The sequence below is a fragment of the Paenarthrobacter nitroguajacolicus genome, from assembly GCF_031455195.1.
In the GTDB taxonomy this organism is placed as follows: Bacteria; Actinomycetota; Actinomycetes; order Actinomycetales; family Micrococcaceae; genus Arthrobacter; species Arthrobacter nitroguajacolicus_D.
In genome coordinates this window covers 57672-173014 of sequence record NZ_JAVDSH010000009.1, presented here as the reverse complement: position 1 = coordinate 173014, position 115343 = coordinate 57672, and the positions used below count along the sequence as shown (strand labels likewise).

General features: G+C 63.3%; 105 protein-coding genes (2 of these 105 cut by a window edge). 72 read left to right on the top strand and 33 right to left on the bottom strand.

What is annotated here, in order from left to right; translation table 11 throughout:
* Window positions 1–16 carry the start of a bifunctional 3'-5' exonuclease/DNA polymerase gene (locus J2Y68_RS17850; protein WP_309995380.1) on the bottom strand. The gene continues 1676 nt to the left of window position 1, outside the view, so 16 of the gene's 1692 nt are visible here — the first part of the coding sequence; it begins with the start codon at window positions 14–16; its stop codon lies beyond the left edge, outside the window.
* A 142-nt stretch (window positions 17–158) separates the two neighbouring features.
* On the opposite strand from J2Y68_RS17850, the gene ssd reads away from it, so the two are divergent.
* The 7 genes from ssd (at window position 159) to J2Y68_RS17815 (ending at window position 5309) form a co-directional block, all read left to right on the top strand.
* Entirely contained in the window at window positions 159–1271 is a 1113-nt protein-coding gene (gene ssd / locus J2Y68_RS17845; RefSeq protein WP_309995321.1) for a septum site-determining protein Ssd, read from the top strand.
* On the top strand, window positions 1268–2530 hold the full coding sequence (locus J2Y68_RS17840) for a TadA family conjugal transfer-associated ATPase (protein WP_309995318.1): 1263 nt from the start codon (window positions 1268–1270) through the stop codon (window positions 2528–2530). Before ssd ends, J2Y68_RS17840 begins: the two co-directional genes overlap by 4 nt.
* Window positions 2527–3303 carry a type II secretion system F family protein gene (locus J2Y68_RS17835; RefSeq protein ID WP_309995316.1) on the top strand — a complete coding sequence of 259 codons (777 nt, stop codon included), beginning with the start codon at window positions 2527–2529 and terminating at the stop codon, window positions 3301–3303. The genes J2Y68_RS17840 and J2Y68_RS17835 overlap by 4 nt, the downstream gene beginning before the upstream one ends.
* The gene (locus J2Y68_RS17830; RefSeq protein ID WP_309995313.1) at window positions 3303–3911 is read left to right on the top strand and encodes a type II secretion system F family protein; all 609 of its coding nucleotides are present in this window, start codon (window positions 3303–3305) and stop codon (window positions 3909–3911) included. The genes J2Y68_RS17835 and J2Y68_RS17830 overlap by 1 nt, the downstream gene beginning before the upstream one ends.
* Before the next feature lie 215 nt (window positions 3912–4126).
* Window positions 4127–4546, top strand: a complete 420-nt coding sequence (locus tag J2Y68_RS17825) for a DUF4244 domain-containing protein (protein ID WP_309995311.1) — start codon at window positions 4127–4129, stop codon at window positions 4544–4546.
* Complete coding sequence (locus tag J2Y68_RS17820; RefSeq protein WP_309995309.1) at window positions 4543–4929, top strand: TadE family type IV pilus minor pilin; 387 nt, start codon at window positions 4543–4545, stop codon at window positions 4927–4929. The genes J2Y68_RS17825 and J2Y68_RS17820 overlap by 4 nt, the downstream gene beginning before the upstream one ends.
* Window positions 4926–5309, top strand: a complete 384-nt coding sequence (locus J2Y68_RS17815) for an Rv3654c family TadE-like protein (protein ID WP_309995307.1) — start codon at window positions 4926–4928, stop codon at window positions 5307–5309. The genes J2Y68_RS17820 and J2Y68_RS17815 overlap by 4 nt, the downstream gene beginning before the upstream one ends.
* 55 nt (window positions 5310–5364) lie before the next feature.
* Here J2Y68_RS17815 and J2Y68_RS17810 read toward each other — a convergent pair whose 3' ends face one another.
* Together J2Y68_RS17810 and J2Y68_RS17805 are read right to left on the bottom strand one after the other, a co-directional pair.
* On the bottom strand, window positions 5365–7707 hold the full coding sequence (locus tag J2Y68_RS17810) for a DEAD/DEAH box helicase (RefSeq protein WP_309995305.1): 2343 nt from the start codon (window positions 7705–7707) through the stop codon (window positions 5365–5367).
* Between the two features lie 92 nt (window positions 7708–7799).
* Window positions 7800–8495 carry a GNAT family N-acetyltransferase gene (locus J2Y68_RS17805; protein WP_211713468.1) on the bottom strand — a complete coding sequence of 232 codons (696 nt, stop codon included), beginning with the start codon at window positions 8493–8495 and terminating at the stop codon, window positions 7800–7802.
* A 146-nt stretch (window positions 8496–8641) separates the two neighbouring features.
* Here J2Y68_RS17805 and trhO point away from each other — a divergent pair, with 146 nt between their 5' ends.
* On the top strand, window positions 8642–9538 hold the full coding sequence (gene trhO, locus J2Y68_RS17800) for an oxygen-dependent tRNA uridine(34) hydroxylase TrhO (RefSeq protein WP_309995303.1): 897 nt from the start codon (window positions 8642–8644) through the stop codon (window positions 9536–9538).
* Between the two features lie 9 nt (window positions 9539–9547).
* On the opposite strand, the gene J2Y68_RS17795 is transcribed toward trhO, so the two are convergent.
* On the bottom strand, window positions 9548–10078 hold the full coding sequence (locus J2Y68_RS17795) for a hypothetical protein (RefSeq protein WP_309995301.1): 531 nt from the start codon (window positions 10076–10078) through the stop codon (window positions 9548–9550).
* Window positions 10079–10143: 65 nt separating this feature from the next.
* Window positions 10144–10587: a DUF6023 family protein gene (locus tag J2Y68_RS17790; protein WP_309995299.1), complete on the bottom strand. Its 444-nt coding sequence runs from the start codon at window positions 10585–10587 to the stop codon at window positions 10144–10146.
* Between the two features lie 94 nt (window positions 10588–10681).
* Here J2Y68_RS17790 and J2Y68_RS17785 point away from each other — a divergent pair, with 94 nt between their 5' ends.
* The 7 genes from J2Y68_RS17785 (at window position 10682) to proC (ending at window position 19562) form a co-directional block, all read left to right on the top strand.
* Window positions 10682–12349 (top strand): DUF7059 domain-containing protein, encoded by a 1668-nt coding sequence (locus J2Y68_RS17785; protein WP_309995297.1) that lies wholly within the window; start codon window positions 10682–10684, stop codon window positions 12347–12349.
* Window positions 12346–13047, top strand: coding sequence for an ArsR/SmtB family transcription factor (locus tag J2Y68_RS17780; protein ID WP_309995295.1), 702 nt, complete (start codon window positions 12346–12348; stop codon window positions 13045–13047). The genes J2Y68_RS17785 and J2Y68_RS17780 overlap by 4 nt, the downstream gene beginning before the upstream one ends.
* Before the next feature lie 124 nt (window positions 13048–13171).
* Window positions 13172–15895 (top strand): type I DNA topoisomerase, encoded by a 2724-nt coding sequence (gene topA, locus J2Y68_RS17775; RefSeq protein WP_211713462.1) that lies wholly within the window; start codon window positions 13172–13174, stop codon window positions 15893–15895.
* Window positions 15896–15961: 66 nt separating this feature from the next.
* Window positions 15962–16396, top strand: coding sequence for an SseB family protein (locus J2Y68_RS17770; RefSeq protein ID WP_309995293.1), 435 nt, complete (start codon window positions 15962–15964; stop codon window positions 16394–16396).
* 77 nt (window positions 16397–16473) lie between these two features.
* Complete coding sequence (locus tag J2Y68_RS17765; RefSeq protein WP_309995292.1) at window positions 16474–17589, top strand: Ppx/GppA phosphatase family protein; 1116 nt, start codon at window positions 16474–16476, stop codon at window positions 17587–17589.
* A gap of 1 nt (window position 17590) precedes the next feature.
* Window positions 17591–18424 (top strand): sugar phosphate isomerase/epimerase family protein, encoded by an 834-nt coding sequence (locus tag J2Y68_RS17760; protein WP_309995290.1) that lies wholly within the window; start codon window positions 17591–17593, stop codon window positions 18422–18424.
* 307 nt (window positions 18425–18731) lie between these two features.
* Complete coding sequence (gene proC, locus J2Y68_RS17755; RefSeq protein ID WP_309995289.1) at window positions 18732–19562, top strand: pyrroline-5-carboxylate reductase; 831 nt, start codon at window positions 18732–18734, stop codon at window positions 19560–19562.
* Between the two features lie 3 nt (window positions 19563–19565).
* Here proC and J2Y68_RS17750 read toward each other — a convergent pair whose 3' ends face one another.
* Both J2Y68_RS17750 and J2Y68_RS17745 read right to left on the bottom strand, forming a co-directional pair.
* Complete coding sequence (locus J2Y68_RS17750; protein ID WP_011775951.1) at window positions 19566–20204, bottom strand: potassium channel family protein; 639 nt, start codon at window positions 20202–20204, stop codon at window positions 19566–19568.
* Between the two features lie 40 nt (window positions 20205–20244).
* Window positions 20245–21678: a TrkH family potassium uptake protein gene (locus J2Y68_RS17745; protein WP_309995287.1), complete on the bottom strand. Its 1434-nt coding sequence runs from the start codon at window positions 21676–21678 to the stop codon at window positions 20245–20247.
* Between the two features lie 103 nt (window positions 21679–21781).
* Here J2Y68_RS17745 and J2Y68_RS17740 point away from each other — a divergent pair, with 103 nt between their 5' ends.
* From J2Y68_RS17740 to gdhA, 3 genes are all read left to right on the top strand, one after another.
* Window positions 21782–23008 (top strand): acetoin utilization protein AcuC, encoded by a 1227-nt coding sequence (locus tag J2Y68_RS17740; RefSeq protein WP_309995285.1) that lies wholly within the window; start codon window positions 21782–21784, stop codon window positions 23006–23008.
* Window positions 23009–23099: 91 nt separating this feature from the next.
* On the top strand, window positions 23100–23633 hold the full coding sequence (locus J2Y68_RS17735) for an ArsR/SmtB family transcription factor (RefSeq protein WP_309995283.1): 534 nt from the start codon (window positions 23100–23102) through the stop codon (window positions 23631–23633).
* 205 nt (window positions 23634–23838) lie between these two features.
* Window positions 23839–25176 (top strand): NADP-specific glutamate dehydrogenase, encoded by a 1338-nt coding sequence (gdhA, locus tag J2Y68_RS17730; protein WP_211713454.1) that lies wholly within the window; start codon window positions 23839–23841, stop codon window positions 25174–25176.
* A gap of 17 nt (window positions 25177–25193) precedes the next feature.
* Here gdhA and J2Y68_RS17725 read toward each other — a convergent pair whose 3' ends face one another.
* Window positions 25194–26525, bottom strand: a complete 1332-nt coding sequence (locus J2Y68_RS17725; protein WP_309995280.1) for an alpha-hydroxy acid oxidase — start codon at window positions 26523–26525, stop codon at window positions 25194–25196.
* A gap of 77 nt (window positions 26526–26602) precedes the next feature.
* Here J2Y68_RS17725 and J2Y68_RS17720 point away from each other — a divergent pair, with 77 nt between their 5' ends.
* Window positions 26603–27301 (top strand): FadR/GntR family transcriptional regulator, encoded by a 699-nt coding sequence (locus J2Y68_RS17720; RefSeq protein ID WP_309995278.1) that lies wholly within the window; start codon window positions 26603–26605, stop codon window positions 27299–27301.
* A gap of 67 nt (window positions 27302–27368) precedes the next feature.
* Here the strand turns inward: J2Y68_RS17720 and J2Y68_RS17715 are convergent, their stop codons facing one another.
* Window positions 27369–28400, bottom strand: a complete 1032-nt coding sequence (locus J2Y68_RS17715) for a LacI family DNA-binding transcriptional regulator (protein WP_309995276.1) — start codon at window positions 28398–28400, stop codon at window positions 27369–27371.
* A 179-nt stretch (window positions 28401–28579) separates the two neighbouring features.
* Between J2Y68_RS17715 and J2Y68_RS17710 the strand changes: the two genes are divergently transcribed.
* The 5 genes from J2Y68_RS17710 to J2Y68_RS17690 are packed head-to-tail and all read left to right on the top strand — an operon-like array spanning window position 28580 to window position 34497.
* Complete coding sequence (locus J2Y68_RS17710) at window positions 28580–29992, top strand: Gfo/Idh/MocA family protein (protein WP_309995274.1); 1413 nt, start codon at window positions 28580–28582, stop codon at window positions 29990–29992.
* A 30-nt stretch (window positions 29993–30022) separates the two neighbouring features.
* Window positions 30023–31021: an NAD-dependent epimerase/dehydratase family protein gene (locus J2Y68_RS17705; protein WP_309995272.1), complete on the top strand. Its 999-nt coding sequence runs from the start codon at window positions 30023–30025 to the stop codon at window positions 31019–31021.
* The gene (locus J2Y68_RS17700) at window positions 31018–31923 is read left to right on the top strand and encodes a 5-dehydro-4-deoxyglucarate dehydratase (RefSeq protein WP_309995270.1); all 906 of its coding nucleotides are present in this window, start codon (window positions 31018–31020) and stop codon (window positions 31921–31923) included. The genes J2Y68_RS17705 and J2Y68_RS17700 overlap by 4 nt, the downstream gene beginning before the upstream one ends.
* On the top strand, window positions 31923–33062 hold the full coding sequence (locus J2Y68_RS17695; protein WP_309995269.1) for a mandelate racemase/muconate lactonizing enzyme family protein: 1140 nt from the start codon (window positions 31923–31925) through the stop codon (window positions 33060–33062). The genes J2Y68_RS17700 and J2Y68_RS17695 overlap by 1 nt, the downstream gene beginning before the upstream one ends.
* Window positions 33043–34497 carry an aldehyde dehydrogenase (NADP(+)) gene (locus J2Y68_RS17690; RefSeq protein ID WP_309995267.1) on the top strand — a complete coding sequence of 485 codons (1455 nt, stop codon included), beginning with the start codon at window positions 33043–33045 and terminating at the stop codon, window positions 34495–34497. Before J2Y68_RS17695 ends, J2Y68_RS17690 begins: the two co-directional genes overlap by 20 nt.
* Before the next feature lie 76 nt (window positions 34498–34573).
* Here J2Y68_RS17690 and J2Y68_RS17685 read toward each other — a convergent pair whose 3' ends face one another.
* The 3 genes from J2Y68_RS17685 to J2Y68_RS17675 are packed head-to-tail and all read right to left on the bottom strand — an operon-like array spanning window position 34574 to window position 38939.
* Window positions 34574–35683, bottom strand: coding sequence for a M24 family metallopeptidase (locus tag J2Y68_RS17685; protein WP_309995265.1), 1110 nt, complete (start codon window positions 35681–35683; stop codon window positions 34574–34576).
* Window positions 35680–37728, bottom strand: coding sequence for a DUF6807 family protein (locus J2Y68_RS17680; RefSeq protein WP_309995263.1), 2049 nt, complete (start codon window positions 37726–37728; stop codon window positions 35680–35682). The genes J2Y68_RS17685 and J2Y68_RS17680 overlap by 4 nt, the downstream gene beginning before the upstream one ends.
* Window positions 37725–38939: an acetylxylan esterase gene (locus J2Y68_RS17675; RefSeq protein ID WP_309995261.1), complete on the bottom strand. Its 1215-nt coding sequence runs from the start codon at window positions 38937–38939 to the stop codon at window positions 37725–37727. The genes J2Y68_RS17680 and J2Y68_RS17675 overlap by 4 nt, the downstream gene beginning before the upstream one ends.
* A 369-nt stretch (window positions 38940–39308) precedes the next feature.
* Here J2Y68_RS17675 and J2Y68_RS17670 point away from each other — a divergent pair, with 369 nt between their 5' ends.
* The 3 genes from J2Y68_RS17670 (at window position 39309) to J2Y68_RS17660 (ending at window position 42656) form a co-directional block, all read left to right on the top strand.
* Complete coding sequence (locus J2Y68_RS17670) at window positions 39309–40253, top strand: carbohydrate ABC transporter permease (RefSeq protein WP_211713445.1); 945 nt, start codon at window positions 39309–39311, stop codon at window positions 40251–40253.
* Window positions 40246–41169: a carbohydrate ABC transporter permease gene (locus tag J2Y68_RS17665; protein ID WP_223937269.1), complete on the top strand. Its 924-nt coding sequence runs from the start codon at window positions 40246–40248 to the stop codon at window positions 41167–41169. The genes J2Y68_RS17670 and J2Y68_RS17665 overlap by 8 nt, the downstream gene beginning before the upstream one ends.
* A 134-nt stretch (window positions 41170–41303) precedes the next feature.
* Window positions 41304–42656 (top strand): ABC transporter substrate-binding protein, encoded by a 1353-nt coding sequence (locus tag J2Y68_RS17660; RefSeq protein ID WP_309995257.1) that lies wholly within the window; start codon window positions 41304–41306, stop codon window positions 42654–42656.
* Window positions 42657–42733: 77 nt separating this feature from the next.
* On the opposite strand, the gene J2Y68_RS17655 is transcribed toward J2Y68_RS17660, so the two are convergent.
* Window positions 42734–44752 (bottom strand): beta-galactosidase, encoded by a 2019-nt coding sequence (locus J2Y68_RS17655; protein WP_309995255.1) that lies wholly within the window; start codon window positions 44750–44752, stop codon window positions 42734–42736.
* A gap of 207 nt (window positions 44753–44959) precedes the next feature.
* On the opposite strand from J2Y68_RS17655, the gene J2Y68_RS17650 reads away from it, so the two are divergent.
* From J2Y68_RS17650 to J2Y68_RS17630, 5 genes are read left to right on the top strand one after another with little or no spacing between them, the layout of a single operon-like run.
* The gene (locus J2Y68_RS17650) at window positions 44960–46246 is read left to right on the top strand and encodes an ABC transporter substrate-binding protein (protein ID WP_309995253.1); all 1287 of its coding nucleotides are present in this window, start codon (window positions 44960–44962) and stop codon (window positions 46244–46246) included.
* A 31-nt stretch (window positions 46247–46277) separates the two neighbouring features.
* Entirely contained in the window at window positions 46278–47228 is a 951-nt protein-coding gene (locus J2Y68_RS17645) for a carbohydrate ABC transporter permease (RefSeq protein ID WP_309995251.1), read from the top strand.
* On the top strand, window positions 47225–48151 hold the full coding sequence (locus J2Y68_RS17640; protein ID WP_309995249.1) for a carbohydrate ABC transporter permease: 927 nt from the start codon (window positions 47225–47227) through the stop codon (window positions 48149–48151). The genes J2Y68_RS17645 and J2Y68_RS17640 overlap by 4 nt, the downstream gene beginning before the upstream one ends.
* Before the next feature lie 20 nt (window positions 48152–48171).
* Complete coding sequence (locus J2Y68_RS17635) at window positions 48172–48831, top strand: Poxvirus protein I5 (RefSeq protein ID WP_309995378.1); 660 nt, start codon at window positions 48172–48174, stop codon at window positions 48829–48831.
* Window positions 48832–48848: 17 nt separating this feature from the next.
* Entirely contained in the window at window positions 48849–50132 is a 1284-nt protein-coding gene (locus J2Y68_RS17630; protein ID WP_309995247.1) for an MFS transporter, read from the top strand.
* Between the two features lie 62 nt (window positions 50133–50194).
* Here J2Y68_RS17630 and J2Y68_RS17625 read toward each other — a convergent pair whose 3' ends face one another.
* Entirely contained in the window at window positions 50195–52285 is a 2091-nt protein-coding gene (locus J2Y68_RS17625) for a DUF6807 family protein (RefSeq protein WP_309995245.1), read from the bottom strand.
* 340 nt (window positions 52286–52625) lie between these two features.
* Here J2Y68_RS17625 and J2Y68_RS17620 point away from each other — a divergent pair, with 340 nt between their 5' ends.
* The 11 genes from J2Y68_RS17620 (at window position 52626) to J2Y68_RS17570 (ending at window position 61330) form a co-directional block, all read left to right on the top strand.
* Window positions 52626–53318, top strand: coding sequence for a YesL family protein (locus tag J2Y68_RS17620; protein WP_309995243.1), 693 nt, complete (start codon window positions 52626–52628; stop codon window positions 53316–53318).
* Window positions 53311–53547 (top strand): hypothetical protein, encoded by a 237-nt coding sequence (locus J2Y68_RS17615; protein WP_309995241.1) that lies wholly within the window; start codon window positions 53311–53313, stop codon window positions 53545–53547. Before J2Y68_RS17620 ends, J2Y68_RS17615 begins: the two co-directional genes overlap by 8 nt.
* Entirely contained in the window at window positions 53544–55073 is a 1530-nt protein-coding gene (locus J2Y68_RS17610; RefSeq protein ID WP_309995239.1) for an extracellular solute-binding protein, read from the top strand. The genes J2Y68_RS17615 and J2Y68_RS17610 overlap by 4 nt, the downstream gene beginning before the upstream one ends.
* Window positions 55052–56044: an ABC transporter permease gene (locus J2Y68_RS17605; RefSeq protein ID WP_309995238.1), complete on the top strand. Its 993-nt coding sequence runs from the start codon at window positions 55052–55054 to the stop codon at window positions 56042–56044. The genes J2Y68_RS17610 and J2Y68_RS17605 overlap by 22 nt, the downstream gene beginning before the upstream one ends.
* A complete protein-coding gene (locus J2Y68_RS17600; protein ID WP_309995236.1) occupies window positions 56045–56917 on the top strand; it encodes a carbohydrate ABC transporter permease in 873 nt (290 codons plus the stop codon).
* 25 nt (window positions 56918–56942) lie between these two features.
* Window positions 56943–57608 carry a rhamnogalacturonan acetylesterase gene (locus J2Y68_RS17595; RefSeq protein WP_309995234.1) on the top strand — a complete coding sequence of 222 codons (666 nt, stop codon included), beginning with the start codon at window positions 56943–56945 and terminating at the stop codon, window positions 57606–57608.
* Window positions 57605–58297, top strand: a complete 693-nt coding sequence (locus tag J2Y68_RS17590) for a DUF1961 family protein (protein ID WP_309995232.1) — start codon at window positions 57605–57607, stop codon at window positions 58295–58297. The genes J2Y68_RS17595 and J2Y68_RS17590 overlap by 4 nt, the downstream gene beginning before the upstream one ends.
* A 52-nt stretch (window positions 58298–58349) precedes the next feature.
* Window positions 58350–59357 (top strand): acetylxylan esterase, encoded by a 1008-nt coding sequence (locus tag J2Y68_RS17585; RefSeq protein WP_309995231.1) that lies wholly within the window; start codon window positions 58350–58352, stop codon window positions 59355–59357.
* A gap of 219 nt (window positions 59358–59576) precedes the next feature.
* Window positions 59577–60716, top strand: a complete 1140-nt coding sequence (locus tag J2Y68_RS17580) for a 3-deoxy-7-phosphoheptulonate synthase (protein ID WP_309995229.1) — start codon at window positions 59577–59579, stop codon at window positions 60714–60716.
* Window positions 60717–60855: 139 nt separating this feature from the next.
* Entirely contained in the window at window positions 60856–61068 is a 213-nt protein-coding gene (locus tag J2Y68_RS17575) for a helix-turn-helix domain-containing protein (protein WP_211713427.1), read from the top strand.
* Window positions 61069–61231: 163 nt separating this feature from the next.
* A complete protein-coding gene (locus J2Y68_RS17570; RefSeq protein ID WP_003792170.1) occupies window positions 61232–61330 on the top strand; it encodes a 30S ribosomal protein bS22 in 99 nt (32 codons plus the stop codon).
* Window positions 61331–61531: 201 nt separating this feature from the next.
* Here J2Y68_RS17570 and J2Y68_RS17565 read toward each other — a convergent pair whose 3' ends face one another.
* Together J2Y68_RS17565 and J2Y68_RS17560 are read right to left on the bottom strand one after the other, a co-directional pair.
* On the bottom strand, window positions 61532–62497 hold the full coding sequence (locus J2Y68_RS17565) for a DUF559 domain-containing protein (protein WP_309995227.1): 966 nt from the start codon (window positions 62495–62497) through the stop codon (window positions 61532–61534).
* Window positions 62498–62644: 147 nt separating this feature from the next.
* Window positions 62645–63463 carry an HAD family hydrolase gene (locus tag J2Y68_RS17560; protein ID WP_309995225.1) on the bottom strand — a complete coding sequence of 273 codons (819 nt, stop codon included), beginning with the start codon at window positions 63461–63463 and terminating at the stop codon, window positions 62645–62647.
* Between the two features lie 236 nt (window positions 63464–63699).
* Between J2Y68_RS17560 and J2Y68_RS17555 the strand changes: the two genes are divergently transcribed.
* The gene (locus J2Y68_RS17555) at window positions 63700–63954 is read left to right on the top strand and encodes a glutaredoxin family protein (RefSeq protein WP_309995224.1); all 255 of its coding nucleotides are present in this window, start codon (window positions 63700–63702) and stop codon (window positions 63952–63954) included.
* Window positions 63955–64030: 76 nt separating this feature from the next.
* Window positions 64031–64738, top strand: a complete 708-nt coding sequence (locus J2Y68_RS17550; RefSeq protein ID WP_235517356.1) for a redox-sensing transcriptional repressor Rex — start codon at window positions 64031–64033, stop codon at window positions 64736–64738.
* A gap of 52 nt (window positions 64739–64790) precedes the next feature.
* On the opposite strand, the gene J2Y68_RS17545 is transcribed toward J2Y68_RS17550, so the two are convergent.
* From J2Y68_RS17545 to J2Y68_RS17535, 3 genes are all read right to left on the bottom strand, one after another.
* A complete protein-coding gene (locus tag J2Y68_RS17545; protein ID WP_309995221.1) occupies window positions 64791–65564 on the bottom strand; it encodes a hypothetical protein in 774 nt (257 codons plus the stop codon).
* Between the two features lie 253 nt (window positions 65565–65817).
* Window positions 65818–66531, bottom strand: a complete 714-nt coding sequence (locus tag J2Y68_RS17540) for a hypothetical protein (RefSeq protein WP_309995219.1) — start codon at window positions 66529–66531, stop codon at window positions 65818–65820.
* Window positions 66532–66781: 250 nt separating this feature from the next.
* Entirely contained in the window at window positions 66782–67333 is a 552-nt protein-coding gene (locus tag J2Y68_RS17535; protein ID WP_211713485.1) for a YceI family protein, read from the bottom strand.
* A gap of 207 nt (window positions 67334–67540) precedes the next feature.
* Between J2Y68_RS17535 and J2Y68_RS17530 the strand changes: the two genes are divergently transcribed.
* The 10 genes from J2Y68_RS17530 to J2Y68_RS17485 all read left to right on the top strand — a co-directional run bounded on the left by J2Y68_RS17530 (window position 67541) and on the right by J2Y68_RS17485 (window position 81643).
* Complete coding sequence (locus J2Y68_RS17530; RefSeq protein WP_309995217.1) at window positions 67541–68206, top strand: histidine phosphatase family protein; 666 nt, start codon at window positions 67541–67543, stop codon at window positions 68204–68206.
* A 5-nt stretch (window positions 68207–68211) separates the two neighbouring features.
* A complete protein-coding gene (locus J2Y68_RS17525) occupies window positions 68212–68817 on the top strand; it encodes a TlpA family protein disulfide reductase (protein ID WP_309995215.1) in 606 nt (201 codons plus the stop codon).
* Window positions 68818–68821: 4 nt separating this feature from the next.
* Window positions 68822–69577 carry a cytochrome c biogenesis CcdA family protein gene (locus tag J2Y68_RS17520; protein WP_211713418.1) on the top strand — a complete coding sequence of 252 codons (756 nt, stop codon included), beginning with the start codon at window positions 68822–68824 and terminating at the stop codon, window positions 69575–69577.
* Window positions 69577–71298 carry a cytochrome c biogenesis protein ResB gene (gene resB, locus J2Y68_RS17515; protein WP_309995212.1) on the top strand — a complete coding sequence of 574 codons (1722 nt, stop codon included), beginning with the start codon at window positions 69577–69579 and terminating at the stop codon, window positions 71296–71298. The genes J2Y68_RS17520 and resB overlap by 1 nt, the downstream gene beginning before the upstream one ends.
* Window positions 71298–72365: a c-type cytochrome biogenesis protein CcsB gene (gene ccsB, locus J2Y68_RS17510; protein ID WP_309995210.1), complete on the top strand. Its 1068-nt coding sequence runs from the start codon at window positions 71298–71300 to the stop codon at window positions 72363–72365. Before resB ends, ccsB begins: the two co-directional genes overlap by 1 nt.
* Before the next feature lie 174 nt (window positions 72366–72539).
* The gene (locus tag J2Y68_RS17505) at window positions 72540–74606 is read left to right on the top strand and encodes an Hsp70 family protein (protein ID WP_309995208.1); all 2067 of its coding nucleotides are present in this window, start codon (window positions 72540–72542) and stop codon (window positions 74604–74606) included.
* A 2-nt stretch (window positions 74607–74608) separates the two neighbouring features.
* On the top strand, window positions 74609–76648 hold the full coding sequence (locus J2Y68_RS17500; RefSeq protein ID WP_309995206.1) for a LuxR C-terminal-related transcriptional regulator: 2040 nt from the start codon (window positions 74609–74611) through the stop codon (window positions 76646–76648).
* Window positions 76649–76823: 175 nt separating this feature from the next.
* Entirely contained in the window at window positions 76824–78179 is a 1356-nt protein-coding gene (locus J2Y68_RS17495) for an IniB N-terminal domain-containing protein (RefSeq protein ID WP_309995204.1), read from the top strand.
* A 126-nt stretch (window positions 78180–78305) separates the two neighbouring features.
* Window positions 78306–80171 (top strand): dynamin family protein, encoded by a 1866-nt coding sequence (locus J2Y68_RS17490; RefSeq protein WP_309995202.1) that lies wholly within the window; start codon window positions 78306–78308, stop codon window positions 80169–80171.
* A complete protein-coding gene (locus tag J2Y68_RS17485; protein ID WP_309995200.1) occupies window positions 80168–81643 on the top strand; it encodes a dynamin family protein in 1476 nt (491 codons plus the stop codon). The genes J2Y68_RS17490 and J2Y68_RS17485 overlap by 4 nt, the downstream gene beginning before the upstream one ends.
* Here J2Y68_RS17485 and J2Y68_RS17480 read toward each other — a convergent pair.
* Both J2Y68_RS17480 and J2Y68_RS17475 read right to left on the bottom strand, forming a co-directional pair.
* Window positions 81624–82226 carry a hypothetical protein gene (locus J2Y68_RS17480; protein ID WP_309995198.1) on the bottom strand — a complete coding sequence of 201 codons (603 nt, stop codon included), beginning with the start codon at window positions 82224–82226 and terminating at the stop codon, window positions 81624–81626. The genes J2Y68_RS17485 and J2Y68_RS17480 overlap by 20 nt on opposite strands.
* Window positions 82227–82232: 6 nt before the next feature.
* Window positions 82233–82673 (bottom strand): PLD nuclease N-terminal domain-containing protein, encoded by a 441-nt coding sequence (locus J2Y68_RS17475; RefSeq protein WP_309995196.1) that lies wholly within the window; start codon window positions 82671–82673, stop codon window positions 82233–82235.
* 87 nt (window positions 82674–82760) lie between these two features.
* On the opposite strand from J2Y68_RS17475, the gene J2Y68_RS17470 reads away from it, so the two are divergent.
* Window positions 82761–83072 carry a DUF4229 domain-containing protein gene (locus tag J2Y68_RS17470; protein ID WP_211713408.1) on the top strand — a complete coding sequence of 104 codons (312 nt, stop codon included), beginning with the start codon at window positions 82761–82763 and terminating at the stop codon, window positions 83070–83072.
* Window positions 83073–83133: 61 nt separating this feature from the next.
* On the opposite strand, the gene J2Y68_RS17465 is transcribed toward J2Y68_RS17470, so the two are convergent.
* From J2Y68_RS17465 to J2Y68_RS17445, 5 genes are read right to left on the bottom strand one after another with little or no spacing between them, the layout of a single operon-like run.
* Window positions 83134–84012, bottom strand: a complete 879-nt coding sequence (locus J2Y68_RS17465; protein ID WP_309995193.1) for a 1,4-dihydroxy-2-naphthoate polyprenyltransferase — start codon at window positions 84010–84012, stop codon at window positions 83134–83136.
* A gap of 60 nt (window positions 84013–84072) precedes the next feature.
* Window positions 84073–85212, bottom strand: a complete 1140-nt coding sequence (locus J2Y68_RS17460; RefSeq protein ID WP_309995191.1) for an AMP-binding protein — start codon at window positions 85210–85212, stop codon at window positions 84073–84075.
* A gap of 9 nt (window positions 85213–85221) precedes the next feature.
* Window positions 85222–86184, bottom strand: coding sequence for a 1,4-dihydroxy-2-naphthoyl-CoA synthase (locus J2Y68_RS17455; protein ID WP_309995190.1), 963 nt, complete (start codon window positions 86182–86184; stop codon window positions 85222–85224).
* 45 nt (window positions 86185–86229) lie between these two features.
* The gene (locus J2Y68_RS17450; protein ID WP_309995188.1) at window positions 86230–86958 is read right to left on the bottom strand and encodes a CPBP family intramembrane glutamic endopeptidase; all 729 of its coding nucleotides are present in this window, start codon (window positions 86956–86958) and stop codon (window positions 86230–86232) included.
* Between the two features lie 58 nt (window positions 86959–87016).
* Window positions 87017–88267, bottom strand: a complete 1251-nt coding sequence (locus J2Y68_RS17445) for an Nramp family divalent metal transporter (RefSeq protein ID WP_309995185.1) — start codon at window positions 88265–88267, stop codon at window positions 87017–87019.
* Window positions 88268–88496: 229 nt separating this feature from the next.
* Between J2Y68_RS17445 and J2Y68_RS17440 the strand changes: the two genes are divergently transcribed.
* Together J2Y68_RS17440 and J2Y68_RS17435 are read left to right on the top strand one after the other, a co-directional pair.
* On the top strand, window positions 88497–90167 hold the full coding sequence (locus tag J2Y68_RS17440; RefSeq protein WP_309995184.1) for an ABC-F family ATP-binding cassette domain-containing protein: 1671 nt from the start codon (window positions 88497–88499) through the stop codon (window positions 90165–90167).
* Between the two features lie 230 nt (window positions 90168–90397).
* Window positions 90398–91861 (top strand): amino acid permease, encoded by a 1464-nt coding sequence (locus tag J2Y68_RS17435; protein WP_309995182.1) that lies wholly within the window; start codon window positions 90398–90400, stop codon window positions 91859–91861.
* Window positions 91862–91966: 105 nt separating this feature from the next.
* Here the strand turns inward: J2Y68_RS17435 and J2Y68_RS17430 are convergent, their stop codons facing one another.
* Complete coding sequence (locus J2Y68_RS17430; protein ID WP_309995180.1) at window positions 91967–92692, bottom strand: dienelactone hydrolase family protein; 726 nt, start codon at window positions 92690–92692, stop codon at window positions 91967–91969.
* A gap of 248 nt (window positions 92693–92940) precedes the next feature.
* Here J2Y68_RS17430 and J2Y68_RS17425 point away from each other — a divergent pair, with 248 nt between their 5' ends.
* The 10 genes from J2Y68_RS17425 to paaZ all read left to right on the top strand — a co-directional run bounded on the left by J2Y68_RS17425 (window position 92941) and on the right by paaZ (window position 106087).
* Window positions 92941–93597: a pentapeptide repeat-containing protein gene (locus J2Y68_RS17425; protein ID WP_309995178.1), complete on the top strand. Its 657-nt coding sequence runs from the start codon at window positions 92941–92943 to the stop codon at window positions 93595–93597.
* A gap of 130 nt (window positions 93598–93727) precedes the next feature.
* Complete coding sequence (locus J2Y68_RS17420) at window positions 93728–94954, top strand: thiolase family protein (protein ID WP_309995176.1); 1227 nt, start codon at window positions 93728–93730, stop codon at window positions 94952–94954.
* Window positions 94954–95757 carry an enoyl-CoA hydratase/isomerase family protein gene (locus J2Y68_RS17415; RefSeq protein WP_309995175.1) on the top strand — a complete coding sequence of 268 codons (804 nt, stop codon included), beginning with the start codon at window positions 94954–94956 and terminating at the stop codon, window positions 95755–95757. Before J2Y68_RS17420 ends, J2Y68_RS17415 begins: the two co-directional genes overlap by 1 nt.
* Window positions 95754–96617, top strand: a complete 864-nt coding sequence (locus J2Y68_RS17410; protein ID WP_309995173.1) for a 3-hydroxyacyl-CoA dehydrogenase family protein — start codon at window positions 95754–95756, stop codon at window positions 96615–96617. The genes J2Y68_RS17415 and J2Y68_RS17410 overlap by 4 nt, the downstream gene beginning before the upstream one ends.
* 26 nt (window positions 96618–96643) lie before the next feature.
* Complete coding sequence (locus J2Y68_RS17405) at window positions 96644–97246, top strand: GNAT family N-acetyltransferase (RefSeq protein WP_309995171.1); 603 nt, start codon at window positions 96644–96646, stop codon at window positions 97244–97246.
* 73 nt (window positions 97247–97319) lie between these two features.
* A complete protein-coding gene (locus tag J2Y68_RS17400; RefSeq protein WP_309995169.1) occupies window positions 97320–98045 on the top strand; it encodes a tyrosine-protein phosphatase in 726 nt (241 codons plus the stop codon).
* Between the two features lie 26 nt (window positions 98046–98071).
* Window positions 98072–99055: a glycosyltransferase family 2 protein gene (locus J2Y68_RS17395; RefSeq protein ID WP_309995167.1), complete on the top strand. Its 984-nt coding sequence runs from the start codon at window positions 98072–98074 to the stop codon at window positions 99053–99055.
* A gap of 192 nt (window positions 99056–99247) precedes the next feature.
* A complete protein-coding gene (locus tag J2Y68_RS17390) occupies window positions 99248–101443 on the top strand; it encodes an S-layer homology domain-containing protein (RefSeq protein WP_309995163.1) in 2196 nt (731 codons plus the stop codon).
* 225 nt (window positions 101444–101668) lie between these two features.
* A complete protein-coding gene (locus tag J2Y68_RS17385; protein WP_309995160.1) occupies window positions 101669–103789 on the top strand; it encodes an S-layer homology domain-containing protein in 2121 nt (706 codons plus the stop codon).
* A gap of 198 nt (window positions 103790–103987) precedes the next feature.
* The gene (gene paaZ / locus J2Y68_RS17380) at window positions 103988–106087 is read left to right on the top strand and encodes a phenylacetic acid degradation bifunctional protein PaaZ (RefSeq protein WP_309995158.1); all 2100 of its coding nucleotides are present in this window, start codon (window positions 103988–103990) and stop codon (window positions 106085–106087) included.
* 503 nt (window positions 106088–106590) lie between these two features.
* On the opposite strand, the gene J2Y68_RS17375 is transcribed toward paaZ, so the two are convergent.
* The 3 genes from J2Y68_RS17375 to J2Y68_RS17365 are packed head-to-tail and all read right to left on the bottom strand — an operon-like array spanning window position 106591 to window position 109038.
* On the bottom strand, window positions 106591–107193 hold the full coding sequence (locus J2Y68_RS17375) for a TetR/AcrR family transcriptional regulator (RefSeq protein ID WP_309995156.1): 603 nt from the start codon (window positions 107191–107193) through the stop codon (window positions 106591–106593).
* A 24-nt stretch (window positions 107194–107217) separates the two neighbouring features.
* Complete coding sequence (gene paaK / locus J2Y68_RS17370; protein ID WP_309995154.1) at window positions 107218–108567, bottom strand: phenylacetate--CoA ligase PaaK; 1350 nt, start codon at window positions 108565–108567, stop codon at window positions 107218–107220.
* Between the two features lie 6 nt (window positions 108568–108573).
* Entirely contained in the window at window positions 108574–109038 is a 465-nt protein-coding gene (locus J2Y68_RS17365) for a hotdog fold thioesterase (RefSeq protein ID WP_211711915.1), read from the bottom strand.
* A 108-nt stretch (window positions 109039–109146) separates the two neighbouring features.
* Here J2Y68_RS17365 and J2Y68_RS17360 point away from each other — a divergent pair, with 108 nt between their 5' ends.
* The gene (locus tag J2Y68_RS17360) at window positions 109147–109758 is read left to right on the top strand and encodes a GNAT family N-acetyltransferase (RefSeq protein WP_309995152.1); all 612 of its coding nucleotides are present in this window, start codon (window positions 109147–109149) and stop codon (window positions 109756–109758) included.
* Here the strand turns inward: J2Y68_RS17360 and J2Y68_RS17355 are convergent.
* Both J2Y68_RS17355 and J2Y68_RS17350 read right to left on the bottom strand, forming a co-directional pair.
* A complete protein-coding gene (locus J2Y68_RS17355; RefSeq protein ID WP_309995150.1) occupies window positions 109755–111311 on the bottom strand; it encodes a putative bifunctional diguanylate cyclase/phosphodiesterase in 1557 nt (518 codons plus the stop codon). The two genes, J2Y68_RS17360 and J2Y68_RS17355, sit on opposite strands and share 4 nt — an antisense overlap.
* A gap of 2 nt (window positions 111312–111313) precedes the next feature.
* On the bottom strand, window positions 111314–112366 hold the full coding sequence (locus tag J2Y68_RS17350) for a hypothetical protein (protein WP_309995148.1): 1053 nt from the start codon (window positions 112364–112366) through the stop codon (window positions 111314–111316).
* A 107-nt stretch (window positions 112367–112473) separates the two neighbouring features.
* Here J2Y68_RS17350 and J2Y68_RS17345 point away from each other — a divergent pair, with 107 nt between their 5' ends.
* Window positions 112474–112644 (top strand): hypothetical protein, encoded by a 171-nt coding sequence (locus tag J2Y68_RS17345; protein ID WP_211711919.1) that lies wholly within the window; start codon window positions 112474–112476, stop codon window positions 112642–112644.
* 150 nt (window positions 112645–112794) lie between these two features.
* On the opposite strand, the gene J2Y68_RS17340 is transcribed toward J2Y68_RS17345, so the two are convergent.
* A complete protein-coding gene (locus tag J2Y68_RS17340; protein WP_309995146.1) occupies window positions 112795–114435 on the bottom strand; it encodes an ATP-binding protein in 1641 nt (546 codons plus the stop codon).
* 217 nt (window positions 114436–114652) lie between these two features.
* On the opposite strand from J2Y68_RS17340, the gene J2Y68_RS17335 reads away from it, so the two are divergent.
* Both J2Y68_RS17335 and J2Y68_RS17330 read left to right on the top strand, forming a co-directional pair.
* Complete coding sequence (locus J2Y68_RS17335) at window positions 114653–115036, top strand: DUF7793 family protein (protein WP_309995143.1); 384 nt, start codon at window positions 114653–114655, stop codon at window positions 115034–115036.
* Window positions 115037–115055: 19 nt separating this feature from the next.
* Window positions 115056–115343 carry the 5' portion of a class I SAM-dependent methyltransferase gene (locus J2Y68_RS17330; RefSeq protein ID WP_309995141.1) on the top strand. 522 nt of this gene lie beyond the right edge of the window, so only the first 288 of its 810 coding nucleotides appear in the window; its start codon is at window positions 115056–115058; its stop codon lies off the right edge, out of view.

Below are 115343 nucleotides of genomic sequence, written 5' to 3'. Positions count from 1 at the left end.
CGAGCAGCAAATACATGGTCTCCATTCTGCCTTGTGTGTGGGTGTGCTTCCCCACAGGGGCTTTCCCTCCATTCCTCCACACGGCCATGGGCGCCGGTTTATGCACATACGGACGATAGCGGCTTCAATGGACGTACCCCTGCCGCCATTGTGGGTTCATGAGCAAGCACGATCGAAGGCAAGAGCGATACGGCAGCCAAGGTGTCGAGGTGGGCGCCAACTGGCTGCCGCGGGATGCGGCCGAAGTCCTCCTCGTTTCCGGTGACACCTACCTTCAGGAGGAGGCCAAACGAATCGTCGCGGCCACAGGAGGAAGCCTGAGGATCGCGGTGGAGGTCGGCGAGGCCCTCCATGGCTGGGATAGCTTCGGCGTCGTCCTGGTGGGCAGCGATGTCCGGGAGTTACCACCGCGGCGAAGAGCGCCCACTGTGCTGTTAGGCAGGGCCTCGGACGGGGACGGACTGTGGAGGTTGGCAGCTGCCCTGGGAGCGGAACGGGTCGCGGTACTGCCCGAAGCAGCGGGCTGGTTGGCCGAGCACCTCAGCATGTCGGGATCCCCTGACCCGGGCGGCACAGTGGTGGGAATTATCGGGGGCAGCGGCGGAGCAGGAGCCACTACCACCGCCATCTGGCTGGCCCAGGCCGCAGCCAGCCACGGCATCAGCACCATGCTTATCGACGGCGATCCTTGGGGCGGTGGGCTGGAACTGGCGGTGACGGCAGACGATATCTCCGGCCTTCGATGGCCCGACTTCGCGGAAACCAAGGGAAGCATCGATCCCACCAAGTTCCGGGATTCCCTGCCGATCGCCGGAGGGTTCGCGTACCTGTCGTGGCCGGGAACGCGGGACGCAGTCCCGAGTCCTGACGCAGGTTCCGTCGCTGCAGTCATGGATGCCGCGCGCCGGAGCTTCGAACTCATTGTGGTGGACATTGGACGCAGCGGTAAAGGAATGGCGACGCTCGCATGGGACTGCGACAGATTGCTGATCCAAGCCCTGGCCCACCTCAAATCCGCGGTAGCGGCGGCGCGGATCCTGCAAGAGCTCCCGCCGGTGGATGCCGGCCTGCTCATCCGCGGAAACAGTGCCACGTCCCTGGACGCTTCACTGATTGCCGATTCCTTGGGGTTGCCGCTGGTAGGCCGGGTTCCGGAGCTTCGGGGAGTCGCGTCCGGGACCGAACTGGGACGCCTGCTGGAACTGGGCCGTCGTAAACCTGTGGATCGTTTTGCCGAGACTGTCCTTGAACTGAGTGGAACCGGCCAATGAACCGCTTGCCCGATCCAGCACGCAGGAGGCATAGCCGGAGGCTGGACTCCGTCCTTCTCGAAACAGTTCGCGAATCAGTGCTCGCGGGAAGCGGGCCTGTTACTCCGTCCACCGTTGCGGCAGCAGTCCAAGCGAGCGGCAGGCTCCTGGGCGCGGCCGGTGCACTGGAAGCAGCAGAGTCGATCAATGCGGAACTGAACGGACTGGGCCCCCTGCAGCAGCTGGCAAGAGACCCCGCGGTCACGGACATCTTCGTCAACAGCCCGGATTCAGTATGGGTGGATCGCGGCCAAGGCCTGGAACGTTCAACTGTCCGCTTCGACCAGGAACAACAAGTCCGGTCCCTGGCATCCCGGTTGATTTCGGCTGGCGGACGCAGGCTGGATGACGGTTCCCCCTGCGTGGACGTCAGGCTGAACGGCGGCTACCGGATTCACGCGGTGCTCCCGCCCATATCTACAGCCGGCACCCTGCTGTCCATCCGCATCCGACGTGAGGAAGTCTTCACGCTGGAGGAGTTGCGGGATCTGAGCATGTTTCCGGAGCACGTGGAAGTAGTCCTTCGCGCCATCATGGCCCGCAAATTGAGCTTCCTGATCAGCGGTGCCACAGGCTCGGGAAAGACAACTTTGCTCTCTACGCTGCTCGGGCTCAGCGGTCCGACGGAGCGCCTTGTGTTGATCGAGGACGCGGCGGAGCTCAACCCGGTCCACCCGCACGTGGTGACGCTGGAATCGCGGCACGGGAACCTGGAAGGTGGGGGTGCGTTGGACCTCGGAGACCTGGTCAGGCAGGCATTGCGCATGCGTCCCGACCGATTGATTGTCGGAGAGTGCCGTGGAGCTGAAGTCCGGGAATTACTGACGGCACTCAACACCGGGCACACCGGAGGCGGAGGCACCATCCACGCCAACACCGCAGAGGCAGTGCCAGCCCGGCTGGTGGCGCTGGGCGCGCTCGCCGGGCTGAACGCGGAGGCCGTCCGTTTGCAGGTCTCCAGCGCCCTGGACGTGGTGATCCACGTGGAGCGCACGCATTTGGGACGCAAGGTGGCATCCGTTGGTGTCCTGGCTGACACCAACGAGGGCCAGCGGGTAGTAGCAGCGCTCCGACGTGGTCCATCCGGGATGGAGCATGGACCAGCTTGGCCGGAACTCGCCGCCCGGCTGGCGCTGGAGCCTGCCTACAAGGACGTGGCGGCAACGGAAGACGGCCTACATGCCTCGACCCCTTCCACTGGGATTGGCCAGAACGCATGATCGCCGTCTTCGTCCTTGTCACAGCGTCCGCGGCGTGGGTGCATCTTCGAGGTACCCAAGCGAACAGCCGACGTGTCAGGCGGACCCTGGGAAAACAGTCGGTGTGGGGCGGGATTTTCCACGGCTTGACTTCGGGCTTCCTACGAAAGAGAAAACGCTCGGCACCCCTGTCCCTCGTGGTCCTGGTCCAGCAGCTCGCGGCCTTGCTGCGTGGTGGCCGTGGGCCTTCCCGTCTGTGGGAAGAACTGTGGCTTGTCCACGCAGCGCACCGGGATCATGACCCCGGCCTACCAGCCAAAGCGGCACTGCTTTCGGAAGGATCGCAAAGGGTTCTGACCGCTGCGCGGGCAGCGTCCGCCGTGGGAAATTCTCCCGCCCACGCAATCCGCACCTCTGCTGCCAAGTCATACCCGCTCAGGGCGAGCCCCGAGCGGCGTGTGTGGATGGAATTGGCCGCTTGCCTGGATATTGCCGAAACCAGCGGCTGCCCACTGGCAGATCTCCTCACCCGCTTCGCAGCCCAACTTATTGCCGAAGAGGATGCGGAGGCTGCCCGGCAGACTGCGCTCGCAGGTCCCAAGGCGACAGTGAAGTTGTTGTCGTGGCTCCCGGTTTTCGGACTGGTCCTGGGGATGGCCCTGGGGGTGGATCCCTTGGGAACCCTGCTGGACAACGTCCTTGGTGTTGCCACCTTCGGAGCCGGGCTCCTGCTGACCGTTGCCGGCCGGGTCTGGTCTTCGCGGCTGGTTGCCTCTGCTGCCGGCGGATACTGATGTCCGGAGTCATGCTGATGGTTGCCGTTCTGGCCCTGGCCTCGTTCATCTGTTGTGCCGGGCGGGGGCGTCGCAGGGGCCCGCCCGGCACATCGCAAGGGCTTCCTTGGGCCTTGGCGGACGTCTCCGGCCCCGACCCATCCAACGATTCGGACCATCTTGCCTCTCCGACCGACGGTCTCCGGGACACCGCGATGATGCTGGAGTTGGTGGCTTCCATGCTCGACGCCGGTGCAAGCATCGGGCGTGCGCTGGAGCTCATCTCCCGAGCCGCTTCCCCAGCGATCCAGCAGTCGCTGAGACCAGTCGTTGCGGCCTTGGCAATCGGTGCCGATTGGGAGACCGCCTGGCGTATGCCCACCCAGCACGCCCCCGAAGTGGGGCGGTTGAAAGACGCGTTGGCTTTCGCCGCGATCACAGGGGCTCCGTCAGCATCCATTCTCTACGCCCAAGCTGCCCGGGAACGCCGCGAAGCATTCCGTGCTGCAGAGAAGCGGGCGGCCGCGTTGGGAGTGAAGCTCGTCATTCCATTGGGCCTGTGTTCCTTGCCCGCGTTCATCTGCCTTGGCATCGTGCCCGTGTTGATCGCCATGGTCCCCTCCGGCTGAGTGGGTCAGCCTCGACATAGCTCCCTGAGCGCCCGATGCGCAATCGTGCCGGGCGCTCAGTTGTGCCGAATTTCTGTAGTTCCACTGTTCCTCCACAAACGGCGCGACGCCCGGGGTTATCCACTTGCGGGAATCGTCCCCTACCAGCCCGGATTGGGCCACGGAAGAGTCTGATTCGTCGGCGGGACCGCTGGCATCTCTCGAAAGGAACAATCATGAAAACACTTTTCCGTGCTATGTCCGCCCGCCGTTCCCAACAGCGACGACGTGGGAGGCAGGCTCTCGCCGCCGCAGGGGAGGGACATGCAATGGAACCCTTCGGAATCGAGCAGTTCGAACTGGAGCCGTTTAGGGATTCGGGCTTCGGGGACGTGCCGGCTCCAAGGCCCGCAACTGACCTTCATCTCGCTGGGCCCTACGGAGCCGGGACAATCAAGCGGCGGAGGGAGCGGGGCACGCGCATGGGCACTGACGCCCGGCTTTTCGGTTCGGAAGCGGGCATGGCTACCGCGGAGTACGCCATTGCTACGTTGGCTGCCGTGGGCTTGGCGGGGCTGCTGGTGGTCATCCTTCGCAGCGAAGAGGTCCGCGGCTTCCTGCTCATCCTGATCCGCACGGCACTGTCCTTGCCATGACGCCAGTGCTGCCTGCCCGCAGGAGTGAGTTCCGCTGGGGCAAAGAACAGGGCGCTGTCACTGCCGAGTTCGCCGTCGCTTTGCCAGCGGTGGTGTTGCTCCTTGCCTTCCTGTTGGCAGGCGGCGCTGCGGGCATTACTCAGGTACGGCTGGAGGAAGCGGTCCGGGCGGGGGCGCGTGCATCAGCACGGGGTGAGTCCGCTGGTTCGGTGGAAGCCATCGTGAAGCGCTTGGCCGGGGAAACCGCGGTTCCCGGCTTATCCGAGGACGGCGGCTGGCGCACGGTCACAGCTTCCTCTCCGGTTGGCGGGGCCTTGGGATACCTGATCCCATGGACCATGACGGCCACTGCGTCTGCCCGGAGCGAGTCGGGTACTACGTGAAAGCGACTGCGACATCCCATGATCCGCCACCAGGCGATAGCCATTCCGACCGCGGGGCCGGGAGGGTCCTGGCTTTGGCGCTGGGAGCTGTGGTGATGGTCTTGCTGGCGGGACTGTTGCTTCTGGCCCAGGCTGGCGTTATGGCATCGCGGGCAGCCACCGCGGCGGACCTCGCGGCGCTGGCAGCGGCTGATGCCCAACGGGGTCTTGCGTCGGGAGAACCCTGTGCAGTGGCTGGCGATGTTGCTGGGCGTCACGAAGCCCGGCTCGCGTCCTGCAAGGTGCTCGGCGGTGACGAGGTGGAAGTCGTCACTGAACTGGCGTATCCCATTGCGTGGGGCACTGCCACCGGACGGGCTCGTGCGGGGCCGCCACCCTAGGTAGCGGGGCCGCCCTGGGCGTGCCGGGCCTTGGGCGCAGGGCTCTCTCGCGAGCCTAGATGGCGTCCTTCAACAGGACGTCCAGCAGCGTGACGGCGGCTGCCTTGTCCAGCGGGTTGTTCTTATTGCCGCACTTAGGTGACTGCACACAGGACGGGCAGCCAGCCTCACACTCGCAGGCCTCGATGGCGTCCCGGGTGGCCGACAACCATATTTTGGCTTTCTCGTAACCGCGTTCCGCGAAGCCCGCACCCCCGGGGTGTCCGTCATAGACGAAGATCGTGGGCACTCCGGTGTCGGCATGCAAGGCAGTCGAGACACCGCCAATGTCCCATCGGTCGCTGGAGGCAACCAGGGGGAGGAGCCCAATGGCAGCATGTTCGGCAGCATGCAATGCGCCAGGGAACTGGGCCTCCACCAGTCCCGCACCATGAAGCGAGCGGTTGTCCACCACGAACCAGACTGCCTTTGTAAACAGATCCCGGGCCCCGAGCTCAAGGGGTTCCTCCCCGAGGATCTCGTTCGAAATCAATGCCTTGCGCTGGAAGGAAACCACTTGCGTCGTTACTTTGACATCGCCGAAGTGCACCGTGATGTCTCCCCATTGGACCGTGCGGGACGTTTCAAGCACTTCGATCTGGGTGACGTCACGGGCCGTGGTGTAAAAGTCGGGGTTCACCCGACGAACCATCACGCAATGATCTGCCTCGTTCAGATCCTCCACCAAGTAGCTTTGGCCTTGGTGTACATAGATAGCGCCCGTGTGGGCTTGGTAGTGCGTCTGCGGCGAGTCCATTGTTCCCAGCAGGGATCCGGTTCCGGCGTCGACAATGCTCACAGGTCCGCCGCCGTCGGCACGGAGGTTCACCATTCCGGCCGCACTTTCCGGGTGGGTCCAGAACCATCCCGCCGGACGCTTGCGGAGATATCCCTGGGCCACCAAACGGTCCAGGAGACCTTCGGCTGTGGCACCAAAGAGCTCCAGCTCTGCGGGTCCGATGGGCAACTCGGCCGCAGCCGCGCACAAATGCGGACCCAGTACATAGGGGTTTCCCGGATCGAAGACGGTGGCCTCAACGGACACGTCAAAGATGGCTTCCGGATGGTTCACCAGATACGTATCCAAGGGGTCATCGCTGGCTACGAAGGCCGCGATAGCGTCTTGTCCAGCGCGCCCCGCGCGTCCAATTTGCTGGAAAAGGGAAGCCCGTGTTCCCGGCCAGCCAGCCACCAGCACGGCGTCCAGCCCCGATATGTCGATGCCGAGCTCCAACGCAGATGTGCTGGAAACCCCCAAAAGCTGCCCGGACCTCAACGCTTGTTCCAGGGCTCGCCGTTCCTCGGGCAAGTAGCCGGACCTGTACGCGGCCACCCTTCCCGGCAGGCTGGGGTCAACCTCGTCCAGAAGCCTCTTGGTGATGGAGGAAATGGACTCCGCCCCGCGTCTGGACTTGATAAAGGCGATGGTCCTGACACGGGAGGAGACCAGATTGGCCAGAATGTCCGCGGTTTCCGCAACGGCCGTCCTTCGCTGCTTGGCGCCGTTTTCACCCCTGACGTCGGTCAGTGCGGGTTCCCAGAACGCCACCGTGGTGGAACCGTGCGGAGAGCAGTCTTCAGATACTTCCCTGACGGGGGCGCCAATCAGCCGGCCGAACGAGACTCCGGGGTCGGAAGCGGTGGCGGAAGCGGCGATAAACACCGGCTCCGGAAAAGAGGTGCCAGCCCCGTAGTAAGCGCAGATCCGGCGAAGGCGTCGCATGAGGTTGGCCACGTGCGAACCGAAGACGCCCCGGTAGCTGTGCGCTTCGTCCACAATGACGTATCGGAGCCGCCGGAAGAACCGGGCCCACCAAGTGTGGTTGGGAAGAATTCCGAAATGCAGCATGTCCGGGTTGGCGAGGATGAAATTGGCGTGGTCCCGGATCCAACGGCGCGCGGAGACGTCCGTGTCGCCGTCGTACGTTTCTGCCCTGACCGTGGGCAGCTTCAGCGAGCGTATGGCCGCGAGCTGGTCCGCCGCCAAGGCTTTGGTGGGGGACAGGTACAAGGTGACGGCGCCGTCGTCGTGGATTTTTCCCGGGTCGGAGAGGACCCGCAGTTCCGAACGGTGGATGGCGTCCAAGGAGGGGAGTTGGTAGGCGAGCGACTTTCCGGAGGCTGTACCCGTGGCGATGACGACGTGTTGGCCGGAGTGGGCGATGTCGGCAGCCTGCACCTGATGACGATACGGTTCCTGGATGCCGAGTGTCGCGTAGGCGTCGACAATGTCCGGATGCACCCACTGGGGCCATGGCTCGTTGACGGCTTTTCGGGCAGGGATGGTGTGGACGTGGCGCAGCTGCTCTGGGTCGGGAGTCCGGCCCAGCAAGGAGATCAGCGAATTTGGTAAAGCCACCGAATCATTCTGTCACTGTTCATACTGTCGCCCCGCAGGGCTGCGAACGGCGGCACCCAAGGGCGCCGCCGTTCGCGACTCCCGGAGGGTTGTTAGGCGCCCGAAAGGTCGGATCCTTCAGTTCCGCTGGCGGACATCATCAGCACATGGCACACCACGTCCCAGCCAAGGTGCGAGTACAGTTTCTGGCCATCCAGTGATGCCAGGAGAAGCCCGTTCTCCACGTGATGCGAAAAGGCTTGGGCTGCGAGGGCTTTCATGATGAAGGTCCCCAACCCCCGTCGCTGGAAATCAGGTTCGGTGACGATCTTGTCAAAGACGGCGGTTCCATCTACCACGAACACCCGGCCGCTGGCAGCGACTTTCTCCCCGCTGTGGACCACCGCATGGTGGACTCCGTTCGACTCGGACGTAGCAAGCTCCAGGTCGTCATCAGGAAGCCACGGATCCTCCGCGTCCTGGGTTTCCATGTCCACGATCATCATGGTCTGGGAAGCGGACGTCACGGTCAGCCCGTGCTGCTCGGCCAGGTATTTGTACCTTTGGACGTCGTTGGTGAGGACCGTCAGGATGCGGGCTGGTGCTTCTGAGGTCTTTCCCGCAAGGGTGGTGAACTCTTCGTCGGAGGGATCGTGGGCGAAGTACTCCCAGTCACCGGTTTTGTCGGCTCGAAGGGCTGCAGGGAAGCGTCCCTCCTGGCGTTTCTCATAGCCACGGCAGCCGGCCCAGCCGGCTACCCAGACCTCCAAGAGGTGCGCAATGTCTTCAACCAAGGCGTCTGGACTCATGTAGAGAGAGTATGCCAGCGCCCGGGGAAGCAACAGAGCGACATCAGCAGGAGGATCGTTGCTTATGCAATTGTGACTTCTCCATGGATGACGGGCAGCCGCGATCCCCGCGGAGCCGATTTTACTGCACCAAGTACCCTTGAATAGTGGCTTTGAACCGAATTGTGCTCTTCTACGGCTTTACCCCGATTGCCGATCCCGACGCCGTGCGTCTATGGCAGCGTGCCCTGTGCGAAAAACTCGGGCTGACCGGCCGGATTCTTATCTCGAAGGACGGCATCAACGCCACTGTTGGCGGCGAACTCAACAACATGAAGCAGTACGTGAAGACAACCCGTGAGTATCGGGGATTCCACGGCATCGACTTCAAATGGTCAGAGGGAAGCGCCGCGGACTTCCCGCGCCTGAGCGTCAAAGTGCGCGACGAAATTGTGTCCTTCGGCGCACCCGGCGAACTCAAAGTGGACGCCAGCGGTGTGGTTGGCGGTGGCAAACACCTCCAGCCGGAGGAACTGCACGCCCTGGTTGATGCCAAGAAATCCAGTGGCGAAGACGTCGTGTTCTTTGATGGGCGCAACGCCTTCGAAGCGCAGATCGGCAAGTTCAAGGACGCGATCGTTCCGGAAGTGGACACCACCCACGATTTCATCAAGGAACTTGACTCGGGCAAGTATGATCACCTCAAGGACAAGCCCGTCGTGACTTATTGCACCGGGGGTATCCGCTGCGAAGTGCTGTCCAGTTTGATGGTTAACCGCGGCTTCGCAGAGGTCTACCAGCTGGATGGCGGAATCGTCCGATACGGCGAAACGTTCAAGGACAAGGGACTCTGGGAGGGTTCCCTCTACGTGTTCGACAAGCGCATGCATGTTGAGTTCAGCGACGAAGCGAAAACCATTGGTGAATGCGTACGATGTGCCGCACCGACCAACAAGTTCGAGAACTGCTCAAACCCCAGCTGCCGCACCCTGACCCTTTACTGTGCCGAGTGTGCTTCCAGTCCCGAAACTCTGCGTTGCCCCGGGGGCTGCGAAGCCGCGTGATCGGCTGACTTACAGTTTGCTCACCCGGTAGGCGAAGTTCGCTTCTGACCTGGATCCCACCGTGATGGACAGCACGGCGTCCGTTTCAAGCTGCACCACGTTCACGCGCGCATTGGCGCACCCCAGCGTGAGGTCGACGAGCTCCGCTTCGCCCACCTTGACCGCAAACATCACCCTTCGGGTGCCGCGGCATGCCAGTGTCACCGCGTAGGTTCCGCCCGGCAACTGCACCGTCTGCTCCGATTTGGACTCGCCGGCGTTGAGGTAGCCACTGCTTGAGTAGAAAGACTTGCCCTGGGATTCGGGCAGCGCCGACATCGCCCATTCCTGCAATGCCTCCCCGGTGACGGTCTGTTCCAGCTCGGGATCGGGCGGCAGCACCACGTTGCCCGCGGAAGCGGTGGGAGCTGCCTCCGGCCTGCCGTCGCCGTCGTCAGTGTATTCGCAGCCCGACAAGCTCCCGCACAGCGCAATAAGAAGTACGACGGCGGCCCTCGCCAACCGCCGCGCCATCACCGAGCGAGCTGCGTTGCTCCCCATGCACTGACTTTACGCCCGCCCGGCCGGCTGCTGAAGGCCCGAATGCGGGAGGTGGCAGCGCTGGCCTAGCTGGCTGCTGGGGCCAGGTGATAGGCGAAGATCAGCGGGGCGTCGACACTACTGGTGGAGATGCTGAGGGGGCCGGTGACCGGTACCTTGATCTTGACGATGTCGCGGTTACCGTTACATGCCGCGGCCGCGTCGGTGATCTTCTTCCCGCCCGAGGAGACCGCGAAGTAGGCCTTGCCGCTCCCATCGCATGCCATGGTCAGGGTGTAGGTTCCTGCCTGGACACTTGCCGCTTCCTTTAGCAGCGGGTCCCTGTTCAGTATCTTTCCCGAGTCCTCCAACACCACACCGCTGGCTTCCGGGAGAGCTGTCGCCTTCCACGCTGGGACGTCCGCGTCCGCGATGTTGACTGGTGCCTGGCAGGCACAGGCTCCCAAGAGGACTGCAGCAGTGATGGCAACAAGGCCCGCGCGGCGCCTTGTGGAGGAAAAGTTGAGCATATTATCAACGCTACCGGGTTCAGCCACTGACCTTTGTCCACATAACATCGGGCCAGCACCCGCGGCCACTGTTTACCGCACCTACACTTGCAAGGTGACTGAGACAGCTACCTTCTTTACCGCCGGCAACACTGACGATGCTCCACGCAGCGACCGTCCCGAACTGCTCACGGCGCTCGCCGCGGACCTCCGCGCAATTTCGTACACCGTGGACGGGGTGGCTGAGCTGTTGGGCGAATCCGCGTCAGATGCACTGGGAAGGGATCAACTCATCCCCGCATTGTTGGCCAGCGAACGGCTCGCTGCCTCTGAAGACCCGGTGGTGCGGGCGCTGACCACCGTTGTCCGGCTATGGCTGCTCGCCGTCCCGCAATCCACCACCGCAATCGAGGCCGCCGTCCCCCGGACCGGCGTGCAGGGACTGGTGGAGCTGGGTCTGGTCACAGCGGAGTCCGGAATCGTCCGGGCCAAGGTGGACCTGCGACCCTACGGCTGGGATGCCAACCTTGACGGCAGCGGGGGCGCCGACCTCTGGGTAGCAAGCGACCTCGCCGCCCACCAGCAGCCAGGTGTGCTGAGGCACGACCATGTGCTGGGAATCGGTCGCGCATCAACAACACTTGTCCAAACAACTGTCAGGCACCACACGGAGCGGGCGCTCGATTTGGGGACCGGATGCGGCATCCAAACCTTCCACCTGTTGCACCACTGCGACCACGTGACCGCCACGGACATTTCCGAGCGCGCCCTGGCGTTCACCCGATTCAACCTGCTCCTGAATGCACAGGAGTTGGAACTGGACCCCGCCGATTTGGGGAGCAGGGTAAGCCTCCGGTTGGGATCGCTGCTTGACCCCGTGGAGGGGGAGCAGTTCGGTTTGGTGGTGTCCAACCCTCCGTTCGTGATCACGCCACGGACAGGCGGAGAGTTGGCGTCGGAGCAGTTCACCTACCGCGACGGCGGCCTGCCCGGCGACGAGATCGTGGCTTCGCTGGTCCAGTCCCTGGAGAGTGTCCTCCAACCCGGAGGAACCGCCCAAATGCTCGGGAACTGGGAAGTCACCTCGGGGACCGACTGGAGGGACCGTCCCACGGCATGGCTGAAGGACTCGGGCCTGGATGTTTGGTTCATTCAACGCGAGCAGGTTGGTCCGGAGCAGTACGCGGAAACGTGGTTGCAGGACGCCTCGCAAAACCGTGAGGGCGGCCACTATAAAGAGGCATACGCTGCCTATCTGCGGGACTTCGCGTCGAGGAATGTCGAGGGCATCGGGTTTGGCATGATTTGGCTCCGCCGTCCGGTCTCCGCAAATGGGGCCAGCATCAACCGCTTCGAAGAAATCACCTACGCCATCGAGCAGCCGATTGGACCCCATCTCGGCGCCGCCGTGGAACGCTCGGACTGGGTGGCAGCCAATTCGCTGTTGGAAGCTCATCTGGTGGTCGCGGAAGACGTCACCGAGGAACGGCACCAGCGTCCGGGCGCCGAGCACCCCGGGGTCATTCTCCTGCGCCAGGGTGCAGGCCTCCGCCGAACCAATTTGCTCAGCACCGAACTCGCCGGCTTCGTCTCGGCATGCGATGGACAGTTGTCCGTGGGGCAGATCGCATCGGCGTTGGTGGCCCTGCTGGGCGGCAGCGAAGACTTTGACGAGGACACCTTTCGGGAAGGCCTGACCCGGGAGGTCACCAACCTCGTCCTGGATGGCTTCCTGTTCCCTGACACGTTCCTTCTTCCCGACGTCGGGAAGGCCACGGCATGAAAAAGGACAATGCGCCGCCCAGCGATCCGGGCGGAAGTGACGCTGACTACACTGATGAAGTGATTGCGAACAACCAGCCATCCCAAGCGTCAGGCGACGTTCCGCGGCGCAAGCGTGCCGAAAAGACGATTGAGATCACCGATCCCAAGGCCATCCGCGCACTGGCACACGCTGCCCGTATCGAGGTCATATCCGAGCTCTACGCCACCCAGGTCAGCCACACGGCCACCGAACTCGCGGCAAGGACCGGTCTCACCCCCAGCGCAATGAGCTACCACCTCCGGGCCCTCCAAAAATGGGGGATCGTGGCCCCGGCGGAGAACGCAGGGGATGCCCGCGAGCGGCGATGGAAGGCCGCGGGGACGGACTTCACTATTTCCGGCGGCAGCGTCGCCAGCCCTGAAATTGCAGTGGTTGACCTCGAGCTCGATGCTTTCCGACGGAGGGCTTCGGCGTTCGCCAGGGCGCGTGGCGAACGCCGCCAGCGGGGCGGCGCCGCCGAGGAGCCTGCTGCCGTGGTCTTGGCAAGCAACCTGCTGTACCTCACCAACCCGCAACGCAAGGAGCTTTCGGACCGGATCCGTGAAATTCTGCGCGAGTACGAACTCGACGACCCCACCCAAATACCCGAAGGTGCCGAACGTATGGCAACCTTGTGGTCAATGATCCCGGATGACCGCGTAGCACCCGGACAGTAGGAGCCATCCGGGTCCTCGCACCACCGCCCTGGTTTCCCTGCCGCAACGCAGGATTCTACAAACTATGGTGAACTAGGCCAGTATGGGCACCAGCCCAATGACACATTTTTTCTGTAGGAGCACCGTGCCCAGCAAGGCAAAAACCGGCAAGAAACTCGTGATTGTGGAGTCTCCAGCCAAAAGCAAGACCATCGCCAAGTATCTTGGCGAGGGCTTCATCGTCGAGGCTTCGATCGGCCATATCCGTGACCTCCCGCAGCCCTCTGACCTGCCTGCAGAACTGAAGAAGACCTCGCTGGGCAAGTTCGCCGTCGACGTCGAAAACGACTTCAAGCCGTACTACGTTGTTTCTCCGGATAAGAAGAAAAAGGTTGCCGAGCTCAAGGCCCAGCTGAAAGACGCTGACGCGCTCTACCTCGCAACCGATGGGGACCGCGAAGGCGAAGCCATCGCGTGGCACCTCCTGGAGGTCCTGAAGCCCAAGGTTCCCGTATACCGCATGACCTTCGGTGAAATCACCAAGGAAGCCATCCACCGCGCCATGGACAACCTGCGCGACGTCGATACGGCCTTGGTGGATGCCCAGGAGACGCGCCGAATCCTTGACCGCCTCTATGGCTACGAAATTTCTCCTGTCCTGTGGCGCAAGGTGGCCCGCGGGCTGTCAGCCGGCCGCGTGCAGTCAGTAGTCACCCGCATGGTGGTGGACCGCGAACGTGAACGCATGGCCTTCCGCGCAGCGTCGTACTGGGACCTCACCGGACAGTTCGGTGCGGACTCTGGCTCGTTCAAGGCCAAGCTCGCCGCCGTGGACGGCTCCAAGGTTGCCAGTGGCCGTGACTTCAACGACAACGGCCAACTCACTTCCTCCAACGTGGTGCACCTTAACGAGGAACTCGCCACGTCCCTGGCGTCCGGCCTGGAAAACGCGGACTTCCGCGTGCGTTCGGTGGACACCAAGCCGTACACCCGCAGGCCGGCCGCGCCGTTCACCACGTCCACCCTCCAGCAGGAAGCCGGCCGCAAACTGCGCTTCTCCTCGAAGAGCACCATGCAGGTGGCCCAACGCCTGTATGAAAACGGCTACATCACTTATATGCGTACGGATTCGTCGGCCTTGAGTGACGAAGCCCTGACCGCGTCCCGTCGCCAGGCAGCTGAGCTTTACGGCCCCGAGTATGTGCCGCAGAGTCCCCGCGTCTACGCCAACAAAGCGGCCAACGCGCAGGAAGCGCACGAAGCCATCCGTCCTGCCGGTGACTCCTTCCGGACCCCGGCCCAGGTTGCCAAGCAACTCAGCGGTGACGAGTTCCGCCTGTATGAGCTCATCTGGAAGCGGACTGTTGCCTCCCAGATGGCTGACGCGAAGGGGTCCACGGCCACCATCCGCCTCGGAGCGGTTGCCGCTGACGGCCGCGACGCAGAGTTCTCGGCCTCCGGCACCGTTATCACCTTCCCCGGCTTCCTGGCCGCTTACGAAGAGGGCAAGGACGAAAGCCGCGGAGACGACGACTCCGATGAAGCCCGGCGCCTGCCGAACGTCGCCAAGGGCGATGCCCTGACCGCTTCGGACATCCTGGCTGTAGGCCACGAAACCTCGCCGCCCCCGCGCTACACAGAAGCGTCACTGACTGCTGAACTGGAAAAGCGTGGCATCGGACGCCCCTCCACGTACGCCTCCACCATCTCCACCATCCAGGACCGCGGCTATGTCCGGAAGCAGGGCTCCGCCCTGGTCCCGAGCTGGATTGCGTTCTCTGTGATCCGCCTGCTGGAACAGCACTTCACCGACTATGTCGACTACGAGTTCACAGCGGACATGGAAGGCGACCTGGACAAGATCGCCAACGGCCAAGCCGCAGGCACCGCCTGGCTTAAGCACTTCTACTACGGTGAAGACGCCGACCCCGGGCTGTTGAGCATCGTCAACAACCTCGGCGAAATCGATGCCCGCGAAATCAACTCCGTGCCCATTGCAGAAGGCATCACCCTTCGGGTGGGCAAGTTCGGGCCATACCTGGAAAGCTCCATTCCCACAGTGGATGAGAAGACCGGCGAAGTAGTGGAGTCGGCCAGGGCAAACGTTCCTGAGGAGCTGGCTCCGGACGAACTCACCGCAGCCAAAGCCAAAGAGCTGATGGAAACGGCAGCCCCGGAGGAACGCGTCCTGGGAACGGACCCGCACACCGGCCACACGGTTGTGGCAAAGAACGGGCGATACGGCGCATACGTCACTGAGATCATCCCTGAGATGACCGAGGAACAATTGGCCAACCAGCCCGTGGAGTACTACAAGAACGGCAAGCCGAAGCCGCCGAAGAAGCCCGTCAAGGCCAAGCCCCGAACGGGTTCCCTGTTCAAGTCCATGACAGTGGACAGTGTCACCCTGGACGAGGCGCTTCAGCTCATGAGCCTTCCCAGGGTCCTGGGTGAGGACGCTGAAGGCAACCCCATCACCGTTCAGAACGGCCGCTTTGGGCCTTACCTGAAAAAGGGCACCGACTCCCGTTCCATTGGATCGGAAGAGGAAATCTTCACGATCACCCTGGAACAGGCCCTGGAAATCTACTCGCAGCCCAAGCAACGTGGTGCGCGGGCAGCGGTGCCGCCTCTTGCCGAGTTCGGTCCTGACCCGGTGTCGGAGAAGAACATCGTGGTGAAGGAAGGCCGCTTCGGGCCTTACATCACCGACGGCGTCACGAACATCACTGTTCCCCGTTCAACGTCCCTTGAGGAACTGACCCGGGAACGCGCCGTCGAGCTTTTGGCTGAAAAGCGTGCCAAGGGCCCGGTCAAACGGACCACAACCCGTAAGGCACCGGCACGTAAGGCCGCAGCCAAGAAGTAACAACTGTGCCGGCCGGGACAGCATGCGCGAATTGCGTCCCGGCCTGCATCGTGGTCGAGTAGAACCATGACTGAACAGACAGTTTCCCCGGACAACGAACCCTTGAACGACCTCGAGGCGAAGCTCGCCTTGGCCGAACAACCGGACGCGAACCCGGTGGACGTCATCCTCGCTTTCCTGAACAACGAGGTTTACCTTGTCAGCTCGGAAGCCGTGGACGGCCCTGATTCCTCGGTTGAGCCTTTGGTGCTTTCCAACGCTGACGGCCAGCCCGTCCTGGCCGTGTTCAGCCACCCCAGCCGCGTCGACGAACGCTTCCTCGAAGCAGCCCCGCACGTCCTGGGAACCATGGGTTCGGCCATCCTCGGCAACATTGGTGACGAGCTGGGCATGGTCATCAATCCTGGGAGCGAGTTCGGCTTCGAAATCGATCCCGAGGGCATCGCGAACATCCGGCGCGACTTCAAGCGCGCGGATGAAGCCGGCGAGCCCACCGAATAGCGGCCAACCAGATCCCCGAACGCGAAACGAAGTCCACAAGTTGCTTTGCGGCCTTCGAATCGGGGAATAATGGCAGAATGCGTCTTGGCGTTCTCGACATCGGGTCCAACACCGTCCATCTCCTGCTGGTGGATGCTCATCCCGGCGCGCGCCCGGTACCTTTCGCTTCGCATAAGCGCCCACTGTCCTTGGTGCAATACCTCGACGGCGACGGAAACATCAACGATGCCGGACAACACGAGCTCATTGAGTTCGTGTTGGAGGCCTGGGAGTTCGCTGCCACCCATAAGGCCGAGGACCTCCTGGCTTTCTGTACTTCCGCCATCCGCGAGGCCACGAACGGTCCTGAGGTCCTGGCAAGGGTCAAGCACGAGACCACAGTGACCCTCCAGGAACTCACAGGCAGCGAGGAAGCGTCCATGACGTTTTTCGCTGTTCGCCGTTGGTACGGTTGGGGCGCCGGGCCCATCCTCGATCTTGACATCGGTGGCGGTTCGTTTGAAATGGCCTATGGAACGGACGAGCTCCCGGAATTCGCCACGTCTGTCCCGTTGGGTGCCAGCCGCCTGACGCGCGATTGGCTTCACGATGATCCGCCAACGGCCAAGAGCGTCAAGGAGTTGCGGCGCTATATCCGTTCCACGTTGAAACCGGTGGTCCGTCAATTCGACGACCTCGGCCGGGCCAACCTGGTGGCTGGGACGTCCAAGACGTTCCGTTCGTTGGCGCGTATCGCGGGTGCAGCGCCCAGTGCGGCCGGCCCTTATGTGAAGCGCGAACTGCATGCGGCCGATTTGGGGCTGTGGGCGCAACGCATTTCGGCTATGACGGTGGAGGACAGGCTGTACCTTCCGGGGGTATCGGACGCCCGCGCACGCCAGTTGTTGGCTGGCGCCCTGGTTGCCGAGGCTGCCCTGGAGCTCTTCGAGTTCCCCACCATGGTGATCTGCCCTTGGGCGCTGCGCGAAGGCCTGATCCTTCGCCGCCTGGACCAGCTGGTGTTCGAGGACGCCCTGGATCCTGCGCCGCACGTGGGCAAGCGCAAGAAGGACAAATCCAAGAAGAAGTCCAAAGGAAGTGGCAAGACCACGGACATTGATGAGCCCAACCCGGTCAAGGAATTCCCGGTCCCGGTAAACACACCATCCCCATCACCCATCCCAGCCCCTGTGGCAGGCGGGCTGGCCTCCTGAGATGAGTAACGACGTCGAACCTGAAGTGAATGACCGCCAGATCCCTGTGGCGCTGTCCAGTGCGTCCGTCTACCCCCTGAGCGTCCATGACGCCTTCGCAGTGGCCCAGGACCTGGGGTACGAGGGCGTGGAGGTGATGGTCACCAACAACGCGGTGAGCCAGAACCCTGATGCCCTGATCCAGCTGAGCCACCGGTATCACCAAAAGATCGTTTCCATACATGCCCCCACCCTGTTGTTGACGCAACAGGTGTGGGGTACGGCATGGAGCAAGATCGAGAAGTCGTGCCAGATGGCGGCAGAGGTAGACTGCGACACCGTCGTGGTGCACCCGCCCTTCCGCTGGCAGTCCAATTACGCGGAGAACTTCGTGGAAGGCGTACGGGAGATGGCCGCCACGTACCAGGTGCGCATCGCCGTGGAGAACATGTATCCGTGGCGGGTCCGGGGCCGGGAGGCCGTCGCCTACCTCCCGCACTGGGATCCGTTGGGCCAGGATTACGACGACGTCACGTGGGACTTCTCGCATGCAGCCACTGCCGGGGCCAACAGTTTGGAAGCCATCAAGGCTCTGGGAAGCAAGCTGCGTCACGTTCACTTGACGGACGGGTCGGGTTCCGGGAAGGACGAACACCTGGTGCCCGGTACCGGGACGCAACAGTGTGCCGATGCCCTGCAGCACTTGGCTGCGAGCGGTTTTGACGGTGTGGTGGTGGCCGAGATTTCCACCCGTAAAGCAAAGGTAGCGGGGGAGCGCGAGGAGATGCTGGCCGAGACCCTGCGCTTCGCCCGGCAGCACCTCAGCGTTCCGCTGGTTCGCAGCTCCGACCAGTAACGGCGTCGGGTTTTCCCGTTCTTGTTCGCCTGCCCCGCCGTACTGCGGCCCGGCAGGCGGATGAGAGCGGGATTTTGCTGCTTAAAAGCGAAAGCACCGGCGGCCGAATCGGGAAATGGGGGAAAACCCGCCCGGCCACCGGTGCTGCTGGCGGACATCCCCATGCCCGCCTCATCACTCGCACCCTCAATGAGGTAATAACTACATTAGGTACCGAGCATGAGTGCTGCCTGCAATAACCTTGGGAACAAGCTGGGAATGCTGAAGCCGTTAGACCCCGTCGGATGCCAACTGCAATGATGGAGCCATGAGCAACCGAATCGCATTCCTTGGCTGTGGATCCATGAACGAGGCAATCCTGGGCGGTCTCCTGGCCGCGGGGGCGGACCCGTCCGATATTGTTGCCACCGTCCGCCGGGCGGAACGGGCGGACGAGTTGGCCCAGCGCCATGGCGTCATGGCAATCGCCGGCGAGGAAGAGCCGGATAACAACAAACTGGCCACCAAGGGCGCCGGAATGGTCATCCTGGGCGTCAAACCCGTTGGCATCCTGGATCTGGCCCGCGAGATCAGCCCAGCACTGGCGAAGGACACCTTGGTGGTCAGCGTCGCTGCTGCCGTCTCCATCGCCCAACTTGAAGCCGCTTTACCTGAGGGGCAGCCGGTCATCCGCACGATGCCCAATACGCCGGCCAAGCTGGGCCGTGGCGTCGTGTCTGTTTCGCCCGGGACGCACTGCACCCCGGAGCAACTGGAGCAGGCTAAGAAGGCCTTGGCCGGGGCCGGAACGGTGGTGGAAATCCCCGAAGAGCAGGTTGACGCGCTCTCGGCCATCAGCGGTTCCGGACCGGCCTATGCGTTCTACCTTGCCGAGGCCATGGCTGCGGCCGGCGTCGAGCTGGGCCTGGACCGGGAGCTGTCCGTGATGCTGGCCCGCGAAACCGTGGCCGGCGCTGGCTTCATGTTGGCTGAGCCAGGCGCGGACCCCACGCAATTGCGGGTTGCTGTCACCAGCCCCAATGGCACCACCGAGCGGGCCATCATGGCCTTCGACGACGGCGGCATCCCCAAGATCATCGCCGCCGGCGCCCGGGCCGCGGCCGCCCGGGCAGCGGAGATCACCAAGCAGCTCGGCTGACCCCTAGGGCCGTGCTGCGAAGCGCTCCAGCAGGTCCACGTGTCCGGACACGATCAACATGTCGTGGCCGGACACTTTGGTTTCGGGTCGGGCGTAGGTGAAGTCCTCGCCCGGGGTTTTGACGCCAACAATGGTCACGCCGTACTTGGAGCGGACCTTGGATTCTTCCAGCGTGAATCCCACGGTTTCCTTGGGCGGGTACATCTTGACGATCGCGTAGTCGTCGTCGAACTCGATGAAGTCCAGCATGCGGCCTGACACCAGGTGGGCGGCGCGGACGCCGGCGTCGGCTTCGGGGTAGATCACGTGGTTGGCGCCGATCCGGGTCAGGATCTTGCCGTGCGAGGGCGTGATGGCCTTGACCCACAGGTGCTGGATGCCCAGGTCCACCAGGTTTACGGTGATCAGCACCGAGGATTCGATGGACGTGCCCACACCCACCACGGCTGAGCTGAATTCCTGTGCACCGAGTTGGCGCAGGGCGTCGATGTTGGTGGCGTCGGCTTCGACCACGTGTGTCAGGACCGGTGCCCATTTCTGGACGAGGGTCCTGTCGCGCTCGATCGCAAGGACTTCGCGGCCTTGCTTGACCAGTTGCTCGGCCGTTGCTGAGCCGAACCGGCCCAGGCCGATGACCAGCACTGGGGCGTTGTGGGCGGGGCGGTTGGCGGCCCCAGTGGTACTAGCCAATGATTGGCCTCTCTTCCGGGTAGTGGAACAACTGGCTGCGCTGGCGTAAGGCCAGCCCGGCAGCGAGGGTCACGGTGCCGACGCGTCCGGCGAACATTAGCACTGTGAGGACGTAAACGCCCGACGGCGGCAGCTCGGCGCTGAGGTTGGTGCTCAGTCCTACGGTGGCAAAGGCTGAGATGGATTCGAAGAGCACCCTGTCCAGCGAGGCTCCGCTGATGGAGAGCAACAAAAATGCTGCCACGGATACCAGGGTGGCGCCAGCGACGATCACGGAGATGGCCACTCGCATGGTTCCTTGGGGAATGGTGCGGCCATAGACCTTCACGTCGGCGTCACCGCGGGCTTCGGCCATGATGGCGAGGAACATGACGGCGATGGTGGTCACCTTGATGCCGCCTGCCGTGGAAGCTGAGCCGCCGCCGGCGAACATGAGGGCGTCGGTGAGGAGCATGGTGGTGGATTCCATGTGGTTTTGGTCCACCAGGTTGAAGCCGCCCGAACGGGTCATGACGGAGGCAAACAGCGAGTGGGTGATCTTGTCACCAAGGTTCATGTGGGCAATGGTCCGCACGTTGTCCCACTCCATGAGCCCCCACAGAACGGTCCCGGCCGCCAGCAGTATGAAGGAGACCTGGATGGTCAGCTTGGTGTGGAGGTTCCATTTCTTCCAGTTGAGACCGTTCTGCTGCAAAACCATCACCACGGGGAAGCCCAGGCTGCCCAGGAAGACGCCCAGCATGAGGGGTATGAGGATCCAGAGGTCGGTTTCGTAGGGGACGATACCGTCGGAGTGGGGCGTGAAGCCGGCGTTGTTGAATGATGAGATCGAATAGAAGACGCCGTGCCAGACGGCTTGCCAGAAATCTTCGCCGAGCATGATGAAACGCGGAATCAACGCCAACGCCAGGGCTCCCTCAATGACCACGGACGTGACTATGACGATCCGTAGGAGGGTACCCACCTCACCGAGGCGGCCCGCGTTGTTCATGGCTTCCTGCGCGATCAGTTTGCCGCGCACACCCAGCCGCTTGCTGACCATCAGGGCCAGGAGCGAGGCGAGGGTGAGGGTGCCCAAACCGCCAACGAAGATGCCGACCAGGATGACCAGCTGACCGAAGAACGTCCAGTGGGTTGCCGTGGAAACCACGGTCAGCCCGGTGACGCAGACGCTGGACACCGCAGTGAACATGGCTTGGTGCAAAGGTGTGACGGTACCGGCAGACGAAGCGGCGGGCAGGGACAGCAAACCCGTGAAGACCAGGATCACCACTGCGAAGACGGTCAGTGCCAGGCGGGCCGGTGAGGTGTTGGCAATGTTGTCGATGAAGTCGCGCACCCGGGTGAAGATCCACAGGCCTTCCCGCTCCGGCTGGTTGGGTTGCCAGTTGGTCGGGCTGGTGGACCGCGACTGGCTTTGAGACATGGCGCTCTTCCTCGGTTGATACAAGCTTTCCTGAGTAGTAAACCACTATTCCTGCGGCGTAACCGGGCGTTGGCCCCCGCCAGCCTCAGGTAGCCTGTTCTGGATGAACTCCAGGCTTGGGACAACTGCTTCCAGCATTACGCGCTCCGCACTGCCAACGACGGTGGTGTGGGACCCAGCCATGACTGCGTACAACTTCGGCCCCGGCCATCCCATGGCCCCGCAACGACTCGAACTCACGGCGCGGCTGGCGGACTCCTTGGGGCTCTTCGACCACCATCACGTGGCCGTGGAGGCACCTGCGGTGGCTACCGACGTCGAGCTTTACACCGTTCACAGCCGCGAGTATGTGGACGCTGTCCGCCGCGTCAGCGCCGACCCCACCCGCCCCGAGGAAAGCCGCGGCCTCGGCACCGAGGATGATCCCGCGTTTGCCGGTATGCATGAAGCCAGCGCACGCCTGGCAGGGGGTTCTTTGCTGGCTGCGGACACCATCCTGACCGGCCGCGCCGTTCGGGCCGTGAACTTTAGTGGAGGCATGCACCACGCGGCCCGGGAGCGGGCCAGCGGGTTCTGCGTCTACAACGACGTCGCAATGGCCATCCAAAGACTGCTCGATGGCGGGGTGCAGCGGATTGTCAGCATCGACGTGGACGCCCATCACGGAGACGGGACCCAGAGTATCTTCTGGAACGATCCCCGCGTCATGACCATTTCGCTCCACGAAACCGGCCTGACACTTTTCCCGGGCACCGGCTTCGCCAATGAGACCGGCGGCCCGGAGGCACTTGGGACGGCTGTGAACGTCGCACTGCCCACGTTCACGGGTGACGCTGCCTGGTTGCGGGCGTTCCACGCGGTGGTGCCCCAATTGGTGGGTGCGTTTGAACCCGAAGTAATCGTGAGCCAGCACGGCTGCGATTCGCACAGGGACGACCCCCTGACGCATCTCAACCTCAGCGTTGACGGTCAGCGCGAAGCGGCATCCGCAGTCGGCAGCCTTGCCGCCCGCTACTGCGACAACCGCTGGATCGCCACCGGGGGAGGCGGCTACGACGTCACGGGCGTGGTGCCCAGGGCCTGGAGCCATCTGATCGGCATGGTGACCCAACGGCCGGTCCCGCTGAGCACGGCCGTCCCGGAAGCGTGGCGGACGTACGTGAAGGAAACGTATGGGGTGTGGGCGCCGGAGAAGATGGGCGACGACGTGGATGTGTGGTGGCGCTCGTGGGAGGTTGGTTACGATCCCGCAGATGAGGTTGACCGGACGGTCATCGCAACCCGCAAGGAGATCTTCCCGTTGTACGGCCTGGATCCCTGGTTCGATTGAGTGGGCTTCGCCTGCGCGACCTCGCGTCTGCAGCCCGCATCACAACGAAATAGGGATGCCATTTGGCGTATATGTCGCTAGGGTGGGAGGCATGGTGACTGACGACGTATTTGCCGTCATAGCTGAGGCAACCAGGCGCGACATCCTGGTCTCCCTCCGCTCTGGGGATAAAGCTGTAGGCGAACTGGTGGAAGAACTGGCTGCAAGCCAGCCCACAATCTCCAAGCATCTGAAAGTGCTCCGCGAGGCGGACCTCGTCAGCATGCGCGCGCAGGGCCAGAAGCGTTTTTACGCGCTGAATCCCAAGCCGCTCGCCGGTGTGGTGAGTTGGCTTGAAACGTTCGACGTCGGACCCACGGCACCCGCCGCCGTCGTGCCTTCCAGCGAGGTGCCTGCCGCTGCGCCGAGCACGGCACCTGAGGTAGCGCCCACCCGCACTGACGCAGTGGGCCAGGCTGTCAAGGTCCATGCCAGTGGCACCCCGGTTTCCTTGGACCTGACATCCGATGACACCGTTCCCCAGCAGATTGGCCGTACCGTGGGCCGGGCTGCGACGAAGGCCGCCGACCTCCTCGCCAATCTCCCGAACCTTCCCAACCTGCCCAAATTCGGCCGCAAGCGGTAGCGGGCAACGCCGGGCGTGATCCTGCTCACATTGTGAGTTCTTGGTAGCCTGCTACCCCTTGATTTCCCAACGATTTTCTACGCTTGTGTTAACTCCGCCATGAGGGTCACATACTCACCGGATGGAGATCCCACCTCCTCGGGTGCAACCATGGGCGGGACTGATCGTCCCGCCGCTGGCCGGCGCACTGAGGATAGGAAGACGCATGGATTCAAGGCTCGAAGCTGTCCGGGACACCGTGTTGGCGCGGAACCCGGGGGAGAAGGAATTCCACCAGGCCGTCATTGAGGTCTTCGAAAGCCTGGGCCCGGTCCACGACCGTCATCCTGAATTCCTTGAGGGTGCAGTCTTGGAGCGCCTGTGCGAGCCCGAACGCCAGATCATTTTCCGTGTCCCATGGACTGACGACGCCGGCCGCGTGCACGTCAACCGGGGCTTTCGAGTGGAGTTCAACTCGGCGCTGGGCCCCTACAAGGGTGGGCTCCGCTTCCATCCGTCCGTGTACCTGGGCATCGTCAAGTTCCTGGGCTTCGAGCAGATCTTCAAGAACGCGCTCACGGGCATGCCGATCGGTGGAGGGAAGGGCGGCTCGGACTTCGATCCCCGCGGGCGTTCCGACGCGGAGATCATGCGTTTCTGCCAGTCTTTCATGACCGAGCTGTACCGCCACATTGGCGAGTACACCGATGTTCCCGCCGGCGATATTGGCGTGGGTGGCCGCGAGATCGGCTACCTCTTTGGCCAATACAAGCGCATCACCAACCGATACGAATCCGGTGTGCTCACCGGCAAGGGTATCTCGTGGGGCGGCTCCCTGGTCCGGCCGGAGGCCACGGGATATGGCACGGTCATCTTCGCCCAGGAAATGCTCAAGACGCGTGGCGCTTCCTTTGATGGCCAGCGCGTCGTGGTGTCCGGTTCGGGCAACGTCGCGATCCATGCGATCGCCAAGGCGCAATCCCTCGGTGCCACCGTTGTGGCCTGTTCGGACTCCGCCGGTTACATCGTGGACGAAGCCGGGATCGACGTCGCGCTTTTGAGCCAGATCAAGGAAGTGGAGCGGGGTCGCCTGACCGATTACGCAGCGCGCCGTCCGGGGGCCAGCCACGTCGCCGGTGGTTCCGTGTGGGATGTCACCGGCACCGTTGCGCTGCCGTGCGCCACGCAGAACGAGCTCGACGGCGATGCTGCCGCCAAGCTGGTCAGCAACGGACTCATCGCGGTGGCTGAAGGCGCGAACATGCCTTCCACCCGTGAGGCTGTGTCGGTGTTCCAGGACGCAGGGATCCTGTTCGGGCCAGGCAAGGCAGCCAACGCCGGCGGTGTCGCAACCTCAGCCCTTGAGATGCAGCAGAACGCCAGCCGCGACTCGTGGTCCTTCGAACACACCGAGCAGCGCCTGACCGAGATCATGGTGGGCATCCATGACCGTTGCGCGGCCACCGCCGAGGAATACGGGGCGCCCGGAAACTACGTGGTGGGCGCCAACATCGGCGGCTTCGTCAAGGTAGCCGACGCGATGCTGGCGCAGGGCCTGATCTAGCGCCCTCACCCACCAGGTCAGCGCTGCAGCAGCCGGACGTGGTCCGGGTTCAGGTCCGCCACCTTGCTGACGCCCAGGAGTGCCATGGTTCGTGTCATGTCCTTTTCGAGGATCCGGATGGTCCGGTCCACGCCTTCACGGCCCCCGGCCATCAGGCCGTAAAGGTAGGCGCGCCCGATCAGCGTAAAGTCCGCTCCCAAGGCCAGGGCTGCCACGATGTCGGCGCCACTCATGATTCCTGTGTCCAGGATGACCGCGGCCTTGCTGTTGTCCGCCTTCAGCGCCGATGTAACCTCGGGCAGCAGGTGGAACGGGATGGGGGCGCGATCCAGTTGGCGGCCGCCATGGTTGGACAGGATGATGCCGTCGGCGCCGTGGTCAACCACGCGCCGGGCGTCTTCGACGGTCTGGATGCCCTTGACCACCAGCTTGCCCTTCCAGGTTTCCCGCAGCCAGTCGAGGTCCTCGTAGGTCAGGGTGGGGTCGAACATGGAGTTGATGAGGTCCGCCACAGTGCCGGTGTAGCGGGAGAGCGAGGCGAACGTCAGGGGCTCGTGCGTGAGGAAGTTGAACCACCATGCCGGACGGTAGGACGCGTCCAGAACCGTCTTGATGGTCAGTGCCGGCGGTATGGTCATGCCGTTCCGGACATCGCGCAGGCGGGCTCCGGCTACTGCGGTGTCCACGGTGACCATGAGGGTGTCGTTGCCGGCCTTCGCGGCCCGCTCGATGAGTTCGAGTGAGCGGTCGCGGTCCGTCCACAGGTACAACTGGAACCAGTTCCGGCCGTTCGGCGCGGCAGTGGCGACGTCCTCGATGGACGCTGTGCCCATGGTGGACAGGGTGTAGGGAATGCCTGCAGCCTCAGCGGCCTGCGAGCCGGCGTATTCGCCTTCGGACTGCATCATGCGGGTAAAGCCGGTGGGTGCGATCCCGAACGGGAGCCTTGATTCCTTGCCCAGGATGTCCGTTCGAAGGTCGATCCTGGAAACATCGCGAAGGATGCCCGGCCGGAATTCGATGTCCTGGAAGGCCTGCCGCGCACGGCGCAGCGTGATCTCCTCTTCTGCGGCGCCGTCGGTGTAGTCGAATGGTGCCTGCGGGGTGCGGCGCTTGGCAATGTCGCGCAGTTCCCAGATGGTGCTGGCACGCTTGAGGCGGGCGGCCTTGCTGAACTCCGGCTTTTTGAACTGCATCAGCGGTGCCAGGTCGGAGACCTTGGGTACGCGGCGCTTGAGGGCCGGTGGCTGCACGACGGCGGGCCTCGGCTGGGGCGTGCGGGTCACGTTTTCGTCGCTGCCGGCATTGGCGGGGGCGGCCGTGAGCTTGGGATCCAGTGTCTCGGTCATGAGGTTCTCCCTTGAATTCTGTGGTCTAACCACACTGTAGACCATGTGGTTGGACCACATCAACTAGTATGTCGGATATGCGAACCCACGAGTTGGTCCTGCAGTGGATCGAGAAGCAGTTGTCTGATGGAGACCTCACCCTCGGGGGCCGGCTGCCGGGCGAGCGTGCCATGGCCGAGCAGCTTCAGGTTTCGCGGACTTCCGTGCGCGAAGCCGTCAGGATCCTTGAGGCAATGGGGGTCGTTCGAGCCGGCGTTGGTTCGGGTAAGGACGCCGGAACGGTGGTCATCGCAGAGCCTGGGTCCGCCCTGGGTTCAACCCTCAGGCTGCATGTGGCCACCCGTCATCTTCCGGTGGCCGACATCGTGGAGACCCGTGTGTTGCTTGAATCCTGGGCGGCCGAACGGGCTCAGGTGGGGGTTCCCGCTTTGGAGGCAGCTGCCGCGCTGCTGGACCAAATGGATGAGGCCCCGGACATCGACACGTTCCTTGCTCTCGACGCCCGGTTCCACGTGGCACTCGCCCAGGCTGCCGGCAACTCGGTGGTCAGCGCCATGATGGCCTCGCTGAGGGGCGCAATCGAGAACTACGCAAGCACTTTGACGGAAAACCTGCCCGACTGGAACGCGACTTCCACCAGGCTTCGCGCCGAACATCGCGCCATCCTGAACGCCGTGAACAATAACGACGGCGGCAAGGCGGCCCAGCTTGTGGCGGCCCACATCCAGGGCTTCTACGCGGAGGCCGGAGTGGGCGCGGGAGTCCCCCGGATCTAGAGCAACGCGGGGTCACTTAGGGCCCATGATGACCCTCAGGATGGGCCGTAAGTGACCCCGCGTTGCTTTAAGAGGCGGGCTTGAGGGCGGGCGCCGCGGTACTCTTGCGGATCTCCACCCTGGGCGAGAACTCATCCTGCGCCTGGGTGGCAGCTTCTCCGGCCTGCTGGATCTGTTCGCGCATGCGCCGCCAGGCCAGGCTTCCGAGCTCGTTGATGGGCACCGCTGCCGTGGTCAGTGGGGGAGTGGTGTATTTCGCGAACGGGATGTCGTCGAAGCCGGTCACGGAGATGTCTTCCGGCACGCGCACTCCGCGTTCGTGGAGGCCGCTGAGCAGCCCCATGGCAACGAGGTCGTTAAAGGCCAAAATTCCCGTGGCACCGCTGGCGATGATGGCTTCGGTGGATTCGTGGCCGGAATCGAAGTTGGAGCCGCCGTCGAGCATTTGCAGTTCTATGTCCGGGTGCCCGGTGCGGAATTGATCAAGCCCTGCCAGGCGTTGGCGGTTTGAGGCGCTGTGCTCGGGGCCGGAGAGGAACGCCAGGCGTTGGTGGCCCAGGGAGACCAAATGCTGGGCCAATTCCTGTATCCCTTGGCCGTAGTCCACGCTCAAACTGGGCGTATTGGTAGCCACTGTGGTTCGGTTGATGAGTACCAGCGGATGCAGGGTGGGAGCGAGTTCCTCAAGTTCGGCATCCGACATTCGGGGTGCGCAGAGGACCACGCCGTCGCAGCGCCGCCGGGCCTCGCCGGCAAGGATCGCTTCTTCGCTGGTGACTTCGGAGGAATCGGCGATGAGGACGCGATACCCGTCCTGCGCGGCTGCGATGCTGAGCCCGCGGAGGATGGCCTGGAACGTGGGGTTGGCCAGGTCCGGAACCACGATGCCGATGGTGTCTGTCTTGCCCAGTGCAAGGCTGCGGCCCACCGGGTTGGGTTGGTACTTCAGTTCGGCCGCTGCGGCCCGGACGCGCGCGGCGATGCCAGGGTCCACGGCGGCGTTACCGTTCATGACGCGTGACACGGTGGCGTGCGAGACGCCCGCCTTCTCCGCGACGTCGGCGATCCCGACGCGTCTGTTGGTGTTCCTGCGTGCCATGTGGCCCCTTCCCATTGGCCGCCTCCCGTTTGCTCCGTCGTTGGAGCAATGGTTGACGTGACCACCAGAGTCTTGATACAAAGCTTATAACGCTCTGAGAAAACGCTTTCTCACGATTCTTCCCATACGAAGCCGGGCCGTCAAGCGGTTCACTCCTGCTCTTTGAAAGGGGCATCCCCATGGTCAACGTCGACTCAGCCGAGACCCAGACCGCACCTGGCGCAACCACAGTCCAGGACGAAAGCCCCCAGCGAACCCGGATTGCCCTCATCGGCACCGGCGGCCGCTCCGAGATGTACATCCGGGCCATCTACGGGCAGCACGCGGACGTCGCTGAACTTATTGCCCTGTCCGACGTCAACCAGGGCCGCGTGCAGTTCTACCAGGACCTCATCAAAGAGCTCGGCGGCACAGAGCCCGTGGCTTCCTTCGAGCCCGGACAGCTCACCAGCTTCATCCAAGCCAACGGCATCGAGCGCGTCATCGTAACCACGCCCGATTACACCCACGCGGACTACATTGTGGAGGCACTCGAGGCGGGCGCCGACGTCGTGGTTGAAAAGCCCCTCACCATCGACGTTGAGGGCTGCCGCCGCATCACCGAGGCCGTGGCCAAGACGGGCCGCAACGTTGTGGTTACCTTCAACTACCGCTACTCGCCGCGCAACAGTGCGCTGAAGGAAGTCATCCAGAACGGCGTGATCGGCAAAGTCACCTCCATTGACTTCAGCTGGGTCCTGGACACGGTGCACGGCGCTGACTACTTCCGCCGCTGGCACCGCGAAAAGAAGAACTCCGGTGGCCTGCTCATCCACAAGGCCTCCCATCACTTCGACCTTGTTAACTGGTGGATCAACGACGTCCCGGAGCGCGTTTTTGCCTCCGGTGGCCTGCGCTTTTACGGCGACAAGAACGCAGCAGAGCGCGGCTTGGGAGCCCGTCCGGAGCGAGGCACCGTTGACGGCCTTGAGCACGATCCCTTCCTCCTGGACATGCGCGAGGACGAGCGACTGAAGGCCTTGTATTACGACAATGAGAAGTTCGACGGCTACCTCCGAGACCAGGACGTGTTCACCGAAGGCATCACCATCGAGGACAACCTTGCCCTCGTGGTGGACTACCAGGGTGGGCCCACGCTGAGTTACTCGCTGAACGCCCACAGCCCGTGGGAAGGCTACCGCGTCACCGTCAACGGCACCGAGGGCCGCGCCGAACTCGAAGTGGTGGAACGCGCCGCCGTCGAATCCAGTACCGACAAGAAGACCGTGGTGGACCCGAGCGCCACACCGGTCGAAGAAGAGGACGCTGTGCGCCGCAACGGCGAACGCCTGGTGGTCCAGCGGCACTGGGAAGCGGCCTACGAAGTCCCGATCATCAACGGCGAAGGGGGCCACGGCGGCGGCGACAACCTCCTGCTCTCCGACCTCTTCAACGGCCCCGGCATTGACCCGTTGGGCCGCCCGTCCGGCTACATCGATGGACTCCGTTCCGTGTCGGTGGGCATCGCCGGCAACCAGTCCCTTGAGACCGACCTCCCCGTCCGCATCAGCGAACTTGGCCTCGGCGCCGACCTCAGCCGTAGCCAGGGCTGACCGGCTCACTACCCACGCAAGGAACAGAGAATGAGCAGGATTTTTGTCACCGGCGGTTCCGGCCGGCTTGGCCGCAGCGTTGTGGCCGGCCTCGCCGGGGCCGGCCACAAGGTGATCTCAGTTGACCGGGACGCCGTCCCGGCGGAGTATCTGCCGGCAGGCGCCGAGCAATACACCGCAGACCTCCTGGCGCCGGGGGAGGCGGAACGCCTCATCCGCGAAACAGCGCCCGACGCCGTCATCCACCTCGCTGCTATCGCCGTACCTTTCAGCGCACCCGAGGACGTCATCTTCAGCACGAACACCAGGCTTGCCTACGCGGTGGTCAGTGCGGCCACCGACGCCGGCGTCCCGAAGATCGTGACGGCGTCCAGCCCCACCGCCCTGGGCTACGGTTCACCGGCCGGATGGCTGCCGCCGTCGTTCCCTTTGGACGAGCAGACGCCGCCCAAGCCATGGAACGCCTATGCGCTGTCCAAGCTGATCGCCGAACAAACCGTACAGATGTTTGCGGCCGCCCAGGGCGAGAAGATCAGGTATGCGGCCTTCCGTCCGTGCTATGTGATTTCCCCCGAAGAGTGGGAAGGTGCCCTGACGCAGCAGGGGCACACGGTCCGCGAACGCCTGGACAATCCCGCCCTCTCGGCGCCCGCGCAGTTCAACTACGTGGATGCCCGGGACGTGGCCGACTTCCTGGACGTGCTTCTGGACAAGATGGACTCGATTCCGAACGGCGAGGTGTTCTTTGTTGGCGCGAAGGATGCCTTGGCCACCGCGCCCCTCGCAGAGCTCTTCCCACGTTTCCTCCCCGGCAGCGGTCCCTTGACCAAACACCTGACCGGGACCAGCCCCGCGTTCTCCATTGACAAGGCCCGCGAACTCCTCGGCTGGGAGCCCGAGCGCACGTGGCGGACCGAACTCACTCCGCCCTACGAGGGCCCGGACACCGCAGCATCCGAACAAGCAGCACTCAACGACGAGATCCACGCCGGCCTGGTCCCGGCGGGAGCAACCAAGGAGACACCATGAACTTCGACGGCGTACTGTTCTTCCCCGTCACTCCCTTCGCTGAAGACGGCACCGTAGATGTGGCATTGCTGAAAGAGCACATTACCTCCCGTCTTCCCTTCGGCCCGGGCGGCGTTTTCCCGGCCTGCGGCACCGGCGAATTCCATGCGCTCTCCCTTGACGAGATCCGCGCGGTGGTTACTGCCGCCGTCGAGGCCGTTGCGGGAGCCGTGCCGGTAGTTTCCGGTGCCGGTGGTCCGCTGGGCCACGCCATCGCCGCCGCGAAGGTGGCCGAGGAAGCCGGCGCGGACGCACTCCTGGTGCTCCCGCCGTACCTGGTCACCGGCCCCACGGATGGCGTGGTGGCGTACGTCGAAGCCATCGCCGCCGCGAGTAGCCTTCCGGTGATCGTGTACCACCGCGGCACCGCCAAATTCACTGCCGAAGCCATCACCCGCCTGACCGCCAACCCGAAGGTGGTTGGCTTCAAGGACGGAATCGGCGACGTCGGCTTGGCCCAGGAAATCGTCTCGGCCATCAACGCGAGCGGACGCAAGGACTTCGCACTCTTCAACGGCCTGCTGACAGCTGAACTGACCCAGGGCGCCTACCGGGGCCTCGGCATTCCCTTGTACTCCTCGGCTGCGTTTGCCATGGCCCCCGAAATCGCCAAGGCCTATTACGACGCCTACGTTTCCGGCGACGAAGAACGCCGCCACGCGTTGCTCGAGGGCTTCTATGCGCCGCTGGTCCGTCTCCGTGACCAGACTCCGGGCTTCGGGGTCTCCCTCATCAAGGCCGGACTGCGCCTCGCCGGATTGCCGGTCGGCCCCGTCCGCCCGCCGCTGGTTGACCCCTCGGAGGAGCAACTCCTGGAGCTCAAGTCCATCCTGGCCAAGGGCCACGAGCTGGCCGGCAGCTGATGGCGGCCCGCATCACGGGCCTGGCCACCCGGCTGATTACGGTCCCGCTGCTGCGCAGCTGGGGTGCGGAGGCGCCAGAGAACCACGTGATCGTCACCGAACTGACTACGGACGACGGCGGCACGGGCCATGGCTTCTCGTGGACGCCTACCATCGGTCCCCAAGCGGTCAAAGCCCTCCTGGACCACGACATCGCACCGTTCATTGTCGGTTTGGAAGCGAACGCGGACATTGTCTGGGACCAGCTCTGGAAGCGGCTGCACGAAGCTGGCGGTGGCGGCCTGACCACCATCGCCATGGCCGGTGTGGACCTGGCCCTGTGGGATCTGAAGGCCCGGCAGGCCGAGACCTCCGTGACCGGGTTGTTGGGCCAACGCCGGGAATCGGTGGAGGTTTACGGCTCCGGAGTGAATCTTCATTACACCCTGGAGCAGCTGGTGGAACAGGCCCGACGATGGGTTGCTGCCGGACATAACGCGGTGAAGATCAAGGTTGGCAAGCCCGAACTCAGGGAAGACGCCGAGCGCGTCGCAGCCGTTCGGAAGGTCATTGGCCCGGACCGGTTGCTCATGATTGACGCCAACCAGCGTTGGGACCTGGCCCATACCTTCCGTGCCTTGGATGTTTTGGGGGAGTACGGACTGGAATGGCTGGAAGAACCGATCCGCGCCGACGACCTCTGGGCCTACCGCCGCCTGCGCAAGCAGTCACCGGTGCCCATAGCCCTGGGCGAGAACGTCCACACCATCTACCGCTTCCGCGACTTCATCGAAGCCGAAGCGGTAGACATCATCCAGCCCAACATTGTCCGGGTGGGTGGCATTACCCCGTTCCGCAGGATCGTTGAGCTGGCCCGGGCCAACAGCATCAGGGTGGCACCGCACCTGCTTCCGGAGCTTTCCGGACAGTTGGCCCTCACCTTGGCTGACGCCGTCAGCGTGGAGGACGTGGAAGATGCCTCGTTCGAGCAGCTCGGCATCCTGGCCGGGCCCTCCCCGGTACGCATCCACAACAGCAGGCTCAGCAGTACAAGCCGTACGGGCCTTGGCCTCGAATTCACCGGCCAGACACCACCGCCGGTTGCTGACAGCCCAGAACCTCAGAGCAAAGGAAACCGCATTGAGTACAGCAACTCTTGACCTGACCGCCATCACCTCCGCAGCCACCGCGGCAGCGAAAGTGACCGCAGCTGCTTCCGACGCCGAACGCGCGGCCTGGCTGACCGCCGTCGCCGACGCTTTGGACGCCAACGTCACCGAGCTGGTGGCCATCGCCGATTCAGAGACAAGCCTGGGCACCGTCCGGCTCACCGGCGAGGTAGCGAGGACCAGTGGACAGCTCAGGTTGTTCGCCACAGTGATCACCGAGGGCTCCTACCTTGAGGCCGTCATCGATCACGCAGACCCGACGGCCACCCCGCCCAAGCCCGACCTTCGCCGCATCCTGCGTCCGATCGGACCGGTGGCGGTGTTCTCGGCGTCGAACTTTCCGTTCGCCTTCTCCGTGGCGGGAGGCGACACCGCGTCCGCATTGGCCGTCGGCTGCCCGGTGATCGTCAAGGCCCACTCAGGTCACTTGCGCCTGAGCGAGCGGACCGCGGAGATCGTCACGGAAGCCCTGGCCAAGGCCGGGGCCCCGGACGGCATCTTCGCACTGGTCAGTGGCCGCGAGGCCGGAACAGCCCTCGTCCAGGACCCGGCCATCAAAGCGGTGGGATTCACCGGCTCCATTCCCGGTGGCCGGGCACTGTTCGACCTCGCCACGTCCCGCCCGGAACCCATCCCGTTCTACGGTGAGCTGGGCAGCCTGAACCCGGTGGTCATCACCGCGGATGCCCTGGCCGAGCGTGGCCAGCAGCTCGCTGCGGGCTTGGCTGGTTCCTTCACCATGGGCGCGGGCCAGTTCTGCACCAAGCCCGGACTGGTCTTTATCCCTGCAGGCACCGATTTCGCGTCACAACTGGCTGAGGCGAGCAAGGACAAGCCCACGGCTGCCATGCTTACCGAGCGCATCGCCGAGGCTTACCCGGACGGGCTGCGCAGCGTCGCGGACCAACCGGGTGTCGCCGTCGTCAGTGGCACGGTCCAGCAGGACAGCCTGGCCGACGGTGCCGCGCCCGTGGTGTTCTCCACCAGTGCCGCCAACGTACTGGAACGCCCGGATGAACTGCTGGAGGAGTGCTTCGGCCCCACCACTCTGCTCATCGAATACGCGAACCAAGAGGAGCTGTCGGCAGCCCTCGCGAAGGTGCCGGGGAGCCTCACCGGCACGGTGCACGCCCAGCCCGGCGAGAATGTCTCCAGCTTGGTAGAGCAGCTCAGCACCCTGGCCGGCCGGGTCCTGTTCGATGGCTGGCCCACCGGTGTTGCCGTGAACTGGGCCCAACAGCACGGTGGCCCGTACCCGGCCACGACGTCGTTGTTCACCTCAGTGGGTGCCACGGCGGTGCGTCGTTTCCAGCGCCCGGTGGCCTACCAGGATGCGCCTGAGAGCGTGCTGCACCCAGCCCTGCACGACGCCAACCCGCTTGGTATCCCGCGTCGCGTGGACGGTGTGCTCACCCTGGTTGGCTAGGCACACGCAGAAGGGGCGGGTCACCGTGATGGTGACCCGCCCCTTTCGTGTTGGTGCGGATAGAGTGCAGGCCCGGTTACAGGCGCATGGTCAAAGGACGACGGCGGCCCTCCACCAGGGTGGTCGGCCAACGGTCGTCTACGGTCAGCACGCGCAGGCCGGAATCCGTGAGCAGCACCGTGTCCTCGATCTTGACCCCGGGCCCCGAAGGGTTCCACGTGAAGGGCTGGTTGAGCACCACAGCATCCGTGACGTCAGCGGTGACGCGGGGGTCCCGGCCTGCATACCCAGCGGGCCCGCCCTGGTGGTGGAGGGTCCATTGATCGTCGCCGAATCCGTGCCGCGCGTATGCAGTCTTGATCTCGGCGAAGACCTCGTTGAGCTGTGCCCCGGGGACTGTGGCACGGAAGATGTCGGCCTCAACGGCTGCGATGCGGGCCTCGGCGTCGAGCTCCTGCGCTGAGCCGGCGTCGAACGCCACCCAACGGGTGACGTTGGCGACTAAGCCGTTCCGGCGTGCGCACACCACCACCATGGCGCGGCGGCCTATGGGAGAGTGTGTTGCCAAGGGGTGGCGGAAGTCGCTCCGGCCGGCACCGTTGCAGAGCAGGACCAAAGGCTCGGCCCCAGCCGCGACGATCCTGGCGGCAAGCGCCGAGACCAGCTGGAATTCGGTGGTTTGGGGGGTCGCTGCGGTGAGGACTTCGGTCATGGCAGCCGCAGCATCCGCCGATAGTGCAGCGTAGCGGGCGGACTCGGCTGGCAAGAGCTGCTGGCGGGCCGCCCGCAGTTCGGTGGTCACGGCCGCTTCCACCAACGGGTTCCCGTCGATGGCCAGTCCCGCGGCCGCGGCATGCAGTTGGCCGTACCACGGAACGGTGGACAGGCTAACCCCTTCCGGCAATTCCTCACCGGCGATCCGCCCGGCCTCATTGTTGAATGTCACCAGGTGGTCGCCGGAGCGGTCCACCAGGAGGGCGGCAATGGGATCGCCGGCGAGGCTGATGTGCATCCGGCTGCCGTCCAGGTACCAGGTGAGCGCGGTGTTGGTGGTGAGCAGGAGCGAGTCCCGGCCCGCGGCGTCCAGGATGTCCAGCACGCGGCGGCGTTTCACTGCCCGGTCGGCTACGTTGCCGGGGGCGGTAAGTGCTGTGGTGGGCGTTGTGGACTGTATTGGCGTGGTCATGCCGATTCCCCCAAGGTAGTGATGAGCTGTTCAATGTCTTGTGTTGCCAGGAAGCCGTCCGTGATGAGCACCGTGACGGTCCTGTGGACAGGGTTCCCGGGTTCGGTGGGCACCGGGGCATCCCAGGCCAACGACAATCCGACGCCGGGATAGCCCGAATGCCGCACGAACCATGGGTCCGGCGCCTGTGGTGAGGCAAGGAAGACGAGTGTTGCCGGGTGGCCCAAACCGGGGTCTCCGGTGACGTGCGCGGCGCCGGAGGTTCCGGCGTCGAACGTTCCCGACCACGCCAACCACGGCGCCACGCTGCCGTGCACGGCGTCCTCGCCGCGGGCGTCCGGAGTCCAGATGGTCGCGTCGCTGACCTTGGGCAAGCGCCAAAAGAAACCGCCGTAACCGCCCTGCGGCCGCCCGTTGGAACCGGGGCTGCCCAGGAAGACCGGATGACCGGTGGCTGACTCAAGCGTGAAATCGAGCGTCAGCTTCCACGTTGAATTCCCGACGGCGGCCCAGCGCCACTCGCGCTGTTCGCGGAGCAGCCGGGTGCCGTCGGGCCCTATCCAGCCCAGCTGTTCGCGCCGCTGCCCGTTACTGTGCTCCGCGGATCCGGTGACGATGCGGCCATGGTCCTTGCGCCAGACGTACGCGCCGGCGTCGCGGGTGTAGGTCCGGCCGCCCCAGAAGTTGACGCCATCCACGTCCTGGATGGCAACACCTGCGCCAAGGTGCCACACGTGGTCTTCCGGGATGTGGTCGGTGACTACAGTGCCGGCAAGGGTCCGCACCGGGTGCAGATAGGGGCGGGGGGACGAGGTTGGCCTGATGCGGGTCCCGTCCTGGACGGTAGCGACGGGAGCGCCGTCGATCTCCAACGCCGGACCACCTGCTGCAGTCCACGGCGCTCCGAGCTCGGCGAAGGTGGCATGCCCCAAGGCAGCGCGACGGATCAGGGACTCGATACCGTGCACCACGGGGTGGGCGGCGTCGCCGTCGCCGTCCCACGTGATGAAGTCGGGGTGGATCGCTCGGGGCGAGTCCGCTGTCCGGATGGCTTCGAGCACTGACACGTAGGCGCCAACCCCACCGAGAGGGCTGAGCAGGTCCTTGGGGTTGCGTGCGGCAAGAAGGTTCTCCAGGAGATCCTTCCGCCCAAACGTCTCAGTCCGGACGCCCCCAGGCGTGGTGATCTCCAACCGATCCTCCGTGTAGAAGAGGGTCAGCTGGCCCTCGGTGCCGTACACGGTGACCGACGGTGCGGACTGCTCCGGCGCGCACAGCGTCAGTGCACACGTCAGCACCGTGCCGCGGGTGGTGCGTACCCGCACCACGGAGGTGTCGTCACTCTGGGTGTCGTTGGCACGGTAAAGATCGGTGTCCACGGATTCGACATCCGCTACGGTCCTTGCCCCGGCCAGCCACAACCCGGTGGCCACTGCGTGCGCCAAGGCGTTGGTGGCCACTCCGTCCACCACGTCCGTACCGTTCAGGCTGCGCTTGCCGGCCCATCGGGACCGTTTGAAATAAGCCTTGGTCCGGAGCCACAAGCCCGTGGCGCTGATGCCTCGCACCTCTCCGATGGCACCGGCCCCCACCAGTGCTTCGATCGCGGGGAGGGCGTCCGAACCCAGGCTCTGGAACCCTACCTGGACCAGGCGGCCGGCGCTCGCGGCCGCCGCCATGACTTCCCGGTACTGCACCATGGAGGCCACCGGCGGTTTCTCGAGGTACACGTTGGCTCCGGCGTTGAGTGCAGCAATGGCCAACGGCGCGTGGGTCTGGATGGGCGTGGAGATAATGACGACGTCGGGGGCCACTCCGGCGGCCAGGAGTTCGTCGAGCGAGGCGTAGACATCCACGCCCGGTTCGAGTGTGTCCTTGGCCGGTGGGTTCGGATCGGCGACTGCCACCAGCTCCAAGGCGCCTGCAGCACTCAGCCGATCCAGGTTCTCCAGGTGCCGTTCGCCGAAGCCGTGCACACCCACCAGTGCGACGCGGGGAAGTCGTGTTGGGCCCTCCGCTGTTGTGGTGGCCAATTGTTGCGTCATGATGCTGTCCTAGCGGGGTCAGGTTCGTGGGTTGTTTTGGTGGCCGATAACTGCAGGGCCTCGGTGAGGAAAGCTGCTGCCTCGTCTTGCATGGCTCTGCTGAAGACGTGTGGTTCCTGCCAGAAAGTACCGGTGTACAGCTCCGGTAGTGCGCTGGAGAGATGGGCGTGGGCGTCGCCCATTCCTTGTTCCGGGAAGAGCTGGTCATCGAGGGCGTACTGGACCAGCGCGCGTGCACTGGACCGGGCGGCAAGGTGCGGCCAGTCGCCCAGCTGGGCGAGGCCGGGGGAGTGCAGCAACCAGGAGTGCGCATCCAGGTACGACGGCAACAGCGAGGCGAACGTGGTCATCATGCACGTCACCACGTAGCTGCGAATTCTGGAATCGAGGGCCGCGAGCAGCATCGCCCGCCCGCCGCCGCCGGAAAAGCCGAGGCACCCGATCCTGTGTTGGTCCACTCCCGGGAGCGAGGAGAGGATGTCCAGCGCCGCGAGGTCGTCATGGGCCACCGTCCCGGCGACGCTGCTGCCCAGCAGCGTCGCAGCTTTCGCTACGGTTTCCTCGTGGGCGGCGGCCGCGGCGTCGTAGAGCGCCGACGCGGAAGGTTCGACGCCGGCCTCCCGCCAGAGCGACTGCTGGCCGCTTACCGCTGTGGCAGAGCGGAAGGGCAGGGGATCGAGCCCGAAACGACGACTGCCCCACATGAAGGCGTCATGGGCAAGGACCGCGAAGCCCTGTAGGGCCAACCAGGTGGCAAGGGCCCGGCCGCCGTAGAGCTTCGCCTGCAACCCTGGCGGCACGGGGCCGAATCCACCCGGGAAAGGGCTATCGGCGTCGTGGTCTTCGACCCCGGCAGGAAGCTTCACGAGCCGTTCGGCGCCATACGACTTGATGCCGGCGTGGCAGTGCATCGCGAGGAGTCCCGGCAGCGGGCCGGTGCTGTGGGCTGGGCGCACGAGCCACGCGGACGTCCTCGGCCCGAAGCCCAACTGCCAGGACAGCCGGGTGGTGATGACGTCGTCGTGCGCTGTTTCCGAGTGGATCGTGTATCCAAGGTCCGGGACGACAGCCGGTATGCCAAGCACGTCGCTGAGTTCCTGGGCGGTGGCCGACCCGGCCCGGTGAAAGTGTGGCGCGTAGCCTGGCCAGTCCTCATACCCGGCCAGCGCACTCGGACGAAAAGCAGTTCCGGTCATGTCAGCGGGAGTCATGGCAGGCGCTGGGGTTGGTTGACAATGGTGTCCTGCCTTATCGATGCGGGAGGGTGTGCGGAGGCGCACGCCGGGCTTCTTCAGCGTGGGAAATCGATGCTGGCGGCTTCGTAAGAAAACGCTTTCTCAAAAATTAGCAAAAGGCTGTACATGGGTCAAGAAAACGTTTACTTTGGTACGGAGCCGCTGAACATCGGGAGCCAATCCCGGTAACTCAGGGGAGTGCCGGAAGATCGACGGCATCCCGGAAGGCAAGCATCAACAGACTCGAACTCCGTGGATGGCCACGATGACCAAAGGAGACCACATGGCCGCTGTAGTACACACGGGGACGCCGCAGGGCGTTCGCGGTCCGGAGAGGGGGAATCCATGAGTGCCATTGGTGAACTCTCAACGATGACCCGCCGCAAGGGCCCCATGACCAAGGAGGAGAAGAAGGCCAACGGCCGCGACAACAAAGCGGCCTACATCTTCCTTCTTCCTTGGCTCGTTGGCTTGGTTGCCATCACGGTGGGCCCCATGCTGATGTCGTTGTACCTGTCCTTCACGGACTACAACCTCCTGCAGCCTCCGGAATGGGTGGGCCTGGACAACTTCGTCCGGATGTTCGGCGACGCCCGCCTCCACAACTCATTGCGGGTCACCTTCACCTATGTACTGGTGGGTGTTCCCCTGCAGTTGGCAGTGGCCCTGCTGATCGCGCTGGTCCTGGACAAGGGTCTTCGCGGCCTGCCGTTCTACCGCTCCATCTTCTACTTGCCGTCCCTCCTTGGTGGTTCCGTCGCCGTTGCCATCCTCTGGAAGCAGATCTTCGGCACCACGGGCCTGGTTAACCAGGTCCTGGCCATGGTGGGCATCGAAGGACCCGGCTGGATTTCGGATCCCAGCACAGCTCTTGGCTCGATCATCCTCCTGCATGTGTGGACGTTTGGCGCTCCGATGATCATCTTCCTGGCCGGCCTGCGCCAGATCCCCAACATGTACTACGAAGCCGCGGAAGTTGACGGCGCCACCACCCTCCAGAGGTTCTGGCGGATCACCCTCCCGTTGCTGAGCCCCATCATCTTCTTCAACCTGGTGCTCCAGATCATTGGTTCGTTCCAGTCGTTCACGCAGGCGTTCATCGTCTCCGGCGGCAACGGCGGACCGTCCGACTCCACCATGTTCTTCACGCTGTACCTGTATCAAAAGGGCTTCGGCCAGTTCGACATGGGCTACGCCTCAGCGATGGCCTGGGTCCTGCTGGTCATCATCGGCGTCTTCACCGCCATCAACTTCATCGCTTCAAAGTATTGGGTGTTCTACGATGACTAAACTCCAGAGCCTTCCCGCAGCAAAAACCACCGAGCCGGGCAAGGCTCCGCGCCGCCGCGAATCGCCGGGAAACCTGGCCTTCAGCCGTAGTGCCCGCATCAAGGGGCTGGTCAAGCACGCCATCCTGATCGTGGTGGGGCTTGTCATGATCTACCCGCTCCTGTGGATGGTGGTTTCTTCCCTGCGGCCCAACGACCTCATCTTCCGCGAACCCGGTCTCTGGCTGAACAGTCTGGACATGACCAACTACACCGACGGATGGTCCGCCCTGACCCACCCGTTCGGGCACTACATGATCAACTCGGCGATTGTGGTTTTGGGCTCGATCGTGGGCAACCTGGTCTCGTGCTCCATGGCCGCCTATGCGTTCGCCCGGTTGCAGTTCACCGGCAAGAAGCTGTTCTTCGGCATCATGCTGCTGACCATCATGCTGCCCTTCCACGTGGTGATCGTGCCCCAGTACATCCTGTTCTCCCAGATCGGCTGGGTGAACACCTTCTGGCCCCTCATCGTTCCCAAGCTCCTGGCCACCGATGCGTTCTTCGTGTTCCTCATGGTCCAGTTCATCCGCGGCATTCCAAAGGAGCTTGACGAGGCGGCCCGCATCGACGGCGCCGGACACCCGCGGATCTTCCTCCGCGTGATCCTGCCCCTGATGGTCCCGGCCTTGGCCACCACCACCATCTTCACGTTCATCTGGACGTGGAACGACTTCTTCGGAGCCCTGATCTACCTGACGGATCCGGACATGTTCACAGTCCCCGTTGCACTGCGCGCCTTCGTCGATTCGCAGTCCGCAACCAGCTGGGGATCACTCTTCGCCATGTCCATCGTGTCGTTGTTCCCGGTGTTCCTGGTGTTCCTGTTCGGCCAGCGATTCCTCATCAAGGGCATCGCCACCACCGGTATCAAGTAGGCCGGCCGTCGTAATTTCCCAGCAACTAATACAAGTCGCTATCTTGTAATACAAGAATGTGACTCGTATCATAATCACAACTAAGAAAACGCTTTCCCACATCGCATCAGGATCAATGAAGATCGGAGACAACAGTGCCCGCACAACCCAAGGGTGAAGCAGTCGCCCTCGCAACAACAGGAGCCCCCCGCCGAACCAAGCGCAGGCTCCGCGCCTCGGCCCTCGTCGCGGCAACGGCCGCCGCGGTCCTGGCGCTCACCGCCTGCGGTGGCGGTTCGGAAGCCAAGAGCGCCGACGGAAAAGTGGAGCTTCGCTTCGCCTGGTGGGGCGGCGACAAGCGGGCCCAGGTAACCCAGGCAGCCATCGCGGCCTTCGAAGCCGAAAACCCCAACATCAAGATCAAGCCCGAGTATGGAGACTGGAGCGGCTACTGGGACAAACTGGCCACCCAGGTTGCCGCCAATGACGCCCCGGACATCATTCAGATGGACGAGAAGTACATTACCGAGTACTCCACTCGTGGCGCACTGCTGGACCTCTCCAAGTACAAGATCGATACATCCAAGCTGGACGCGGCCGCCTTGGATGCGGGTAAGAGCGAGAAGGGCCTGACCGGTATCGCGGCAGGCATCAACGCTGCGACCATCCTGGCCAATCCGGCCGTATTCCAGGCAGCAGGCGTGGCCCTGCCGGACGACAAGACCTGGACCTGGGAAGACTTTGAACGCATCTCTGCCGAGGTCACCGCCAAGTCGCCCAAGGGTACCTATGGCGCTGCAGCGTACGGAACCGATGAAGCTTCCCTCGGAGTGTGGCTCCGGCAGAACGGCAAGTCCCTCTACACCGAGGACGGCAAACTGGGCTTCGAGCCCTCGGACATTGCCGAGTGGTGGAGCTTTCTGAAGGAACTGAGCGAGAAGAAGGCAGTCCCGTCGGCCTCGGAGGTAGTTGAAGCCGAAGCTGCGCCGCTGGACCAGAGTGGCCTTGCAACCGGCAAGAACGGTCTCGCCTTCTGGTGGTCCAACCAGCTTCCGGCCCTCGAGAAGGCGGCTGGCGGCGAGTTGCAGATCCTGCGCTTCCCGTCCAAGACCGGCAAGGCTGCCGACGCCAAGCTTTGGTACAAGGCCTCCCAGTTCTGGTCCGCATCGTCCCGCACCAAGCACCCTGAAGAAACAGCGAAGTTCATCGACTTCCTGACCAACAACGTCAAGGCCGGCGAAGCCCTCCTCGCGGACCGCGGCGTCTACCCGAACTCTGATGTCCGTGAGGCTATCGCACCCAAGCTCGCCAAGGCCGACGTCAAGGTAGTGAGCTTCATCGACCAGATCAAGGGCGAGCTCGGGGATGCTCCGGCAGCACCGCCGAAGGGTGCCGGCGCCATCCAGGAAATCGTCAAGAGGTACACCTCCGAGGTCCTCTTCAACAGGCTCTCGACTGACGAGGCAGGCAAGAAGGCCGTGGACGAAATGAAGTCCGCCATCAGCTAGTTTTATCAAGGAACCGCGCCCCGGGCGATCATTCGTGATCCGCCCGGGGCGCGGTTTTTTGTGTCCCCCGGTTGGGTTTAGTCCTCCGCGATGACGGCCACGCCGCCGGCGGGAACTACGCCAGAGAAGCGGGCCCCGCTGATCAGTTCCTCGCCGTCGGCCTTGACGGGTTGGTCCTCGCGGCTGTGGTTGATGGCGAACAGGAAGGTGCGGCCGTTTTCGGCACGCCGCCGCGTGAGTTCGACGCCGGGAGAAACCTCGGTCACGGCATTCACCCCTGCTTCTTCGATCAGGCGGGTGGTCAGTGCGTCGATGCCACCGGCGTCGGGAAGCGTTGCGAGGTACCAGGCCGAACCGTTGCCTACGGTGCGCCTGGTCAGTGCAGGGACGCCGTCGAGCGGGTAGTCGGTGAACGTGGCCAGGACCTCCGTAGTGGCGCCCGCAGAGACGTGTTCACTCCAGACCGTGCCAACTGCTCCATCGCTCAGCGTGACCGAAGCGCCTGGGAAAAGCGGATGGAATTCCTCGCTGCGGACGCCCAGCAGTTCCCGAAAAGCGCCCGGGTAACCGCCGAGCCGAACATGGTCGCGTTCGTCGACGATGCCACTGAAGTAGCTGATCAGGACGGTAGCGCCACCCTCGGCGGCCGCAGCGATCGAGGCCGCCGCGGCGTCCGTCACGCAGTAGAGCGTGCAGACCAGGATGAGGTCGTATCCGGACAGGTCGCCGGAGGGGTGGACGAAGTCCGCAGTCACTCCGCGCAGGTACAGGGAGCGGTGGAAAGCACGCATCGTATCGAGGTATTTCAGGGAGTTGTTCGGGTGCGAGTCCAGTTCGGAAGCCCACCAGGCCTCGTAATCAAAGACGATCGCAACGCGCGATTCCACCCGGGATCCCTTGACAGGTTCGAGCTTGTCCAGGGCATCGCCGAGTTCCACGACGTTCCGCCACACCTGGGTGTCGCGGCCGGCGTGCGGAACCATGGCCGAGTGGAATTTCTCGGAGCCCGCCTTGCTTTGGCGCCACTGGAAGAACATCACCCCGTCTGCGCCGCGGGCCACATGCCCCAGTGAGTTCCGGAGCATTTCACCGGGCATTTTGGGCTGGTTGTGCGGCTGCCAGTTGACCGCCGACGTCGAGTGTTCCATCAGGATCCACGGATCTCCGCCCGCCACGCCACGGGTGAGGTCGGCGCTGAAGGCGAGTTCGATGTTGCGCTCAGGGTCTGCCGCCACCAGGTAGTGGTCGTTGGCGATGACATCCATGTCCTTGGACCAGTCGAAGTAGTCCAGGGTTTTCGTTGCGCTGGAGACCATGAAGTTGGTGGTGGCCGGTACGTTCGGAGTGACGTCGCGTATCACGGCCAGCAGTTCGCGGTAGTAGTCGATGAATGCCCACGAATTGAATCGGACGAAGTCCAGTTGCTGGCCCGGATTGAGCGTGGTGGGGGCCGCTCCGGGTGGGATGATCTCTTCGAATGAGGCGTAGTGCTGGGACCAGAATGCCGTTCCCCAGGCCTCGTTCAGGTCTTCGATGGTGCCGTAACGGCGTTCCAGCCAGGCGCGGAAAGCAGCGGCGTCTTCTTCGCCGTGGAACTCGCCAACGTGGCAGCCGAGTTCGTTGTCCACGTGCCAGAGCGCCAGCGCGGGGTGGTCCTTATAGCGCTCGGCGATCACGCGCGTTATCCCAGTGGCATACCGGCGGTAAACAGCGGACGACGGCGTGTAGTGGCGTCGCGATCCGCGCTCCAGTCGGGTGCCTTCCGCCGTGACGGGAAGGATTTCCGGGTACTTGCGGACCAGCCAGGCCGGCGGTGAAGCGGTGGCCGTGGCGAGGGCTACCTTGATGCCGGCTCCGTGGAGGTTGTCCATAACCTCGTCCAGCCACCCGAAATCGTAGTTGCCTTCACTGGGTTCCAGTAGGCCCCAGGAGAAGATGCCCACGCTGAGGAAGTTGACGCCGGCTTCCTTCATGAGCTCAATGTCTTCGAGCCTGACGTCACGAGGCCATTGTTCGGGGTTGTAGTCGCCACCGTAAGCGAGGCCGCCAATGCTGTTCCAGACCGAGGGGCTGCGGGGAATTGAGGGGGAGGTCAAGGGGACTCCTTCGTCAGGTTGGCCGAACTGTTGCGGGTGCTGCTGAACGTATGCATGCAGAATATCGGTCAAAACGCGTTCTTTGGAAAACGCTTGCCCACATTCCTTATTGCCGCTATTGTATCGATTCAGAACGAGTGTAAGCGAGATCACTGCCACGTTGTAGAGAACTCCACAAGCTTGCACCAACTGAGCAAGGAGGCTCTCATGATCGACAGAAGGAAATTCCTCACCACGGTGGCACTCGGCACCGCATCTGCCGCGTTCCTCTCGGCCTGTGGCCAGTCATCGTCCTCGGGCCAGACCGGTTCCGCGGACAAACCCGTCACCATCACCTACACCTGGTGGGGCAACGACGACCGTGCAGAACGAACCCGCAAGGCCATCGCGCTCTTCGAGACGAAGAACCCGGACATCAAAGTCAACGGCAACTTCTCCGACTTCGCAGGCTACTGGCAGAAGCGCGCCACCGAAGCCGCCGGCGGTGGCCTGCCGGATGTCATGCAGTGGGACCTGTCCTACCTCCGCGATTACGGCCAGCGGAACCAGCTCCTGGACCTCGGCACGGTCAAGATCAACACCGACGGATTCGACAAGTCACTCCTTCCGTCCGGCCAGATCAAGGGCAAGACGTTCGGCATTCCCACCAGCACCAACGCCTTCGCGGTCTACTACGATCCTGCGAAGCTCGCTTCACTGGGTATTGCCGAGCCGGACGGTTCATGGAACTACAAGGAGTTCAACGCCTTCCTGGCCGAGGTTGGCCAGAAGGGTAGTGGCACGCTGTTCGGGGGCACCGATTACACCAGTGTTTGGTGGAACTTCAATATTTGGCTGCGGCAGAACAACATCAAGGCCTTCACCGATGAGGGCAAGCTTGGTTTCTCCAAGGACGACCTCAAGAAGTGGTGGAACCTCAGCGCAGACCTGCGCGGCACCGGCGCAATCGTCGGCGAAGACAAGACCACCCAGTTGCTGCCCAAGTCCCCGTTCGGCTCCAACGTCACCGCAACGGAAGTCACCTGGGACAACTTCATGGCTGGCTATCTCGCGGACAGCGGCGCCAAGGAATTGAAGCTTGTTCCGGTACCCTCCGATGATCCCGACAACCTGGGCCTCTTCCTTAAGCCGTCCATGCTGATGGTGGCCAGCGCCAAGACCAAGTACAAGGATGCCGCAGCCCGCTTCATCGACTTCATGGTCAACGACCCCGAGGTTGGCCAGATCTTCAAGACCTCCCGTGGCGTCCCGGCGTCCAAGACCCAGCGCGACGGCACTACGTTCGAAGGCACCGACAAGCTGGTGGTGGATTATGAGAAGTCCATCGAGAAGTACCTCAAGGATGCTCCCGAGCCGCCCATCGTCGGATTCGGCACGCTTGAATCAACGTTCAAGCGGGTCAGTTCGGACCTGAACTACGGCAAGCTGACCATCGATGGTGCAGCTGATGCGTGGTTCAAGGAAGCCGAAGACCTCATCAAGCAGAACGCCTGATCCAGGCTTTCCCAACTGACGGACTGATCTTGTGACTCAAAGCCCAACCCTGAGCAGGCGTGCCTCGTCCGCTCCCTCGCAGCCGCGCAAGTCGCGGCGGCGGGGGGCCGACGCCCGCGCCGGATACACCTTCCTGTTGCCGTGGCTGCTGGGATTCATCGCCCTGACCGTAGGCCCGATGATTTCCTCGCTGTACCTCTCCTTCACCAACTACAACCTGTTCGACGCCCCCAAATGGATCGGCCTGGACAACTACACCACCCTCTTGCAGGACGAGCGCTTCCTCCAATCAGTGGGAGTCACCCTGCAGTACGTGGTGTTCGGAACGCCGTTGAAGCTCGCCGCAGCCTTGGCGATCGCGATGCTCCTCAACAGCAAGCGCAAGGGCCAGGGCTTCTACAGGTCGGCGTTCTATGCACCGTCCCTCATTGGGGCCAGCGTGTCCATCGCCATCGTGTGGAAAGCAATGTTTGGTGACTCCGGGCCCGTCGACCAGGGGTTGTCGTTCTTCGGCATCAACCTCGGCGGCTGGGTGGGCAACCCCAACATGACCATGGGCATGATGATCCTGCTGACTGTGTGGCAGTTTGGTGCGCCGATGGTGATCTTCCTGGCGGGTCTGAAGCAGATCCCCGCGGACCTTTACGAGGCAGCCTCCATGGACGGTGCCGGCCCGGTCCGGAAGTTCCTGAACATCACCTGGCCCATGCTTTCCCCGGTGATCTTCTTCAACCTGCTCATGGAAACCATCCATGCGTTCCAGATCTTTGCCTCGGCCTACATCATCTCCAACGGTGAAGGTGGCCCTGCGGGCTCGACACTCTTCTATACCCTCTACCTGTACTTGCGCGGTTTCAGCGATTTCCGGATGGGTTACGCCTCAGCGATGGCCTGGCTCCTGGTGATCGTGGTCGGCATCATCACGCTGATCTTCTTCAAGACCTCCAAGTCCTGGGTCCACTACAGCGGTGATTCAAAGTGACAACAACGGCAACCCCCACCCAACCCCAACCGATAAAGCCCGCCACTCCGGCACCGGTCTATAACCCGAAGTCCGAGTCCGCCACGGCCAAGCGCATCAAGAGCACCATCTTCCACCTCGTTGCCTTGGCGCTGGTGGTAATGGTTCTTTACCCGGCTATCTGGATGATCGCTTCGTCCTTCAAGCCGAACTCCGAGATCGGCGGGGCGAACAACGCGCTGTGGTCCAACAACTTCAGCTTCGACAACTTCGCCACCGCGATGGACGGCATCGGTGGTGTCTCAACGCTGACGTTCTTCACCAACTCGCTGATCCTTGCTGTCGGCGCGGTGGTGGGCACTGTCCTGTCGGCAAGCATCTCGGCTTACGCCTTCGCCCGGATCAACTTCCCCGGCCGGGGATTGTTCTTTGGCATGATGATCGCCACCTTGCTCCTGCCGTTCCACGTGGTGATCATCCCGCAGTACATCGTGTTCCAGCAGCTCGGCCTCGTGGACACCTACGTGCCGCTGCTGATCGGTAAGTTCCTCGCCGCGGATGCGTTCTTCGTCTTCCTCATGGTCCAGTTCATGCGTGGCCTGCCGGCCGAACTGGACGAAGCGGCGCGCATCGACGGTGCCGGGCACGCCCGGATCTTCGGGTCCATCATGCTGCCGCTGATGAAGCCTGCCCTGATTTCCACGTCGATCTTCTCCTTCATCTGGAGCTGGAACGACTTCCTGGGCCCGCTGCTGTACCTGAACACCCCCGAGAAGTACCCGCTGCCCTTGGCTTTGCGGCTCTTCGTGGACCAGACCCAGTCCTCGGACTACGGTGCCATGATCGCCATGTCCGTGCTGGCGCTGCTGCCCGTGCTGGTGTTCTTCCTGGTGTTCCAGCGCTACATCGTTGAGGGCGTTTCCACACAAGGGCTTAAGGGCTAAGGGAGCGGGCAGTGAGCACCATCCACACCAGAGGCAAGTCGTCGGGGACGTCCGGCATCCCGGTCAACCGTTTTGCGTTGTTCTCCGAAACCATCCTGGCCGGAGTCATCGTGCTCCTCCTGTCGGTTCCCTTGGTGACGGCGCCGGCTGCATACGCGGCCGGCGTCGCGCACCTGGAAAGGCACCTCAGCGGCAGGGATGATTCCTTGCGAAGCCTTTGGGGAAACTTCCGCCGGGCGCTTCCCGGCAGTTGGAAGCTGGGAATCACGACGGCGGTAGCCGCCGTCGTGATTGTCCTGAACCTGTTGCTCGCACTGGTGGGGCAACTGCCGGGGCGGGCTGTGATCCTGCCCGCCACAGTCATTCTGGCGGCTGGCGGTGCGGTGCTCCTGCTCCGCATCACGGCCAATTGGAGTGGCCAGGTGGCATGGAACGGGGATGAGTACCAAGTGCCCACAGACGTTCCGGGCTCCCAGCGCTGGGCGGCGGCCTATGCCAGTGCGAAGAGCGATTCCCTGCGTGACTGGAGTGGCTCGCTGCTGCTTCTCGCCGCCGTGTTCATGGCAGTTGTCTTCGTCTGGATGCTGCAGGCGTTGTTCGTGATCGTGCCCGGAACCCTGGTGCTCGCGGCGGCCGCCATCAAGATCCGTTCCCACCGAAACTCCAGACCAACCCGCTGAATCGAGCAGACCTCCCCGTGTCGCCGCGCCCGTTCCCACCGCGCCCCCAATCCACCAAGCCCTTAACCAGGCGTGCCCGATCCACAGAGTCCTGGCACTACCCGCTGCGGCACCACAACTACCGGATCTTCGTCGTCCTCTCCCTGGTTGGCAGCGGTGGTGTATGGATGCAACGGCTCGCGCAGGACTGGTTGGTCCTCCAGCTGACCGGCAGCCCGGCTGCGGTTGGCCTGGCCGTTGCACTTCAGTTCCTTCCCATGCTGGTGGTGGGCCCCGTCAGTGGTGTGCTGGTGGACCTTTTCCCCAAACGTCGCATCCTGCTGGCATGCCAGTCGGTCGCCGTGGTGCTTGCCGCAGGCCTTGCCGCGTGGAATGCGATGGGCGGCACCGACGTGTGGGTGGTCTACGCTTCGTGCATTGCCTTGGGGATAACCAGTGCCATTGACGGGCCGGCCAGGCAGGTGTTCGTCAATGAAGTGGTAGGCGACGCCGGCCTTCCTGCGGCCATCGGACTGAACAGTGCGATTGGGCAACTGGGCGCCATGGCAGGTCCTGCACTTGCCGGTGTGGTGATTGCCCATACGGGCCCGGCAGCGGCCTTCGCTGCCAACGCAGGCCTTGGCGTGGCGGTCCTGGTGATGATCGCATCCATCCGTCCGGGGGAGCTCCACCACTCGCCGGAACCGCCCGGCCCCGGGGCAGGTCGCGGCCAGGTCCTGGCTGGGTTCCGGTTCGTCCGTGCCCGTCCATCCCTTCTTCTAACCATGCTCCTGGCCGGTTTGCTGGGTGCCTTCGGCATGAACGGGCCCGTTGTCCTGGCAGCCTTCGCTGACAGGGTGTGGCACAGCGGCCCGGCCGGTTTCGGCCTCTTCAACACCGTCAGCGCGCTCGGAGCTTTGGCTGGCGCCTTGGTCGCTACCCGGATCAAACGGTTCGGACGCAAGGGAATCGTGGCCAGCGCCGGGCTCTTTGGCCTGACCCAGCTCCTGGCCGCGTTAATGCCGACGCAGGAGTGGTTCGTGGTGATGCTCATTGTGGTGGGCTTCATGACCCTGGTATTCCTCACCAGCGCTGCGACTGCCGTCCAACTCGAAGCCGGCGCGAATGTCCGCGGACGTGTCCTGGCGCTCTATTTCCCCCTCCTCCTGGGCGGACACGCCTTGGGTGGGTTGTTGGCGGGGTGGCTGACCGAGGATTTCGGTGTGCGGACGGGGCTGGTCATCACCGGGGCGCTGGGCATGGTGTCGGCGGCCGTGATCGGTTTTCTGCTGTGGCGCTGTTCCCGTCGAGGTGGCAATTGATGACAGTTCCACGGAAGCGGACTGTTCCTAGCTGCCATCTCGCGGCGACGTGATGCGTGTAGTCAGCGGCTGGCTACCAGCTCGTCAATCTCGTCCACATCCAGGGAACCATCACTGATCCAGACCGTGTTGGTGCGTGCCAGCGAAGTGCCCCGGGCCAACTCCACCGCACTGTCCCAAGCCAAGGCCGAGCCCACTGCCGGGTAGCCGCTGCACCGCACGAACCACGGATCGGGGGACTCCATAGGCGCGCCGAACACCAAGGTGGCGGGACCGCCGTCGAACTCTCCCGACCAAGCCAGCCACGGCGAAACGGAACCGTGCACAGCCGGCTCTCCGTCGGCTGTGGAGGAGAAGACGCGCGGCGAAGAGTTGACAGGCAGCCGCCAAAAGAAGCCACCGTAGCCGCTTCCGGCCGCACCATGCGAACCCGGGCTCCCAAGCGTGACATCGACGACGGCGGTGAGCTGGGTCTGGATGTCCAGCCGCCACGTGCTGTAGCTGATGAGGCTGCGAGTGAAGGTGCGACGCTCTTCCAGGAGCAGGCTGCCGTCGGCCCCGAACCACTCAAGGTCCAGTGCTGCGTGGCGACCTCCGCGGGTTACGCCTGCGATGTCCACCCGGCCGTGATCGTTCAGGTCAACGTACTTTCCAGCAGTCCTGCGGTAGCTGCGACCGCCCCAGAAGTTGCTTCCGTTGACATCCTGCAGCGCGAACCCGGCGCCGAGATGCCAGGCATGGTCCGAGGCCAGGTGGTCCGTCACCACAATTCCGGCTTGCGTAGACACCGGGTGCAGGTAAGGACGGGGAGAGAGATCCCCCTCGAGGCCACTTCCGCTGCGCAGGACGGTAGCCGGCGTGGCTGGCTCGGCGGCGGGGGAAGTGAACAGGGCCTCGGCGCCCGATGTGACGGGCCGCGCCCAGGGGAGCCCCAGTTCGGCGAAGGTGGCATGCGCGCGGGTGGCGCGTTCCAGGATGTCCTCGATACGGGGGATCACGGCGTGGGCTTGATCGCCCGTTCCCACCCAGATCACGCTTTCCGTGGGGATGAGGGCCGGTGCATCGGCCGTGCGAATGGCTTCCAGGACACGCATGAACGCGCCGCTGTGATCGAGCGGGCTGAGCAGCGGCGTGCCATCAGAGAGGTGCTGCAGGAGGTTCGCGGTGAGGTCTTCGCGACCGAAGGTGTGCGATGTTTCCCCACTTTCGGTGCGAACGGTGACGCGGTCCTCCGTGTAATGGAACACCGCCGTTCCTTCCGTCCCATGCAGCGTGACGTACGGTTCCACCGACTCCGCGGCGCAAAGCGTGAGGGCGCACGTGATGGGCAAACCAGCGGTGGTACGCATTCGGATCACTGAGGTGTCGTCCGCCTCAATATCGTTGGCGCGGTAAAGGTCCGTCTCCACGGAGGCCAGGTCTTCTGCTTGCCGGGCTCCGGCAATCCGAAGTGCAGTAGCGATCGCGTGGGCAAGGGGATTGGTCGCCACGCCATCCACCACGTCCACGCCGTCGAGGTTGCGTTTGCCAGCCCAGCGGGAGCGCTTGTAGTAGGCGCGGTCGCGGACCCAGCGGCCCGTGGCAGAGATGCCTTTGAGGGTGCCGATGAAAGGAAGACCTTCTGCGGCTTCGCCGTTGGCGAGCTTTTCCAACGCGGCGAGGGCGTGGGAACCGAGGCTTTGGAAGCCGATCTGGACGCTGCGTCCGGCTGCGCTCGCGGCTTCCTGGAGGCGGAGGAAGTCAGCCATGGAGGCCACGGGCGGTTTTTCCAGATAGAGATCGGCCTCGGAAGCGAGCACTGACAGAGCCAATGGGGCGTGCGTCTGGATGGGGGTGGCCACGATGATGACATCCGGGTGGTGGTTGCCGGCCAATAGTTCATCGAGGTTGGCGTGCACAGCTGTGGTGTCCGGCAGGGCGCCGGCGGCCGGGGGATTGGGATCGGCGACGGCGACGAGTTCCACCATGCCCTGTGCACTGAGTGTTTCGAGGTTGCGGAGATGGTGGGCTCCGAATCCGTGGACTCCCACCAGGGCAATCCTGGCGTGTGTACTCGCGGTTGCCGCCTCCTTGATTGCCGCCGCGTCACTCTGCGCAGGGGTGGTGTCGAGCGGTGTTGGACTGATGATGGACTGTGTGGAGCGGGTGTCCATGGGCTCTCCTCTGCTGGCGCTGCAACGAGGGCGGTGTGACGCCGTCGTCAGGGTGTTCACTCGTTTGTTCCGGCGGGTTCAGGCTATACCCAGCAAGCGCTTTCCCATTTCCGGCTTTGCCCAGTGTAGCGCGGGCAAAGAGCAAATGTAACGATTCAAGACCAGCCTTGACTCGACCCGCGTTCAGCGTCTAAATTTTCGGGAAAGCGTTTACTTTGTGACATGGCCCACCTGGGCTGCACCCAAACTGCCTGGCGCGGTGATAGTTCCGACCACTTAAGAAATCACTCCCGCCAATTAATTTGGGCCTGTTCTGCAACGATGGAGAAAGGGGATTGCCATGGCGTCTGGTGGATTCGGCTTTCGGGCCTACACGCTCTTTGACACTCTTGTGTGGATTGCCTGCCTGAATGTGCTGTGGGTTGCTTTCACGATCCTTGGCGGTGTTGTCCTTGGTGTTGGACCCAGTACAGCCGCGGCCCATGTCCTGGTCCGCGACAAGGTGCGGGGAAATGCCACGCCCTTGATGCGTCGCTTTGCCAGGGAGTTTTTCAAGAACTTCGGCAGGGGCAACGCCCTGGGATTGCCCTTGCAGGCAGTGGGAGTGGCGCTGACGCTTAACTGGGGCTACTTCTCTGCCGGTTGGGACTTTGGCTCGCAGATAGCTTCCGCGGGAATCCTCCTGGCTGCCCTTTTTGCCGCCGGTACGGTCTGTTACCTGTTCCCGATGTTCGCCCGCTATGAGCTGACCGTTCCCCAGTACTTCCTGATGTCCTCGCGTTTTGCCATGCGACACCTGGCGGGCTCAGCGATTCTCCTGTTCGTGACAGCGGCCGCCCTGTTCGTGTGCCGCTCGGTTCCGGGGCTTATCCCCTTCTTCGGTGTGGGCGCCTGGCTCTACGTCACGGGGTGGCTCTGTGATCGCTTCTTCACTGCGAATGACGAAGCCATGGCCGGCACGGAAGCCGTCGCCACTACGACTGCAGCCAGTGTGCCCGCCGCCGCGACAACCAAGGAGGCCAGTCTTGTCTGAGTTCAACCGCGCCCGCCCGGCCTTGAGTGGGCCGCCCGTCCTTCACCGCTCCCTTGACGTTCAAGGGCACGCCGAACTTGCCCCCAACGCCTCTGGCGTGAGCACTAATGAAACGTATCAAGATGCAAGTGGCCAGCATCTCTGGAGCCTCAAAAGGTTTCCCGGGGTGCCGTCCACCGACGAGTCGACCGACAACAACCCCGAAGAAGTGGAGCAGGTAAGAAAATGATCCGTAGAAAACAAACGTTGGCCGCCGCCGTCGTAGTTTCCGCTGCCCTGGCCCTGACCGCCTGTGGCGGCGAAGCGCCGACGTCGGACCTTTCATCCGTCAAGATCATGGCGCCGTTCCTGGAGGCGCAACCGCCTACAGCCGATGGCGCCGTTCAGAAAAAGCTCGAGGAGCTGACGGGCAAGGACGTCAACATCACGTGGACGCCCAACGCATCCTATGAAGACAAGATGAACATCACCCTGGCTTCCTCCGACATTCCCCACGTGCTGGTGGTCCAAGGCAAAACGCCCGGCTTCGTCAAGAATGCCGAAGCCGGAGCGTTCTGGGACCTGACAGACAAACTCAAGGACTACCCGAACCTCAACACCACCTTTCCGGAAGTCCAGCAGAACGCCAGCGTCAACGGCAAGGTCTACGGCGTCTACCGCGGCCGTAACCCGATCCGCGCCGCGGTGATGTTCCGCCAGGACTGGCTGGACAAGCTCGGACTCAAAGCACCGGAAACCACGGAAGACCTTTACAAGGTAGCCAAGGCGTTCACCGAACAGGATCCGGACGGCAACGGCCAGAACGACACCTACGGAATCACCATCCCCAAGTGGGGTGGGCTGGGCACCAACAGCCCCTATGACCTCATCGAAACCTGGTACGGCGCCGGGAACCGTTGGGCTGAGCGCGACGGAAAGCTCGTACCAAGCTTCGAGACCGACGAGTTTCTCGAGGCCAACCGCTTCATCAAGAAGATGGTGGATGAGAAGCTCATCAACCCCGATTTTGCTACCTTCGACAGCACCAAGTGGAACGAGCCGTTCTTCAACGGCAAGGGTGGAATCATCATCGACGTCGACTCCCGGGCGAGCGTACTGATCAACCTGTTCAAGCAGGCCAACCCCAATGACTTCCAGAACAAGGTGGGTTTCGTGGGCAGCCTCAAGGGCCCCGACGGCGAACTGCACGCCCACCCCACCGATGGCTACTCCGGCTTCCTGGCCATCCCCAAGTCCAGCGTCAAAACCGAGGCCGACCTGAAGAACGTCCTGACCTTCCTGGACAAGCTGAACAGCAAGGAAGTAGCCATCCTGATGAACAACGGGATTGAGGGCGTGAACTTCAACGTAGAGGGTGGCCTGGCCGCCACCATCAAGCCTGAAACTCCTGAGGGCAAGGCCGTCAATACCGACATCAAGAGCTTCGCGCAGCTCGGAACAAACGTCACCGGCAATAACTTCTACCCCGTCAAGCAGGCCTCCGAGTACGAGCAGAAGGTCTTCGATGACCGCGTAGCCGTCATGGCCGAGGACCTCAAGAGCGCCGTTTACAACCCGGCAGCCGCCTTCGTCTCGCCCACCTATGTTGCCAAGGGTGCCCAGTTGGACAACATCGTGGCCGATGCACGCATCAAGTACCTGGCCGGCCAGAGCGACGAGCAGGGCCTGAAGGACGCCATCAAGCTGTGGAACACCAGCGGCGGTGACAAGGTCAAGGAAGAAATCAACAAGCTTTGGCAGGACAACAAGAAGTGACAGCGCCGGTGATTGAAGCCAAGGCCTCGGAAGGGGTGGCCGCCAAGCCACCCGCCCCGAGGCGGCGGCGCAGTTTCGCAGTCCACTTCGCGCACTACAAGTGGCTCTATCTGCTCCTTTTGCCCGGAGTCCTGTACTTTGCGGTCTTCCGGTACGGGCCCATGTACGGCGTGTCCATTGCGTTCAAGGACTACGTTCCCTTCCTGGGCGTCAACGGCAGCCCGTGGGTTGGTGTCACTAACTTCACGGATTTCTTCGCGAACCCCGATTTCCCGCGGCTGCTCGGAAACACCCTGATCCTTGCGTTCCTGAACCTGGGGATCGCGTTTCCCCTAACCATCATCCTGGCCCTGCTGCTGAACGAGGTCCGTCTGTCGGTGCTCAAGCGCACGGTCCAGACCCTCGTGTACATTCCGCACTTCCTGTCCTGGACCATCGTGGCCTCGCTGAGCTTCCTGCTCTTTGCCTTGGACATCGGGCCGCTGTTCCAGTTCGTCAACGGGCTGTTCGGTACCAACGTGGACATCCTTTCCGACCCCAACTGGTTCCGGCCCTTGATCGTGCTTCAGGAGATCTGGAAGAACACCGGCTGGGGAACCATCATCTTCCTCGCCGCGCTGGCCACCGTGGACCAGGACCAGTACGAGGCGGCCATCATCGACGGCGCCGGCAGGTTCCGGCGCGTCTGGCACATCACCTTGCCGGGCATCCGGTCCACCATCATCGTGATGCTCATCCTGGCCATCGGGCAGATGCTCAACACCGGTTTTGAGCAGATCTACCTCATGACCAACGCACTCAACCGCAGCGTGGCCGACGTCTTCGATACCTACGTGTACTTCGTGGGCATCACCCAGGGCGCCTACAGCTACAGCACCGCCGTCGGACTCTTCAAGTCCCTGGTGGGCATCGTGCTGATCTTTGGCACCAACTGGCTGTCCAAGCGGTTCAACCAGAGCGGACTGTTCTAAATGAAGATTCACAACACCCGTGGCGGCCGGGTCTTCGATGCCGCCAACTACATTTTCCTCAGCCTCGTCGGCATCATCACGATGCTGCCGTTCATCTACGTGATAGCAGGCTCGTTCGCCAACGAAGCGGAAATCACCCGGCGGGCGTTCTTCGTTTGGCCCGAGCAGTTCACTCTGGGTGCCTATGAGTACATCTTCTCCACCCCGGCGTTCACCAAGGCTTTGGTCACCACGGTGCTGGTGACCCTGGCGGGTACGTTGATCCAGTTGATCCTGACCGTCACCATGGCCTACCCGTTGGCGAAGAAGAACCTGCGCGGCCGGAAGCTGATCATGTCCCTGGTGGTTTTCGCCATGGTGTTCTCCGGCGGCATGATTCCAACGTTCCTGTTGGTCAAGGACCTGGGCCTGTTGAACACGTACTGGGCCCTGATCCTCCCTGCCGCCATCAACCCGTTCAGCCTGATCATCATCAAGAACTTCTTCCAGGAACTCCCGGACGAGTTGGAAGAGTCGGCAAAGATGGACGGTGCCACCGAAATCGGGATCCTCTGGCGGATACTGTTGCCGCTGTCCAAACCGGTGCTGGCCACGTTCGCGCTCTTCTACGCCGTGGGTATCTGGAACGACTTCATGTCCCCACTGCTCTACCTGAGCGACAACAACATGTGGACCCTGCAGATGTACCTCCGCCAAGTCACCGCTGCCTCGGATTTGCTGGGCACCGGGAACGTGGACCCGTCGTATATTCCGCCCGAGCAAGGCATTAAGTTTGCCGTGATCGTGGTGGCCACCCTGCCCATCCTCATCTTCTACCCCTTCCTGCAGAAACACTTTGCCAAGGGCATGCTGATCGGCTCGGTCAAGGGCTGACCCCGGGGCCAAGCAAAGGACAACAATGAAAATCCTCCTCGCGGGCGACTCAACCGTGGCCGCCTGCCCCAGTTACGAATACCCGATGAGCGGGTGGGGTGCCCACCTCGCTCCAGAAACCTACTGGTGGGGCGCCGTGCACAACTTCGCCAAAGGCGGCGCCACCACGGAGTCGTTCCGCGAGGACGGCCTCTGGTACCAGTTGCTCAACCAGACGGCCCTGGGCGACGTGGTGCTCATCCAGTTCGGGCACAACGACCAGAAGCGTGGACATCTCGCCGCCCCCTCGGGATACGCCGACAACCTTCGCCGCATGGTGGCCGAGGTCCGCTCCAAGGGGGGCGTGCCCATCCTGTGCACCTCGGTGGAGCGCCGGCATTGGATCGACGGAGGCTTGGAGGCCACCTTGGGTGAGTATCCCGCCGTCGTGCGTGAACTCGGCACCGAGCTGGGCCTGGACGTCATCGACCTCACCCAGTGGACCCGCGCACTTTACGAAGGGCTTGGAGAGGAGAAGTCCACGGAGCTTTTCTTCCACGTCGCTCCCGGCGAACACGCGCACTGGGCCGGCGGTCTGGAGGACAACACGCACTTCCACTGGAAGGGGGCCACGTTGATTGCCGGATATGTGGCGGGGCAACTTGAAACCCTCGGCTACGGCCTTGCTGCCACCCTTGGGGCGCGCGCTTGATCTATTCCAACCCGTTGCGGGGTCCCGCGGATGTGGCTGATTGGGTGGCGGAGGGGCCGGTTCAGTCTGGAACGTATAACCCTGGAACAAACGACGACGGCGGGCCAGGCTCGGGCAGCGACGGAGCCACTGCGCTGGTACTTTCGGGCGGTGTAGACGCAGAAGTCCACGGCGACCACGCGCACTGGACCCTCTGGTGCCCGGAGGAAATCCCCGATGACGTGAGGATCGCCTGGGAGTTCCTGCCCTTGGAAGAGCCGGGGCTGGCCATGGTGTTCTTCTCCGCCCGGGGGCACGGAGGCGAGGACCTGTTCTCACCTTCCCTGGCACCGCGCACCGGCTTCTACCCGCAATACCACTCGGGAGATATCGATGCCCTCCACATCTCCTACTTCCGGCACAAGTACGCGTCGGAACGTGCTTTCCGTACCTGCAATCTCCGCAAGAGCGCCGGCTTCGAACTCGTGGCGCAGGGAGCTGACCCGCTGCCTTCCCCTGAGGACGCCGAGGGCTTCTATCGGATGGAGGTGGTCAAGGATGGGCCTCGTGTGGCCTTTTCCATCAACGAACTGCTGTTGTTCCAATGGGTGGACCCCAGACCTGGGCCACTGGGCGGCGGCTACTTCGGAATCCGCCAAATGGCACCGTTGCGGGCCGCCTACCGCAACCTTTCCATCCACCCCCTTTGACCACGTGAAGCCCTGTGACGGGGCACACGAAACTATGACGTAGGATGTCCTCATGCCCCTCTTTGACCTCCCCCTTGAGCAGCTTCGCGACTACACCTCAAGCGCAGTTCCACCGGCTGACCTCGACGCCTTCTGGGACCGCACCATCAACGAGGCGAGAGCCTTGCCACTGGACGCAGTCTTCGAACCGGTGGATAACTACCTGAGCGTGATCGACACCTTCGACGTCACGTTCTCCGGCTTCGGGGGAGACCGCATCAAGGGCTGGCTGCACGTGCCTTCGCATCTCGAAGCCGGCCAGCGGCTTCCCGTGGTGGTGGAGTACATCGGCTACTCCGGAGGTCGCGGCCTGGTCAACCAGAACACCCGCTGGGCGCAGGCGGGCTACGCGCACTTCATCATGGACACCCGCGGGCAGGGCTACGGTGGCGTCTCCGGCGATACCCCGGATCCGCACCCCTCAGCGGGCGGCGTCAACTTTGCCGGCCTTATGACGCGCGGCGCCGACCACCAGGACAACTACTATTTCCGACGGGTCTACGTGGACGCCTTCCGTGCGGTAGAAGCGGCGCAGAGCCATCCCGCCGTCGACCCTTCCCACGTGGTGCTGGCCGGTGTCAGCCAAGGCGGCGGCATCACCGTGGCAACCGCGGGGCTGGTGGCCGGAAGGCTCGACGGTGTCATCGCCGCGCTGCCCGACGTCCCGTTCCTGCAGGACTTCCCACGTGCCATCGACATCACGCCGCGCGGGCCATACCCCGAGATCGCCTCATTCCTGGGCCGGCACCGGGACCGCTACGACTCGATGCTAGCCGTGCTGAACTATTTCGACGGCGTCCACCTTGGCCGCGCGGCCACCGTCCCGGCGCTCTTTTCCGCAGCACAAATGGACGACATCTGCCCGCCCTCCACGGTGTTCGCGAGCTACAACAACTACGGTCTGGATGCTGGGGCGCCTGAGAAGGACATCGAGGTTTACCGCTTCAACAACCACGAGGGTGGCCAGGAACACCACTGGATCAGGCAGCTGCAGTACCTGCGCAAGCTGTTGTCATCATGACGGACACGATTTGCCGCGTGTGAAGAACCGTGGTTATGGTGTGGCTATGACAAACCGTTGGTATGCGTATTTTTCGTTGGCTCTGGAGGGGCCCGCGTCTAACTGACACGCATCCAACTTTCCTTCAGAGCCAACAGGGCAGAGATCATTCTCTGCCCTTCGCCATATCCGGCGGGTTCTGAAAAGGGGCCCGCTCCGCATCCCGGACAGGACCCAGAAATGACCAGCATCGCCGCAGAACCCGCAGAATCGCTTTCAGCCCCCGACGCCGCGCAGCCCTCAACCTCCAACTTGCGGGTAGCCCGCTTCGAGCCGCTGCCGGCTCCCCAGGACCTCATCGCCGAGTTGCCGCTGGACGCCCGCTCAGCAGCCGTCGTCGACCGCGGCCGTGACCAGGTCCGCGCGATCATGGACGGGGTGGACGATCGGCTCCTGGTGATCGTTGGACCCTGCTCCATCCACGACCCCAAGGCCGGTCTTGAATACGCCCGCCGGTTGGTCAGCCAGGCTGAGAAGCACAAGGAAGACCTGCTGATCGTCATGCGGACCTACTTCGAGAAGCCGCGCACCACGGTCGGCTGGAAGGGCCTCATCAACGATCCCCACCTGGACGGCAGCCACGACATCGCTGCAGGACTGCGCGCAGCCCGCGGCTTCCTCAAGCAGGTCACCGCGCTCGGGTTGCCCACGGCTACCGAGTTCCTTGAGCCCATCAGCCCGCAGTACATGGCCGACCTCGTTTCCTGGGGTGCAATCGGTGCGCGCACCACCGAAAGCCAGATCCACCGTCAGCTCGCTTCCGGCCTGTCCATGCCCATCGGATTCAAGAACGGGACCGACGGCGACCTGCAGGTGGCGATCGACGCGTGCGGCGCCTCTGCCGCCGAGCAAGCCTTCCTGGGAATTGACGACGACGGCCGTGCAGCGCTCGTGGCGACGTCCGGCAACCCCGACACCCACGTGATCCTGCGCGGCGGACGCAAGGGTCCCAACTACTCTGCCTCCGACGTTGCTGCAGCTTCGTCCAAGCTTGCAGCCAAGGGCCTGAATCCGCGGCTGATCGTGGACGCTTCGCACGCCAACAGCGGGAAGAGCCACCACCGCCAGGCCGAGGTTGCGCTGGAAATCGGGGCGCAGCTGGAGACCGGTTCCTCTTCTCCTGTTGCCGGTGTGATGCTGGAGAGCTTCCTCGTGGGCGGGGCGCAGAACCTGGACACCGCCAAGCAGTTGGCCGGCGAGCAGGAACTCGTCTACGGCCAGAGTGTCACCGACGCCTGCATGGAGTGGGATGTAACGGCCTCGGTGCTGGAGCAGCTTGCAGCATCGGCCCGGAAGCGTCGCGTGGCGGCGGGGGAGTAGCGTCCCACTTTCCGGAAATGCTTTCACATTGGCCCCATCAGCCTCTAGAGTATCTAGCACATGGTTGTTGGATGGCTCAGCATCGGCACACCGTTCTACTGGGGGTGTCCTACTGTCTGAGAGCAAAGGAATATGGGAAATGTCCGCGGAGACTAACTTCTCGAATGCGCGTTTCATGACGGTGGCTGAAGTAGCCGACGTCTTGCGTGTTTCCAAAATGACCGTGTATCGCCTGGTCCACTCAGGGGAAATGCCCGCGGTCAGGTTCGGCCGTTCCTTCCGGGTTCCGGAAGAAGCCGTATCCCAGTACCTCAAGGGCGCTGTGGTGGACGGGCAATCCGAGACTGCCTAAGGCTGCCGCAGTCCACCTCACGGACCGTGGTCACGGGGTGCCCCTTTGAAGCGGTACTCTGTTAAGGAACGTTTTACGTCAATGTAAGAATCTGTCAGTTGTACTGTCTGCTTCCGCGGATCCGTTCCAACAGACAGGACCTTCTAGTTTGTAAGGAACTTTCGTGGGTTCAGTTATTAAGAAGCGCCGCAAGCGTATGGCCAAGAAGAAGCACCGCAAGCTGCTTCGCAAGACCCGCCACCAGCGCCGCAATAAGAAGTAGAGATACTTCATCAAGCGTGAATGCCCGTTGCCTTTCGAGGTGGCGGGCATTTTTGCATCCCCATGACGCTCTCTCACATCCCAGCCCTTATTTCCCGTCCCTCTCTCACATCCCGCCCGTTTCCGGCCAACGCTCGCTCACATCCCGCCTGTTTCCGGCCGATGTTCGCTCACGTCCCGCCTGTTTCCTGCCGACGCTCGCTCACTCGTGCGGCTGCGCGAAGCCTGCCTGGACCGACGGGTCCACCCAGCCGTTTCTCAAAGCCCTTTTGATCTGACGGGTGGCATTCGCGAAGTTGTCCGCGAGATCCGACTTCCCGAAGATAAGCACCGTCCACCCCGCCGCCTCGAATGCCTTGTCCCTGCGCCGATCGCTGAGGATCTGTTCGGGCCCAAGGTGATGACCGCCGTCGTACTGGATTGCGACCCGACGCTGGCGGTAGCCGAGGTCGGCTGAAGGCGAGAAGGGATCGTTGATGTAGAGCCGTACCTGTAGTTCCGGGTCGGGAAGTCCAGCATCGAGCATAGCCAGACGGAGTGCAGTCTCCGGCGCCGAGTCGGCACCGACCCGCATCAGGTCGAGTGCTTCCCTCGCACGGACAACACCCTGCAAGTTCTTGTGGCGATCCACCATAATGCGAAGTTCGTGGATGGTCGTGAACGGCAGTTCCCTTTGCTCAAACTCCGGCCTGGGGACGCGAATGAGTTCGTCGCCGACGCTGACCAGTTCATTCAGCCGAAGAATCCGGGCCAAGTCCAACCAAGTCCTGGAGCGCGTACTGATCCACATGCCGTGACTGAGCTCTATTTCACCCTCCGAGACCACGACGGTGTGGCCGATAACGCCTTTTCGTCGCACTGCAGGCAGAGTCCGTGGCTTGCTCAGATGCAGCTCATGTGAATCTGATAACCAAGGTGGGAGTGAAAATCCGTGAATCTTGGCGGCAGTGACATGTGAGATCCAAGCGCCAGGGCTCGCCGCCGAGAGCGAGCGAGCAGCCGATTCCAGGTCAAAAGCCCAGTCTTTCGGACGGTAGATGCCCTTGCTTACAGCCTCAATGCTGACGCGCTTCCAAAGCTGAGGACGGGCGAGGCCGGCCGCCTGGGCCTCCGAAAGAGTGAACGGGGCGGACGCCAGCTTGGAGGGTACCGGTATGGGAATCTGCATACCGGCATTCTGACCCAGATACCGATGGGGCTGCAGAAGTTATCCACAGGGATGTAGCCACCTCCCGGGGATGTGAGAGAGGGTTGGCCTGAAGGGGGTGGGATGTGAGAGAGGGTTGGCCTGAAGGGGGTGGGATGTGAGAGAGGGTCAGATTCGGGGGCCGCGGAACCTGGAGAAGCCGCGCCACAAACCATAAATCGCGCCGCCCACCGTAGCTGCCTTGAGCCCGAGTGTTGCGGCTCGACGACCCGACCGGAAGTCGTACACGGGCCAGTTGTTGTCGCGGGCGTGCCGGCGGAGCTTCGCGTCCGGGTTGATGACGACCGGGTGCCCCACCATGGTCAGCAAGGGGATGTCGTTGGCAGAATCGCTATAAGCCCAGCAATGGTCCAGGTCCAACCCCTCGCGGTCGGCGACCAGTTGGACCGCGACTGCCTTGGCGGGTCCGTGCAGAATGTCGCCCACGAGCTTCCCCGTGTACATGCCGTCGTGCACTTCGCCGACAGTCCCCAGCGCGCCGGTCAGGCCCAGGCGGGTGGAGATCACAGTGGCCACCTCGATCGGGGTCGCCGTTACCAGCCACACTCTGCGGCCGACCCTGAGGTGCTGTTCGGCCAGCGCTTTGGTTCCGGGCCAGATCCGCGACTCAATCATCTCGTCGTAGACTTCTTCGCCCAAGGCCTTGATGTCATCGACGGTGATGCCTGCCGCCAGGGTAAGTGCGGAATCCCTTACAGCGTGAACGTCTTCCATGGTCTCGCCGCGCATCACGAATTTGAACTGCTTCCAAGCAAAACCAGCGGCCTGCGGCAAGGTGAAGGCCTTGCGTTCGTACATCTTTCGGGCCACATGGAAGAGGCTGGCACCCTTCATCAACGTGTTGTCGACGTCGAAGAAAGCAGCTTCGCCAGTGTGCTTCTGCGCTTTGGCAGCTGCGGCGACAGCGGCGTTCTTCTCCTCGGGCATGACTTGAGTCTAGTCAATCACTGGTACACCTCGCTGTTGGCGCACTGACACCCGCTCCGGTGGGGGTGGGATGTGAGTGAGGGTTCGTGGGATGGGGGTGGGATGTGAGTGAGGGTTCGTGGGATGGGGGTGGGATGTGAGTGAGGGTTGGTGGGGCGGGGGTGGGATGTGAGTGAGGGTTCGTGGGATGGGGGTGGGATGTGAGTGAGGGTTGGTGGGGCGGTTACCGTTATCCCATGGCTACTCCCGACGTCGTACTCCTCACCAAAGCTGACTGCCACCTCTGCACGGAGGCGCGTGCCGCCGTCGAGCGTGTAACCACAAGCCTGGGCCTGGAGTGGAAAGAGCAAAGTATCGACGGCGATCCGCAGTTGCGGGACCGCTTCGCGGAGGAGATTCCCGTGGTCCTTGTGGACGGTGTGCAGCGGGACTTTTGGAAGATCGACGAGCAGCGGCTGACCCGCACCTTGAAGAAAGCCCTGGAGGGCTGAGGGTGCGGTTACCCGTAAGTAATCGCTTTGGTTGAGCCCGCCCGGGGGTCATAGAGTGGAACAACAAAGCGACGCAATGGAGAATACCGTGACTGCGCTGGAACCGTCCGCGGAAGCAACTTCCGAGGATAACGAACCTGCCGCCAAGCAGATCCCACCCGCGGCTGTGGCCCGGATGACTCTCTATTTGCGTGCGCTCAACTCTTTACTGGCAGAAGGCGTGGAGCGGGTTTCATCCGAAGCTCTCGCCGAGGCCTCCGGCGTGAGTTCATCCACTCTCCGCAAAGACCTTTCCTACGTGGGCTCGTACGGGACCCGCGGCGTGGGCTACGAGGTCCAATACCTTAGCCGTCACATTGCCGCGGCTTTGGGCTTGACCCATGACTGGAAGGTCGCGATTGTTGGTGCCGGTAACCTTGGCAAGGCGCTGGCCCGGTACGGCGGCTTCGAATCCAGGGGTTTCGACGTTGTCGCCATTTTTGATGCTGACCCCATGGTGATCGGCAACGAGGTGGGCTGGCTGCGGGTCAGCGACTCAGCCGAATTGGAGCGGGTGCTGGAGCGTACGCACACGAACATGGTGGTGCTCGCGTTGCCGGCCACCGTGGCGCAGGCAGTCTGCGACCGCGTGATCGCCGCAGGTATCCGAAGCATCCTGAGTTTCGCTCCGGTGCTGCTGCAGGTCCCGCCGCACGTCAATCTCCGCAAGGTGGACATGGCCACGGAGCTACAAATTCTGGCTTACCACGCACAACGGGCGCAGACACCGGGCCAGGCTGTATAGCCTTCGCCGGGTCCACGCCCGCTGGGGTTGCCTTTGAACAGGCCCGCTGGTTTTAGCGGCCGTACGGAGCCTGGTACGGGTTGCCGAACGGCTGGGGCTTCCGGAAGTACGGAGCCGACGCCGGCAGGTACAGCATGACGATTGCTGCAACACCCAGCAGGATCACCACGAGCTGCAGCACACCGTAGGTTGCGCCGAACTGGAAGAGGCTGGTCAGGCCGAGGACGGAGATCGCTGCGAAGACGGTGCCCAGGATCCTTGCCCAGTTCTTGCCCTTGCGGACGTTGAATGCAACCAGGGCGTAAAGGCCCAGAGAGATGACAGCGCCAACGATGGCGCTCACGGAGATGACTCCGCGCATGCCCTCCATGGACCCTGCAGGAAGGTCGGTGCCCTGCTGCGCAGCCTGCTGGTTCATGGCGTTGATGAAGGCGTCAGCACCGGTGGTGGCAAGGAGCAGCGAGCTGATGGCCGAGAGGACGCCGGCGGCGATGATCATCCAGAAGGCGTAGTTGACCATGGGCGGAACCGTGGTGGGGCCAGGCTGCTGGCTGGGCCAGTTGGTGTCCTGGCCGTACTGGGGAGCGGCCGGGGCCTGGCCGTAGGGGGAAGCCTGCTGGCCGTACTGAGGCGCGGACTGCTGGCCGTATTGCGGCGCGGGAGGCGGGGACTGCTGGCCGTACTGCGGTGCGGACGGCTGCTGCCCGTATTGCGGCGCGGAGGGCGGGGACTGCTGCCCGTACTGCGGTGCGGACGGCTGCGAGCCGGTCTGCTCAGGCTGGTTGGCGTCACCCGGGTTCGACGGCGGGTAGGGAGGGTTGCTCATGGCATTCCTTTGCTTGTTCGACTGCTGGTTCGGCCGCCGGGATCAGCAAAATGACCCTGCCCCCAGCGTGGTTCTGGTTCCACCGTACATCCCGGGTCTGACGCTATAGCCAAACACGCGCAGGAATTCCATGGCTAGGGCGAAAATCATCATGTGGGCTTACGCCTTCATGATGAAGGCCGCGGGAATCCGGAGGGGATTTCACCGCGGCCTTCCCGTCGTTTAAGGCTCGACGGCGGCACTTGCGTGAAGGCTAGACCTGGCCCTTGACTGCCTTGAACCAGAGTTGCGAGTTGGGCAGCCACATCAGTACGACGGCGACTGCGCTGACCAGGAATCCGAACCAGTTGCTGCCGAGACCCGTGCTGGATCCGCCGGCGCTTGCGGCGCTGAAAATTGTGAGGAGCAATGAAACCCCGGCCACGATGGTGAGTCCGAGGCGGGCCCACTCTTTGCCTTCCTTCATCTTCATCGCAAGGATCACCTGTGCCGCGGCCACTGCAAGGCTGAGGATCAGGAGAATCAGCAGGATGGCCGCAACTCCGGGGGCAAAAGCGAAAAGGGCGATGATGGCGAAGAACCCGATGAGTCCAAACAGCAGGCCCAGGAGTCCGGAGATCACCCAGATGAAGTACGACACCTTCAATTCCGTGGGCAGGCCCTGGGTCTTGAACATTCCCGAGAAGCCGCCTTGTGGCATGACGTCGTTGAAGTTGCGGGGACCGTCGGTAGGCATTTCGAAGTGGAAGCCGGGCTGGCCGGCGCCGGGCTGGGCCGGTCCGGGCTGGCTTGGTCCAGGTTGGGCCGCTCCTGGCTGGGAGTACTGTCCGGGTTGCGATGGGGGCTGGTAGCCCTGGGGTGGTTGGTATTCCTGCGGAGGCTGGTAACCCGCAGGAGGAACATTGCCGGGCTGCGGAGGCTGTGAGCCGGGCTGCTGAGGCTGTGGTGCTTCGTCTGGGGTACTCATGGCATCACTTTAGACCGGCGGTTGAAGGATGCATAGGAAATTCGGAGCCAACTCGCAGCTAACCAGGGGGTATCTGCCGAATAATTGGCGGGTGATCTCCGAGACAGCGAAACGGCGCCCCCGCAGCGTGATGCCGTGGAGGCGCCGTGCGGGTGGTCCCGCCATGAATCCCGCCCTTGAATGTCACGCCCGGCGTTGTGCCACGGAGATGATGAACAAGGGCGGGATCCGCGCAGGGTCCAGGGTGGACTTACGCGGCAGCCGGTGCGATGAACGCGAGTTCGAGGTTGATGACTACCTTGTCGCTGACCAGGACGCCACCGGCTTCGAGGACTGCGTTCCAGGTGAGGCCGAATTCCTTGCGGCTGATGGTGGTCTCGCCGGAAACGCCGGCGCGGGTGTTGCCGAAGGGATCGACGGCCACGCCGTTGAACTCGGTCTCGATGGAAACTTCCTTGGTCACGCCCTTGATTGTGAGATCTCCCACGAGGTCGAAGCTGTTTCCGTTGGCCTTGACGTGGCGGGAAACGAAGGTGATCTCCGGGAACTTCTCCACATCGAAGAAGTCTTCGCCCTTGACGTGGCCGTCGCGGTTGACGTCGCCGGAGTCGAAGCTGGCGGTCTGGATGGTTGCGGAGACCTTGGAGTCCGTCAGGGTTTCGCCAACTTCCAAGGTGGCCGAGGCGTCCTTGAATTGGCCGCGGACCTTGCTGATGCCTGCGTGGCGGACGGTGAAGCCGATCTCGCTGTGGGAAGCGTCGAGGGTCCAGGTGCCGGTGGTGACGGAAGCGGGAAGGGTCATCATGGTGTTGCTCCTATGGGTAGTGGAAGGTACTGCGTGCTTGCCCGGTCGAATTCATTGCTTGAAGCGTCAACCGAGCTTCGTGTCTAGTATAAACATGCATATGCATCTTTTATTCCAACTCCACGGAACATTTCTGTAAAACTTTGAGTTCTACTAGCGGTAGAAGATTTCGGATCGCCCCGCTTCTTTGAGAAACTGGTAAACATGCCCCAAGCAACTGTCCATCTGCTTCGCCATGGCGAGGTCCACAATCCCGACGGCGTCCTGTACGGTCGCCTGCCGGAATTCCACCTCTCCGAACGAGGCCGTGAGATGGCCCGCATGCTGGCCGACCACTTCTCGGTGCAGGCCGCCCAGGGCGCCAAGATCGTGCACCTGGTGGCCTCACCGCTGACCCGCGCGCAGGAAACGGCGATGCCCACAGCTGAAGCCCTGGGCCTTGAGATTTATACAGAGCCGCGCATCATCGAGGCAGAGAACCACTTCCAGGGGCTCCACCCCACCAAGAGCGAGTTCCTCAAGCCCAAGCACTGGTTCTACTTCCGCAACCCCGTGCGGCCGTCCTGGGGTGAGCCGTACAAGGAGCAGGCTGCCCGTGTCCTGGCCGCAGTTGAGGACGCCCGCGTCAAGGCCATCGAGTTGGGCGGCGACGGCGCCGAGGCCATTTTGGTGAGCCACCAACTGCCCATCTGGTCCACCCGTTTGACGGCCGAAGGCCGCCGGCTGGCACACGACCCCCGCAAGCGTGAATGCACACTCACCTCCCTGACTTCCCTGACCCTCGACGACGACGGCAAGATCGTCCACGTCGAATACAGCGAACCTGCCGCAGCGTTGCTCCCCGGCGCCGCGAGCACCCCCGGAGCCTAAGGATCATGGACAAGAATCTTTCACGCCGCGGCGTACTGACTGCAGGTGGCGTCCTGCTCGCCGGACTCACCATGGGCCTGTCAGCGTGCGCCCAGCAGGACTCCTTGGCCGAACAGGCCAGGAAAGGCGACAACAAGAACTACGTAGCCGGCGACGGTTCAGTGACCGAGTTCGCCAAGGCTGACCGCTCCGCTCCCGTGGCACTCAAAGGCACACTGTTCACCGGCGCGGAAGTAAAGCCGGAGGACCTCCTCGGCAAAGTCACTGTCCTCAACTTCTGGTTTGCCGCCTGCGCTCCCTGCCGCATCGAAGCTCCACAGCTTGAGGCACTGCACCAGGAATTCAGGGATCAGGGCGTCCAGTTCTTCGGCGTGAACCTGCGCGATGAGCAACCGACGGCTGAGGCTTTCGATAAGACCTTCAACCTCACGTACCCGAGCTTCAACGACAAGGACGGGGCAGTGCTGCTCTCCGTGTCCGGAATCGTCCCACCGGGAGCGGTGCCCACAACTTTGGTCCTGGACAAGGAGGGCAAGGTTGCCTCCCGTGTGCTCGGCGAGATTGAAAAGAGCACCCTGAAAGCCCTCATCACCTCTGCAGTGGCCGAGTAGAACCGTGAACAGTCCCTTCGCCGAGACCATCCTCAACGGATCCCTGCTGCTGGCTGTGCCCGTGGCATTGCTCGCCGGGCTGGTCTCCTTCCTGTCGCCATGCGTGCTGCCCCTGGTGCCCGGGTACCTGGGCTACGTCACTGGACTGACCGGCGTCGACCTGCAAAAGCAGCGGCGAGGCCGCATGCTGGCCGGAATCGGCCTGTTCGTCCTGGGCTTCTCGGTGATCTTCGTCCTGCTCGGCGGTGCCTTCGGCCAGCTGGGCACCCTCCTGACCGGCCCACAGAATGCCTGGATCACCCAAGTCCTGGGCCTTTTGGTGATTGTCATGGGCGTCGTGTTCATGGGCGGTTTCGGTTGGCTCCAGCGTGACGCGAAAATCCACGCTAAACCGCCGGCGGGCCTTTGGGGCGCACCGCTGCTGGGGCTCACGTTCGGCCTTGGCTGGGCGCCCTGCATTGGCCCGACGTACTCCGCGGTACAGTTGCTGAGCCTGTCCGGCGGTTCGTCGGCGGCTAAGGGCGCACTCCTTGCCTTTATCTACAGCCTTGGCCTGGGCATTCCGTTCCTCCTGATCGCGTTGGCCGTTCGTCGCGGCATGGGCGTCATGTCCTTCTTCCGCAAGCACCGCCTGGCCATCCAGCGGATCGGCGGAGGCATCCTGATTTTGCTCGGCATCCTGATGGCCACCGGAGTGTGGGGGACCTGGGTGACCGAGTTGCAGTACTGGTTCCAAAACGATGTGAAGTTGCCGATCTGATGAGTGAGTCCGTGAAAGCCAAGAAGAAGTCGCCATCCGCTGAAAGCGCCACCGCAGAAGGCACAACAGGCGAAGGCAAACTCCAGCAGGCAAAGTCCGAGGCCGCGCTTCCCGCGCTCGGCTTCAAGGGCATGCTCCGTTGGGCGTGGACGCAGCTCACCAGCATGCGGACGGCACTTTTCCTGTTGCTCATGCTCGCCGTGGGGGCCGTGCCTGGCTCTTTGTTCCCGCAGCGGCCAGCCAACCCGGCGGTCGTCACCCAATACATCAAGGACAACCCTTCCTACGGACAGTTCCTGGATGCGTTGCAGCTCTACGACGTGTACTCGTCGGCATGGTTCTCGGCGATCTACATCCTGCTCTTCATCTCCCTGATCGGCTGTGTCACCCCGCGCGCAATCGCCCACTACAAGGCCATGAAGTCGCAGCCGCCGCGCACTCCCAAGCGCCTTTCCCGCCTGCCGGAGTACGGCACTCTCGCGTTGCCCGCCGACGCCGGGATCCCGGCGTCGAAAGCCATCAACGATGCCGCCGGACTGCTCAGGAAGCGCGGCTACCGCGTTGAGGTCAGGAACACCGACGGCGACCTTCCGTCCTTGGGTGCCGAGCGTGGCTTCCTGAAGGAAGTGGGCAACCTGGTGTTCCACACTTCCCTGATCGGAGTGTTGGTGTCCGTGGCCGTCGGCGGCCTGTTCGGCTACAGTGGCCAGCGCATCCTGGTGGAGGGCGATACGTTCGTGAACACCCTGGTGGGCTACGACCAATTCACCCCCGGGACCAATTTCCAGAGCAGTTCCCTCCAGCCTTACTCCATGCAGCTGGACAAGTTTGATGCCAAGTTCGACCGCGAATCACCTGGCAAGGCCGGCCAGCCCATCGACTACACCGCCGAAGTCACCACCAAGGAAACCCCCGATTCGCCGGCCAAGAAGGAAACCCTGAAGGTCAACGACCCCGTATCCCTGGGCGGAACCAGCCTTTACCTCACCGGAAATGGCTACGCGCCCACGGTGACCGTCCGCGACGGCGAGGGAAACGTGTCCTTCCAAGGCCCGGTCATCGCCAAGGTCCAGGGCGATAACTACTACTCCTCCGTGGTCATCAAGGTGCCCGATGCCAAGCCTGAACAGCTCGGATTTGTGGGCTTCTTCCTCCCCACGGCGTTGGTCACCAGTGATGGAATCTCCTTCAGCGGGGCCCCCGAACTGGTCAACCCGCAGCTGAGCCTCAACTCGTTCTACGGTGACCTTGGCCTGGACAAGGGTGTGCCGCAGAACGTGTTTGAACTGGACGTCGAAAAGCTGAAGCCGTTGAACAACCGCAACCTGGCGGCAGGCGGCATCACCCTGACTCCCGGCGCAACCGTGAACCTGCCCGAGGGCAAGGGAAGCATCACGTTCGACGGGGTGAAAAAGTACATTGGCGTAGATATCCACCACAACCCGGGCCAGTTGTATGCCCTGATCTTCGGCCTCCTGGCAGTCGCGGGACTCATGACTTCCCTGTACGTCAACCGACGCCGCGTCTGGGTACGCACCGGAACGCACACCGATGGCCGCACCATGGTGGAATACGGCCTCCTTGCACGCGGTGAAGACCACAGGTTGGCCGGCGAAGCCGCGGCCCTCCGTGAACTCTTTGCCCGGGAATGGAACCTCCCGGAAACGCCCCAGGCACCCTCCACAACAGCAGTCTCTTCCTCAACCTCGAAGGACCAGTAATGCCAGCCATCAACGAAACCCTGGGCCAGTACAGCGAGCTGTTCATGCTGTTGGCCGCCGGCACGTACACCGTGGCGTTCATTGCCTTCGCCTGGGACTTGGCGAAAAGCAGCAAGACGTTCCAAGCCGTGGACCTTAAAGCCGCGGCCAGTTCGGCCAGCGAGAAGGTGACGGTTGCGGCCGGTCGCGTAGGTGCCGCCCTGGGAGGGGCCGACGCCGGTGGGCCGGCAGGCCGCGCCGAACGGCCGACGTCGAGCCTCACCGTGGAGGGCGGTACTGCGGCAGGCGACATGAAGTACGCCGCCGAGCGGCGCGTACCCGCGCGCATCGCCGTTGCGCTGACGGTCCTTGGCGTGCTGATCCACGCCGCGGGTGTCCTTACCCGTGCGCTGGGCGCCGGTCGTGTGCCGTGGGGCAACATGTACGAGTTCCTCACCACGGGTGCGTTCGTGGCTGTCGCGGTCTTCCTGGTCACCCTGATCCGCCGCGACCTGCGGTTCCTGGGCACGTTCGTGCTGGGCTTGGCCATCATCATGCTGGTTGCCGCGTCCGTATCGTTCTGGACCCCGGTGGGCCACCTGGTTCCGGCCCTGCAGAGCTACTGGCTGATCATCCACGTTTCCATTGCGGTCCTGTCCTCAGCACTGTTTACCTTGACCTTCGCCATGTCCGTGCTGCAGTTGCTTCAGTCCTACCGGCAGAAGAACCTTGGGGCCGGTCGCAAGGACAACCTCGCGTTCATGCGGGTGGTACCCAATGCGCTGAGCCTTGAGAATCTTTCCTACCGCATCAACGCAATTGCGTTCATCGGCTGGACCTTCACCCTGATGTTCGGCGCCATTTGGGCCGAAAAGGCCTGGGGCAGGTTCTGGGGCTGGGACCCGAAGGAAGTCTGGACGTTCGTTATCTGGGTTGTCTACGCAGGCTACTTGCACGCACGTGCCACGCGCGGCTGGACCGGAACCCGTGCTGCGTGGTTGTCCATTGTTGGTTACGCGTGCGTCATTATCAACTTCACGCTCGTCAACACGGTTTTCCAGGGGCTGCACTCCTACTCGGGACTTTAGACTCACTTCCGGCCTGAGCTGGAAAGATACACAGGATGTCCGGCGTCCGTCTCGAAATCCACAAATCGATGTAGCAACTGAACCTTTTGTACGTGCTTAGCAGGTGCTAACTTGTTCAGGACCCGCTTGTGATGAAGACCGCAGCGCGGTGCCATGTGAACTTTCGAGGTAGCCATGAGCTATGTTCTCGCCATTGACGTCGGGACAAGTTTTACCGCAGCAGCACTGGCCAGGCCCCACCAGGGGCCGGTACCACCACCGGAAATCCTTCCCCTGGGATTGCACGGCAGCGCCGTGCCCTCCGTGCTCTACTACGCAGACGACGGCCGGGTTTTGGTGGGAGAACCCGCCGAGCGGCGTGGACTGGACGACCCCCAGCGGATGGTCCGGGAGTTCAAGCGCCGGATCGGGGATTCCGTCCCCCTGTCTGTGGGGGACCACTGGGTGGCGCCGGAAGACGTCTACGCCTCCATGGCCCGGTGGGTGGTGGACCGCGCCGAAGAGCGGGAGGGAAGTTCGCCGTCGTCGATCCTCATGACGCACCCGGCGGCCTGGGGTGAGCACCGCACGTCCTTGGTGCTGGCCGCGTTGAACGTCGCGGGCCTCGAAGCGGTGACGTTGCTCAGCGAGCCTGAAGCGGCCGCACTGCACTACGCCTCCCAGACGAGGGTGGAGGATGGCAGCGTCATTGCCGTGTACGACCTTGGCGGTGGCACTTTTGACACAGCCATCCTGCGAAAGGCGGGGGTTGGGACGTTTGAACTCCTCGGGCGGCCGGCGGGTATAGAAACACTTGGTGGCGCCGATTTCGACGCCGCTGTTTTGCGGCACGTCATGCAGCACCTCGGCAGCGCCGGTGAGGGCCTGGACCCCACATCGTCGGAGACCCTGGCCGCCCTTTCGCGGCTGCGACGGGAATGCCGGGAAGCCAAGGAAGCCCTGTCCTTGGACAGCGAAGCCAGCGTTGCCGTGGCGCTTCCCGGGACACAGCAGTCGGTTCGGTTGGTCCGTTCCGAGTTCGAGGCAATGATCGAACAGCCCCTCCGCGAGACCGTGGACGCGCTGGAGCGCAGCCTGCTGAGCAACCATCTTGAGCCCCGGGACCTTAGCACGGTGCTGCTGATCGGAGGCTCCTCGCGCATTCCGCTCGTGGCCGAGTTGATTTCCGTTGAACTGGGACGCCCCATAGCGGTGGACGCCGATCCCAAGTCGTCCATTTGCCGCGGTGCCGCGCTGGCAGGGCTCACCCAGGTGGCTGACGCTGCGGCCCACGCTGCGGCTGTGACCCCCAAGGAACCGGTGGTCTCGCGGCCGCGCGTCATCACCCGCGTCCCCGGTACTGACGTGGTGAATGCGGCAGTTGCCCGTCCTGGCAGGCATGCGCCGCGGCCCCGCGCCCGGTTGGCAGCGGCCGCCGCTGCCGCCGCCACGGCGCTGACCATTGCCACGGCGACTGCTGCCCAGAGCCCTGACGGCAACGGACTGCTCGCATCGATGTTCGGGACCCAAGCCGCTGACGTCATGCGCGACGGCGGCGCCCAGGTTTCCGGGGCACATGACGGTGGGGCGGATGGCAACGCTGCAGCCGCTGCTCCGGTGGCGGGGGGCCCGGCGACAGGACTTGAAGCCAGTGCACGCACTGGCGTCACCCGGGCTGGAACGGGTGCGGGGAGAAACCCGGCGCAGCAGGCCACCGGGACAGGACGCGGTTCGGTAGCGAACGGACCGGCTGGAACCAGCCCCGGCACGTCGGCCGGGGCTCCGGGTCAGGCCGGAGCAGCCGCTGGCGGGACCATTGGCACTCCGCCGACCACCCCGGGAACCGTTGCGCCCGGGACCGGCAGTACTCCCACCACACCCGGAACCGGCACGACGCCGGGAACCGGCACGCCCTCCACGCCTACGGAGCCCGGAGGCGCGGCGAGTGGCCCAACACCGCCACCGGCCACGGATCCAGGGACCCCGCCACCGGCCACGGATCCAGGGACCCCGCCACCGGCCACGGATCCAGGGACCCCGCCACCGGCCACGGATCCAGGGACCCCGCCACCGGCCACGGACCCAGTGACACCTCCACCTGCGCCGGACCCTGCGCCGCCGTCTCCCGAACCAACCGCGTCGCTGGCAGATCCGGCCCCCACGCAGGATCCCGCACCCATAACCGAGCCAACACCTGTCCCGCCGCCTTCGACCACGGAAAACAGTCCGAGTTTGGATAACGCGTCGACCTCGGTGGCTTAGGCATGACGGGGCCAGACCATACTTTCCGAACCAACACCAGCAAGGATGCAACTCCGGATCGGCCCGATGCGATCCGGGGTGGCCACAATGCGGTGCTCCGGGAGCTCCTCCTGGCATTGTCGGTAGGGTTCACGCTGCCCGGACCGCTGCCGGATGATTTGGAAAACCGTGACGGGCTCGAAGAAGCCGTGGCGGCCGGCAAGGATGCAGGGCTGCTCGCTCCGGATGGAACCGTAGTGGGGACGGTCCAATACGCCCTGTTGAACAGCGTTCCCAAGCCTCAACTCCGGGCCCTGCAGCGGGAACTGGTAGGGAAGATCCTGCAGGAGGAGAGGCTCTTGGGTGAGGTTGCCCGGGACCTGGCCAGGAGCGGGTTGAAGGACCCCCGCGTGGCAGGAGAGCTGGAACGGTGGGCGGACGGGGTGCTGGAGGCCGATCCGCAACTGGCAGCCGATCTCTTCGCCGAGGCACTCCTTGCCGGTGCTCCGGAGCTTCCCACCGCCGCGCGGCGGGCCCAAGCGGCTGCGGCTACCGGTAACTTGGACGCTGCCGGAAGAATCGTGGACAGGCTTCTGGCCCTGCCCGAGCCCCCCGGACTGCGCCTGGGTGTGGACGTAGCTGCTGCCGTGTGGGCGCATCGGGGCATGCTGGCCCGCAGTGCGGACACTTACAGGTGGGTAGGCCCTGTCAGGATCGCCGATTCCGCGCCGCTGGCGGCCGTGGCCATGATCGGCGCGGGTGATGCAACGGGCGCCGACGAACTCTTGGCCGCTGCGCCACAGGCCGGTTCGCCCACGCTCCTGGCGGTGGCGCTGACGTTGACCCACCAGGGGCTCAGGCAGACCCTGGGGCAGGAACCGCAACGCGCGCTGCCCGAACTCATTCGAGCATCCGACATGATGAACGCCGCGGGCGCGTCGATTCCCCTGCCGGAGACCCCTGCTGCCTTGGCGGCTCTCTGTGCGATCCACAGTGGGGAACCCGCTGTGGCGGACACGGTGCTCAGAGCCGCTATCGCCGCCGGCCAGGGTGGAGATGCCAACCGGCCCAGGCTTTTCCTGCTTCAGGCGTGGTGTTCCATGCAACAGGACAACCCCGACGAAGCACGCCTGGCCATCAACGAGGCCGTCAAGGCCAACCATTGGCCCCTGGCGCCGCGGGATACATTCCTGCTCGCTGCACTGGACGTGGCCCTGGCACGGCGAGGCAGCGAAGTGCACCAACTGGTGCTTGCCTGGGACCGGGCCCGTGAGGCGATGATGCACGTGTCCGTGGACCTCTACAGCCTGCTGCCTTGGGGGGAATTGGCCATCGCCGCAGCGAGGCTGCGGGAAACGCGACGAATTTCGCCCTACATGGATGGTGCTTGGGAGCTGTTGGGCCGGTTGGGGAACCCGCCTTTGTGGTCGGTTCCCCTGCACTGGGCTGGAGTGCAGGCCGCATTGCTGGGCGAAAGCCCCGCCGAACTGGCCCCACATGCTGCTGCTTTGGTGCGCGCATCCGAACATAGCCATCTTGCCTCCGTCCTCGCCGCTGGCGGAAAGGCCTGGGTTTCCGTGCTGGCCAGCCGGTTCGAAGCATCCGACGTCGAAACGGCGGCCCGCGGGCTGGCTGCGGTAGGGATGCCCTGGGAAGGAGCAAGGTTGGCGGGCCACGCCGCCGCGCACGCCGATGAACGGCGCGACATGGTACGGCTGCTGGCCTGCGCCCGGGATATTCACCCGCAGGGTGCAACCACCACCGCGGGGCCTTCCGAAGAGGCGGAAGCTGCCCGGCCCCAGGATCCAAGCACGCCCCTGCCTGATGCGGTGCAGGTCCCCGGGATGCCCGACACTTCAGGGCTGAGCGCCCGTGAACGGGAAGTGGGACGGTTGCTCCTGGAGGGCAAGACGTATCGCGAAATCGGTGAAGCCATCTACATCTCGCCCCGCACGGCGGAGCACCACGTAGCCCGGATGCGCCGTCGATTGGGGGCCGAAAACCGTTCCGAACTGCTGGTCCGGCTCCGCCTGGCCTTGGGGGAGGGGTACCCACCTCCATGACCGGGCGCCCCCTCCACCCCCTAACGGGAATCCACCGGATCCCCTAACGCCGGGGTGACCAGTAGGGGGACCGGCCCCGATGCCCCGCCCCTGGCCCGGGCCATACGTTGAGTGGGAGCCCGGCAAAGGCGCCGGGCCACTTACCACCCACCACAGAATTTGAGGGAGCACTCCAATGCCTACACTCGCACAACAGCTCGTGCAGTTCCTGATGAGCCTGTTCAACGATCCTGACGCAGCCGAAGAGTTCGTACGTAACCCGGAAGCGGCCCTTTCCGCAGCCGGCCTGCGGCACGTCTCCTCGGCAGATGTCGACGCCGCCCGGCCCGTGGTCCTGGACTACGCACCCATCAACGCCCGCTCCTCGTTCGACCGCGAATACAACACTGGCGGCAACCACGCTTCCACCGGCGGCTGGGAAGGCGGCGGCCAAGGCGGCGGACGCCCCCACAATTCCGGTGGTGACGACCATGAGCACGACGGCGGCGGGCATGGGGGTGCCGGCGGTGGTTGGGACGGCCATGATGGTGGTGACGACCATGAGCACGACGGCGGCGGGCATGGCGGCGGCGGTTGGGACGGCCATGATGGTGGTGACGACCATGAGCACGACGGCGGCGGACATGGCGGCGGCGATGACTACGATGATCACGCACACGCAGTCCAGCAGCTGATCCACGTGGTGAATAACTACTCGTACACCACCAACATTGACGACCGCGACACCATCACCGACCAGTCGGTCAACCAGAACATCTGGGCCGATGGCGACGTCACGCAGTTCTTCAACCAGGATGCCGTGACGGCTTCGGGGGATGGGGCCATCGCAGCCGGCGGGGACGTCAGGGACTCTGGAAACACGACGACCACCACCACGACGACCAACAACGATGACCACTCCACGGACAACTCGGTGAACATCACAGAGTCCGGCGACGGCGACGTTGAAGTGGGCAACACGGACATCGACGTCAGGGACTCTTTCAACGACGATCACTCGGTGACGAAGGATTCCTACAACACCGAGGATTCCTACAACACCGACGTGGACGTGGATGTCGATATCGAGGACTCGTTCAACGAGGAGACCGACAACTCGGTTCACACCACCACTAACAACATCTCGGATTCGTTCAACGACAATTCGCAGGACAACTCCGTAGACGTTGACGCGGACATCGACGTCGAAATCGAGGACTCCTTCAACACGGACAACTCGTCCACGACGACGACCAACACAACCACGAACACGGATAACTCGAACAACTCCGTCAACGTGGCGGACTCCTTCAACTCCACCGACGTTGATGTGGACGTGGAGGACGTCCAGGTGATCAACGACTCGCTGGTGGTGCAGGACAACGAGTTGACCTACACGGAGGACAACTCCACCACAGTGGGCGATGTGGACGTGGACTACACCAACGTCGAGGACAACACTGTCATCGCCGACAACGACCTCGATGTCGAGTACAACGACATCGACGACTCGATCGTCGTCGCCAAGAACGACGTGGACATCGACCACTAACCAGAGCACCAAACGATGCAGCGAACGCTGCACCGCGAAGTCCCCAGGCAGTGCCCGGCAGGTCTACACACCTGCCGGGCACTTCGTGGCCTCCCGTCCACGGGTGGCAGAGCAAAGGACGAATTTGTGGCGGAAACAGTACGCATGACCACGTTGGTGGAGCAAGGCATTGCCGTCGTGGGGGAACGGAACGACCTCAGGCGACGCCTGGAAAATACTTTGGAGCGGCTGCGGGACCCCAGTGTCCGCGTGATTGTGGTTGGCGAATTCAAGCAAGGCAAAAGCCAGCTGATCAACGCCATGGTCAACGCCCCGGTCTGCCCGGTGGACGACGACATCGCCACAACTGTCCCAACCGTCGTACGGCAGGGGGATCCGGCGTCGGCCGTTGTCCTTGTGCCCCGCCACGGCGGGAGCGCCACGGAAACCGACAGCGGACAAGAAGCCCCCGTGGAGCGGCAACCGATCGGGCTCGATGAGCTTGCAGACTATGTTTCCGAAAAGGGAAACCCGGGAAACGCCAAGAACATCGTGGCGGCCGAAGTATCACTTCCACGCAAGCTGCTCGCAGGCGGTCTCACCCTGGTTGATTCCCCGGGTGTCGGCGGTCTTGGTTCCTCCCATACGCTCACCACCCTGACGGCGCTCCCATCTGCCCACGCTATGGTGTTCGTGTCCGATGCCTCGCAGGAATATACGGAGCCGGAAATACGGTTCCTACACCAAGCAATGCGGGTCAGCCCCAACGTCCTGTGCGTGCTCTCCAAAACCGACCTTTATCCCAGCTGGCGACAAATCGCTGACTTGGACAAAGGCCACCTGGAAGCTGTCGGCCCAGGCATCCCTTTGTTCCCTGTCTCCTCCGAACTCCGGCTGCAGGCAGCGAGGCTCCAGGACACAGAACTCAACGACGAATCGGGATTCCCTGCCCTGATCTCACACCTCCGCACCAACATTGTGGGTGAGGCGGCCCGGTTGCAACGCCGCTCCGTCGCGCACGATGTCCTCTCCGTGACCGACCACCTGAGGCTTGCTCTGCAGTCCGAGCTCGGCGCCTTGGAGAATCCGGAAGGCACCCCGCAAATGATCGCAGGCCTGAAAGCCGCGAAGGAGGATGCCGATGCCCTGCGGAAACGGTCGGCGCGTTGGCAGATCACCCTCAACGACGGGATTGGGGACCTCATCGCGGACATGGAGTACGACCTGAAGGACAGGCTTCGCAGGATCCAACGCGAAGCCGAAGCAGCCATCGATCAGGGCGACCCCGGACCAGCATGGGAGCAGTTCACCAAATGGTTGGAGCAAAGTACCGCCGCCGCGGTTTCGGATACGTTCGTGTGGACCAGCGAAAGAGCACAATGGCTGGCCGGCCAAGTAGCCGAACACTTCTCCGAAGAAGAGGTGGCGCTGCCCGCTCTGCAGGTCGCCGACACGGGCGGAGTGCTGGACCCGGTGGCAGACATCCAGGAGATGGAAGATGGCCGCATGGGTCCGCTCCAAAAAATCCTGATCGGGATGCGTGGGTCCTATGGCGGCGTCCTGATGTTCGGGCTGCTGACCGGGCTCTTTGGCCTTGCACTGATCAATCCGCTGTCCGTGGGAGCGGGCCTCATGCTGGGCCGGAAGGCCTACCGGGAAGAACAGGACGCCCGGCTCAAACGGCGCCAAGCCGAAGCCAAGATGCTGGTCCGTAAGCAGGTAGACGACGTTGTCTTCCAGGTGGGCAAGCAGTTGAAAGACAGGCTGCGGATGGTCCAGCGGGCAACCCGCGACCATTTCACCGACATCGCCGAAGAGCATCACCGTTCCCTGACGGAATCAGTCGCCGCCGCTCAAAAAGCTGCTGCCACCTACGCCGTGGAGCGTGACATGCGCATCAAGGAGATCAGGAACCAACTCAGGACCGTCGACGCCCTCAGCTCAGGCGCCCAGCAGTTGCAGGACCGGAGCGCCGATCCCCAGCCAACGCCGTCCACGGTCCCCGCCGGATGATGCATTCCGGTATTGCTGGAGCGACGGAGCTGCTTCGGCAGGCCCGGGAGGTCTTCCATGACGACGCCGCCGCCCTCGCCGTGCTGGACGACCTCAATGGCAGGCTTGCCGGGCCGCTTCGCATTGCCGTGGCCGGAATGGTCAAAGCCGGCAAATCAACCCTCCTCAACGCGATCATCGGCGAAGAGATAGCGCCCACCGATGCGGGGGAGTGCACCCGGATTGTCACGTGGTACCGCTTCGGCCACACCCCAAGGATCACCCTCCACCCTTTCGTCGGTGAGCCGAAGGGACTTCCGGTCACGCGTGAGGACGGCCGGCTGGTCTTTACCCTGGGTGACGTCCGGCCTGAGGAGGTGGAACGGTTGGTGGTGGACTGGCCGGCAGCCAGCCTGCGTGATCTCACACTGATAGATACGCCAGGCATTGCCTCCCTGTCCCAGGATGTTTCCGGTCGGTCCTTGGCCTTTCTGCTTCCCGAGGATTCGCCATCAGCTGCTGATGCCATCATCTATCTCATGCGGCACCTGCACGCCTCTGACGTCAGGTTCCTTGAGTCATTCAAAGACACTGCGGCCGGCGAGTCGGGGACTGTCAATGCCTTGGCCGTGCTCTCCAGGGCCGATGAAATCGGAGCCGGGAGGATTGATTCGTTGATCTCCGCGGCCGTGATCGCCGACAGGTACAGCAAGGACCACAACCTGAAGCCCCTGGCTTTGGGAGTGGTTCCCGTGGCAGGCCTTCTCGCGCAAAGCTCCAGGACCATGCGCCAATCGGATTTCGAGGCCCTGAAATTGCTTGCCCTCATGGAAAGGAACCCACGGGAAAGGCTGATGCTGTCAGCGGACCGTTTTATTCGCGATACCGGACCTGCGGGACTCGACCCGGCCACGAAGTCCTCCCTGGTGAACAGGTTCGGCTTGTTTGGCATCCGCCTCGGTGTAGCCCTCATCCGCGGCGGGACCAACAACCCTGGCGAACTTGCCCATGAACTGGCGCGGCGCAGCGGTCTTGGCCAGTTGCTCGACACCATCTCGCATCTGTTCCAGACGCGAGCCGACGCACTGAAGGCCCGTGCCGCCGTCGTGGGTGTGGAGGCCCTGGTGAGCGGTGCGCCGAAGGAGCGTGCGGCCCCGTTGGAGGCAGCGTTGGAACGGCTTTATGCAGGTGCCCATGAGTTCCGGGAGTTGAAGCTCTTGGCAGCCTTAAGGACGGGCGGGGTTGGCCTGGGACCTGAAGCGTCGGCGGAAGCGGAACGACTGCTCGGCGGGCGTGGCAGCAGCTGCGCGCTGCGGCTTGGCCTTGACCGGGACGCAGACGACCGCCTGATCAACGAAACAGCAAGGGCCAGCCTTTACCGCTGGCGGCTGATCGCGGAAAACCCTTTGACCGAGCCGCAGGCAGTGGATGCATGCCGCGTGGTGATGCGCAGCTGCGAGGGGATGATGGCCTCTACCGTCGCCGTTCGCTGAGCAGCCACGATGTAGTGGTCGGAAGGAAAAGCAGGATCAGGCCTGCTGCTGCCAGGACAAACTGGGCCGCCAGCAGCAGTGTCGCCAAGACGCCTTCAGAGCCTGGAGCCACCACGAAATCCCTGGTGATGACGGTGACGATCGCGTGCAGGAGGACCACCGGAGCCATGGCCCATCGCGCCCACAGCCGGCGTTTGAAGAGGACGGCCAGAAGGACGGCTTCCATGGCCATCACCAGCGCCAGCATGGCGAGGCTTCCAAGGAATACGACGGCGGTGGCACCGTCCACTGCCGTCGCGTCACCGTCCGGGACCATGGTTCCGATGACGCCCTTCAGCCGGTCGAAGTGCGAATCACGGCTCAGGAAGCCTGTCACCACAACGCCAAGTCCGGCCAGGAAGCTCGCCACCCACAGCGAGCGGGAGACCCGGGCAAAGGTGGGAGGCTTGGTGACTGCGGCTATCGGCGGCGTGCTGGACAGGGAGATCCCAGGGCGGGGTGGCGGTGCGGGTACTGCCGTGGGCCCGCTGGCTGATGGTGTGGTGGAAGGTGACTGCCGTGAACCATCAGCTTGCTGGGCCATGTTTGCCTACTTCAGCTCGTCGGTATCATGCGGATCCGGCTCGCCGTGCTTGGCCTCACCGGCGTTGAACCCTGGTTTTGCGCCCTTGCTCTTGCCGTCGGAGGGATTCTCTCCGGCTTTGCGCTCCTTGGCTTCCAGTTCAGCTTTGAGCTTCTTCAGGCGCTCATCTTCTGCCTGGTTCCGGCGGCGCGTTTCCAGGTTTCGGAGGAATTCGGGGTCGTCATCGGGCGCGGTGGGCTGGCGCCGGATGGGCTGCGCGGCGGGCCTGCCATAGGGGCGTCCGAAGATGAACCAGAGGACCGCGCCCAGCAGCGGCAGGAGGATCATCACAATGATCCACGCGGTTTTGGAGATGCCGCGGGTCTGGTGACGGTCCGTGCGGATGACATCCACCAGGGCATAGACGAAGATGACCAGGACTACGACGACACCTATAACGCGGGGCATGCACCAAGTCTAGTCGCCGCAGGGCATTCACCGGATGCCCACTTTTGGCCGTGATCAGAGTGCAACCATCCGGACGGCTAAACTTGGATGGTGGCTTTCCTGAAGTATTCCCTCATCCGTCTGGCGCTATTCGCGCCGTTGTTCGTGCTCTTCGTCTTTTTGGGGGTGGGCTGGTTCCTGGCGGTCATCTTCGCCGGGCTGATTGCTTTCGCCATCAGCTACCTCTTCTTCCAGAAGCAGCGTGACGCCGCTACGGCGTCCATGCGCGAACGTTTCTCCGGGCGGGCCAAGCCCATCCGGACCGCCGGGGAGGTCGAGGATGCAGCGGCCGAGGACGGACTCGTTGAGCAGAACCCGGACATCGCCGTTAACAACGACAAGCGCCCCGGCTCCAAATAAGAGTCTTTGTACAGCTAACGCCCCTCAAACCGCGTTTGAGGGGCGTTAGCTGTACAAAGAGTCAGATGCGGCTGAGGATCAGGCCCAGCGAGAACAGCAGGCTGTAACCAAGGTTGATCAGGCCGGTCTGCTTGAGCACCGGGATGAGGCTCTTGCGTTTCTTGCCGTTGATCATGAGCCACGCCGGCATGAGGCATGCCGGGATCAGCAACAGCACGATCAGCATCCACGGTTTGGTGGGCGCGAGGACCACCACCAGAAGGATGGCCACACCCAGCATCAGGACGTAGCTCTCGCGGGCGTGCCGGTCCCCAAGCCGTACAGCGAGGGTCCTCTTGCCCGCCATCGTGTCCGTGGGGATGTCCCTGACATTGTTGGCCATCAGGAGCGCACAGGCGATGAGGCCCGTCCCTATCGCACCGATCACGGCAGCCAAGCTGACCTGTCCGGCCTGCGTGTACGTGGTGCCGAGGGTGGCTACCAGTCCGAAGAACACGAACACGAACACGTCGCCCAAGCCCATATAGCCGTAGGGGTTCTTGCCGCCGGTGTAGCCCCAGGCTGCCAGGACACAGCCGATGCCCACGAGGATCAGCCACCAGGACTGCGTGATGATCACCAGGATTAGGCCACACACCATCGCCAAGCCGAAAAGGCCGAACGCGGCCCACTTCACCTGCTCGGGTTTGGCCGCGCCCGAACCAACCAGCCTCAACGGACCAACGCGGTCCTCATCCGTGCCGCGGATGCCATCGGAGTAGTCGTTTGCGTAGTTGACGCCAATCTGAAGCAGCAGGGCAACGAGCGCCGCGAGGATCGCGTTCGGCAGCCGGAACGACTGGAGCTCGTACGCCGCTGCCGAACCGATGAGGACGGGCGCGATGGCCGCGGGCAGTGTGCGGAGCCGGGCCCCTTGAATCCATTGTGCAGCTGTCGCCACGTGTAGTACCTCGTGTTTTTCGCGGTTGATCTTAGTCAGTGTCGGGAGGGAAGAACGTGTCTATTGTCCCTGATGCAGTTCGGAAAGCCGTTCAATCATTGCCAGCCGGTCCGGTTTTCCGTTGGGCAGCATGGGCAATTCCGTGTCGGCAAACACTGTCTTGGGCGCCAGGACACCCAGCGCCCCTGCGACGCGGGCGGTGATTCCCTTCACACCCTCGGGCGAAGGGTCGGCCGCGGCAACGTATGCCGCAACGGCTTGTCCCCATTCGCGCGACGGGACGCCCGCCACGAAAGCCGCGTTCACGCCGTCGAGCGCTTCCAGCTTGCCTTGGATGTACGTGGCTGAGGCTTTGATTCCCCCGGTGATGATGACGTCGTCGGCGCGCCCCAGCACGGTAAGTTTGCCGTCGTCGCCCAGTTCGCCAAGATCGCCGGTGACGTACCAACGGACGCCGTCCTCTTCGAAGAACGCCGCCTTGGAGGCGCGTGCAGCGTCCAGGTAACCCGCGGCCACGGTGTCTCCACCGAGGAGGATGCGACCTTCCAACTCGCCCTCGCCAATGCGGACCTCGACGCCGTCCAGCGGTTCGCCGTCGTAGACGCACCCGCCGCAGGTCTCAGCCGAGCCGTACGTGGTGACCACCTTGAGGCCTTCAGCGTGGGCGGTTGCGAGGAGGTCGGGGGAGGCGGGCGCCCCGCCCAGCAGGATCGCGTTGAAGCGGCGCAACACGGCGAGCGTTTCCGGTGCCGGCGAGTCCAAAAGCCGTTGCAGTTGTGTAGGTACCAGGGACGTGAAGCGGATTTTGTCAGTGAGTTCCTCGGCTGCGGCGGTGAAGGCCTCGGGCGTGAAACCGTTCGACTGGTCCATCACCCACGGGCGTGTCCCGGCGTACAGCGAGCGAACCAGGACCTGGACACCGGCCACGTACTGCAGAGGCAGGGCCAGAAGCCACTGCCCTTCGCCGCGGAGCGCCATTGCCGTGGATACGGAGGACGCGGCGAGGGCGTCAACGGTCAGGACCGTGGCTTTGGGCGCTCCGGTGGACCCGGAAGTCCGGACCACCACGGCTGCGTCGTCGATGCCGGTCTCAACCGGGACTGCTGCAAGTCCGCCGTTTTCCCCCGTGACGATTTCGACGGCGGGACCCTCGCCATGGAGGGCAGCGGCGAGTGCTCTGAGTACGGGGTCGATGTCCACGGGTGGGTCCTAGAAGTAGTAGGGGAAGTTGGACCAGTCGGGGTCGCGTTTCTGGAGGAACGCTTCCTTGCCCTCCACGGCTTCGTCCGTCATGTAGGCCAGCCGAGTGGCTTCACCGGCGAAGACCTGCTGCCCGGCCAGGCCGTCGTCGGCCAGGTTGAAGGCGAACTTGAGCATACGGATGGCCTGCGGCGACTGGCGTGCGATGTCGGCCGCGTATTCCAAGGCGACTTCCTCGAGGCGGTGGTGGTCAACGGCTTCGTTGACGGCACCCATCCGGACCATATCGTCTGCGGAATATTCGCGGGCCAGGAAGAAGATCTCGCGCGCGGCTTTCTGCCCGATCTGGCGGGCCAGCAGGGCCGAACCGTATCCGGCGTCGAAACTTCCTACTGTGGCGTCGGTCTGCTTGAACTTGCCGTGCTCGCGGGAGGCGATGGTGAGGTCGCTGACCACGTGCAGGGAGTGGCCGCCTCCGGCTGCCCAACCGTTAACGACGGCGATGACCACCTTGGGCATGGTCCGCATGAGCCGCTGGACTTCCAGGATGTGGAGCCGGCCGGCACGGGCGGGGTCTATAAATTCAGCAGAGTCTCCTGTGGCGTTTTCTACTGCATACCGGTAGCCGTCACGTCCACGGATCCGTTGGTCGCCACCGGAGCAGAACGAGTGCCCGCCGTCCTTTTCGGAGGGACCGTTGCCCGTGAGGAGGACCGTGGCGACGTCGGGGGTCATGCGGGCGTGGTCCATGGCCCGGTAGAGCTCATCCACCGTGCCGGGACGGAACGCATTGCGGACCTCGGGACGGTTGAAGGCGATACGGACCGTGGGGAGGTCCTTGACCGTGCCATCCGCGGACCGCTCAACTTGCCGGTGGTACGTCATGTCCTTGAAGTCGTCGAAGCCGGAAACCGTGCGCCAGCGCGAGGGGTCAAAGATGTCGGAAACCTTGGCAGGGAGTTGGTTGTTCACAGTCCGAGTCTAGTAATGGGGTTCGCCGATGCCGAACCCGTGGTCCTAGTTGGGGAGGAGCTCGGGTGGGACGGCGTAGATAAGCACCACGGCCATGAGGTTCTTGGCTGCGTGGACAAAGTAGGAAAACATCAGGTTCTTTCCGGTCCACACATAGACCGCCACCAGCACCACGGCCATGCCCAGGTAGGGCGCGAGGGCGGAAAGCACCAGTCCTTCCCGGCCAATCACGTGGATGGACGCGAACACCAACACGGAGATGACGCAACAGACCCAGATGTTCACATAGCCGGACAACTTGCCAATCAGCAGGTGCCTGAACAGGTATTCCTCAACAAAGGGGCCCAGCAACACCAGGAGCGGAACCATGAGCCATGCCGGCACATGCTGCAGCAGGCCCTGGATGCCCAGCTGGTTTTCCGAGGTTTCGGCGGTTCCCAACGCCGCGACCAGGATCGCCGTCAGGATGAGCATCACCACAATCGCCAGGGGGACCATTCCCAACGTGAACCACGGCCGGGTGCCCAGAATCCTGAGGTCGCGGCCGGCTACACGCCAAGCGGACGCTATCGCGAATATTCCGACGCCGGCATAAAAGATGGCGTTGACGGCGTAGGATGCGGTGGCCGGGTCGCGGAACAGCTGAAGCATCAGCCGTTCGACGGTGCCGCCAGCGACTGTGAAGTAGATAGTGAATCCCAAGTATGCGGCCACGGCCAAGGCATCGAGTGCGGTAAAGCGGTACAAACGTGCCTTGCTGGTGATGGTGCCCATATGACCAGACTAGCTTTGCCGTTTGGCGATTTTCATCCCTCGCTTGGCTGGAAGAACGTCACGACTGGCCGCCGAGGGTCAAAGCGATAAGTACGCAGTTCAGCCCCACAATCAGCGTTGCACTGGTCCAGCCGGCAATTTTCAGGGGGAGGGAGTCCGTATGGATTCCCATCACCTCACGCTTGCCGGTCAAACGGATCAACGGGATCAACGCGAAGGGGATGCCAAAACTGAGCAGCACCTGACTGAGGACCAGGGCGAGTGTCGGCTCAATTCCAGCGCCCAGGATGACCAGTGCGGGAATCAGGGTAATGACACGGCGGGCCAGCAGCGGGATCTTGACCTTCAGCAGCCCACCCATGATTGTTGCGCCGGCGTAACAGCCCACGGACGTTGATGCCAGCCCCGAGGCGAGCAGCCCGATCGCGAACACCACCCCGATGGCGGGGCCCAGGGCTGCGGTGACGGCCGCGTGCGCCCCGGCGATGGTGTCCGTTCCTTCAATCCCGCGCAGGCTGGAGGCTGCCAGCAGCAACATGGAGATGTTGACGATGCCGGCGAGCAGCAAAGCGCCGACGACGTCCACCCGCGTGGTCCGGATCAGTCGGGTGCGGACCAGGGGGTCCTCGGAGAAGCCGTGCCGGTCCCGGGCCAGGGCGGAGTGAAGGTAGATCGCGTGGGGCATCACGGTGGCCCCCAACATACTTGCCGCCAGGAGTACCGTGTCCGGGCCTTCGAAACGCGGAAGCAAGCCACCCAGCGCGCTTCCGGCATCAGGCGGATTCACGAACAACCCCGAGACAAACCCCACCGCAATGATTCCCAGGAGAATCAGGATGGCGTACTCAAAGGAGCGTTGCCCCCGCTGTGACTGCAGGGCCAGCAGCAGCATGGATGCGACGCCGACGATCACGCCGCCCGCGAGCAGCGGCAGCCCGAACAGCAGGTTGAGGGCCACAGCACCGCCGATTACCTCGGCCATGTCGGTAGCTCCGGCAACAATCTCGGCCTGCGCCCAGTACAGGCGCCGGCGTTTTGTGCCCAGCCTCTGCCCTAGGATTTCGGGCAGGCTCAGTCCTGTAGCCAGACCGAGCTTGGCTGACTGGTATTGCACCAGCACGGCCATGGCGTTGGCGGCCACCAGGACCCACACCAGCAAGTATCCGTAATTGGCACCGGCCGTAAGATTTGCAGCCACATTTCCCGGGTCCACGTAGGCGATCGCAGCCACGAAAGCCGGACCCAGCAGCAGCAGGCGGGACCAGACCTTGCCGGGCGTGACGCGTGTTTGCAGGGTTGGTGCAGCCATGGTGGTCCTCATCGTTGGGGGTGCTCTGATACGAGGATAACGGAAAGTTAGGCGTACCGAAAAGTATTATTTAGGCCACCCATTGTGGTCTCTCCGGAGAACAGCCGCTTGACTCGAAGCAGAACGCCCGGCAGGCTGGAGCGATGAAGTCTTGAGGGCAGCCCCGTCGGCTGCATCCCAGTGCCCATATGGCTATCTGCCAACCGCTGCGGACTTGCGAGGATTCCTCTTGACTGACCACCTTTACCTTGCCGGCGTTTCCCATGGCTATGGGGACCGCGAACTTCTCACCAATGCCGAGCTCGTGATTCATCACGGCGAGCACGTGGCAATCGTGGGCGAGAACGGCGCAGGAAAGTCCACGCTGCTCCGCCTGCTCTCAGGCGTGGAGACGCCCGACGACGGCGCTGCCGGTTTGGCCGGTGACTCCGGCTACCGCGTTGGTTACCTTGCGCAAACCCACGGGTTCCCCGAGTCCCTGACTGTAGGGGAGGTCATCGATGCCTCCCTTGGTGCACTCCGCGACCTCGAGGATCGCATCGCCGGACTTGAGCGCGACCTCGCCGACGCCGATCCCGATGCCTTGGAACTCTACGGAAGCCTGCAGACGGAGTACCAGCTCCGCGAAGGGTACGCGGCCGAGTCGCGGGTGGAAGCAGCGCTGGACAAGCTGGGGCTGGGAGGCTTGGACCGCCGTCGAACGCTTGGATCGTTGTCAGGAGGCGAGCAGGAGCGGGTTGCCCTGGCCTGCCTCCTTGCCGATCCGGCCGAGGCCCTGCTGCTGGATGAGCCCACCAACCACCTGGATGCGGAGGGAACCGCCTGGCTTGAATCGCGGCTGGCCGCACATCGCGGAACCGTGGTGGTGGTGTCTCACGACCGTGTCCTGCTGCGCAAAGTGGCCACCACCATTGTGGAAGTGGACGCCGAGCGCCGCTCTGTGAACCGCTACGGCAGTGGGTACGACGGCTACCTCCGCGAAAAGGCGGCCGAACGCGCCCGTTGGGTTCAGCAGTATGAGGGCTGGCTCGACGCTATGGCGGCGGAACGCCTTCAGGCTGCCACTGTGGCCGACGGCATGGGTTACGGCCGGAAGCGCGACAACGACAAGATGGCTTTCGGCTTCAAGACTGGAACCTGGCAGAGTGCTGCTGCCAGCAAGGTCCGCAACGCGCAGGAACGACTCCGCCGGCTGGAAGAGAATCCGGTGGACCGCCCGCCCGTGCCCCTGACCCTGGCGGCGCCCCTGAAGACTGCACCACCTTCAGGCGCGGTGGCTGTTGAGGCTTCCGAACCGGCTGTGAAGGCCGGCAGCGTCAGCGTTCCGGGACGTCTCCAGCCCACGGATTTCTCGGTGGACGCAGGCCAGAAAGTGCTGATCACGGGTCCAAACGGCGCAGGCAAGTCGACGCTGCTCTCGGTCTTGGCGGGGAACCTGGAGCCTGCCACGGGTGCTGTGGCTGTCAACGGCTCTGTGGGGTACCTCCAGCAAGAGCTCCACGTGCCCCCAAGGCCGGGTTTGCGTTTGTTGCCCGCATTCGCCGCTGGGTTGGGCGGAAACATCGACGAACACGCCGAGGGACTCTTGCGGCTGGGCCTGTTCCGTCCCGCGGAGTTCCACGTCCCTGTCGGCAGTTTGTCCGCGGGGCAACAACGCAGGCTCGCCCTTGCCCGCCTGCTCCTGGGCGGTTACGAAACGATGATCGTAGACGAGCCCACCAACCACTTGGCGCCTGTCCTCGTAGAGCAACTCGAGGCCGCGTTGGCTTCGTTCGCGGGAACCGTGGTGATCGTCAGCCATGATCGCGCGCTGGGGGAGTGGTTCGACCGCTGCGCGCGTTCCGCGGCAGGCGCCGGAAGCTGGGTGCGGCGACGGATGGCGGACGGCTTCCTCCTGTAGCGAAGACCCCGCGTTGGCCTTCCGCGACCGGGTGTTGTTGCCTGCGTCACGGGCATTCCGGTTAATCCCGTAAGATGGACGGGTTGCGCGAAGCTTCGGCGTTCTGCGTTCTTTGTCACACTTCGTGATCCCCAAAGCGGGAAAGCTCGAATTATGTGTGCCAAAGCCGCCCGTGTTCCGGCACTGGGCGAAAACCCCTACAGCAACACCCCGACCCACAAGGAACAGCTGTGCCGCAAAGTACTCCCACAGATCTCCAGAGCCCCAAGGCCTCATCCGCAGCCGCGGGCTCGACCCTCAGCGCTGAGGGTTACCAGAAGACCCTGAGCCGCCGCCACGTCACCATGATCGCCATGGGTGGCGCCATCGGCGTCGGCCTCTTCATGGGTGCCGGTGGCCGCCTGGCCTCCACCGGCCCGGCCCTGATCTTCTCCTACGCCATTGCAGGCGTCATCGCTTACCTGCTGATGCGCGCCCTTGGCGAACTCATCATGTACCGCCAGACGTCCGGCTCGTTCGTGAGCTACGCCGGCGAAATGTTCGGCAAGAAGGGGGCCTACCTTTCGGGGTGGATGTACTTCATCAACTGGGCCATGACAGGCATCGCTGAGCTCATCGCGATCGGTCTCTACTTCCAGTTCTTCTTCCCCAACGTGCCCATCGAAATGTCCGCCATTGCAGCGCTGGTGCTGCTGGTTGCCGTCAACCTGTTCAGCGTCAAGGCATTCGGTGAGTTCGAATTCTGGGCATCCTGCCTCAAGGTCGCGGCCATCGTGATCTTCCTGGCTGTCGGCACATTCATGGTTGTTACCAACGCCAAGGTGGGCGAGGGGCACGCATCCGTAGCCAACCTGTTCCACGAAGACGGCGGCATGTTCCCCAAGGGCGGCCTGGTGATGATCCTGGTCCTCAACGCCGTGATCTTCGCTTACAACGCCATCGAACTGGTCGGCATTACCGCTGGCGAGATGGAAAACCCGGAACGCGAAGTCCCCAAGGCGATCCGCGCCGTCGTGATCCGTATTGTGGTCTTCTATGTCGGTTCGGTGACCCTCCTCGCGATGCTCCTCCCGTCCGACCAGTACGTGGCCGGCACCTCGCCGTTCGTTACCGTGTTCGGGCAGATGGGCCTGGGCTGGATGGGCGATGTGATGAACATGATCGTCATCACCGCTGCCCTGTCTTCCTGCAATTCGGGCCTGTACTCGATCGGCCGAATTTTCCGCACCATGGCAAACAACGGTCACGCGCCGCAGTGGCTCACCAAGATGTCCAGCCGCCACGTGCCGTACGCGGCCATCCTGGCCATTGGCGCCGTCTACCTCGTAGGTATCCTGCTCAACATCTGGCTGGGTGGCTCGCACGCGTTCGACCTCGCCCTGAACACCGCCTCCATCGGCGTGATCTTCACCTGGGGCTCCATCTTTGCCAGCCAGATCGCCCTGCGGAAGAAGCGCGGAAAGGTCTCCAGCCTGCCGATGCCCGGTTCGCCGTGGACCAGCTGGTTGGGCCTGATCGCCCTGCTGGCCATTACCGTGCTGATCGGTTTTGACTCCATGACCAACAAGGAGACCGGCGAGGTCTTCCTGCTGGGCCTGTGGACCCTGGCAACCATTCCTTTCTTCGCCCTGATCCTTTGGCTGGGCTGGCAGAAGGTCAAGAACAACGAGCCCAAGAGTGAGCTTTTCAGCTAACTCCCTCGTTTCAAACGCTTTCTAACGCACGACGGCGGGTGCCGCCTTGGGTGACCAGTTCACCCCGGGTGGCGCCCGCCGTCGTTTGTGGTTGGGGATGTAGGTTCAGTCGGCCAGATGCTTCGCGAAGTGATCCTCGATACGGCGCCACGCTTCCGGCGCCGCAGCGGGATCGGGTTTGATTCCTAAAACCCGCATCAGGGGACGAAGCACTTTCGGTCCCGCGGGAGCGTCGTTCATGAAGGCGTGTCCCGCCGTCGGAAATTCCTTGACGTCGTGCTCAATGCCCAGGCTGGTGAGGGCCGACTCCAACTTGGCGGCGGCTCCCGGCAGGGTCCGGTCCTTGCCGCCGTAATTCGCGACCATCGGGCAAGCGCCTTCGAGTGCGCCAGGCAGGTCCCGCGGCAATTGGCCATAGTTCACGGATGCGGCGTCGAATCCGTCGTTGGCGGCCATCAGCGCGAAAGCACCGCCCATGCAGAAGCCAATGACGCCCACCTTTCCCGTGCACTTCGCATCCTCCCGCAGCCATGCCCTGGCGGTAGCTACATCGATGAAAGCGCGGCCTTCCCCGGAACCCAAAGAGCGCATGGTCGCGACGAGGCAGCGCCGGGGACCGCCGTCGCTGTAGAGATCCACCGCGAGGGTCAAGTACCCCGCTGCTGCCAGCCGGTCTGCCTGGCGACGCATCACATCGTCCAGTCCGAAGGCCTCGTGGATCATCACCACTCCCGGAAACGGCCCCACTCCGTCGGGCTCGGCCAAGTATCCCTTCAGCGCGGAAGAACCCCCCGATGCCTGGCTCTTCGCGCTCAAATCGATGGTGACCATGGGTGGCCTTTCGCTGTGCTTCCAGCGGCATGGAGTGCGCCGGCTGAGGCCAGTTTTCGCCATCGGCACAGTTCAGGCAAGGCCGGGCCGTCCCGGACGGCGATCTTTGTCGGCACCCGGGGATAGGCTCGAAGCATGGAACTACGCACCACACTGACGCAGCACATCACCGCCGGACCATCCAGGGTTTGGCCTGGTACGGCGCACTCTCCGGAAGTGTCCTCGACCCCCACGCGGGAATCCCTCTGATGCCGGCGGCAAAGGTCGCGGCCCCGAAGATTTCCCCGGTGCGGTTGGACGAACTTCGTGACGACGACGCCCCGGACTGGCAGCGGGGTGAAAGGTACGACGGCGTCCGGCTCACCCGCGTCTCTGCGGAAGGAGAAGAACTGAGCGGCGCCGATTTCATCGAGTGCGAGTTCAACAGTGTGTCCTTCAACGAGGCCCAATTGCGTGGTGCCACGTTCAGGGAGTGCATCCTGGCCGAACCCTACGCACCTGTTTTCATGGCTGCGCGCTCATCGTGGCAGGACGTGGCGATCAGCAACCCCCGCTGGGGTTCAGCCGAACTCTATGAGGGCAACTGGCGCTCGGTCAGAATCGACGGCGGCAAGCTGGATTACGTGAACCTGCGCGGTTCCAAGCTCATGGACGTGCAGATCTCGGATTGCATCATCAACGAGCTGGACCTGGGTGGTTGTGCCGGGACCCGGGTGGCGTTGAACAACTGCACCATTGGCACCTTGGATGTCACCGGCGCCAAGCTGAAGGACGTGGATTTGCGGACTTCCGAGTTCCGCGGTGTCAACGGCCTGGCCGGTCTGGCTGGAGTGGTCATTGACGATTATCAGCTGAGCCTCATGGCGCCGCTTTTGGCGGGCCACTTGGGGATCCGGGTGATCTGACCGGCTGCGGGATGGTCGGCAGGGGAGCTTCATCTGTTGACCGTCCCGCCAGGCCGTGTAATCTTTATAGAACGAACGGTCGGTATATTATTCCCGGGCCGGTCCCTTTCACTTCGCGAAGGATGTTCTCATGGTCGAGGCTTTTCTTGTTGGCGGCGCCCGTACGCCTGTAGGTCGCTACGGTGGGGCTCTGTCCTCCGTCCGTCCCGACGACCTCGCAGCGTTGGTGGTCCGGGAAGCAGTGGCGCGTGCCGGCGTCGATCCTGACTCCATCGACGAGGTCATCCTCGGAAATGCCAACGGCGCCGGCGAGGAAAACCGCAACGTCGCGCGCATGGCAACCATTCTCGCCGGACTTCCCCTCCACATACCGGGCATCACGGTGAACCGTCTGTGCGCTTCGGGCCTGAGCGCCATCATCATGGCCAGCCAGATGATCAAGTCAGGTGCCGCGGACATCGTGGTGGCCGGTGGCGTCGAGTCCATGAGCCGCGCACCGTGGGTCCAGGAGAAGCCCACCACGGCTTTCGCCAAGCCCGGCCAAATCTTCGATACCTCCATCGGCTGGCGATTCGCCAACCCGCTCTTCACCAAGGGCGAGCTCTCCCGCGACGGCAAGATGACCTACTCCATGCCGGAGACGGCAGAGGAAGTGGGCCGCGTGGACAACATCTCCCGCGAGGACGCGGACGCTTTCGCGGTCCGCTCGCACGAACGCGCACTCGCTGCGATCGCCGGAGGCCGGTTCAAGGACGAAATCGTTCCGGTGACAGTCAAGACCCGCAAGGCAGAGACCGTGGTGGACACTGATGAGGGTCCCAGGTTGGGCACCAGCATGGATGTTCTGGCGGGGCTTCGGCCCGTCGTACCGGGTGGCTCCGTGGTGACGGCCGGCAACTCGTCCACCCTGAATGACGGCGCCTCAGCGATCATCGTTGCGTCCGAGGCCGCGATCAAGAAGTTCGGACTGACACCTCGCGCTCGCGTAGTTGACGGAGCATCGGCCGGCTGCGAGCCCGAAATCATGGGAATCGGCCCGGTCCCGGCCACGCAGAAGGTCCTGGCACGCACTGGCCTGACAGTGGGCCAGCTTGGTGCCGTGGAACTGAACGAAGCGTTTGCCACGCAGTCGCTGGCGAGCATGCGTCGCCTTGGACTGGACCCGGACATCGTGAACAACGATGGCGGGGCCATCAGCCTGGGACACCCGCTCGGTTCAAGCGGCTCACGTATCGCCATCACGCTTTTGGGCCGGATGGAGCGCGAGCTCGCCTCCGCGGCCGGACCAAAGCTGGGCTTGGCGACCATGTGCATCGGCGTCGGGCAGGGAACTGCGATGCTGCTGGAAGGCGTGTAATGGCACTGAACCCGGAAGACTTCTCCACCCTCCTCGTAGAGGAGCGCGAAGACCGACTCACCGTCCTGTTGAACCGTCCCGAGGTCCGCAACGCAATCGACCAGCAGATGGTGGACGAGTTCCACCTGGTCTGTGCCGAGCTCGAACGGAACCCGAAGGTATTGATCATTGCCGGCACGGACGGCGTGTTCGCCTCAGGTGCCGACATCGGCCAGCTGCGCGAACGCCGACGGGACGACGCCCTTCAGGGAATCAACTCCACGATCTTTGCCCGCATCGCCAAACTTCCCATGCCCGTCATCGCGGCCCTGGACGGATACTGCCTGGGCGGCGGGGCCGAACTCGCGTACGCCGCGGACTTCCGTATTGGTACTCCAAGCGTCCGGATCGGAAACCCCGAGACGGGGCTGGGGATCCTGGCCGCGGCTGGTGCCACATGGCGGCTCAGGGAACTCGTGGGTGAACCCAAGGCCAAGGAGATTCTCCTGGCCGGTGCGGTCCTCCGGGCGGAGGAAGCCCTACGGATCAACCTCATCACCGCCATCGTCGAAGCACCTGAGCTCATGGACGCGGCCCACGCCCTGGCAGACAGGATCGGCCGGCAGGATCCTCTGGCCGTGCGCATTACCAAGTCCGTGTTCCATGCCCCGGCGGAAGCCCACCCGTTGATCGACACTCTCGCCCAAGGCATCCTCTTCGAGTCCCAGGCCAAGTTCGACAGGATGCAGGCGTTCCTCGACAAGAAATCGGCTAAAGCTTCGCAAGACACAGACGCTCCCACGCACGACAGGACCCAGAAATGACAGACGTTACCGCCCTACCGCACGTTGTTGGAGTCCTGGGCGGCGGCCGGATGGGAGCCGGCATCGCACACGCCTTCCTGACCAAGGGCGCCACCGTGATCGTTGTTGAGCGTGACCACGAGGCCGCCGCCGGTGCCCAAGGCAGGGTCGCCGAGGCCGTGGCCAAATCCGCCGCCCGAGGCACCCTGGACGAGGCGCCCGAAACCGCACTGGCACGCTTCAGCACGTCCACGGACTACGCCTCCTTCATCCACTGCGGCCTGGTGGTGGAGGCCGTCCCCGAGGATTACGAACTCAAGGTCAGCGCGCTTAAGGCCGTGGAGGAGCACCTGTCCGCAGACGCATTCCTCGCCTCCAACACCTCCTCGCTGTCCGTCACCGGCCTGGCAAACGAACTCCGCCGGCCAGCCCACTTTGTGGGACTGCATTTCTTCAACCCGGTGCCCGCGTCAACCCTGATTGAAGTGGTGCTGGCCAAGGAAACGTCTCCCGAACTCGCTGAAGCGGCGAAAAGCTGGACCGAGGCACTCGGCAAGACCGCCGTCGTCGTGAATGACGCACCGGGCTTCGCGTCCTCCAGGCTGGGGGTGGCCATCGCGCTGGAAGCGATGCGCATGGTGGAAGAGGGCGTCGCGTCCGCCGAAGACATCGATGCCGCCATGGTGCTTGGCTACAAGCACCCCACGGGACCGCTGAAGACCACTGACATTGTGGGTTTGGATGTCCGTCTGGGCATTGCCGAGTACCTGCACTCAACGCTGGGTGACCGCTTCGCGCCTCCTCAGATCCTCCGTGACAAGGTGGCGCGCGGCGAGCTTGGCCGCAAGTCGGGCAAGGGCTTCTTCGACTGGAACGCCTAAAGCGCGTGGGCGGTTAGGCTAGCCGGGTGACTTCAATCGAACCCATCACCCTGTCTGGAAAATTCGTGACGCTGGAACCGTTGAGCCAGGAGCACCATGACCAGCTGGTTGATGCCGCGCGCGACGGTGAACTGTGGAAGCTCTGGTACACCTCTGTTCCGGCTCCGGAAGGCATGGCCGCCGAGATCGATCGGCGCCTGGGCCTGCAGTCCAAGGGTTCCATGGTGCCGTTCGCGACGCGCTCAAACGCCACGGGCAAACTCATCGGCATGACGACGTACATGAATATCGACGCCGTGACACCCCGTGTCGAGATCGGATCCACGTGGAACGCGGTGTCGGCGCACGGTACGGGAACCAACCCTGACTCCAAACTCCTGCTCCTGCGGCACGCGTTCGAGACGCTCGGCTGCCCGGCAGTGGAGTTCCGCACGCACTGGCTGAACCAGCAATCCCGTGAGGCCATTGCCCGGCTCGGAGCCAAGCAGGACGGCGTGCTCCGTAACCACTCGCGCAGCGCCGATGGAGCCCTGCGCGACACAGTGGTGTTCTCCATCCTCGAGCACGAGTGGCCGGCGGTCCGGAACGGCTTGGAGTTCCGCCTGTCCAAGTACCGCGCCGAGGGGTGAGCTTTCGGCAGTAAATGGGCGCCTTTAGTCCCGAGAGCTAACCCTTCGGCGCCAATGTGCTTAGCTGGCTCTTATGGATTCAGCGCACCAAAGCGTCCACTGGGACGGCGCCGTCAACGCGTGGCGTATCGCCGGTGACGTATACAGGATGGGCCGCCACGAATGGGTCACCGAGGCCGGTTGGCAGCAGATGTACGACGACGGCGTCCGCACCGTGATCGATCTTCGCGCCGCACGTGAGCGGACGTCGCGCGACACCGACCCGGAGGTGCCGCCCGAGGTGAAGGCGCGTATCGACGTCGTACATTGCCCCACGGAGGATCCAGACCATAGCCGCTTCAGCGAGCTGTTCGGCCACTACCTGAAGGACCCTGCCCAGTACGCCGACTACCTCCAGCTTTTCGCGGAGAAAGTCGCAGCCGTGTTCAAAGCGATCGCGGCTTCGCCAGGCAAGGTCGTGGTGCATTGCTCGGCGGGACGCGACCGCAGCGGCGTGATCGCCCTGATTCTGCAGCGCCTGGCCGGATTCAGTGACGAGGAAATCGTGAGCGGCTATGAGCTCGCTGCCCGGGGAATCAACGAGCGGCATCGCACGCACGGGGCTCCGCACGCCCACGACCCGTACCTGCCTGAGGCCGAACTTGAAGCGACGTTAACACACCGGCGGGCCAGCCTACGGGCTTTCCTTGAGTGGCTCGACGCTCCCGGCTTCCTGGCCGCCAACGGCGTGTCCCCGTCCGAGCTGGCTGCCGTGCGCGCAAAGCTGGCAGCAACCGACGCTGCTACCATGCAGAGTTGACTGATATCTGAAATGGATGGATCCGAATGACTACCGGCGCCCGCGTCACCATCGTGACGCGAACCAAGAATCGACCCACCTTCCTGGCACGCGCTTTGGACGACGTCTTTGGCCAGACGTTCCAGGACTTCGAGCTGGTCATAGTCAACGACGGCGGCGACCCTGCGGATGTCGATCGCCTCACCTCCCAGCGGCCCGAAGCCGAGCGGGAACGCATCACCACGCTCCACCATTCCGAATCTGTAGGCATGGAGGCCGCCTCCAACGCAGGCATCAAAGCCAGCACAGGCGACTTCATCGTGATCCACGACGACGATGACTTTTGGGCACCGAACTTCCTGGAGAGCACCGTGGCTTACCTGGACGATCCTGCGCATGGAGCCGAGAGCGGCGTCATGGTCCGCACGGAGATCGTCATCGAGGAGGTCATAGCCGACCGGATTGAGCCGATCCGCCGCGAGATCTTCTGGGCCGACATGCAGCAGATTACCCTTGCCGACATGTTGAAGATCAACAGGGCTGTTCCCATTTCCTTCCTGTACCGGCGCAGCCTCCACGATGCCGTGGGCTACTACAACGAGGACCTCCCAGTGGTGGGCGACTGGGAGTTCCACCTGCGCGTCCTCAGCCACTCACGCGTTGGATTCCTCGACGGCGAACCCCTCGCGTTCTGGTCGCAGCGGCCCGAATCAGAGGGGCATGACGGCAACAGCATCTTCGCCAAGGCCGCCGAGCACGCCCGCTACGATGCCCTGGTCCGCGATGAACACCTCCGTGAGGGCGTCGCGCAGGGAGGGCTCGGTGGCATGTTGTACCTGACGCAGGTCCTGGCCGAGCAGGAGGAACTCATCCACGCACAGCAGCGCCGCCTGGACGAGGCCGCTGCCAAGCTTGACCGTGTGCTGGAGCGACTGGACGCACTTAACGAGACGATCATTGTCCGAACCAGCGTGGGGGAGTTCCTCAAGAAGCCACTCCTGCTGGCGAAGAAGCTCGGTGGTCGGGGCTAGATCCTCTCTCACGTCCCGGCCGTTTGGGGCCGACGCTCTCTCACGTCCCGGCCGTTTGGGGCCGACGCTCGGTCACGTTCCGGTGTCATATTTGCCCCCACTATCGACCCTTCCAGCGCAACTCCTTATGATCAGCGAAGGGCCGCTAAACGTAGCGGCCCTTCGCACGCTCAAAAGAATATTGGGGGACCCTTGAAGGGTAAATCGCGCGGCCGTTTTCGGCTCGCTCTGACACTATTGGCGGCTCTGTTCCTTGGAGCCCTTCCTGCCGGACTCGCTTCCCCGGCAGTTGCCGCAGCCACGGGAAGTATCTCGGGGACGGTCACGGTACCGGTTGGGACGGATGTGACCAAAATCATGGTCGCCACATTGGCCGGGCCCACCCAAAAGAACGTGTGGGCCGATGCTGAGGGGAAGTTCCTGCTCCCCGCGCTGGAGGCAGGCCAATACAACCTGCAATTTGTAGACACCGCGAACCCGATGCAGTTGCTTCCGACCTTCTATGGGAACCGGGACAGAGACCAGTCGACTGTCGTTACCGTGACCGCGGGTTCTGCTGTCACCGGCATAAGCCAGGCCATGAGCATCGGAGGAACGATAGCAGGGAAGGTGTCCGTCCCCGCCGGCGTAAACCCCGCGGGCGTCACCGTCGTAGCTGGGGGGCCCAGCGGAACCAATTCAAGTGCCGTCAACAACGACGGAACATATGTGGTGAGGGGCCTGGGCGCAGGCGGTCACAAGGTCTACTTTGTCCACTATGGGCAGCCGTCACCTGTACTAAGCACTTACTACCCGGGTGCTTCACTCGACGGGGCCACCTTGGTTCCGGTCACCGAGGGTGCCGGTGTGACCGGCATCAACCAAGTAATGCAGCCAGCAGCCATGATTTCGGGGCAAGTCTCCGTTCCGGTGGGAAGTTCCTATGACGGACAGGTAACGGTCGAAGCTGGCCCTGACTTCACCAAGAACAACTTTGTCAGCACAGCATTCATCGGTGCGGACGGAAGATTTACCGTTGGCGGGCTTCCGGCTGGAAAGTACAAGCTCCATTTCCGGACCAACAACCAGAAATGGGCAAACATGTGGCACGGTGCGGTCGCCGTTGCTGACAAGTCTCCCTGGGTGTCGGTCGCGGCTGGGGAACAACTCACCGGCGTTACGGATTCCGCTGTCGCTGCTGCGAGCGTCTCAGGTTCCGTTTCTGGTCAACCAGCTCCGGGACCGACCATGAGCGGTCCGGGCATGAGCATCACCGCAATCATGCAGGACGGCACCGTGGCGGCGTCGACGGTCATGGAGACTTCCCAGACCACCTACGCCATTCGGAATCTGTTGCCGGGTTCATACAGAATCCAGTTCAACCGCGACCCTGACTTCGTCTCCTCATACGAGGCTCAGTCGTATAAGGATCTTCCTGAGTCCAGCGGAACTGCGGGCGCCACATTGGTGACTGCGCAGGCCGGACAAGCCGTATCAAACATCAACGCGACGGTACGTACGGGCGGAACATTCACAGGTAAGGTACTGGACTCCAAAGGCCGTCCATTGGCAAACGCGCGGATCAACGTTTACACCAAGGATGGCTCGTTAATCACTCGTTTTGACTACTCGATGGCTGATGGGACGTTCAAGGTTACGGGTCTGACGACGGGTCTGTATTTTGTCTCTGCTGAGGAGGGCGCGGAGTCCGGCCCGATCTTCTCGGGCAACGTCCTCAATGAAGCCAACGCTCGCTCCATCTCCGCTGCAGTCGGACAGAACACGGACATCGGCACCCTGAGCTACGCCACTGCCACGGCCGGAAAGCAGGGTTTTGATGACGTTCCGTTGGGGGCGCAGTTCCAGGATGAGATCCAGTGGTTGGCGGATAAGGGTATCTCCACGGGGTGGGAGGCGAATGGGTCGCGGACGTATCAGCCGTTGTCTCCGGTGAATCGTGATGCGATGGCTGCGTTCATGTACCGGTTGGCTGGTAAGCCTGCTTTCACGGCTCCTGTGGTGACTCCGTTCAAGGATCTGCCTGTTGGTACGCAGTTCTATAAGGAGATCACTTGGCTTGCGGATAAGGGCATTTCCACGGGGTGGGAAGAGGCTGACAAGTCGAAGACGTACCGGCCTTTGCAGCCGGTGAACCGCGATGCGATGGCCGCGTTCATGTACCGGCTGGCGGGGGAGCCGGCGTTCACGGCGCCGAAGGTTTCACCGTTTGTTGATGTTCCGGTGGGTGCGCAGTTCTACAAGGAGATCACCTGGCTCGCGGCTCAGGGCATCTCCACGGGCTGGGCTGAGGCGGGAAACACTAAGTCGTTCCGTCCGTTGCAGCCGGTGAACCGTGACGCGATGGCCGCGTTCATGTTCCGCTACAACACCAAATTCGGCTCAATCTAGTCGCCTAACTCGACTTATCAACCAGAAGGGGTTGGTTCCGGATCACTGGAACCAACCCCTTCTTTGTCTGCACCCTTTTCGTCGCATTGCTGCGTTTCCGAACACCTCCGTACATGCACTAAGATCGCGTCGGGCCGCCGTTTGGGCGGCCCTTTCGCACGCATGGAACATGGGGGACCCGTGAGGGGTTTTTCGCGCGGCCGCTTTCGCGTCGCTCTCGCAGTAATGACAGCACTCTTCTTGGGCGCGTTGCCGTTTGGAATCGCATCCCCGGCCATCGCAGCACCCACAGGGAGTATTTCAGGCAAGGTTACGGTCCCCAGCGGTGTGGACGCGACCACGATCTCTGTTCTGGTCTGGTCCAATTCCATGTCGAAGGAAGCTAAGCCGAATGCCAGCGGGCAGTTCTCCCTACCCGATCTCGAACCCGGACAATACGTGGTCTACTTCCGAGAGAGTTCCGAACCTCGCTACGTGCTCGCCACCTACTACGGCGGGTACACCCCAGCCGAGGCGACCCGTGTCGAGGTAGCTGCTGGAACCGCCGTCTCCGGGATCAATCAAACACTTTCCCCTGGCGGAAGAATCAAGGGCAAAGTCACTGCTCCTGAAGGCACCGAATGGGGAGATGTCGTCGTCACGGCTTCGGACGGAGACCACACTGCATGGCAGATGATCAGGAGTGAGGACAAGTCTTTCGATCTCGGGCCGCTGATGCCCGGCGCGTACATCGTTTCGTTTTCCTCCCACGAGGGAAGATCTCCATTCCTCAAGACCAGTTATCCCGGCGTTTCCGACCCCGCCCAAGCGACAAAGATCAGGGTTACCGATGGGTCTGTAGTCACGGGCATCGATCAGGTCTTGAAGAAGTCCGCAGTCATTTCGGGCTCCATTTCGGGAGGAACCTTCTACGGGTCCGTAGTAGCCCGACCCGCCAACGACTTGACGAAGGTGACAATCCAAACCGCCGTCAAGGCAGGGGCTTACACGATCGGTGGACTCGAAGCAGGGGCGTACAAGCTCGAGTTCCAATCAGATAATTACGACCTCGTCTCCATGTGGCATGGCAGCGTGCCAACTTCGGCTTCATCGCCCAGTATTACGGTGGCCGCAGCCCAGACTGTCAGTGGCATTGCGGACGCTCCCGTTAGGGCCGCCGTCATCTCTGGCTCCTTTCCTACCCTGGACGCCGGCAACAGCGTGCAGGTCCTGGCTGTGGATGGTTCCGTGATAAAACATGCCCAGTACTACTCGGGCAAGGAATATACGGTCAGCGGCCTCTTTCCAGGGGCATACAAGGTCCAGTTCAACCGGGAGGACTACGACACCTATCGAACGGCTCAAGAAGGGCAGTTCTATAACAATGTGCCTGAAAGCTCCGGGGTAGGAAGCGCCACGACTATCACCTTGGCGCCGGGGCAGTCAGCTTCGAACATCAATGCGAGCAACCGTGTGGGTGGAACCCTGACGGGCAAGGTAGTGGGATCCAACGGTTCACCGCTGAGCGAGGTACCCATTCGCATTTACTCCAAGAACGCCGTGCTCACTGCCCGCCACGCAAGGACCGCTGGGGATGGCACGTTCAAGGTCACGGGTCTGAGCACGGGTTTGTACTTTGTGTCGGCTGACGCTGAGGGCCAGTCCGGTCCGATCTTCTCCGGAAATGTTCTGGCTGAGGCCAATGCCCGGTCCGTTGCTACTGCGGTGGGTCAGAACACGGACCTTGGGACGTTGAGCTACGCCACTGCCACGGCCGGAAAGCAGGGTTTCGACGACGTCCCGTTGGGCGCGCAGTTCCAGGATGAGATCCAGTGGTTGGCGGATAAGGGTATCTCCACGGGGTGGCAGGCAGGCGATGGCTCCAGGACGTACCAGCCGCTGACTCCGGTGAATCGCGACGCGATGGCTGCCTTCATGTACCGGTTGTCGGGGAAACCTGACTTCACGGCGCCAACTGCGTCCCCGTTCAAGGATCTGCCAACGGGTGCCCAGTTCTTCAAGGAGATCACTTGGCTTGCGGATAAGGGCATTTCCACGGGGTGGGAAGAGGCTGACAAGTCGAAGACGTACCGGCCTTTGCAGCCGGTGAACCGCGATGCGATGGCCGCGTTCATGTACCGGCTGGCGGGGGAGCCGGCGTTCACGGCGCCGAAGGTTTCACCGTTTGTTGATGTTCCGGTGGGTGCGCAGTTCTACAAGGAGATCACCTGGCTCGCGGCTCAGGGGATTTCCACGGGCTGGGCTGAGGCGGGAAACACTAAGTCGTTCCGTCCGTTGCAGCCGGTGAATCGTGACGCGATGGCCGCGTTCATGTTCCGCTACAACACCAAATTCGGCGCCAACTAGCCCCGGCGTCCAAACAAACCAAACGAAGGGTCGGCTCCCCACGCAGGGGCCGGCCCTTCGGCGTCCTCGTAAATTACTGCTGTACTCCTCCGGGCATTCATGTACCCTGTATATATTACCGAACGGCCGGTCAGTAATGTTGGCGCCAGTCAGCAATGACCGTGCCGCTTTCATGTGCCTTGGAAGGACCCGTCGACGATGACCACTACAGCAGTCGCCCCGGAAACCACAGCCGTTGCCACCGTCCCCAGCTACGTCCAGGATGCCTGGTGGACGCCGGCGCCCGATGCGAAGAAAGTCCCGGTCCGCGATGCCAGCACTGGAGAAGTGCTGGCTAACGTGAGCACCGATGGGCTGGACCTTGCCGCCGTCGTACATCACGGCCGAACCACGGGCCAAACGGAACTCGGAAAGCTGACGTTCCACCAGCGGGCCCTCAAGCTCAAAGAGCTTGCAATGTACCTCAATGGGCGCCGCGAGGAACTGTACACGTCATCGTCCCAGTCCGGTGCCACCAAGATCGACAACATGATCGACATCGACGGCGGCATTGGTGTGCTCTTCACCTTCGGCTCAAAGGGCCGGAGGGAACTGCCCAACTCGCAGGTGATCGTGGACGGTCCCATGGAGACGCTCTCCAAGGACGGATCGTTCGTCGCGGAGCACATCTACACCCGCATTCCCGGTGTTGCTGTGCAGATCAACGCCTTCAACTTCCCGGTCTGGGGCATGCTGGAGAAGTTCGCGCCGTCGTTCCTGGCCGGTGTGCCCACCATCGTCAAGCCAGCAACCCCCACCGGATATGTGGCGGAGGCTGCGGTGCGGGCCATCATTGAATCCGGCATCCTGCCGGCCGGCGCTCTCCAGCTGATCTCGGGTTCGGCCCGCACGCTCCTGGACGAGCTGGATTATCGCGACCTCGTCTCTTTCACGGGTTCTGCGTCCACGGCCAAGTCGCTCAAGTCCCACCCGAACGTCGTTCAGGGCGGCGTCCGTTTCACCTCCGAAACCGACTCGCTCAACGCCGCCATCCTCGGCCCTGATGCCGTGCCCGGAACTCCGGAATTCGACGCCTTCATCAAGGCCGTCGTTACCGAGATGACGGTCAAGGCCGGTCAGAAGTGCACCGCGATCCGTCGCGTCATCGTTCCGCAGGCCTTGACCGCTGAGGTCGCCGCCGCCGTCGGTGCCCGCATCACCGAGCGCGTTGTGCTCGGTGACCCGCGCGCCGAGGGCGTCACCATGGGCGCCTTGGCGTCGCTTGATCAGCTCGCCGACGTCCGCGCGGCCGTGCAGTCAATGCTCGACGCCGGTGGGGAGCTCGCGTACGGATCTCTCGATTCGCCTTCGGTCACCTCGGTTGGGGGCGCTGTGGGAGTTGTAGAAGACGGCGCGTTCATGTCTCCCGTACTGCTGAGCTGGGCCGATGCGGAAGCTGAGGAAGTGCACTCGCTTGAAGCCTTCGGGCCGGTGTCCTCCGTGATCGGCTACTCGGACCTGCCCGATGCGATCCGTTTGGCTGCCCGAGGATCCGGATCCCTTGTGGCATCGGTGTGCACCAACGATCCCGCCGTGGCGCAGGAACTGGTCCTCGGCATTGCGGCCCACCACGGGCGTGTACACATGCTCAACCGCGAGGACGCCCGCTCGTCCACCGGCCACGGATCCCCGGTTCCTCACCTTGTCCACGGTGGTCCGGGTCGTGCCGGGGGCGGGGAGGAGCTGGGCGGTATCCGTTCCGTTCTGCACCACATGCAGCGCACAGCCATCCAGGGTTCGCCCAACATGCTGACGGCCGTCACAGGTGTTTGGCACACGGGAGCTGAGCGCAACTTCACTGTGGAAACTGAAGGAGAGCACCCGTTCCGGAAGTCGTTGGCGTCCCTCCGAATCGGAGATGCTGTGCGCTCGGAGCTCCGTGAGGTCAAGCTGGAGGACATCACCGCCTTCGCGAACTCCACTGGCGACACCTTCTACGCCCACACCAACCAGGAAGCCGCCGAAGCCAACCCGTTCTTCCCGGGCATCGTGGCACACGGCTACCTGCTCCTCAGCTGGGCTGCAGGGCTGTTCGTTGAGCCCGCGCCGGGCCCCGTCCTGGCTAACTACGGGCTGGAGAACCTGCGCTTCATCACCCCTGTTGCCGCCGGTGATTCGATCCGCGTGACCCTCACCGCCAAGAAGATCACCCCTCGCGAGACCGACGAATACGGCGAGGTGGCCTGGGACGCCGTCCTGACTAACCAGAACGACGAAATCGTGGCCACCTACGACGTCCTCACCCTCGTGGAGAAGTAACCCTCTCTCACGTAAGCGCCTTTTGGGTGGGATCCTCTCTCACGTAAGCGCCTTCCCACAGACTGTGGGAAGGCGCTTCGTCGTGGGTTGAAGACAGCCAGGGAGAAATGCTCGACGGCGGTACCAGGCACTCCATCGATGCCAATGACATGGAAGTCGGTGGGGGCGAGGATCCCAACCTCGAGCACATGCATTTCGTTCTCGACGATGTCCAGTTCAATCGCCGCAGCGGCAATCTTCGCCCTAACAGGGGAACTCCATCTGCTTTTCGCGAGCTGGCTTACCAAAAATCAGCTGTTGACCCATTCTGCGGTCAGCTAGTGAGCGCGCGTGGGCCGAGGATGCCCGCAGTTGCGCCGGCGCGTCCATAAGAGCGAAGTGTAGATATAGCGGTACGTGAGGGAGCGTCGGCTGGAAGGGGCCGGTATGTGAGGGAGCGTCGGCTGGAAGGGGCCGGGATGTGAGGGAGCGTCGGCTGGAAGGGGGCGGGTTGTGAGTGAGGGTCAGGAGGTCGTGTGGAGGCCGTCGAAAGCCATGGTGATGACGTCGTCCGCGAGCTTCTCCGGCGACAGCGAGCCCCCGGGCTTGTACCACTCCACGATCGAGTTGATGGTGCCGAACAGCAGGCGTGTGACGGTGCGGGGATCGATGTCCTGGCGCAGGGAGCCGTCCTCGCGGGCTGCGGAGATCAGGGCAGCCACCTTGTGGTCGAATGCACGCCGGCGTTCCAGCGCGTCCCGTTCGATCTCCGTGTTTCCACGCAAGCGCAGCAGCAGGGTGACGAACGGCAGCCGCTCCACCAGCACGGCTATGGTCTGCCGGAGAACGAATTCAAGACGTGCGTCGGCCGGCCCGGAGGTCGCGGAAGGTTCCTCCAGTATGGCCTCCAGGCCGCCCAACGCGTGGTCCAGGGCGAGCTTCAGCAGATCGCCCTTGGACGGCACGTGATGGTAGATGGCGGACTTCGAAATCCCCAGGTTTTCAGCCAGGATGCCCATGGACGTTGCGTCGTAGCCGTGGCGGTTGAAGACGTCGACGGCGATGCGGAGCACCGACTGCTGGTCGTAGCCGGGCCGTCCGCGTTTGGTGCTGGTCTCAGTAGGCATGCTGGCATTTTCTCACGAAGCGGATCAGCCCTTGGGACGCAGGTCGTAGATGCGGCGCAGCTTGCCGTTGGAGCGCTCCAGCGAACCGGGCTCCACAACGTCCACTACGCAAGATGACCCGACGTGAATCTTGATCTGCTCACGCAAGGTGTGTGCCGCCGTCGTGCCGGCCTCTGACGGGACGTTCTCACGGCGCTCAATCTTCACCGTCAGCGAGTCCATGCGCTTGCCTTCAGGTCGGGTGATCTCGAGTTGGAAGTGAGGGCTGAGCTCAGGGATGCGCAGGGCGATTTCTTCGATCTGTGACGGGAAGAGGTTCACGCCGCGGAGGATGATCATGTCGTCGCTGCGGCCGGTGATGCGTCCCATGCGGCGGTGTGCGGGCCGGGCGGTGCCGGGGAGCAGCCGGGTGAGGTCCTTGGTGCGGTAGCGGATGATCGGCAGCGCTTCCTTGGTCAAGGATGTGAAGACAAGTTCGCCGGGTTCGCCGTCGGCCAGGACCGTGGAGTGGTCGAACGGGTCGATGATTTCGGGACGGAAGTGGTCCTCCCAGATGTGGCAGCCATCCTGCGTTTCAACCGCTTCGCCGGCGACGCCCGGGCCCATGACCTCGGAGAGCCCGTAAATGTCCGAGGCTTTGATGTTCATGGTGACTTCGAGTTCGTGGCGCATTTCTTCGGTCCACGGTTCGGCACCGAGCACGGCGTATTTCAGCGAGGTGGAGGTGGGGTCGATGCCCTGGTGTGCCATGGCGTCGGCGATGGTGAGCAAGTATGTGGGGGTGGCCAGGATCGCGTCTGGCTTGAAGTCCTGGATGAGCTGGATCTGGCGTTCCGTCTGGCCTCCGGACATGGGAATGACGGTGCAGCCAAGTGCTTCAGCGCCTGCGTGTGCACCCAGGCCGCCGGTGAACAGGCCGTAGCCGTAGGCGTTGTGGACCTTCATGCCGGGGCGGACCCCGGATGCGCGGAATGACCGTGCCACCAATGTTGCCCAGTTGGCGAGGTCGTTCTTGGTGTAGCCAACAACTGTGGGGCGCCCGGTGGTGCCGGAGCTGGCGTGGATTCGCGCGATTTGGTCCTGGGGGACCGCGAACATCCCGAAGGGGTATTCCAGGCGAAGGTCTTCCTTGGTGGTGTACGGGAACTTGCCGAGGTCGCTCAACTCGCGGAGGTCCGAGGGGTGTACCCCGGCTTCGTCGAACTTGCGCTTGTACAGGGGCACGCGGTCGTAGGCGTAGGCCACAGTGTGCTGGAGTCGGGTCAGTTGAAGGGCCTCGAGCTCGTCGCGGGAAATGGTCTCTTCACGGTCCAGCACGGGGGCAGTTTCCTTCAACGAGGAAGCTTCGGGTGCGGCCACGGTGTTTTGCGTCATGGGTTCCTACTTCTTGGAGATGGTGCGGCTGCGGCCACGGAACTCAGCGATGAGTTCGCCGGGCTCGGCGTCAGGGGAGGGGGCGGGGGCCGGGTCGGCCGCGTAGATCTGGATGTCGTACAGGCCGCTTCTGCCGGTACTCGCGCGGCGGTTTGCGACGGCGGTGATTACCTGGCCTTGGAAGGCCGGCTTGATGAAGTTGATGTCGACGCCGGACGCCACCGTGATGTTGGCGGCTTCCTCGGGCGTGGGGTTGGCCGGGTTGCAGGCCAGTGCGAAGGCTGTGTCGGCGAAGGCGAAGATCATTCCGCCGTGGGCCATGCCGAAGCCGTTGAGCATCTCCTGACGGAGGTGCATCCGGATGGTGGCGTGGCCGTCGTCGATCTTGAGCACCTGGATGCCCATCCACTCGGACGCGTAGTCGTTCGTCAGGATGTGGTGCGATGCACCGGAGAGGGTTGTTTCAACCATGCGTCATTGCCTCCAGCTTTATTTACCGAATGTTCATTAGGTAATCCCAGATCGCGCCAAGTGTCAAGACTGGACCACTATTCACCCGCGACTAGTAGCCTCATGTTCATGCCCGACATTGAGCTCCCCATAGTCACCGACCGACTCATCCTCCGACGCTTCGAAGCTGAAGACCTTGAGCGTTTCCACGGATACCAGTCCCTCCCTGAAACCGCACGCTTTCTCTTCCGCAGCGAGTTGACCAAGACACGGGCCATGGAGGTCCTGGGACGGTATGCGAATTTCGAGTTCAAGCAGGAAGGCGACTGGGTTTGCCTGGCCATTGAACGCAAGGACCAGCCCGGGCTGATGGGCGAGATAGTGCTGAAATGGCTTGAGGGGACGGGGCAAGGTGAGCTGGGCTGGATCCTGCATCCGGAGGCCCGCGGCCAGGGAATCGCTACGGAAGCCGCCCAAGCCGTCATGGAACTGGCTTTTGGGACGTTGTCCTTCCATCGCCTCGACGCCAAGCTCGATGCGCTCAACGCCGGTTCCGCGGGTATCTGCAAACGCCTGGGTATGCGGCTCGAAGCAACCCTTGTGGACAACTGGCACTACAAGGGACAGTGGGCCACCGAGAACATCTATGCCATCCTGGACACCGAGTGGCGGGCCCGGAGTGGGCAGGCCACCAGCGGTCAGACGGCAGCGGGCGGTGAGTCGCCGACGTCGGGCATTTAGTCCTCGGTGACTGGCCACGTCTTGTGGTGCTTCAGCTGCTCCGTTAGCTGCTCCCCGGGCAACGGCCGGCTGAAGTAGTAACCCTGGCCGCTGGTGCAGCCGATGCCCAGGAGGTACTGGGCTTGCTCGGCAGTCTCGATTCCTTCCCACACGGCATTCAGGCCACAGGCCCGGATAAGCTGCAGGACGGCGGCGAGCAGTGCCGGTTGTGAGGGGTCGCTGCCCAGGGCGGATAGCAGGGTCCGGTCCACTTTGACGGTATCGACGGGCAGCCGACGCAGGTAGCTGATGGAGGAGTAGCCCGTACCGAAGTCGTCGATCTCCAGTCCCACGCCCAGGCGGCGCAGGCTGTTGAGCGTGTAGCGGTCCAGGTCGTTACCAAGGATGACGGCGCTTTCGGTCAGTTCCAGCACCAGCAGCGATGGGTCCAGGTCCGCGGACGCCAACGCTTCCCTGACATCCTCGATGAACTCAAGCCGCTGCAGGTCGGCGGCCGAAACGTTGATGCGCATGCTGAAGTTGTGGCCCGCCGTCAGGGGGTCGCTGCGCCATTGCCTTAACTGCTCGACGGCGGTGCGGAGCACCCAACCGCCCAAATCGGAGATCATGCCCGTTTCCTCGGCAATCGGGATGAACTCGTCCGGCATGACCAACCCGCGGGTGGGGTGGTTCCAGCGGACCAAAGCCTCCACACCCTCTATTTCACGGGTGTCCAAACGGATGATCGGCTGGTAGTAGAGCACCAGTTGCGAACCGGCGATGGCCTCTTTGAGTTCGCCCACCAGCTGGTTCCGCATTTGCCGCGCAAGAAGCATGGCCGGTTCAAACACCTTGAGCTTGCCCCGTCCGTCCGCCTTGGACTCGTACATGGCGATGTCCGCTTCCATCATCAGCTCTTCGGCGCCGTGGCCGGGGTCAGCCATCCGCAGGCCCATGCTGGCCCCGCAACGCAGATGCTGGCCCTCGATCTCCATGACGCCCACCACGGACGCAAGGATGCGATTGCCAATTGAAGCCGCTTCGGCAGGCGTTACGTCCGGGATCATGACGGCGAATTCGTCGCCGCCCATGCGCGCAACCATGTCCTGTTCACGGACTGCTCCGCTGATCCGTGCGGCAACGGTTTCAAGGACCTTGTCCCCGATGGTGTGGCCCAAGGTGTCATTGATCGACTTGAACCCGTCCATGTCCAGCAGCAGGATGGCGGGCCGCTTGTTGCCCTTCTGCCCGGTCGCCTGGGCCTCGGCCAGTGCGTTGGCGAACGCGGAACGGTTATTCAAGCCTGTCAAGGGATCGGTCATGGCCATGTGGCGCATCGCCAGGTGTGCCTCGTTGAGCTGTTGCGTCCTGGCGTTGACCCGCTGCTCCAGTTCCTCGTAGATGATCTGGAGGTCTTCGGCCAGGAGGTTGGTACCCATGATCACGGCATCGATCTCATCGCGTGCGTCGGAGACTTCGATCCTGGTGTTCAGGTCGCCAGCTGCCAACCGTACGATGCCGTCCAGCAGCAATCCCAAACGGGGATCCTCGTTGGAGACATTTCCTTCGGACATGCTCACCCCCCGTACGGCTGGCCTCGTCGCTCATCGTCATGCCGCAGGTGTTCGCGGACTGCGACGCTTCGTTCAGGCAATGCGGCCTGTTCGAACAGTGTCGCTGCTTCGTCAAAATTCGCAAGCGCTTCATCTCGACGCCCCAATTCGAGCAGCGTCCGCGCGAGGAGGAAGTGGGCTTCCGCGGAGGTTTGGGTGGCCAAAATGGAGGACCGCGCGCAAAGCGGTTCAAGGATGGCCGCAGCCTGCTGCATATCTCCGCTGAGGAAATGCCAATGGGCCCGGACCAAGGACATTTCCAAGTGGTCCCTTTCGGAGCCACCCACAATGTCCGTGGCGAGCTCGGCCCTTTCAATGCAGCGGAGGGTAGCGGCGTCGCTGAGTTTGGCCTGAAGGCGCATTTCGGCGGAGGCCCTGTTGAAGCGGGCCCAGAGATCAACGTCCTTTGAAGGCGACAGCAGCTCTGCCGCCATGTCGTGATAGCGCCCTCCGTCGTTGACGCGGTCTGCAAGGAATGCAACGTTGCCAATCACCCAGTAGCCCTTACCCGCGGTGTCCTCGTCCACATCGTCCGTCAGCAGGGTCTCCAAGGCCAGGCACTCCCGCCAGGCGTAATCGAGCAGGCGGCTTTCTGCCAGGGCGGCGATCAGGGCGCGTTGGGCGAGGATCTGGACGTAGAGCAGGTCGGCGTCCCGGGCCGCAAGCTTCGCTGCGTCTGCCGCCATGGTCGCCGCCTCCGCCAACCGGCCCAGCCCTTGGAGGGCAACGGCAACCATGGTCCCGGCCTTCGCGCCAAGCTCTGCTGAGGTGGCTGTGAGGGCGTGATCGTTGAGTTCGGAAGCCAAGGCAAGGAATTCCTCGATCCGACCCTGGTCACGGAGGCACTCAGCCTGCAGGTAGCGCATGTTCCACCATGCTTCTTCGTCGCCGGCCAGCGTAGCCAACGCGGCGGCGTCACTTGCCAAACGGGCGGCTTCGTCGAAGTCCCGCTCCTTCCATTTGGCTCGTGCCGAAAGCCCGGCTACTACGTGGGCGGCGAGCTGCGGACTTTGCATATGCCCATTATCCATGTCATTAGAGACGAAAAGCTCGTATAGTTTGCCCCGTGACTTTATTCAAGTCACACACAACAAATTCGCATCAGTACGAAAGGGCATAGCGGATGAAAAAATTTGCGGCAACCCTGCTCATGGCGGCGGTTCTGGCAGTAACGGGATTCGCTGCTCCAGCCAATGCCGACTCTTCGCAGGACAGCTCGGCCATTGGTTGGTGGCCTAACAGCGTCACCACAACCAAGACGAACACCACCAGCATCGGTTGGTGGCCAAACTAAACATTGGGGGAGCGCCTCTCGAGGCCATATGACATAAATTGATGCCCTGGGCCGCTGCCCGGGGCATCAGTTTTGTTTCGCCGCATGTCGAGCATTAGTGACGGCGGGACAAATCCCTGGAGGCCCCGCATGACAGCGATGTCATACGGCTTACGGACCTCCCACCGGCAGCTCCACGGACACGGTCGTTCCGGAGCCCAGCGTGGAATCCAGCAGGAGCCGGCCCATGTGTCGGCTGATGATGTCGTGGGCAATGGCCAGCCCCAGGCCGCTGCCGGGGACTGCGGCGGAGGTGGCATTGGAGGCCCGGTAGAAGCGCGTGAAGATGTGGGGGAGGTCGTGCTCAGGGATGCCCAGGCCGTTGTCGGCGATCCGCACAGTGGCCGCCCGCGCGCCGTTATCGGAGGCCGACACCGAACTGGTGATGCCTACCTGGCCGCCCTCGGGGGTGAACTTGATGGCGTTGGCCACGATGTTCGTGAAGACCTGCTCCAACTTTGCTTCGTCGGCCGTAATTTCGATGTCCTCGCTCGCCTCCGTGAAGGAAACGGAAACGTGCCGGGACTCGGCCAGGGGCCGCAGCGTTGCCACAACTACCTGGAGCAGCTTGGCGATGTCCACAGGCTTGAGGTCCAGGTTGCTGCCGTCCTGCATGGACACAGTGAGCATGTCCTCGATGAGCCGGCGGAGGCGATCCGAGTTCCGGCCAATGACGTCCAGCATCTTGGAAATGCCTTCAGGTACCGGGCCGCCCGAACCGTCCTGGATCATGTCGAGGTACGCAGTGATGGAGGTCAAGGGAGTACGCAGCTCATGGTTCACGGTGGCCAGAAAGTCGGTTTTGGCCTTGTCCAGTTGCCGGAGTTGGTGCAGCACCCGCTGCTGGGCGCTAATGAGATGGCCTTGGATGAGGCCGTGTGCCACGTTCCCGGCCACGTGCTGCATCAGCGCGATCTCGGGACGGGTCCAGTCGTGCTCGTCCTGCACTGTGGACAGCAGGATGATGCCCATGGCAGTTGCGCCTTCGCCGACCGGCAGCAGCACGGTGGAGACGGGGTGCAGCTCGCAGGACCATTCCCGCAAGGCCTTGGCGATCGGTGATTCGGGATCTTTCCTGTGGTCCGACACCGCAAGGACGTCCGCCTCGGCCCACAGCCTGTTGGCTGTTTCGGTGATGGCGTCTTCACTGTCCCCCAGCCTCGCGGGAAGGGGTGGCACGCCCTGACGGTTCCATTGGGCGCGGATGTTGGGGACGCGTTCGTCCCGGAACGTCGCAAACCAGACGTGGTCCACGCCCAGGGCCTCGCCGAAACCACGCACCACATGGTCGGCGATCAGCTGCGGCTCGTTGGTTTCCCGGATCGCCGAGGACACATTCCGGAGGCTTTCGCGGAGGGCTTCTATCTCGCCCCGGGAACGGTCGCGCTCCATTGACCGGCCGATCAGGGTCCTGACGCGGTGTACCAGTTCCCCTGCCCGCACCGGACCCAGGACGTAGTCCGCCATCCGCCAGGACTCGACGTCGGCGAAGTCCACGGATTCTTCGGCGTCCAGGAGCAACAGCACCGGAATCCCCGCATTGCGCAGGCCGCGTGCCAAACTGCTGCCAGCCACGATCACGGAAGGGCTGTGGTGCTGGAGCTGGAGGGCCAGAGCTGCATTATCCGAAGCCGTAAAAACGTCGAACCCGGCTGAGGTGAGCGCAGCTTGGGCAGCGGCCAAACGGTCCCCATCCGAATCCGCCACAAGGGCGGACGGAGAATGCTGTACATCGGCAACGGTCTCGCCCACGGAGCCCCTTCCGTTCCAACGTTCCATTCACGGTATTTCCGGATTTGGCAACACCTTATCAGCGGCATTGAGGCTCGCGGGTTCCCCGCGTGAAATGGTCCTGTTGAGTCGTGGAACACACCCTTTACATTGGCCGCGGGATTCGTCAGCCTTGAGGAAGCCGAACCGGGTGACGACGTCAGCCCCGACACAGGCACCGAAACGCATGAGGAGCACTTTGGATCAGCACGCAACACCGCAAGACAACCAGCAGGTGTCGTTCGAACTTGAACTCGAAGAGCAGGGAATCCTCCGCCTGACGTGGCCGCGCGGTGCCAGGATCCAGGAATCGGATGCCCAACGGGCCATGGACAGGGTCAATGAACTGTGCGGCGAAGACCGGCACCCCATGATTGTTGACATGGCGACGACGGACGACGTCACCCGTGGCGCCAGATCAGTGTTCGCCAAGCCCTGCCAAGCCAATCGAATCGCCCTGTGGGGTGCGTCGCCGGTTGACAGGGTGATTGCAAATTTCTTTCTTGGAATCATGAAGCCTCCGTGCCCCACCAAGTTCTTCACTTCCGAAACAGAAGCCCTGGAGTGGCTGGTGGAGGCATAACGCCACCTATATTTGGAGAATGTTCTCCGCCCTCAGGAAGTACCTGCTGATTCCACGCCTCATCAGGCTCTCCTCCGGCGCACCCAAGGACCCGCTAACGGCGTGGGACCGGTACTGGGGCGACGTCCGCTCGACAGGTGCCGCTGGTGACGTCCTGTGGGATTCGGGCAGCGACCACGAACTCAACGGTTACCTGCCCAAGGTGACGCAGCTGGACCCGAATCTTCCCGTAGTGGACGTCGGGTGTGGCAACGGCAGCTTCACCCGCCTTCTTGCACGGCACTTCCCTCTCGCTGTGGGACTTGAT

Excerpts from the sequence above, each read along its gene's own strand:
- ssd (WP_309995321.1), top strand. The coding sequence starts at position 159 with ATGAGCAAGCACGATCGAAGGCAAGAGCGATACGGCAGCCAAGGTGTC.
- J2Y68_RS17840 (WP_309995318.1), top strand. The coding sequence starts at position 1,268 with ATGAACCGCTTGCCCGATCCAGCACGCAGGAGGCATAGCCGGAGGCTG.
- J2Y68_RS17835 (WP_309995316.1), top strand. The coding sequence starts at position 2,527 with ATGATCGCCGTCTTCGTCCTTGTCACAGCGTCCGCGGCGTGGGTGCAT.
- J2Y68_RS17830 (WP_309995313.1), top strand. The coding sequence starts at position 3,303 with ATGTCCGGAGTCATGCTGATGGTTGCCGTTCTGGCCCTGGCCTCGTTC.
- J2Y68_RS17825 (WP_309995311.1), top strand. The coding sequence starts at position 4,127 with ATGAAAACACTTTTCCGTGCTATGTCCGCCCGCCGTTCCCAACAGCGA.
- J2Y68_RS17820 (WP_309995309.1), top strand. The coding sequence starts at position 4,543 with ATGACGCCAGTGCTGCCTGCCCGCAGGAGTGAGTTCCGCTGGGGCAAA.
- J2Y68_RS17805 (WP_211713468.1), bottom strand. The coding sequence starts at position 8,495 with ATGAGTCCAGACGCCTTGGTTGAAGACATTGCGCACCTCTTGGAGGTC.
- J2Y68_RS17795 (WP_309995301.1), bottom strand. The coding sequence starts at position 10,078 with ATGGGGAGCAACGCAGCTCGCTCGGTGATGGCGCGGCGGTTGGCGAGG.
- J2Y68_RS17790 (WP_309995299.1), bottom strand. The coding sequence starts at position 10,587 with ATGCTCAACTTTTCCTCCACAAGGCGCCGCGCGGGCCTTGTTGCCATC.
- J2Y68_RS17780 (WP_309995295.1), top strand. The coding sequence starts at position 12,346 with ATGAAAAAGGACAATGCGCCGCCCAGCGATCCGGGCGGAAGTGACGCT.
- J2Y68_RS17770 (WP_309995293.1), top strand. The coding sequence starts at position 15,962 with ATGACTGAACAGACAGTTTCCCCGGACAACGAACCCTTGAACGACCTC.
- J2Y68_RS17765 (WP_309995292.1), top strand. The coding sequence starts at position 16,474 with ATGCGTCTTGGCGTTCTCGACATCGGGTCCAACACCGTCCATCTCCTG.
- J2Y68_RS17760 (WP_309995290.1), top strand. The coding sequence starts at position 17,591 with ATGAGTAACGACGTCGAACCTGAAGTGAATGACCGCCAGATCCCTGTG.
- proC (WP_309995289.1), top strand. The coding sequence starts at position 18,732 with ATGAGCAACCGAATCGCATTCCTTGGCTGTGGATCCATGAACGAGGCA.
- J2Y68_RS17745 (WP_309995287.1), bottom strand. The coding sequence starts at position 21,678 with ATGTCTCAAAGCCAGTCGCGGTCCACCAGCCCGACCAACTGGCAACCC.
- J2Y68_RS17740 (WP_309995285.1), top strand. The coding sequence starts at position 21,782 with ATGAACTCCAGGCTTGGGACAACTGCTTCCAGCATTACGCGCTCCGCA.
- J2Y68_RS17735 (WP_309995283.1), top strand. The coding sequence starts at position 23,100 with ATGGTGACTGACGACGTATTTGCCGTCATAGCTGAGGCAACCAGGCGC.
- gdhA (WP_211713454.1), top strand. The coding sequence starts at position 23,839 with ATGGATTCAAGGCTCGAAGCTGTCCGGGACACCGTGTTGGCGCGGAAC.
- J2Y68_RS17725 (WP_309995280.1), bottom strand. The coding sequence starts at position 26,525 with ATGACCGAGACACTGGATCCCAAGCTCACGGCCGCCCCCGCCAATGCC.
- J2Y68_RS17720 (WP_309995278.1), top strand. The coding sequence starts at position 26,603 with ATGCGAACCCACGAGTTGGTCCTGCAGTGGATCGAGAAGCAGTTGTCT.
- J2Y68_RS17715 (WP_309995276.1), bottom strand. The coding sequence starts at position 28,400 with ATGGCACGCAGGAACACCAACAGACGCGTCGGGATCGCCGACGTCGCG.
- J2Y68_RS17710 (WP_309995274.1), top strand. The coding sequence starts at position 28,580 with ATGGTCAACGTCGACTCAGCCGAGACCCAGACCGCACCTGGCGCAACC.
- J2Y68_RS17705 (WP_309995272.1), top strand. The coding sequence starts at position 30,023 with ATGAGCAGGATTTTTGTCACCGGCGGTTCCGGCCGGCTTGGCCGCAGC.
- J2Y68_RS17700 (WP_309995270.1), top strand. The coding sequence starts at position 31,018 with ATGAACTTCGACGGCGTACTGTTCTTCCCCGTCACTCCCTTCGCTGAA.
- J2Y68_RS17695 (WP_309995269.1), top strand. The coding sequence starts at position 31,923 with ATGGCGGCCCGCATCACGGGCCTGGCCACCCGGCTGATTACGGTCCCG.
- J2Y68_RS17685 (WP_309995265.1), bottom strand. The coding sequence starts at position 35,683 with ATGACCACGCCAATACAGTCCACAACGCCCACCACAGCACTTACCGCC.
- J2Y68_RS17680 (WP_309995263.1), bottom strand. The coding sequence starts at position 37,728 with ATGACGCAACAATTGGCCACCACAACAGCGGAGGGCCCAACACGACTT.
- J2Y68_RS17675 (WP_309995261.1), bottom strand. The coding sequence starts at position 38,939 with ATGACTCCCGCTGACATGACCGGAACTGCTTTTCGTCCGAGTGCGCTG.
- J2Y68_RS17670 (WP_211713445.1), top strand. The coding sequence starts at position 39,309 with ATGAGTGCCATTGGTGAACTCTCAACGATGACCCGCCGCAAGGGCCCC.
- J2Y68_RS17665 (WP_223937269.1), top strand. The coding sequence starts at position 40,246 with ATGACTAAACTCCAGAGCCTTCCCGCAGCAAAAACCACCGAGCCGGGC.
- J2Y68_RS17650 (WP_309995253.1), top strand. The coding sequence starts at position 44,960 with ATGATCGACAGAAGGAAATTCCTCACCACGGTGGCACTCGGCACCGCA.
- J2Y68_RS17625 (WP_309995245.1), bottom strand. The coding sequence starts at position 52,285 with ATGGACACCCGCTCCACACAGTCCATCATCAGTCCAACACCGCTCGAC.
- J2Y68_RS17620 (WP_309995243.1), top strand. The coding sequence starts at position 52,626 with ATGGCGTCTGGTGGATTCGGCTTTCGGGCCTACACGCTCTTTGACACT.
- J2Y68_RS17610 (WP_309995239.1), top strand. The coding sequence starts at position 53,544 with ATGATCCGTAGAAAACAAACGTTGGCCGCCGCCGTCGTAGTTTCCGCT.
- J2Y68_RS17600 (WP_309995236.1), top strand. The coding sequence starts at position 56,045 with ATGAAGATTCACAACACCCGTGGCGGCCGGGTCTTCGATGCCGCCAAC.
- J2Y68_RS17595 (WP_309995234.1), top strand. The coding sequence starts at position 56,943 with ATGAAAATCCTCCTCGCGGGCGACTCAACCGTGGCCGCCTGCCCCAGT.
- J2Y68_RS17585 (WP_309995231.1), top strand. The coding sequence starts at position 58,350 with ATGCCCCTCTTTGACCTCCCCCTTGAGCAGCTTCGCGACTACACCTCA.
- J2Y68_RS17580 (WP_309995229.1), top strand. The coding sequence starts at position 59,577 with ATGACCAGCATCGCCGCAGAACCCGCAGAATCGCTTTCAGCCCCCGAC.
- J2Y68_RS17575 (WP_211713427.1), top strand. The coding sequence starts at position 60,856 with ATGTCCGCGGAGACTAACTTCTCGAATGCGCGTTTCATGACGGTGGCT.
- J2Y68_RS17565 (WP_309995227.1), bottom strand. The coding sequence starts at position 62,497 with ATGCAGATTCCCATACCGGTACCCTCCAAGCTGGCGTCCGCCCCGTTC.
- J2Y68_RS17560 (WP_309995225.1), bottom strand. The coding sequence starts at position 63,463 with ATGCCCGAGGAGAAGAACGCCGCTGTCGCCGCAGCTGCCAAAGCGCAG.
- J2Y68_RS17555 (WP_309995224.1), top strand. The coding sequence starts at position 63,700 with ATGGCTACTCCCGACGTCGTACTCCTCACCAAAGCTGACTGCCACCTC.
- J2Y68_RS17550 (WP_235517356.1), top strand. The coding sequence starts at position 64,031 with ATGGAGAATACCGTGACTGCGCTGGAACCGTCCGCGGAAGCAACTTCC.
- J2Y68_RS17545 (WP_309995221.1), bottom strand. The coding sequence starts at position 65,564 with ATGAGCAACCCTCCCTACCCGCCGTCGAACCCGGGTGACGCCAACCAG.
- J2Y68_RS17540 (WP_309995219.1), bottom strand. The coding sequence starts at position 66,531 with ATGAGTACCCCAGACGAAGCACCACAGCCTCAGCAGCCCGGCTCACAG.
- J2Y68_RS17535 (WP_211713485.1), bottom strand. The coding sequence starts at position 67,333 with ATGACCCTTCCCGCTTCCGTCACCACCGGCACCTGGACCCTCGACGCT.
- J2Y68_RS17530 (WP_309995217.1), top strand. The coding sequence starts at position 67,541 with ATGCCCCAAGCAACTGTCCATCTGCTTCGCCATGGCGAGGTCCACAAT.
- J2Y68_RS17525 (WP_309995215.1), top strand. The coding sequence starts at position 68,212 with ATGGACAAGAATCTTTCACGCCGCGGCGTACTGACTGCAGGTGGCGTC.
- resB (WP_309995212.1), top strand. The coding sequence starts at position 69,577 with ATGAGTGAGTCCGTGAAAGCCAAGAAGAAGTCGCCATCCGCTGAAAGC.
- ccsB (WP_309995210.1), top strand. The coding sequence starts at position 71,298 with ATGCCAGCCATCAACGAAACCCTGGGCCAGTACAGCGAGCTGTTCATG.
- J2Y68_RS17505 (WP_309995208.1), top strand. The coding sequence starts at position 72,540 with ATGAGCTATGTTCTCGCCATTGACGTCGGGACAAGTTTTACCGCAGCA.
- J2Y68_RS17500 (WP_309995206.1), top strand. The coding sequence starts at position 74,609 with ATGACGGGGCCAGACCATACTTTCCGAACCAACACCAGCAAGGATGCA.
- J2Y68_RS17495 (WP_309995204.1), top strand. The coding sequence starts at position 76,824 with ATGCCTACACTCGCACAACAGCTCGTGCAGTTCCTGATGAGCCTGTTC.
- J2Y68_RS17485 (WP_309995200.1), top strand. The coding sequence starts at position 80,168 with ATGATGCATTCCGGTATTGCTGGAGCGACGGAGCTGCTTCGGCAGGCC.
- J2Y68_RS17480 (WP_309995198.1), bottom strand. The coding sequence starts at position 82,226 with ATGGCCCAGCAAGCTGATGGTTCACGGCAGTCACCTTCCACCACACCA.
- J2Y68_RS17475 (WP_309995196.1), bottom strand. The coding sequence starts at position 82,673 with ATGCCCCGCGTTATAGGTGTCGTCGTAGTCCTGGTCATCTTCGTCTAT.
- J2Y68_RS17470 (WP_211713408.1), top strand. The coding sequence starts at position 82,761 with ATGGTGGCTTTCCTGAAGTATTCCCTCATCCGTCTGGCGCTATTCGCG.
- J2Y68_RS17450 (WP_309995188.1), bottom strand. The coding sequence starts at position 86,958 with ATGGGCACCATCACCAGCAAGGCACGTTTGTACCGCTTTACCGCACTC.
- J2Y68_RS17445 (WP_309995185.1), bottom strand. The coding sequence starts at position 88,267 with ATGGCTGCACCAACCCTGCAAACACGCGTCACGCCCGGCAAGGTCTGG.
- J2Y68_RS17430 (WP_309995180.1), bottom strand. The coding sequence starts at position 92,692 with ATGGTCACCATCGATTTGAGCGCGAAGAGCCAGGCATCGGGGGGTTCT.
- J2Y68_RS17425 (WP_309995178.1), top strand. The coding sequence starts at position 92,941 with ATGCCGGCGGCAAAGGTCGCGGCCCCGAAGATTTCCCCGGTGCGGTTG.
- J2Y68_RS17420 (WP_309995176.1), top strand. The coding sequence starts at position 93,728 with ATGGTCGAGGCTTTTCTTGTTGGCGGCGCCCGTACGCCTGTAGGTCGC.
- J2Y68_RS17415 (WP_309995175.1), top strand. The coding sequence starts at position 94,954 with ATGGCACTGAACCCGGAAGACTTCTCCACCCTCCTCGTAGAGGAGCGC.
- J2Y68_RS17410 (WP_309995173.1), top strand. The coding sequence starts at position 95,754 with ATGACAGACGTTACCGCCCTACCGCACGTTGTTGGAGTCCTGGGCGGC.
- J2Y68_RS17400 (WP_309995169.1), top strand. The coding sequence starts at position 97,320 with ATGGATTCAGCGCACCAAAGCGTCCACTGGGACGGCGCCGTCAACGCG.
- J2Y68_RS17395 (WP_309995167.1), top strand. The coding sequence starts at position 98,072 with ATGACTACCGGCGCCCGCGTCACCATCGTGACGCGAACCAAGAATCGA.
- J2Y68_RS17385 (WP_309995160.1), top strand. The coding sequence starts at position 101,669 with ATGACAGCACTCTTCTTGGGCGCGTTGCCGTTTGGAATCGCATCCCCG.
- paaZ (WP_309995158.1), top strand. The coding sequence starts at position 103,988 with ATGACCACTACAGCAGTCGCCCCGGAAACCACAGCCGTTGCCACCGTC.
- J2Y68_RS17375 (WP_309995156.1), bottom strand. The coding sequence starts at position 107,193 with ATGCCTACTGAGACCAGCACCAAACGCGGACGGCCCGGCTACGACCAG.
- paaK (WP_309995154.1), bottom strand. The coding sequence starts at position 108,567 with ATGACGCAAAACACCGTGGCCGCACCCGAAGCTTCCTCGTTGAAGGAA.
- J2Y68_RS17365 (WP_211711915.1), bottom strand. The coding sequence starts at position 109,038 with ATGGTTGAAACAACCCTCTCCGGTGCATCGCACCACATCCTGACGAAC.
- J2Y68_RS17360 (WP_309995152.1), top strand. The coding sequence starts at position 109,147 with ATGCCCGACATTGAGCTCCCCATAGTCACCGACCGACTCATCCTCCGA.
- J2Y68_RS17355 (WP_309995150.1), bottom strand. The coding sequence starts at position 111,311 with ATGTCCGAAGGAAATGTCTCCAACGAGGATCCCCGTTTGGGATTGCTG.
- J2Y68_RS17350 (WP_309995148.1), bottom strand. The coding sequence starts at position 112,366 with ATGCAAAGTCCGCAGCTCGCCGCCCACGTAGTAGCCGGGCTTTCGGCA.
- J2Y68_RS17345 (WP_211711919.1), top strand. The coding sequence starts at position 112,474 with ATGAAAAAATTTGCGGCAACCCTGCTCATGGCGGCGGTTCTGGCAGTA.